Source organism: Psychroflexus sp. MBR-150 (assembly GCF_053628795.1).
The window spans coordinates 115,343-226,822 of record NZ_JBRJHB010000003.1; the positions used below are offsets into that span (position 1 = coordinate 115,343).

Below are 111,480 nucleotides of genomic sequence, written 5' to 3' on the forward strand. Positions count from 1 at the left end.
AACCTTGTATTCTAAAGATTTAATATTGGCTGAAAGATAATATTAGTATGAAACAATATCACGACTTGATTAAACACGTTTTAGAAAACGGCACTGACAAAGGAGACCGAACTGGCACAGGCACAAGAAGTGTTTTTGGCTATCAAATGCGTTTCAATTTAAACGAAGGTTTTCCTTTAGTGACCACTAAAAAAATCCATTTAAAGTCCATAATTCACGAATTATTGTGGTTTATCAAAGGCGATACCAATATTAAGTATCTTCAAGACAATGGCGTGCGAATTTGGAACGAATGGGCTGATGAAAACGGAGATTTAGGCCCAGTTTACGGTCATCAATGGCGCAACTGGAATAGCGAAAGCATCGATCAACTTTCAGAAGTTATCCAAAGCATTAATAACAATCCTAACAGCCGCCGGATGATAGTTTCAGCTTGGAATCCGAGTGTTTTGCCTGATACATCAAAAAGCTTTGCAGACAACGTAGCTAATGGCAAAGCCGCTTTACCGCCATGTCATGCATTTTTTCAATTTTATGTAGCCGAAAGAAAATTGTCTTGCCAACTTTATCAACGCAGTGCTGATATTTTTCTTGGCGTGCCTTTTAATATCGCGTCTTATGCACTTTTAACTATGATGATTGCACAGGTTTGCGATTTAGGTTACGGCGATTTTATACATACTTTTGGCGATGCCCATATTTATCAAAACCATTTTGAGCAAGTCAAGTTGCAACTTTCAAGAGATTTTAGACCATTGCCAGAGATGAAAATCAATCCAGAGGTAAACTCTATTTTTGATTTTACATTTGAAGATTTTGAGTTGATAAACTATAATCCACATCCGCATATTAAAGGAAAAGTTGCTGTTTAAAATTTATATTTAAATTTATCTGCAAATTTTATAACATGAGATATGATGTTGCAGTCATAGGTAGTGGTCCATCTGGAGCGAGTGCTGCTTTTCACGCTGCAAAATTAGGTTTGAAAACCATTATTATCGAAAAGGAAACTTTACCCCGCTACAAAACTTGTGGTGGTGGTTTTGTGTTTCGGGGTCGTAAAAATCTGCCTTTTGACATCTCTGAAGTCGTAGAAAGAGAATTTGTTGATATTGACATAGCCTTTGCTGGTAAGAATCTTAGTTTTAAAACCAAAAGAGACAAGCCAATTATTACGATGATTATGCGGGATTCCTTTGATCATCTCATAGTAAAAAAAGCTCAAGAATTTGGAGTTGAACTATTACAAACTGAAGCTTTAAAAGAATTGAAATGTGGTGAAATAGCAACATTAAAAACCTCAACTAAAGAAATTCAAGCCAAGTTTGTCATTGCAGCAGATGGGGCGTTAAGCCCAACCGCTAAACTATCTAACTGGCAAGAAACCCGTATGATGTGTCCAGCACTTGAATATGAATTAGAAGTCAGCGATGAAGATTTTGAGCGTTTATCTCATTCTGCACGATTTGATATTGATGTTGTACCTTTAGGTTATGGTTGGTGTTTTCCTAAAAAAAATCACTTATCGGTTGGTGTGGGTAATTTTATGAAAACCAAAAAGAATCCAAAACTCCGTGAAAATTACCATCAGTATGTTGATTTTATTGGTATCAAAAACATTATCTCGTCTTCTGCTCACGGTTTTATTATCCCTATTAGCCCTCGAAAAGATGGATTTGTCAAGCAAAATGTTTTTCTCATTGGTGATGCTGCTGGTTTTGCCGATCCTGTTACTGCAGAAGGGATTTCCAATGCTATTTACAGTGGTAAAATTGTTGCTAAGGCTATTGCAGAAAGCAATTTAGACCTAAGACAAGCAGAGAAGAACTACCATGACAAACTCGATGAAAAACTACTTCCAGAATTAAAAACAGGCGTAAAGTTGGCTAAATTATTTTATGAAAATAAAACCCTCAGAAATTTAATGCTTAAACAATTTGGTCAACATCTCGCTGACGCCATGACCGATGTTTTTATGGGCGAACGCACTTATCCGCATGATTATAAAAAGAGTATTCAGAAACGCTTGAAAAAGATTGTGTTTTAGTTTTATAGGGGTTTTACAAAATTTAAGAAGTTTGCACTAATCGTTTCTAAAATAGCTGTTTTTCTTATGATTGATAACCTAATTTTTGTCTCACACGAGCTAAAACTTCGTTTGCTACAACTCTAGCTTTTGCTTCACCTGCTTGTAAGGTTTCTTCAATTTTCTCTGGATTTTGGATTAAATGTTGAAAGGTTTCTCTTTCGGTTTTAAATCTGTCTTTAATTTCTTCAAACAAAGCTGTCTTTGCATGACCGTATCCAAAACCGCCGTTAAGATAATTGGCTTTCATTTCAGAGATTTTATCATCTGAAGCAATGCATTTATAGAGATTAAAAACAATACAAGTATCAGGATCTTTAGGTTCTTCTAATGGTGTGCTGTCCGTTTTAATACTCATAATGGTTTTGCGAAGCTTTTTATCATTGTCAAAAATATTGATGATATTTTGTTTTGATTTACTCATTTTTTCGCCATCTGTTCCAATAATGAGTTGAGTGTTTTTTTGTATTTTGGGCTGAGGTAATACAAATGTTTCACCAAGTTTAGCATGAAAACGCTGTGCGACGTCTCTCGTCATTTCAATGTGTTGCAATTGGTCTTTACCAACGGGAACAATATCGGCATCATATAGCAAAATATCAGCAGCCATCAACATAGGATAGGTAAACAACCCAGAATTGACATCTTCAAGCCGATCTGATTTGTCTTTAAAAGAGTGGGCTAAAGTCAAGCGTTGATAGGGAAAAAAACAGTTGAGATACCAAGTCAATTCAGTAACTTGTGCCACTTGGCTTTGTCTGTAAAACACTGTTTTTTCTGGGTTAAGACCAAAAGCCAACCAAGTTGCTGCGGTGTGTAAAGTATTATTTTTTAGAGTTTTGGCATCTTTTATTTGGGTGAGCGAATGTAAATCGGCTATAAATAAAAAAGAGTCATTTTTAGGGTTGTTTGCCATTTCAATGGCAGGTAAAATTGCCCCGAGAAGATTGCCGAGATGTGGAGTTCCTGTACTTTGTATTCCAGTTAAAATACGTGACATAAAAATCAATTTTTTTCAAAGATAAATCTTTTGTTTATCTGTATCTAAGGATTTATGTAATTTTGGACTTGATGAAAATTTTGTTTAACATATTGAGATTGTTTTGGCGCATTTGGTTTTATGTGCTGATGCTTTTTAGTATTATTATTCTCTTTCCTTTTTTATTGATTTCAACTTTAAGGGAAGAATGGTATGGATTCTTTTTTAAAGTAGCAAAGACATGGGCGGTTATCAATTTATTTGGAATGGGTTTTATACCCAAAGTTCAGTTTTTAGAGACAATGGAAAAAGACAAAAGTTATTTATTGGTATCAAATCACACTAGTATGATAGATATTATGATGATGTTGTATGTTTCTAAAAATCCTTTTGTGTTTGTTGGCAAAAAAGAATTAGCAAAATATCCATTGTTTGGTTTTTTTTATAAACGCACTTGTATTTTGGTTGATAGGCAAGATAGCAAAAGTCGCCATGCGGTTTTTCAACAAGCAAAAGAGCGTTTAGAAAAGGGCTTGAGTGTTTGTATTTTTCCTGAAGGTGGCGTGCCAGATGATATGTCTATTGTTTTAGACAGGTTTAAAGATGGTGCGTTTCGCTTGGCTATCAATCATCAAATTCCCATTGTACCGATTGTTTTTTATGATAATAAAGCTAAATTTTCTTATAAATTTTTTAGTGGCAAACCGGGTGTTTTACGTGCTAAAGTTTTAGAGTTTATAGAGACACAAGGATTTAGTATTCAAGATAAAAGATTGCTTAATCAAAAGGTTAGGCAAACTATATTAAAAGAACTTCAAAACAAAAAACCCTGCCAAAGTTGACAGGGTTTAAAGCAATATGTTACAGATTGGCTTAACTCATCTATTTAAAAATTATAGCTAACAGAGAAATTCCAAGTTGTACCAAAACCCCAATTAACAGAGTTTCTATAATCTACTCCTTGATAAGTGTTTTCAGTATTACTATCAGTATGGATGTTTGTTAATGATTCAGAGATATATTCTTCATCAAAAATATTGTTAACGTTTAATCTGAGAAATAAATCTGATTTGTCAAATGAAAAGCGATAATCTATTCCAGCGTCAACTACGGTATAGTTTGGAAGCTCAACTGCACCTTTGTTATCTGGATTTAAAAATTCTTGGTCATTTGGTGAAAAATCTGCATATAAATTATCAAAATATCTCAAACCAGCATCAACACCTAAAGCATTGGTTATTTCATAATCTACCATTAGAGCAGCAGTGGTCTGAGCGGCATTACCAACTTTAACATCCTCGAGATACAAAGTAGATGAGGCTTCAGGAACAAAATTATTATTTTCATCAAATACTCTTGATTCTACATTATCTTTATATCTCCAATCACCAACTGAAAGCATACCTGACACCATTAAATCTGTGATGGGTTTATAAAAAACTTCTAATTCAACACCTTGGTGCAATTGTTCAACATTTGAAAATTGAGCTGTACCAGACTGACCATTTAAGAAATCAAAACTCGTGGTGAAAAATCTATCACTCCACAAAGTGTTGTATAGGTTTAAATTGATTTTTAATTCAGATGTAGTATAACCATAACCAACTTCAAATGACGTGATAGTTTCATTTTCAGCATCTTGATTTACTTCATTTGCAAAGTTTGGAAAAATAGCATCAAAAAATGGTTGACGTGATATATAACCAGCATTAAAGAAAACATTATGCACATCATCAATATTGTAATTTGCACCACCTTTGACGTAACCACCTAATTTATTTTCGTCATCGCTAACGATATTATTTGGTTCATCAAAGTAGTCTTCTCTTTGATAGTTTTGGTTTGAAATACCATATTGAATAATAGCCGAATATTTGTTGTCTTTTTTATATTCAAATTTTCCGTTGAAACCTGACCATTTGACTATACCAACGTTGTAATAATCAATTTTATCATATTTAAGACCAGTGTCTTTAAATGGTTTTGCATCAATAGTTTCGGTGATAATTAAACCCTCGCTAAGATTTTGATTGCCTGTGCTAAAATATCCGTCCAAACCTAACAAATCGTTAACCACTCTATAGTGAAACCCTTCGTAATATCTTAAATCTACTCCAGCTCCAATAGTCCAATTACCAGTTTCATATTTCAATTTAGAAATAGCACCGTACCAGTTATGAGAGTTCATTGAAGATCTTCTAATAGCTACATTGCTATTCACGCCATTATCATTATAGCCATTTGAACCTAAAATTAATCCTTCATAAGGCGAACCTTGTACTTGATAAGGCGTGCCAGCTTTGTTATTAGCCACAACAGCATCAAAATCGATAATACCTTCATTTGTTCTAAAATCTGTATTTCCATCCTGCATAAATGCGGTTAAATCTTGTCCAAAAGGATTAATACCAAAATTTCTACCTCTTGGACCAGTTCCACCACCACGACCCCAAGAGCCGTAAAGTGCTGTGGCTAAAGATAGTTTGTCATTGATATCCCAATCCCAGTTTAAAGTAGCGATTGGTTTATTGTAAAAATTGCGTCTGAATGAGTATTCTTCGCCGTTCAAATATCCCCAATCTATATTAAATTTTCTAAAGTCATCGCCTCCAAAATTAAAGTAATCTCTAAGGCTTATCCTAGAAGTTCTTTGGTGATGCCATTGTCCAGCACCAGTAAAGGTTATGTTTATAGCATGATCGCTATCTACTGGTGCGTAGCCAACAGAACCAAAATAGGTATAGCCTTCTCCTTTGGTGCCATCAATATAACCATCACCTTCCCAGCGACTGATTAGTAAGCTTGCTGCCCAGCCATTTTTACCCAAACCAGTATTATAAGACGCAAGTGTTTTTAAATAGCTATCATTACCAACTAAAGTTTGAATTCTTCCACCAGCTTGCTTTTCAGTTGATTTGGTCACAATGTTTACAGTACCACCTACAGAAGGTATAGCTAAGTTAGTTGCTCCTAAACCACGTTGAACTTGAACACCAGCAGCAACATCTGCTAAGCCTAACCAGTTTGACCAATAAACAATACCATTTTCCATATCATTTACAGGTTGTCCGTTGATAATTACAGAAGTATTAACTTGATTAAATCCTCTAACCGTCATACGTGAATCTCCAAAACCACCGCCTTGTTTAGTAACATAAACAGAAGGGGTTTGTTCTAGAATTTCTGGAAATTCTTGATTTCCTATTTTTTCTTGTATGTAGCTTGATCTTACCGTAGAAACAGCTACTGGGGTTTCGCGTTCAAGTGCCACATCAAGGACATCTCTTCCTACTAATACTATTTCGTCTAATTGATTTCCTGGATTAAGCCTTATCTCACCAAGATTAATTATTTGTGTATCAGAAAAATTAAATTCAATTTCTTTACTTTCGTAACCAACGTAAGATATAAGTATAACACCTTGATTTAAATCGGTTGTAAGAGTAAAATTACCATCAAAATCGGTCATAGAGCCAATTTCAGTTCCTTTAATCAACACATCTGCTCCTGCAAGCGGTTGATTGTAACCATTGTCTATTACTTTTCCAGTAATTGTTCCTTGTGCAATTGCACCAACTCCGCAGAGTAAAAATAATCCGAGTAATAATTTTTTCATGATTTGAAAGTTTTTTTAAATTCATTACAAAAGAAGTCTAAACATATCTGAAAAAAATTATCTCATTTTTAATAAAATGTTAGGATAGGCTTATGAAAATAGAGTAAATTGGTTAAACAATTGTTATTGCTCAAAGTTTGAATTCCTATGTATTTGATTAAGTTTATCTAAGGTTTTAAACTAAAGTTAGGAATGTAAATAGATTTTACATTCAGTTAATATAACGTGAGTTCGATATAAATTCCAATAAAATATATTCATATAAAATACAGATATTTAATCATTTGTCATCTCGATAGAGCGAAGCATGAGCGACGAGACATCTCAGTAGGATAAGATTTCTCCTCATTCTTCGTTCGAAATGGCAAAATTTGCTTACAAAAAGATATAATCATCTGATTTACAGCTTTCAATAAATCGAACTCAGGTTAATATAGGAAAATTATTATGCAATTTTAATGTTGAGATTTGCTATGCTGCATCTTATGGGGAAACAATAACACAATTTAAAAATGCAAAAACGCATCTTCAAGGTGTTCAATTCTGGTGCCGAGTTTATTTTTAATAATTCCGATTATATCAAACCTCACTTCGTAGTCTAAATGTCTTTCATTAACAAAATGGTCAACAGCCTCAACAAGGCGTTTCATTTGAGCAGGTTTTACAAACTCTTGTGGATTGCCAAATTCTGGCGTGCTTCTGGTTTTGACTTCTACGGCTACCAAAGTTTCGTTTTTTAGAGCAATAATGTCAACTTCGGCTTTTTGAAATCGGTAGTTTTTAGCTAAAATCTCATAGCCTTTATCTTTAAGAAGTTTTAAAGCCAAACTTTCGCCAGCTTTACCAAGTTGATTGTGCTCTGCCATGTGTTAATATTCTATAGAGATTTTATTGTTTTTTACATTAAGATTTATTTTAGCCCCTAAAGTTAATGCAATATTCTCAAACTGATGTCCGGCTGGGCAATTGTAAGCTATTGGGATTTTCAAATCTTTTGTGTAATGCTCTATTATTTCATAAGCTGTTTTTCCGAAAGGCGTAGAGTTGTCATTCATATCAGTCATTCCGCCTATGATAAGGCCTTTTAGTTGCTTGAGTAAACCTTGCCTGCTCAAGCTCAACATCATTCGATCTATGTGATAGAGATATTCATCTAAATCTTCAAGAAATAAAATTTTATCTTTAAAACTCGGTACAGATTCAGAGCCTAAAACCGAGTATAATACCGATAAGTTTCCACCAATAAGTTGACCTTGGGCTTGACCAGATTGAGATTTGAATTTTGATTTATAGTAAATATTAAAAGGATTTTTAAACAAGCTTTGCTTTAAACTTTTATGAGTTTTTTTAGACTTATTTTCAATATCTACTGGCATCTGAGCGTGAAGACTGCAGAGGCCTATATTTTGAAGATGTAAATGCAAAGCCGTAACATCAGAATAGCCAATGATCCATTTGGGATTTTTAAGCAATGGCGTAAAATCTATTTGGTCAATAATTCTGGCTGTACCATAACCGCCTTTAGCACACCAAATGGCTTTTATTTCAGGGTTGTTAATTTGTTGTTGTAAGTCAGCCGCTCTTTCATCATCGGTTCCACCAAACTGATGATGTTTTAAGCCAATTGTTTGCCCCAAAACAGGTTGAAGTTGCCAAGATTTAAGAATATTTAGAGCATGTTTTAAATCTTTTTTATCAACGGCTCTTGCAGTACAAATTATGGCGACTTTGTCCAGCGATTTTAATAAATTTGGTCTCTGCATAATTCTACTTGAAAATTGATATTTTTTGAGTTAAGATGTTTTAAAAATAAACTCTGTAAAACATTAAAGTAAAATTAATCATTAATCTATGCTTTTACTAAATTTGCCAATTAATTTACACCATAAATTTTTGGCATGTTAGAAGTAAAAGACATCAAAACGCATCGTGAAGCATTTGAAAAAGCTTTAAAAAAGAGAAATTTTGAAACCAATTCTCTTTTTACTCAGGTTTAAGATTTAGATAAAAAAAAGCGTTCAGCACAAACTGGGTTAAGCAATTAATCTCTACTAACTTCTAAAATCTCAAATTCTAATTTTCCGTTTGGGACGGTAACTTTAGCAATTTCACCAGCTTTTTTACCGAGTAAACCTTTACCAATAGGGGAGTCCACAGATATTTTACCAGATTTTAAATCAGCTTCACTCTGTGCTACGAGTTTGTAGGTCAAAGTTTGGTTATTGGCTTTGTTTTTTATTTTTACATTACTATGAATCAAAACTTTAGAGGTGTCAAGCTGAGATTCGTCAATCACACGGGCGTTGGCTACGATTTCTTCTAATTTGGCGATTTGCATTTCAAGCATGCCTTGAGCTTCTTTAGCGGCATCATATTCTGCATTCTCACTCAAGTCGCCTTTATCCCTAGCATCAGCTATGGCTTGCGAAGCTTTTGGTCGCTCAACATCTCTGAGTTGGTCTAACTCTTTCTTTAGTTTTTTCAATCCTTCTTCAGTATAATACGAAATCTTACTCATATGCGTTATATTTATATGAAAAACAAAAATCCCGAATACAACGGGATTGAACTTACAAAAGTAGTAAATTTGCGAATATTAAAAAAATAAACCTTAAATTTTATGAATCTTAAACTTATGTTGTCAATTTTTATCACTTGTGTTGGACTACAGGCTTGTAGTGATGATAATGCTAGACAAAATAATCCGAACTTATTGAATGTTCAGTTTGATATTATTTTAAATTTAACTTTACCTCAATTTAGTCCGCTTAACTTTACTGGCAATGCCGTATATGTTGGTGGACAAGGCATTGGAAATGATGGTATTATTGTAGTTAACACCGGGAGCGGATTTTTAGCTTGGGATGCTTCTGACCCCAATGAAATTCCTAGCAACTGCACTAGACTTCAAATTGATGGTTTATCTGCAGTATCGACTTGTCAAAATCCAAATTCATATAGTTTGATTACAGGTCAACCCCTTGACGATGGTCTGTCTTTTGCTTTGATGAATTATCAGCTTAATGCTAATGGTGATAGTATTCGAGTTTTTAACTAAAAATTTGGTTTCAATTTGATTTTTTAATCACAGACATTATTTATATTTGCAAAAAATTTTGCGGGCGTGGTGGAATTGGTAGACACGCTAGACTTAGGATCTAGTGCCGAGAGGTGTGAGAGTTCGAGTCTCTCCGCCCGTACACTTTATCTCCGCTTAGTGTGGGGCAAATCACAAAGCTTCTCTTTTTATTGAGAGGCTTTTTTTATAAAAGAAAATCTGTTCATAACTCTGAGAGACGTGAAGTACTGTATTGAACATTTGCCAAAATGTTTATCCCGAGCGAGATCCGAGTTTAGTGAAGTCATCCCGATTTTGTAGGATATTAAACCATTTTGTTTTAATAAGACAATATGATTTTTTGATCTTTCTAAAATAAACTTTTAATAAACTTTTGCTCAAGTAGAATTTAAAAAATCAATTCAATGAAAGCGATTTAGAACATTTCTTTAGTATTGGTAATAAAGATGTATCTCACCGACTATTAACCCGACGGCTATATACCGTAATTTTTTATGCAGCATATTTGATGTCATGATGATGAAAATACTTCGTATCCCACCGACTAACTACATATTTGATACATAATAATTTGAGCATAGATTTGATGTCTTAAGAAACATCAACTATGTTAACATTACATGACACACTCAAATTTGAGTTATACTTAGAACCAACCGACATGCGAAAGAGTTTTGACAGTCTATCAGGTATTGTAAAAACAGAACTTAAAGCAAACCCAACTAGTGTATTTAGTTTATCAAGTTTGTCTCTGCTTATATTAGCAAGTGTTTTTGGTTTTTTGAGGTTAGTTCGTGTTTCGGGAAAAAACAAAGGTGTCATTTGCAGGTTGGCTTTTTACACTGACACATAACTTGACAAATGACAAATAAAAGTTAGGTGCTATACTTATGCAAAACCAAAGAGCTTAATATTTTCTTTACTATCTTTTTTTACTGTGGTAATCAATTCATAACAATGGTTTAATATTGCTATTGTTTGATTGGATTAGTTTAGCATCTCAAAATTTACTAACAATGAAAAAATATTTTATCTTATCGTTATTCTTATCCATCTCTACGATTTTACAAGCTCAAAATCTTAAACAAGTAAGCGGAACAGTAAAAGATGGAGAAGGAAATCCTCTGCCCTATGCTACTGTAGTTTTTACGGGGAATCAAGGTGTTATTACCGACCAAAATGGTGCTTTTGATATTTCATTACAAGCAGGTAATTACACCCTTAAAGTAATTTATATTGGATATCAAACCTATACCGAAGAGGTTGTTATACAACAAGAAGATCAAAAAACAACCATTAATGTTGTGCTACAGGAAGATGTTTCAACCCTTGAAGGAGTGGTCGTGTACGGACGCCTTACGCGTGGGCAAGCAAAAGCTCTTAACACACAAAAAAACCTTCCAAATATTTCTAATGTAGTTTCAAGTGAACTCTTTTTGCAGTATCCAGATGTAAGTGCTGCTGAAACAGTACAGCGTATACCTGGAATTTCCATTACCCGCGACCAAGGTGAAGGTGAATTTGTGCAAATAAGAGGCACCTCAGAGCAATATAATGCAGTAACTATCAACGGACAAAGATTGCCTAGTGCCGAGCCAGACGCAGGTAGAGCAGTTGGACTCGATATGATACAATCTTATTTAATTGAAACCATTACCGTTACTAAAGCCCTTAGACCTGATATGGATGCTGATGCACTTGGTGGTATGGTTGATTTTCAATTGAGAAAAGCTGGAGATAGTTTGCAAGGACAGTTTTATGCTGGTTATGGTTATAATGATCAGGAATCTGTGATTAGAAAGTTTGGGAGGGATATTGGCTCCTTTTCAGGATTTGTATCACAACGATTTTTTGACAAAAAATTGGGGGTTTTAGTAGCTGGAAGTTATTACAATACTGATCGTGGTTCGCTTTTCGATTCTTGGAGATATCTTGATAAAGAAGCCAATACATTAAGTAGAAGAAGAGCTACAGATTACGATATTAATCGGGAACGTTATGGGTTTGTTGCTAATTTTGATTATGTAATCAACCCTAATAATTCTTTGGAGTTGAGTGCAAATTACAACCGCTATCTAGACAATGAAATTCGCCGATTAGCCATTTTTACACAATCTAACAATCGTGAAGAACGTCGCACCCGAAACCGGCTAGAAGACCAAGAGACCATTTTCTTCCAATTGGTAGGGCGACATAAATTTTCTGGTTTTGAACTTGATTATGCTGGCTCTTATGGTGTAGCCAAAGAAAATTTACCCAATCGAACAGAATGGAGGTTCAGAAGACCTAATAGCCTTTTTTGGTCAGATTTAACTCGTGAAGAACAAGAAAATATTAGACCAAATATTGGTTTTGATTTGCCAGATATGGAATTTAGCTCAGTCCGTTTTACCCCTAGAAATACTGAAGAAAAAGCTTATACAGGTTCTTTTAATCTAAAAATACCTTTTATCGAAAACAAATCATCCTTTAAGGTAGGGACTAAAATAAGGTATTTAGATAGAACTTTTAGAGAAGCATCACTAAACATTAGTGAGACTGACCTAACTCCTCCTGAAGTTTTATTGCTACCTAGTGGCCAATTTGCATTCGAAGATGTACACTTAAATGATCAAACTGCCATAGATTTAAATCTAGATGGAAGCACAGCTGATGTAGATTTTATCAATGATGAAGCCTCTTACGATGCTGAAGAAACGGTTATTGCTACTTACTTAATGAATACAACTCAATGGTCAGATAAATTTTCTACTATTGCAGGTTTTCGTCTCGAAAATACAAATGTAGATTATATTCAAACTGCCACACAAAATAGTGGAAGTGGGAGTTATAATACTTGGTTGCCTTCTGTTCATGGGGTTTATAAATTTGATGACAAATCTCAGTTGAGAGTTGCCTATTCTTCTGGACTTAGTAGACCAGAATATTCTTTGTTGGTTCCTGTAGATATTATTGACGATGGTCAACAAGAAATCAACCGAGGGAACCCTGATTTGGAAGCTATTACAACTCAAAATTTTGATGTTATGTTTGAACGGTATTCTAACAACCTTGGTTTTTTCAGTGTAGGATTTTTTGCTAAATTTTTAGAAAACCCCATTATCACTGGCAGCTTTAATGAAACCATCGATGGAACACCATATGTAGTTTTTAGACCAGAAAACGGTGGTTCGGCCAAATTATTTGGTGCAGAATTTGCTTTTAACCAAAGCCTTGCACCATTAGGCGTATCCTTTCTTAAAGATGTTTCTATAAACGGAAACTATACATTCGTTGACAGCCAAGCAGACTTTGATGATGAGCGCGATGATTTGCCGTTGGTTCATAGCCCAAAGCATACAGGTAACTTTTCATTTGTTTATGATAATCCCAAAAACGGGCTAAACTTGGTATTAGCAGGAGCTTACCGTCATTTTATGTTTGATAAATTTGAGGGTGACGATGTAATTTGGTTGGATAGTACTTTCCATTTAGACGCCTCAATAGGGTATCAGCTTACGAAAAATCTGAATGCTAAGTTAAAAATTAATAACATTACTAATCAGACCAATTCAGAAGTAAACGGGAAACCTAGCAAAAGCACTTCAAGGGTGCATGAAAGAGAAAAATATGGATATTGGTTTACCCTTGGTGTAGATTACAAATTTTAACAATATGAATTATATTTTTTTTTTCAAGATTACCATGGCGTTTTTTGCCATGGTCTTAATCTCAAATGCTCAAAACCTTGAAAAAGTTGCACATTTTCAACTTAAAAATGCTCGTCAAGGTGTAGCTGTGGACCAACATTATTTTTATGTTATTAACAATAGTAGTATAACCAAGCATATAAAGGAAAATGGGAATAAAGTAGGCGAGTGGAATGGAAAATCATTAGGCGTTAAACACCTTAACAGCGGTATCATTATCAACGATACTTTGTATTGTGCTAATTCCAACTATCCAGAATCGCCTATGGCTAGTTCTATAGAGATTTTTGACCCTAATAAACTAAAACATATTGGTAGCTATAGTTTTGGAATCAACATAGGCTCTGCAACTTGGATTGATAGAAAAGACGGATTTTGGTATGTAGGTTTTGCTCATTATTCTGGTAAAAATTCTAGCGAAGGTAGAGACAGTAGCTGGACACAAGTAATAAAATTTGATAATAAATGGAGAAGATTAGAGGGGTGGATGTTTCCAAAAAATATAATTGAATTGTTCAAACCTTCCAGTAATTCAGGAGCTACATGGGTGGATGATCAACTATATATGACCGGTCACAATAACCATGAACTCTACGTGATGGAATTACCAGAAATAGGCTATGAACTCAAATATATCAAAACACTAAAAATGCCTGCTTTTGGACAAGGAATTGCTATAGACACTACAGTGAAAGGAAAGAGATTTTTGTATGGTATTATCAAAGCCACCAACGAAGTGATAGTGGCTGAAATTAAGAAATAAAAATGTTAAAATATTTGAAGAAGTTTACAAGCAAAGCTTAGTTTAACCTGATTTCGATATAAAAATGGACTTGTAATAGCAGACTCAGAATCAATTTTTTCATTAGCATTTTTTGATAAACTAGAACTTCTAAATCAAATTTTTGATGAAATAACATTTGACAATATAATCGAATTTTACAGAAAAATCGATTAATTCTTTAAGCCAAAAAAGATTGTAAGATACATACCTAAAAGTCACGAAGTTAATTGCATCTGAGTTTTTATAATTCCATCAATATCTAAAGACAAAGCTTAATAAATGAATTAAGATTTACATTCAAAACATTGATTGTGTATAGATTTGAATTATGCGTTGGTATTAAATCTTTATTACTCTAAAAACAAATTCAAGTTTTCAGGAAGCCCACCAACGTGCTGAAGCTTAATAGCAGACAATTTCAACGCCATTTTCAAGCATTGCTCTTGGTCAAATTTTTTTGTAAACCCATATAAAAACCCAGACCAAAAAGCATCGCCAGCTCCAGTAACGTCTTTGATCTCTTTGATAGGTTGTGCTGGAAGATGATTGATTTTGCCATGTATATCTAAATATTTAACACCTTGACTTCCTAGGGTTAAGTAAATGCGTTTTACACCGTGTTTATTTTGAAAGTAATTAAAAATTTCTTGGTGACTCAAAGACGTGTCAAGAAGACGACTCACATCATCTTCGCTTATTTTCAATAAAGGATTCAGGTGAAGGTATTCTCCTATAATAGCTTCAGCTTCTGTTTTGTCTGACCAAATTTGTGACGCATAATTCAAATCTATACTCAATTCAGCACCTAATGTTTTAGCTGTTTTAGCTGCTTTTAAAATTGAATTTTGTGCGGGGTTTTTAGATAAAGCAAAACAAGTGGTATGAAACACTTTGGTTTGTTGGAGAATTTCTTTTGAAAACATGTTTGAATTTATCTGAGTATCAGCTCCTCGGTAAGGAATGAAATCTGGAGTTTGGCTGGTTTTTGAAACTAAGATTAGAGTAGTGGGTAATTTTGAACTTTGATTTAATCCTTTAATCGCTAAGTTATGAGATTTAAATTCACTTAAAATATATTTACCCAAACCATCTTGACCAATACTGCCTATAAAATGAACATTTGATTTTAACGTGTTTAAATTAAAAGCTACATTTGCAGGCGAACCACCTACAAAACGCTGAAATTCAATAGTTTCAGATAACGGGCAATCCATTTGTTGCCCAATCATATCGATGAGAATTTCGCCAGTGGAAATGACGTCTATAGGTTTTTGAGTCCAATCCATTGTTTTCCATTTAAAAATTCAGTAAGCATCATTGTTGATGCTGCACTCCAAGTGCAAAATTTCACACCGTTCGGCTCTTGTGTTTTAGAATCAAAATTTTCATAAAACCCCCAATCGAACTTAGCGTTGAGCAAATTTATTTGTTCCAAAACATCTTTAGCTTCTTTTTGTTTACCTTGAAGACATAATCCAATTCCATAAAATCCATTGATTACAGGCCATGTGCCTCCGTTATGAAATTGATAAGGATAGTTTCTAAATTCGTATTTACAATTATTAGTCAACAAATTCCAATTTTTATCTTTTTCTGTAATGACGGGCCAAAAAGCAGGAAGCAAATTTAGTTTAAGCTGATTTTGTAGATTTAGACAATAGTTTAGTAGTTTTTTATCAGATTCATCATTGCCAATATTGAGCATTAATGCCAAACTATTAGCAAAAGCGTCAAATTGGGTTTGATAGCCCGCAGGCTCAAGGCTAGCTGCCCAATAATCTAGTTTTTTGAGCTGTTTATAAGCTTTAGGATGATAAACATTTGTCGTTTCATCTTGCTTTTTGTAGTTTAATTGAATTTTAGCAAGAATAGCTTTATGTTTTTGTGCTAAATTATCATCTTTTTCAAAATGCAAATAACATCTCATAGCCCAAACTCTAAGGAGTTGGTCATACAAAATAAAACCTTCGGTGGGATATTCATCAGCCCAATTGCCACTTCTAGGCACATACATCAAATCGCTGTGATTAAATTCCCAAGCTTGCATAAGTTTAAAACATTTTTGCATACCAGGTTTCATCTTGTCAAAAAAAGAACGCTCATCAGTGAAAGCTGAATACTGACAAACTCCAATAACAAACCAAGCTAAAGTATCTACACGACCCGCCAAACCGCCAAAACTAACTTCTCCCGTTTCTACATTGACATTAGAAGGAATATTCCCGAATTGATGCTGATGTTTGGCTAGAGTTTCTAAAGTATCTTTCATTGTTTTGACCAAGTCTTTATCGCCATCTAGTAAAGCAGCTAAACCACAAATGACACCATCTCTAGCCCAAATGCGTTTATAATTGGCTATATCATTAGCGGCAGCCAAAAAACCGTTTGAAGATTGAGCCTTTTGAAGAAGGGATTTGGCTTGTTGATAAGCATGTTTCATAAAGTGGATTAAAAAATTAAAATTACAAAAATCAACTTATACCTGATAGCAAATTTCTTTTCAAATAATTAAATTGTCTTCTGTTTCCAAAAAGAACCCTATTTTTGTCAAGTGATTTTATAATAATTTACATAATAACTTGTTATCCAACTGACGTCAATTTTTTTGAATTTGAAATTTAACATCAATAATTTTTTATCTTTAGTAATTCTCGCATTGCTCGTTTCTGCATGTTCAACACAAAAGAACAAGTTTGTCAACCGCAATTGGCATGCGATGAACACCTATTACAATACCATTTATCACGGCAATTTAGCAGTTGAAGATGGTATTCAAACTGTTGAAACCGAATATCCTGAAAATTATTGGGACATTTTGCCTGTAGAACGCATGCAAGAAAAGCCACCAACTCTCGATATTTTTGAAACCAAAACTCAACAAAACGAAGCTAAAAATCCTGATTTTAAAAGAGCTGAAGAAAAAGCAGCTAAAGCTATTCAAAAACACTCCATGTATATTGCTGGAGAAGAATATAACTATCAAATTGATGAAGCTTTTATTCTTCTCGGCAAAGCTCGCTACTACAGTCATCGTTATATTCAAGCCAAAGATGCTTTTCGTTATGTCCTGAACCATTATCCTGAAAGTAGTGGTATTGTAGATGCTAAAATTTGGACAGAAAAAGTCAATATGCGGCTTAACTATTACGAATTGGCTTTGCAAAACCTCCTCAAAATTCAATCTGAATATTCTGATTTAACCGAGGAAGAACAAACTCACCTCAATAGCATTTTGGCCGAAGCTCATATTTTGAACAATAATTATAATCAAGCCATTGAACCTTTAAATAAAGCAATTTATTATACAAAAGATAATCATAAAAAAGGACGTTTTCTATACATAAAAGCTCAACTTTTTGACCAACTCAATCAAGTGGATAGTGCCAACTATACCTATCAAAAAGTGATTGATCTCAACCGCAAATCGCCTCGTGATTATATGATTCACGCCAAGCTTGAGCAGCTTAAAAATATAAATCAGGATACTGTAGATTATGCTTACATGAAAAGCCAATACAACGAATTGATGGAAAATCGAGAAAATAGACCGTTTTTAGATTTTATTTATTTCGATTATGCTGAATACCATAACGATTTAGATTCTATTGATTTAGCTATAGATTATTACAACAAATCGCTTGCAAGAAATCCAAAAGACAAATACTTATATTCAAGAGATTATTTAAGATTAGCACAAATTTATTTTGACCAAAATAATTATAAAACCGCTGGAGCTTATTACGACAGCACATTAACCCATATTGATAAAAGTAAACGCGAGTATAGAATTATTGCTAAAAAAAGAAAAAGCTTAGACGATGTTATAAAGTACGAAAGTATTGCCAACGAAAAAGATAGCATAATTAAGTTGGTTGAAATGAATAAAGAAGAACAGCTTGCTTATTTTAATAATTATGTAGAAAACCTTAAAGAAGAAGCTCAAAGTGTTTTTGCACAACAATCAGCATCTCAAAAAGCTCTTAACAGTTCATCACCTACATTTAAAAGAAATAGTGTTAAAAATCAAAGCAAATTAGGTCTTGATAGAAACAATACATCAAACAACAGAGAAAATTCTTCAGGCAATGCAAGTTTTTATTTTTATGATACCAATCAAGCTCAAAAAGGATTGCTCGAATTTAAACAAACTTGGGGCAATATTGAACTAAACGATAATTGGAAATATGGTGGCAAAAGAAATACCAAAAATAATGAAGAAGAAAATAAAGAAGATGTAGATCCTTTTGAAAACGATCCAAAATATCAGCCTGAAACTTATATTTCACAAATTCCAACAGACCAAAATATAATTGATAGCCTTTGGATAGATCGTAATTTTGCCTACTATCAACTCGGCGTGATTTATAAAGAAAAATTCAAAGAATACCAGTTAGCAAAAGATAAATTTGAAAACTTACTTGATAGCCATCCAGAAGAACGCTTAATTTTGCCGAGTATTTACAATCTTTACCTAATTGCGGAAGCACAACAAAATACTGACGCCAAAAACAAATGGAAAAATAAAATAATAAACGAATATCCTGAAAGCGAATATGCAGCCTTACTTTTAAATCCTAAAAAATTTAAAGACAGCGAAAATAATCCCCAAAATATATATAAAAATCTCTACAAAGCATACGAAAATCAACAGTATGATTATGTAATTCAGCAAGCAAACATTTACACAAAGCAACTCGTTGGCCGACCCATAGCTCCTAAGTTTGAATTGCTAAAAGCTTATGCAATAGCCAAAATTGATGGTATAGAAGCTTATAAAGAAGCCTTAAATTATGTGGCCTTAACTTACCCACAATCAGATGAAGGTAAATTTGCTCAAAAGCGATACAGGGAACTGAAAAGCAAAGTTACGCAAAACAAGTTTAAGCCAGATACCGACCAAGAAACTTATAAATTAGTTTATTACTTTAATGATAATCAGGTTCTTGAAGATTTTTTGAAACAATTAAAAACCAGCTTTGAAGATTTAGAATATGATTTTAGAATCAACAAAGAAATTTACACTTCTTCACAAAATTTTGTAGTTATTTCTGGTCTAAATAGTCTATTAGGAGCACAAGGTTTAGCAGAAATTTTAATCAAAGAAGGAAAAATTTCAAAAGATTTTAATTACTTTGCCATCTCAGATGAAAATTATAGTATAGTCCAAATTTATAAAAACCTTGATCAATATTTGAACCATTTAAACAAATAGAAAGATGTTTTCAGACAAAAAAAACCAAAAACCAGACTTTTCTAAAGAGCAAAATAAAATCTCACAAGGCACAACCTTAACTGGTGATATTACTTCTGAAGGCAGTTTTAGAATAGAAGGCGAACTCGAAGGTAACCTTAATATTAAAGGTAAAGTCGTTATAGGCGAAACGGGTCAAATTAACGGCGAAGTTGTATGTGAGAATGCAGATGTTGAAGGTAAATTCACAGGGACTTTAAAAGTTAATTCTTGCTTAACTCTTAAAAGCACATCTCATATCTCAGGTGATGTCATCACAGACCAACTTGTGGTAGAAAACGGAGCTGTTTTCAATGCAACCTGCCAAATGAAAGGTAATGTAAAATCACTTGATGATGAGCGAAAAGGAACAGCAGAACTCAAAAAAACCAAAGCAGCCCAATAAGTGGATAGCTCTTACTGGTGCTGGCATCCAAATGGGTGCGATCATTTTTGTTTGTGCTTATATTGGTAAAAAACTCGATGCTTATTTTCAAACTTCAACGGCTTGGTTCACCTTAGGTTTAATTTTGTTTGGTGTTTTTTCAAGTTTATATTTGTTGCTGAAACAAGTCAAAAATTTAGACTCATAGTCAATTGAAAAATTCATCTATCTTCTTTCGATTTTTTGGTTTACTCATTCTTCTTATTATTCCAGCATATCTCATTCAGAATAATTTGACCGATGAGGATGAAAACTTGAGGCTTCAATTTACTTATGTTTTTAATTTGTTGTTTACCGTGCCTTTTGTATTGCTTGTAATATGGCTTAAAAACATACTAAAACGCTATATTGGTTTTATCTTTATGGGTTTAGGATTTATAAAAATCACTGTTTTTTTAGTTTACACAAAACTCAATTCTATAGATGTTAATCGAGATAACTTTTTACTGTTTTTTATTCCTTATATTTTGTGTATGATTATAGAAATTTTAGTGCTTGTTAGTTACTTAAATAAAGCCAAATTTTAAGCCCATTTTCTTCAAAATAAAATTTGAGTAAAATCTCATTTTAAATTTATTTTTTTGATTACTTTTGCACCCAAATTAGGAAAACCATATTACATGCAAATGACATCTCGTCTTACAGCTTTTGTGCTTTTATTTATGATGACTTCATGGGTAAGTTTTGCAACAGGTGATAAAAAGTCCGATCAAGAGCACGGAGGTCAGGTCGATACTGAAGAAGAAATAGATGCCTATATTGAACATCATATAGACGATTCGCACTATTTTACCTTTTTTTCTGATGGCGAAACTGGTAAACATTTTGGGTTTCCTCTACCAGTTATCATTTATGATAAAGAAAATGGATTACATGTTTTTTCTGCTTCAAAATTTCATCATGGCGAAGAATTAGTTGAAATTAATGGTCAACATTACAAATTATATCACAGCAAAATCTACAAAACAGATGCAGAAGGAACAATCACTTATGACGAAAAAGGTTTTGTAGAAAACGAAAAGCCATTAGATTTTTCTATTACTAAGAATTTAATAGGTATGATATTAGCTTCGGCTTTATTGCTTTGGATGTTTACAAGTCTTGCTAAATCTTACCAAAAAAATCAAATTCCAAAAGGCATTGGTCGGTTTTTAGAGCCTTTAGTGATTTATGTCAGAGACGATATTGCCAAGCCCAACATTGGTCCGAAGTATAAAAAATACATGTCTTTTCTTTTAACAGTATTCTTTTTTATTTGGTTATTAAACCTATTGGGTATGACGCCGTTTGGTTTTAATGTTACTGGAAATATTGCAGTAACTTTTGCTTTAGCTTTGGTAACTTTCATTATTGTTCAGTTTAGTGGTAATAAAAATTATTGGAAACATATCTTTTGGATGCCTGGTGTTCCTGTTCCTATGAAAATTATATTGATTCCGATTGAAATTTTAGGCATGTTTACAAAGCCTTTTGCTCTGATGATACGTCTATTTGCCAATATGACTGCAGGTCACGTGGTTATTATGAGTTTATTAGGTCTGATAGTCATTATGCAAAACTGGATTGCAGGACCAGTATTTTTTGGTTTCACCATTATGATATCAGTCATTGAATTATTAGTCGCCTTTTTACAGGCTTATATTTTTACATTATTAAGTGCATTATATATCGGTATGGCTGTTGAAGAACACGACAATCACAGCGAAGACGTGCCAGTAGTTTAAGTTTTTTTTTTTGAATTGAAGTTTAATTTTAAATAGTTTAATTATGGAAATCCCAGTAATGGTAGGTGCAGGTTTAGTAATCATTGGAGCAGGTATTGGTCTTGGTAGGATCGGTGGTGCTGCTATGGAAGCTATAGCCCGTCAACCCGAAGCCACCGGAAAAATTCAAACAGCAATGATTATCATTGCTGCACTTTTGGAAGGTGTTGCTTTTGCTGCATTATTTGCAGTGTAAACAAATCAATTAAGCTTTATGGCGGTTGGCTGTAAAGCTTAATTTTTAAATTTTTTAAAGATTAAATAATACATCATGAAATTAGTTGAAGATTTTTCGTTTGGACTGTTCTTTTGGCAAATTCTTGTCTTAGTTGTCTTAATACTTCTATTAAAAAAATATGCTTGGAAACCAATTCTTGAGTCTTTAAACAAAAGAGAAGAAGGCATCCAAAAAGCCCTTGACTCTGCCGAAGAAGCCAAAAAGGAAATGCAAAGCCTCAAGGCTGATAATGAAAAAATGAAGCAAGAAGCTCGTCAAGAGCGTGACGCTATGCTCAAGGAAGCTCAGCAAATGAAAAACCAAATGATCAGTGAAGCCGCCGAAGAAGCCGCAAAAAAAGCTGATGATATCATTGCTAAAGCACAAAACGCGATACAAAATGAAAAGAAAGCCGCTATTGATGAGTTGAGACAACAAGTGGCTCAATACTCTATTGAAATTGCTGAAAAGGTTTTAAAAGAAGAACTTAAAGATAAAAAAGCTCAAAACAAACTCGTTGATAGAGAGTTAGAAAAAGTTAAGCTTAATTAATCAATCATTCTATATGGGACAACGTGCTGCAAAACGATATGCCAAAGCCATTTTAAATCTTGCTCAAGAACGAAACTCTATGGACAAACTCTTAGAGGATATGTTACTCATTCAAAACAGTATAACCCAAAATTCTGAATTGAGAAGCATATTCAATAGTCCTGTGGTTAAAAACAAAGACAAGTGCGATATCGCTAAAGCGGTTTTCAAAAATGTAGATAAAATGCTGCATAAATTGTTTGATACTTTAGCAGAAAACAATCGTTTCGACCATTTAAAATGGATATGTCAATCTTACAAGAGCCTTTATAATGAATTGCACAACATTAGAGAAACCCATATTAGCTCTGCTATTAAATTAGACGACAAAATCATTGAGACTTTGAAGCAAAAAATTAAAAACATAACAGGCGATGAAGCCCAAATTAGCACTACTGTTGATGAAGATTTAATAGGCGGTTTCATTTTAAACCTTAAAGATTTACAATACGACGCTAGTTTATCAGGAAAACTTAATAGACTTAAAAGAAATTTACTTACAACATAATATCACATTTTAACGCATAATAGTTATGGCAGAAATTAATCCAGCTGAAATTTCAGCAATCATCAAAAAGCAAATCTCAGGATTTGAATCCAAAGCTTCTCTCGACGAAGTTGGAACCGTCTTAAACGTCGGTGATGGTATTGCTAATATTTATGGCTTGACCAATGCTGAATATGGAGAACTCGTAGAATTTGAAAATGGCCTTAAAGGTATGGTTCTTAACCTTGCTGAAGATAATGTTGGGGTTGTTATTTTTGGCAAATCTACACATATCAATGAAGGTGAAGTTGTAAAGCGAACCAACAAAATTGCTTCTATCCAAGTTGGTGATGGCATTGTTGGTCGTGTTGTTGATACCTTAGGTCAACCTATTGATGGCAAAGGGTCAATTGATGGCGAAACTTTTCAAATGCCAATTGAGCGTAAAGCACCAGGTGTGATCTATAGAGAACCTGTTTCTGAACCTTTACAAACTGGCATTAAATCTATTGACGCTATGGTGCCTGTTGGTCGTGGACAGCGTGAGTTGGTTATTGGCGACCGTCAAACGGGTAAAACATCGGTTTGTATTGACACCATTTTAAATCAAAAAGAATTTTACGATGCTGGTGAGCCTGTTTACTGTATTTATGTAGCCATAGGACAAAAAGCTTCTACTGTTGCAGGAATTGCCAATTTACTTGAAGAACGCGGTGCTTTAGCTTATACAACTATTATTGCAGCAAACGCTTCAGACCCAGCAGCTATGCAAGTTTATGCTCCACTTGCTGGTGCGGCTATTGGCGAATACTTTAGAGACACTGGTCGCCCTGCTTTAATTATTTACGATGACTTGTCTAAACAAGCCGTAGCTTATCGTGAAGTTTCATTACTTTTAAGACGTCCGCCAGGTCGTGAAGCATATCCTGGTGATGTTTTCTATTTGCATTCAAGATTGTTAGAGCGTTCTGCAAAAATCATTAATGACGATACCATCGCCAAACAAATGAACGACTTGCCAGAACCCTTAAAAGACAAAGTCAAAGGTGGTGGTTCATTAACAGCATTACCAATTATCGAAACTCAAGCAGGCGACGTTTCAGCTTATATTCCAACCAATGTCATTTCAATTACGGATGGTCAGATTTTCTTAACTTCTGATTTATTTAACTCTGGCGTTCGTCCAGCAATTGATGTGGGTATTTCGGTATCACGTGTTGGTGGTTCGGCTCAAATCAAGTCAATGAAAAAAGTGGCTGGAACACTTAAACTTGACCAAGCCCAATACCGTGAACTTGAAGCATTTGCTAAATTTGGTTCAGATTTAGATGCCTCAACCAAAAGAACTATTGATAAAGGACAACGCAACGTGGAGTTGCTAAAACAAGCAGAATCAGATCCTTATAAAGTTGAAGATCAAATTGCTGTAGTTTATGCTGGAACTAAAAACTTATTGAGAAATGTTCCAATTGACAAAGTTAAAGAGTTTGAAAAAGATTATTTGACTTACCTCAACGCTAAGCACCAAAATGCTTTGCAGGATTTAAAATCAGGTAAGTTAACTGATGAAGCTACGCAAGCACTTGAAGAAGCTGCTGCAGAAATAGCCTCAAAATATAACGCATAATTATAAGATAGCATTATGGCTAACCTTAAAGAACTTAGAAGTCGAATCAGCTCTGTAAGCTCTACAATGCAGATCACCAGTGCCATGAAAATGGTGTCTGCTGCAAAATTAAGTCGTGCTCAAGATGCTATTGTATCTATGAGACCGTATGCTGAAAAGTTAACTCAACTTTTACAAGATCTCAGTGCAACCATTGAAGACGATTTATCGACAAGCTTGACCGAAGAGCGTGAACTCAATAAAGTTTTGATTGTTGCCATATCTTCTAATCGAGGGTTGGCAGGTGCGTTTAATACCAATATCATTAAAAAAGTTAATCAACTTAAAAAAGAAACCTATAATAATCAAGACGTAGAAGTTCTCACTATTGGTAAAAAGGTTAATGATATTCTTAAAAAAACTTACGACATTTTTGAACACCATCAAGAAATTTTTGATGATTTGAGTTTTTACAATTCGGTTCAAATTTCAAAGACTATTATGGAAGCTTTTGAAGACAAAAAGTTTGATAAAGTGATTTTGGTTTATAACTGTTTTAAAAATGCGGCAACACAAATTGTAGAAGCAGAAGATTATTTGCCACTTGTTGCTCAAAAAACCGTAGAAGAAAAGCCACAACAACTCGATTATATCTTTGAACCTGAAAAACAAGAAATCATCAGAGAGTTGATGCCTAAAGCTTTGAATATTCAATTGTATAAAGCCTTAAGAGATTCTTTTGCATCTGAACACGGTGCACGTATGACGGCTATGCACAAAGCAACAGAAAATGCCACTGAGCTTAGAGATGGTTTAAAATTAACTTACAACAAAGCACGACAAGCTGCAATTACCAGTGAAATTTTGGAAATTGTTGCTGGTGCTGAAGCTTTAAGTGATTAAATTTTAAGTTGATAAAATCACAATTTGTATTTCATATGGGAAATTGAATTTAGTCAAGCAAGTTTAATTGCTTATTTTTAGCCCATGAAATTTTTGGTGTATATTTTAATTCTCACTTTGTTTTGGTCATGCAAACAAAGCAACTTTAAAAAAGTAGATGCTGAGGATATTGCTCAAAAAGAGCTTAAAACCATCAATTTTAAAGAAGTTGACAGCTTCCCACTGTTTAAAACCTGTGATGAAACAGCTTCACGTGAAGTTCAACAATCTTGTTTTGAACAACATCTACACCTATGGCTCAAACCCTATTTAGATGCTTTAGACGTTGAACTTCTTGGAAATGATACACTACATCTTTTTTTAAAAATTAATAAAACAGGAAAAATCCAATTAGATTCGCTCAATTCTAAAATGGATTTAAACAAAACTTTTCAACGTATTTTTGAAAAAGCACCTCAAATCTATCCAGCACAAAAACGTGGTATTCCTGTAAATGTAAAATTTGAATTGCCAATCATTTTAAAAGTCAACTAAATTTTATAATGACGATCTTTCCAATTGAATTTTCCTCCGAAAGACAAAACCGCGAAATACACGCTAACAAAAGGATAAACCAGCAATAATAATAAATAATCTCGAGCACATAAGCTTGTTTTAAAAAACTGATTTCCTGTTTTTAGAACCATAAAATCTGTGATTAATTTTAAAACCCACAACAACCAAAACCAGTTTCTAAAACTTTCAAAGACCAAAGTAAAACCCAAACTTACAACCAAAATCAAATTGGTTAAAAACACCAAAACTCCTAATCCAATCAAAGTATTGTTTTGATAATGTTTAGCTTTCGATGCCCAGCGAATGCGTTGTTGGGTTAAATCTTTAAAATTTTGCTCAGCTTTTGTCCATACCACAGTATTTGGGTGAACCAATGCTTTTATGGTTTTCCCTGCATTTTGAAAAGCTTGAAGCGTAAAAATATCATCGCCACTGATGTGTTGTTGATGTTGATCAAAAGCATTTAATTCTTTAAGTGTTTTGACATTGTAAGCTAAGTTTGCTGCATTGCACATCAGTGCATTTTTAGTTTTAAAACTACCTAAACCAATCACTTGCAAACTCATCAAATCCAAAACTTGAAACTTTTGCCAAAATGTATTTTCTTCTGCAATCCGAACCGATCCAGCAATTAATTGAGCTTTTGTTTTTTGTATGCAATGGTCAAAATGTAAAAGCCAATGTTCTGGCAACAAACAATCTGCATCCGTCGTGATCACATAGCCTGATTTAATCTGTTCTAAAGCGGTGAGTATTGCACTTTTTTTGGGCGATGTCGCTAAGTTTTTATTATCTAAAACCAAAGTATTTTTTAAATCTAATTTTTCAATATATTTTAAACAAATGGCTTTGGAATCATCTTCAGAATGATCGTTAACAAGATAAATTTTAACAAGATTTTTTGGATAATTTAACGCACTTAAGCTTTTTAAAAGCTGAGGTAAATTTTCGGCTTCATTTCTAAAAGGAATGAGTATTGAAAAGTAAGTTTGTGGTTTAACAAATTTGGTATCCTCAGTTGAAAAAGACTTAAATTTAGAAGTGTAAAACAGCATAACAGCCGAATAAACCAAAACCACAATGATACTGAAGATGATCATGCTTTGGCTTTTAAAAAATTAGGTTGCCAAGACCACAACCAAAAATAACCAAAACTGGCAGGGATCAACACATTGCTTATCCACATCAAAAATACCGTGAGTAAAACTGCCGAAACTGAAGCGCCAACAAACGACATCAAAACCACAGCTATACTTCCTTTAACAACCGCATCGCCTATGGATAGAACTGGAACAATTGAAGACAAAATATAAACCGAACTTATCAAACTTAAACCCAAAACATAACTCACTTCAACACCAAAACACCACAGCAAAAATAAAAATTGATGTGCAAAAACCATATATCTAAAACCACTCCAAAGCAAAGTCGTTGTGATTTTCTTTGACTTTATATTTTTAAACTGCAACCAAATCGACCAAAGTTTTGTCCTAACAACCTTAAAACACAAAGCAATGCCAATTAAAAGAAATGATGTTAAAATCATCCAAGACCATTTTAATTGCAACATCTCAAAGCTTTCTAATGAGTTGTAAATCAACAATAACCCAAAGCTTCCAAATGTCAAAGTCATCATCAATTGGCTCAAATGTCCAAGCCCAGTCAGAGCGATGATTTTTGAAGTTTGTTCTTTAGCATAAAACAAGCATTTTCCACCGTATTCGCCCCATTTGTTTGGTGTAAAAAGCGATAGACTGTGACCGATTAAGCTTTGCTTTAGAGCTTCGATAAATGAAATATGTCCGACTAATTTTTGCCATTTTTTAATTTCGCCAAACCAATTTAGAACTGAACCTACAACCAAAATCAAGATAGCCTGAACAATATTTTGTGGCTGGGTTTTCCAATGTTCAGACAACAAGCTAAATTCGGTTTCAGAAGATTGAATAGACCAAATCACAAACATCAAACCTGTGAGCGTTACAAAAAATTTTAGGCACAAAATCAGTTTCTGTCGCATTTTGTCTTGTATCTTTGGCATACGCAAATTAAACTAAAAATAGCCATGAATACACGAATAATCTCATAAACATTCGTGCATTACTGAGGATATATAAATAAAATATTTTGCCCAAAGAACAAATCATATTAGGGATTGACCCTGGAACAACCATTATGGGTTTTGGTGTAATTAAAATCCAAGACAAAAAAATGGAACTGCTACAACTCAACGAGCTCAACCTCAAAAAATACAACGACCATTACAGCAAATTGCGATTTATTTTTGAGCGAACCATCGAGTTGATAGAGACTTTTCATCCTGATCATATTGCCATAGAAGCACCTTTTTTTGGTAAAAACGTGCAATCTATGCTCAAGCTCGGACGCGCTCAAGGCACAGCGATGGCTGCTGGATTATCTCGCCAAATTCCCATCACCGAATATTCGCCTAAAAAAATAAAAATGGCCATTACCGGCAATGGTAACGCCAGTAAAGAGCAAGTTGCTGGAATGCTACAAAACTTACTCAAAATCAAAACTTTGCCTAAAAATTTAGACTCCACCGATGGACTTGCAGCTGCAGTCTGTCATTTTTATAATCAAGGTAAAATTCAAGGCTCAAAATCCTATTCGGGTTGGTCTGCATTTGTCAAGAATAACGAAAAGCGAATTTCATGATTTCAGTAAATTATGACAACAACTTATAACATAGCTCAAACTGAGTTTAGCGGTTACTTTTAATCGTCATCTTCTTCTAAGTAAGTCCCGTTTTCAGGTGAAGATGTGGAGCTATCACTTCGTATTTCGGTATGTTGTATTTCACCACCAGTAGTTCCCGTTTCACTACCAAAATACACGACTACAAAGGCAAATATCAGCGTTATGATACTCAAAATTGAATTAACAGATTTTTTCTTAAAACTTGCCCATAAACCCAAAAGGGAAAACCCACCTAAGACATAAGATAAAATGGCTAAAGTTTCTGCACTCTCTTCATGAGTTTCAATGTAATTTTCTGAAACGCCACTTATTTTCTCTACTATATCTTCCGCACTTTCACCTGTATTCATTGCAACAATACTCGAAAGTGCAGCTATAATAAAAATGAGATAAGATGTTCGTTTTACAGCTTCTGATTTTGAAATCAAACCTGTGATCAATACAATTATTCCCACAACAGGAAAAATAATTGGTAAATGATTTACTACTAAATGCCAATGTGCGTCGTTCATGATGATTTATTTTAATTAAACATTAACTCCAAATATATAGCCTACTAAGGCAGAAAGAATCATAGCTATTGTACCCCAAATCGTAATTCGCAATATAGATTTTGATACACTTGAACCTCCTGTTTTAGCAGCAGTTGCTCCAAGAATGGCTAAAAATATAATCGTAAAACCATACAGCCAATATTCTAAACCTTTTAAAGGAGCAAATAGAACCACTAAAAGTGGCAAAACCCCACCAAATGTAAATGCTGCACCAGAAGCAAGTGCCGCTTGAATAGGGTTAGCTTCAGAGATTTCGTTAATCCCTAACTCATCTCTTACATGTGCAGCTAACGCGTCTTTTTCAGTCAATTCAATAGCGACTTTCATAGCCGTCTCTTTTTTTAATCCGCGATTTTCATAAATCTTAGCCAACATATTGAGCTCTTCTTTGGGCATTTCATTCAGTTCAACAGCTTCTCTTTCAATGTCTGCCTTTTCGGTGTCTTTTTGTGAGCTAACCGAAACATATTCACCAGCCGCCATCGACAAAGCTCCAGCAACAAGCCCAGCAACAGTAGCTATAATAATAGGCTCTTGCTCAACACTTGCTGCAGCTACACCAATAGCAAGACTTGAAACAGATATAATACCATCATTAGCTCCAAGCACAGCAGCCCTCAACCAATTACTACGGTTGATATAATGATTGTCTAAATAATTATCAACGTTAAGCGAATCCGCTCTATTACCTTGTTTTTGCAAAATTATTTAATATTAAAAACTTAATACCTAACTCAAAAAGAATCTTAAATTCTATCAAGAAATCAAAGATAAGAAATTACAATCAATAATATTTCAATTTCTTTAACTATATTTTGGCGGTTGCTTGCGTGACTAAGGTCACACAAGCCGGGCTTTCGGCAGTCGCTATACCACGCTTATGGCGTGGCATGAGCTCCAACAAATGCCTCAATCCCTAACCGAGTTTTGAAATTTTAGCACATTTCACAAACACAAAGAAATTAGTAAACAAAACTAATCTTATGAAATTCAGAAAGATTTTCAAAACAAATATTCTACAACATCAACCACACTTTTTAGCTTGACAATTTCAAGTTGATAATTCTTATTTGAAACTTTAGTGCTGTTAGAAATAAATATTTTTTCAAAGCCTAATTTATCTGCTTCAGCAATACGTTGTTCTAATCTTGGCACGGGTCTGACTTCGCCAGCTAAGCCGATTTCTGCTGCAAAACAAAAACGGTGGTTAAGCACTATATCGTGACTTGAAGACAAAATCGCTACAACGACAGCCAAATCTATAGCGGGATCATCAATATTGATACCGCCTGTGATATTCAAAAACACATCTTTAGCACCCAGCTTGAAGCCTGCACGTTTTTCTAAAACGGCTAAAATCATATTCAGTCGTTTGGCATTATATCCCGTAGATGAACGCTGTGGCGTGCCGTAAACTGCCGAACTAACTAAAGCCTGAATCTCAACCATTAATGGTCGCATGCCTTCTAAGGTTGCAGCAACAGAAGTACCGCTTAAGTCGTGTTCTTGGTTGGAAATTAAAATTTTAGATGGGTTTAAAATTTGCTTTAATCCGCCACTTTGCATTTCATAAATACCGAGTTCGTGCGTGGCTCCAAATCTGTTTTTTTGAACTCTGATAATGCGGTATATAAAATTTTGATCGCCTTCAAATTGCAAAACCGTATCTACCATATGCTCAAGAATTTTTGGTCCAGCAAGATGACCTTCTTTGTTGATATGACCTATCAGCAAAACAGGTGTATTGGTTTCTTTAGCATATTTAATCAATTCTGCTGTGCAAGCTCTAATCTGAGAAATACTACCTGGCGAGCTTTCAATCATTTCGGTATGCAAGGTTTGAATAGAGTCGATGATGACAAGCTCAGGTTCAATTTTTTTAATTTGATTGAAAATGCGTTGTGTGGAAGTATCTGCCAGTATAAAACAATTATCATTTGTTTTTTGAATACGGTCTGCACGCATTTTGATTTGCTTGCTACTTTCTTCTCCAGAAACATAAAGGCTTTTTATTGATAGGTGAAGACACAATTGAAGCAATAATGTGCTTTTTCCAATACCAGGTTCACCGCCGAGTAATATTAAAGAGCCTTTTACAATGCCACCGCCAAGAACTCTATTCAGCTCATCGTCTTTGGTAATAATTCTGTCTTCTGTTTCAAAACTAATTTCGCTTAGTTTAAACGCTTTAGGTTGTTTTGTGTTTTGACTTGAAGTGCCTGATGCTTCCCAAGTTTTATCTTGAGACTTACTGATAACTTCTTCAACTAATGTATTCCATTCTTTGCAAGAATTGCATTGACCTTGCCATTTGGGATGTTGAGCACCACAATTTTGACAGAAATAGACTGTTTTTGGTTTAGCCATAATGAATTAATATCCAAAGATTTCTTTAAGTTTATCAGCTTTGTCAAGTAACATATCTTTGGTAATGCCACCAGCTTCTTGATAAGAATAACCAGATTGATAGGCTTTAATGGCTTTTTTAGGTTTTCCTATTTCTTGAAAATATCGTCCAGAAAAATAATCAAAAAGTAGAGTATTTGGATGGTTGCGTTTTGCTATTTTACTGAGGTCTTGATATAATTCCCAATTTTCATTTTTTTCAATAAGTTTAGAAACTTTCATAATATCAGCTATTCTAACTGGTTTTTCTACATCATAGAGGGTGTTTATCAATTCGTATTTGTCTTCAAGATAAGTAACGGGATTTTCAGCTTTAGATAATTTTTTTTTAAATTCAACATCATCAATCGGGGTGTAAGGTTCAAAAATTTTGTTTAAACTATACGGTAATCCATAAGGCACAAGAGAGTAGTGGTTAGTATTTTCAAAAGATTTATAACTTATTGAGACCAAATCATTTTCTATAGTGCTGAAGGTTTCGTTAAGTTGCTCGGTTTTAGCTTTTAGGAATGGCAAATCATTGCTACCAGTAGTTAAGCTATACCATATTTTTTCTTTAGAATTTTTTAATTGTTCTTTGATAAAAGGAATTAAGGCATCAGGTATATCTGGGCTTAAATTTATAAAACCTTGAAACTGTATTTTGTTTGAAAACAAAAAGAAATTCATAAAATTAGCCATATAGTCATGACCTACAACTACCGCGAAATTTCCTATATTATAGTTTTCTCTCATATATTTTAATATTTCTAACTGTATAAAATCAAAAAATTGTGCTCCAGTGCCTATGGGAAGAAATTCTTTTTTGTCAAATCTACCATCATCCATTCGACTACCAACTTGATTAATACCTACAACAAAAGCTTCGGGTATTTCTTCCCAATAGCTTAAATAATCTACAATTCCAGCAACGGGTTCAAAAAGATAGTCTCCATCAAAAACAAAAATCAAAGGGTATGTTTTTTTGTTATCAGAATCATAATTACGCGGGATTTGTAATTTGAGCTGCCTTGTGCTTTTTAAAATTTTTGAATTGACTTCAATATATTCTATTTGTGCTTTACAAAACTGTGATTGCAGAAAGATTATAATTAGGCTAAGGACTATTTTTTTCATAGCTAAAAATTTGTCCACTAATTTATGATTTTTTGCTGACAAATGTCAAAAGTAATGCAGAAATAGACCCAGCTAAAATCACAAGCAGTGTTTGAGCAGTCCAAAGCACCCAACCAAAGGCTTGACCAACATCTACTGGAACATCATATAATTTGTAAACTGATGCTATTGCAAGCGGATACAAACCTATGCCACCGCTGGTGAGCGACATGGCAAAAGTGCCAGCTATAAAGCCAACCAACGCAGCACCGATGGAAATATTTTCAGAGCCAACTATGGCATATTTTATTACCCAAAACATCGCGATATAGAGTAACCAAATAATTAAAGTTTGTGCGATAAATGACCACTTTTGTTTTAACTTAAAAACGGTTTTTATCCCTTGTAAAAGGCCATAGATAAAATCTTTTAGTTTTAGTATAATGCGGTTTTTTGTTGTTTTGATAAGCCTATAAAAAACAACAATAGTAGCTATCAAGATACTTAAATAAATCAAAGTATTTAATGGATTAACTTCACTGATGTTTAAATAGTTCAGCAGTTGGTCTGTTTGAAATATCAAGGCAATCCCGATGATGATAAGCAGAACTATAAAATCAATTAATCTTTCTGTAATTATCGTTCCAAAACTTTGTTCAAAGCTTAATGGGCTAAGACTGGCATAACTGGCACCTCGTAAAACTTCGCCAGAACGCGGAATGCCTAAGTTGGCCAAATAACCAAACATAACAGTGTAAAAACAGACTGAAAGTTTAGGTGTATCTCTTAATGGTTTAAGTAAAAGTTTCCATCGGTTTGCTCTAACTATGTGCGAGATTAGACCCAATAGGATAGACATCAAAACCCAGAATAAATTAGCATTTTTAATATTTTGCCAAATTAGCTTTCTTTCAAGTGGAGTAGTGTCTGCTATTGAATACCAGACAAAAAACACACCTAGGCTTAACGGTATAATGATTTTAAGCCATTTTGCCAAACGAGATTTTGCCATGATTTATTTTAAAAGATTGTCTTCGTCTGGGAAAATGATTGACGGGCTAAAATTCTTTGCTTCATCAACGCTCATGCTTGCATAAGTCATCAAAATAAGAATATCGCCAGGTGATACTTTTCTTGCGGCTGCACCGTTTAGCGTTATTTCTCCACTTCCTCTTGGTCCCGGAATAGCATAAGTTTCTAATCTTTCGCCATTTGAGTTGTTAACAACTTGTATTTTTTCGCCATCAATAATATTTGCAGCATCCATTAAGTCTTGGTCAATGGTTATACTGCCGATATAATTTAAATCTGCACCAGTTACTTTTACACGATGTATTTTTGATTTTACGACTGTAATTTGCATTTTTTTTAGTTCAAGGGCATGTTATCAATTAGTCTAACTTCATTACAATATGCGGCAATGAATGCACGATATTTTTTAGTTTCAATGAAATCTTGAGTTGGAATCAAATCCTCTTCATCAGCAATTTCAAAATATTCTAATTTAAAATTTTCTTTGTGATTAAAAATACTTTTAACCTTTTTTTTGATTTCTGAAATCGAATTTTCTTTGAAATGAGTTTTAGCTAGATTTAAGCATTTAAAAATGATACTTGCTTCTGATTTTTCATCATTACTCAACAATTTATTTCTTGAGCTTTTAGCTAGTCCATTAGGCTCGCGGTAAGTTTCACAACCGATAATATCAACGGGTTGGTTAGTGATTTGAACTAACTTTTTGACTATAGCAAGTTGTTGGTAATCTTTTTCTCCAAAATAAGCTCGATGAGGTTTTACCAACTCAAAGAGTTTTTTTAAAACAGTGCCTACGCCTTGAAAGTGTCCTTGTCTATATTGACCTTCCATATATTTTGATATTATCCCAAAATCAAAATTTTCTGTTTGTGGGCCATTAGGGTAAATATCATCAACATCAGGTGCATATATCAAAATATCACGCCCAAGTTGCTTTATAGCTTCCACGTCTTGTTCAAGATTTCTAGGGTAATTTGATAAATCTTTAGGATTGTTGAATTGTGTGGGGTTTACAAATATAGAAACTACCGTTATATCACACTCTGATTTTGCTTTGCTTATGAGTGATAAATGACCATCATGCAATGCTCCCATTGTAGGAACTAAACCAAGCATTTTTGGTTGCCCTTTACCAATGGATTTTTGAATATCTAAACTTGACTTTAAAAGCACAGACCTCTATTTAATTTTAGTGCAAAACTAACATTTTAAGCTTAATCCACATAAATTTTTGTAAATTTGCATTTTCAAAATCTCCAAAAGAATTTAAATAAGTTTCTATGAAAGATAAACGCGTTCTTTTTGTTTCATCAGAAGTTGTTCCTTATCTCCCAGAAAATGATATGTCCACCATGTCTTTTGAAGTTCCAAAAATGATAAATTCTGTAGGAGGACAAACTCGAATTTTTATGCCACGTTTTGGCAACATCAACGAAAGAAGACATCAACTTCACGAGGTTATCAGATTGTCAGGGCTTAATATGGTGGTTAATGATTTAGATATGCCACTTATCATAAAAGTTGCTTCTATACCTAAGGAACGAATGCAAGTGTATTTTATTGATAATGAAGACTATTTTAAACGCAAAGCGATGTATAGCGATGAGGAAGGTGAGCTTTTTGAAGACAATGATGAACGGGCTATTTTTTTTGCAAAAGGAGTTATAGAAACCGTCAAAAAACTGAACTGGGCTCCAGATATCATTCATGTTAATGGTTGGATGGCATCACTACTTCCGCTTTATCTTAGAAATTATTATGGCAATGAACCGCTTTTTAATACTTCAAAAATTGTTACTTCAGTTTATAATAACAGTTTTGAGAATCAACTAAGCCAAAACATGATCAAAAAAGTGATGTTTGATGGTATTGATGCTGATAAAGTAGAATTTTTAAAAACACCAAATTATAATAATTTGATAAAATTAGCGATTAGTTATTCAGATGGTATTATAATTGGCAGCGAAGAATTATCTAATGAAATACAAAATTTTATCAAAAGTCAAGATAAACCCGTATTAAATTATCGCTCAATTGAAGAATTTACTCAAGCCTATCAAGATTATTACTTAAAAGATATTTTAAATGAAGAGATTGATTAAACTGAAAACGAAAATTAAAATTACTATTGGTCTTGTTTTTGTCTTATTCGTTTTCACCTCCTGTGAAGATGATTTTACCACCTTAGGGAGTGGTTTTATTAATAGCTTGAATTTACCAGAGCCCTATGTCGTACAAAATTTAGCAGCTTATAGTGACAATATATTATCAGTACAGTCTAATACTTTAAATAACTATCTTCTAGGAAACTATCAAGATCCAGTTTTTGGAAGCTCAGAAGTTAGCATTTTAACACAATTAGAACTTCAAAACACTAACCCTGATTTTGGTCAAGATCCAGTTTTAGATAGTGTAGTGTTTACATTACCTCTATACAGTTCACTGATAGAAACAAATACTTATCAGCTTGATTCTGTTTTTGGAGATGGCAGTTTCAAAATTTCTATTTTTGAATCTAATCAATTTTTGAATGATATTGACCCTGGTGAAAATGGAGAGTTTGAAACTCCTCAGCGTTATTATTCAGACCAATTTTCAGAGTTTGAAAACAATATAGAGAGTAATCCATTAATAGTTTCTGAACAAATAACACCCTCAGAATTAACTGAGACTCAAATTCTCTTTGACCAAATTGACACCACAAATGTTGATACCCTTAGAGTTTCGCCTAGAATAAGAATCAAACTCCCAAATGAATTTTTTCAAGAAAAAATATTAAACAATCAAAATACGGTTAATTTGGTTAGCCAAAGTAGTTTTAAAAACTTTTTGAGAGGACTTTACATCAAAACTGAGCAACATACCAATGGCGGTGCAATGATCAATCTCAATTTAAACAATCAAGATGCAAAAATCACATTGTATTACAAATCTTTAAGACCAGCACCAAGTTTGGAAGTTGAAAACAACAACGAATTAATAGAAACCTTTAATAAATTTAACTTAAAATTTGCTGGTAATATTGTTAACTTTTACGAAAATGATAACACCATAGATTTAGCTTTACAAGACACTATCAACGGTGAAGAAAATCTATTTGTAAAAGGCGGTCAAGGTATAGTAACAATTGTAGATCCTTTTAATGGTCCTGATAACGACGGCAATGGTGTTGCAGATGAAATTGATCAGTTAAGACAAAACAATTGGTTGATTAACGAAGCTAATTTAATTTTTTATGTGAATGAAAATTTAGCAAATACTCAAGTTAATAAACCCAAAAGGATACTTGTTTTTGATGCTGACCATAACAGAGTTTTGGTTGACTATAGTTTAGACCCTAGTGCAAGTAACAATCCTCTTATTTCGCGGTTAAATCATTTAGGTCCACTGCAAGAAGACGAAAATGGCAATGCTTTTTATAAAATAAGACTTACAAATCATATCAATAATATTATCAACAACGATTCTACTAGTACCAAAATAGGAGTTGTTGTTACGCAAAATGTAAATCAAGCTAGAATATTAGACATACGCGACAGTCAACTCGACCAAGTTGAAACCTATATTGAAAGCTCAATATCTACGCCAAGAGGAACCGTATTTCACGGCAATCTATCTGCAGATGAAGAGAAAAGATTAAAACTTCAAATATATTATACTGAACCTAATTAATTAATAACTAACCTAAACTATTATTATGTGTGGAATTGTTGGATATATTGGACACCAAGATGCTTATGAGATTATACTAAAAGGTCTTCAACGACTTGAATATAGAGGCTATGATTCTGCTGGAATAGCTCTTTATGACGGTCAAAATTTAAACATTTGCAAAACCAAAGGAAAAGTTGCCGAACTAAATCTCAAATGCACAAAAGAACACTTCAGTAAAGGTAAAGTCGGTATTGGTCACACAAGGTGGGCAACTCATGGAAAACCAAACGACCTTAACTCTCATCCTCATCTTTCAAACTCAGGTCGATTAGCTATTATTCATAATGGAATAATAGAAAATTATGATGCTATAAAAAAAGTATTAGAGAATAGAGGGTACAATTTCAAATCAGAAACCGACACAGAAGTTTTAGTCAATCTTATTGAAGAAGTGATGACTAAAGAAGATGTCAAGTTAGGCAAAGCTGTTCAAATTGCTTTAAATCAGACTGTTGGTGCTTATGCAATAGCCGTTTTTGATAAAGAAAAACCAAACGAAATTGTTGTTGCTAGATTAGGAAGTCCTTTAGCTATTGGTGTAGGCGATGATGAATACTTTATTGCCTCTGATGCTTCGCCTTTTATAGAATACACAAAATCAGCCATTTATCTTGAAGACGGTGAAATGGGCGTGATAAGACTAGGCAGAGAACCCAAAATAAGAAAAATAAAAGATGACAAATTAGTTGACCCATATATTATTGAACTCAAAATGAGTTTAGACCAAATCGAAAAAAGTGGTTACGACCATTTTATGCTCAAAGAAATATACGAACAGCCCACAGCTATAAAAGACACCTTTAGAGGTCGAATGCAGGCAAAAAAAGGATTTGTAAAAATGTCTGGTGTTGATGATTATTTAGAAAAATTTTTGAACGCTAACCGAATTATAATTGCAGCTTGTGGTACATCTTGGCATGCAGGTTTAGTTGCTGAATATATTTTTGAAGATATTGCAAGAATTCCTGTAGAAGTTGAATACGCATCAGAATTTAGATACCGAAATCCTGTTATCGATAAAAACGACATTTTGATAGCGATTTCTCAAAGTGGAGAAACTGCTGATACTATGGCTGCCATCAAATTGGCTAAAGAAAATGGTGCATTTGTTTTTGGGGTATGCAACGTTGTTGGGTCTTCTATTTCAAGAGAAACTCACGCTGGTGCATACACACATGCTGGTCCAGAAATTGGTGTAGCATCAACCAAAGCCTTTACAACACAAATCACAGTTTTAAGTTTAATAGCCCTTAAATTAGGCAAAGCCAAAGGAACTATTTCTAACTCTGATTTTCATTCATATCTAAATGAAATGGAATCTATCCCTGGTAAAATAGAAATAGCACTTAAACAAAACGATCACATCATAAAAGTAGCTGACAATTACAAACTTGCTAAAAATTGCCTCTATCTCGGTCGAGGTTATAATTTTCCCGTGGCTCTTGAAGGTGCTTTAAAATTAAAAGAAATCTCATATATACACGCCGAAGGTTATCCTGCTGCCGAAATGAAACACGGGCCAATTGCTTTGATAGACGAAGAAATGCCCGTTGTTGTTATAGCAACTCGAAAAGGTCACTACGATAAAGTGGTCAGCAATATTCAAGAAATTAAATCAAGAAAAGGGAAAATTATTGCTATCGTTACCGAAGGAGACAGCATTGTTAAAAATATGGCAGACCACGTCATTGAAGTGCCAGAAACTTTTGAAGCTTTTACACCTTTATTGACTACAATTCCTTTGCAATTACTTTCATATCACATCGCCGTGATGTTAGGAAAAAATGTTGACCAACCTAGAAATTTAGCCAAATCGGTTACCGTTGAATAGTTGAATTTTTATGGATTTGAAGTCTAAATTTATTTAAAAATTTTTCGATTTATTTTGACATAAAACCCCTATATTTGCAAACCAAAAATTTAAAATAAAATCATAGCTAATGTCTCAAACAAAAGGTAAGATTGCACAAATCATAGGTCCTGTGATTGATGTGGCTTTCGAAAACAGCAAAGATTTACCACAAATTTACGATTCTTTAGAAATTAAACGTAAAGATGGTTCCACACTTGTGCTAGAAGCTCAATCTCATATTGGTGATAATATCGTTAGATCTATCGCTATGGATACCGCAGATGGTCTTTCAAGAGGAACAGAAGTTATCGCTACAGGCAACCCAATTCAAATGCCTGTCAGTAAAGATATTTTTGGAAGACTGTTCAACGTTACTGGCGATGCTATCGATGGCATGGACAATCTACCTAAAGACGGCAAAAACGGCTTACCAATTCACCGCGATGCTCCTGATTTTGAAGACTTATCTGTGTCAACTGAAGTCTTGTTTACAGGAATTAAAGTTATTGACTTAATTGAACCTTATGCCAAAGGTGGTAAAGTAGGATTGTTTGGTGGTGCTGGTGTTGGTAAAACAGTTTTGATTCAAGAATTAATCAACAATATTGCCAAAGGTCACGGTGGTTTATCTGTATTTGCAGGTGTGGGAGAAAGAACACGTGAAGGAAATGACTTGCTCAGAGAGATGCTTGAGTCTGGTATTATTAAATATGGTGATGATTTTAATGAATCTATGGAAAACGGCGGTTGGGATTTATCCAAAGTTGACAAAGAAGCTTTGAAAGATTCAAAAGCTACTTTTGTATTTGGACAAATGAACGAACCACCAGGAGCTCGTGCTCGAGTAGCCTTATCAGGTTTGACCATTGCAGAATATTTTAGAGACGGTGCTGGTGATGGACAAGGTAAAGACGTCTTGTTTTTTGTTGACAATATTTTCCGTTTTACACAAGCGGGTTCTGAGGTATCGGCTTTGTTAGGTCGTATGCCATCTGCAGTGGGTTATCAACCTACTTTAGCAACTGAAATGGGTGCGATGCAAGAACGAATCACTTCGACAAAAAATGGTTCTATCACATCGGTTCAAGCGGTTTATGTGCCAGCGGATGACTTGACTGACCCTGCTCCAGCTACGACCTTCTCTCACTTAGATGCTACAACTGTTCTTTCTAGAAAAATTGCTGAACTCGGTATTTATCCTGCAGTTGATCCTTTAGATTCTACCTCCAGAATTTTAACCGCTGAAATATTAGGTGAAGAACACTACAAATGTGCTCAACGTGTTAAAGAGTTGCTTCAACGTTACAAAGAATTGCAAGACATTATTGCCATTCTCGGTATGGAAGAATTATCTGAAGAAGATAAACTTGCCGTATCTCGTGCAAGACGTGTACAGCGTTTCTTATCTCAACCTTTTCACGTGGCTGAACAATTTACTGGTATGCCAGGTGTTTTAGTTGACATAAAAGATACTATCAAAGGTTTTAATATGATTATGGATGGCGAATTAGATAAATATCCTGAATCAGCTTTCAACCTTAAAGGAACCATTGAAGATGCGATTGAAGCTGGTGAAAAAATGTTGGCTGAAGAAGACTAAAATTAGTCTGCAGTTTACAGTGAGCGATCATTAAATCACTGGAAACTAAAAACTGAAAACTGAAAAACTATGCATTTAGAAATCGTTACACCAGAACAAATTTTGATCAGTCAAGATGTTGATTCGGTTACTTTACCAGGAAAAACAGGTGAATTTCAAATTTTAAATCAACACGCTCCAATCATCTCGACTTTAGACAAAGGTTTAATTAAATTAGACAAAACAGTTGACATTAATGACAAAGTCAAATCATTTTTTGAAGAAACTAACGATAAATTAACTTTTGAAATCAAAGGTGGCGTTGTGGAATGCAAAGACAATAAAGTCATTGTGTTAGTAGATTAGCTTTATTCTTTATAACTTTTTTAAAAATCTGGTTCTGTTTAGAATCGGATTTTTTGTTTAAACTTGTAACAATTTTTATAAGCTTAATACTAACCAATAAATCATTTATATGTTTAAACGATTTGTGTCTCTTCAATGGAAGCAATTTAGAAGGTCTTCTTATTTTGAAGCTGCCATTGCCATAAAGATTTTAATGATTCTGGGGATTTTATACTTTGCTGGTATGGCTATATTAGCTGGAGTTGGAGGCTATTTTATACTTCAAAAGGCCATTCCAGAAGTTGATCCGCTTTTAACTTTAAATCAATATTTAATTTACTGGTTCTTATTTGATCTTGGGATTAGGTATTTTATCCAACAAATGCCCGTCATCAATATCAAACCTTTATTGATTATACCTATCAAACGTAAAAAAGTGGTTCAGTTTTTACTGGGCAAAACAATCCTTTCTTTTTTTAATATTTTGCCTTTATTATTTTTTATCCCTTTTAGTATAACTCTGATAGTCAAAGGTTACCATCCATTATACGTTACCGCTTGGTTTTTTGGGGTTTTAGCATTGATATTTCTCAATAATTTTACCGTTTATCTCATCAATAAAACCAACATCTATTTCTTTATAATCGTCGGTTTAGTCTTAGCATTTATAGGACTTCAACGCTACGAAATATTTGATATTACAGCTTATGCACAAATCTTTTTTTATGGCATGTATAGTCAACCGATTTGGATTTTATTACCTATTCTATTAATGGCTTTAGCGTTTTATGCTAATTATCAATACTATTTAAATCACTTTTACATTGACGGTGCTATTTCTAAAAAAGCCGAAAAAGTCAAAGCTTTAGACTTGAAATTTGTAGATAAATTTGGCAAGATTGCTCCTTTCTTAAAAAACGATATCAAACTCATTCTCAGAAATGCCAGACCTAAGCAAGTTTTACTGACGTCTTTTTTCTTTTTATTTTATGGCTTATTCTTTTTCACTATGGATGTTTACAAAGATTCGCCGGCTATGTTGGCCTTTGCGTCAATGTTTATAACAGGTGGTTTTTTATTAACATTCGGGCAGTTAGTGCCGTCTTGGGATAGCGAATACTACAAGTTAATGATGAGTCAGAATATTCCGTATCGAGAATATTTGAAATCAAAATTGGTTTTGATGATATTTGCCGTTGTGGTATCTACCATATTAAGTTTACCATATCTTTATTTTGGTTGGGATATATACAAATTAATTTTAGCTGGCGCATCTTTTAATATTGGATTAAATTCATTTATCACCTTATATGGCGGTGCTTTAAATCGCGTGCCTGTTGAACTCAACGTCAAGGCTAAAGCTTTTCAAAACACTAATGGTTTTAATGTTACGCAACTCTTAATTAGCTTACCTAAAATTTTAGCCCCAATCATCATTTTTTATATCCCATATAAATTTATCAGTTTTGATGCGGGTATTATTGCCTTGGTTTTAAGTGGTTTACTGGGATTAATTTTTCAAAATCAATTTTTAGACCTTATCGAAAAGCTTTATCAAAAACAGAAATATAAAACCATAGCAGCTTTTGATGAAAAAAAATAAAACACTATGATTAACATTTCAAATATCAGTAAATCTTACAACGGCGTAGAAGTTTTAAAAGTTGAGGAATTGAATATTCCCAAAGGACAAAACTTTGGGCTGGTTGGCAATAACGGTGCGGGAAAAACCACAATGTTTAGTTTATTGCTTGATTTAATCAAACCTACAACTGGTCAAATTACCAATGGCGATATTGTAGTGAGCCAAAGTGAAGATTGGAAACCTTATACTTCAGCTTTTATAGATGAAAGTTTTTTGATTGGCTATCTCACACCAGAAGAATACTTCTATTTCATCGGCGATTTAAGAGGCGTAGAAAAATCTGAAGTTGATGATTTGCTCGCTGGTTTTGAAGATTTCTTTCACGATGAAATATTGAATCAAAAGAAATATTTAAGAGATTTATCTAAAGGGAACCAGAAGAAAGTCGGCATTGTTGCGGCTTTAATTGGCAATCCTGAAGTGATTATTTTAGATGAACCTTTTGCCAACCTTGACCCGACAACACAAATCCGCTTAAAGAAAATACTCAGTGAATTGACCCAACAACAACAAACCACAGTGCTCATTTCAAGTCACGACTTAATGCACGTGACCGATGTTTGCAAACGCATAGTGGTTTTAGAAAAAGGAGAAGTGGTAAAAGACATCAAAACTGATGAAGCTACTTTAAAAGAGCTCGAGCAGTATTTTAGTCAGTAGTTATTTTTTTAAAATATCAATCAACTTTTCGTCAAACTCATCTTTCAAAGCTTTGACCTCATCAACATTGTCATTAGGAATAGTGATAGACAAAACATAATGCTTAATTTTCCATTCTCCATCTACCTGAACCAAAACCCCTGAACCTCTGCAAATACCCATTTGTGTATCGAGCAGTTCGTCAAACCAAGCTGTTTGTTTTGATTTACCAATATAAATATGGCGTTCTAATTTGTGAAACGTCCAAGCTTTACCTCGGTCAAAATAGGGTTTAGCAAAATCAATAAATGCTTGACCTTGCCAATATTCAGTGGCGTCGGTGCCAATAAAAACAGCATCTTCGGTCATTAGATTTTGATAGGTTTTTAAATCGGCTTCTGCGGCAGCTTGATGCCATTTACTAATTTTATAGTCAACTTTTAGCTTAATTTCTTCATTTTGAGCAAATAGTGTCTGTGAAAAAAACAGCACAACAACAATGGCAAAAGATTTTAAAGATTTCATATAAGTATTTTTTTCAAAATAATCAATTTCTAATAATTGGAAAGTTTATTTTCTAAGTTTTTAATCCTTTGCAGAAAGGTTGATCAAAAAAAGAGTTAATAATACAAGTTTTTAAGTCAACTGTGAAAGTTATTTTAAATGTCTCTCGTACATACAGAATCTTTGAAAAACCTGCAAACAATTGTATCATCTACCGAATAAAAGCTCGTAAAAATCTTATTGAAATCATCAACTTTCGTGGCACGAAACAAACCTATTTAATAATCTATCCCTATTGCTCGGACTTGCAGTTCTTGATTATTATTAAAATCTATTTTCCAAATTTCAATACCCAAAACATCCATCAAAAACTGTATTTTAGCAATCTAAATAATTAAAATGTTAGATTGGGAACAGCTTTTATCGCTCAAACGTCAAGGCGATACCACAAAACGCTTACGCAAAGAACAAGACGATACCCGTTTAGGCTTTGAAGTAGATTATGACCGTGTGATTTTTTCTTCGGCTTTCCGCAGTTTGCAAGACAAAACACAGGTCATTCCATTATCTAAAACCGACTTTGTTCACACGCGATTGACACATAGTTTAGAAGTTTCTGTGGTTGGTCGCTCGCTGGGGCGTCAAGCAGGTAAAGCCATTATTAAAAAATACCCGCATTTACAAACAACTTTAGGTCATCATTTTAACGATTTTGGAGCTATTGTTGCTGTAGCTGCTTTAGCACACGATATTGGTAATCCACCTTTTGGGCATTCAGGCGAAAAAGCCATCGGTGCTTTTTTTGATCGTGGCAAAGGTCAACGCTTTAAATCTGAAATCTCTGATTGGGCTTACCAAGATTTGATAAAATTTGAAGGTAATGCCAACGGATTTAAGCTTTTGACCGATAGCAAACACGGTAGCTTTGGTGGCTTACGTTTGTCTTATGCTACTTTAGGAACGTTTACTAAATACCCAAGAGCCTCATTTCCTTTGGAGACTTCAAAACACGTCTCGCGTAAAAAATATGGCGTTTTTAAAGCTGAAAAGAAATTGTTTGATGAAGTTGCTGATGAATTAGGCTTGAAAGATGCTAAAAACGCTAACTTTATCAGACATCCTTTGGCTTATTTAGTAGAAGCAGCTGATGATATTTGTTACACGATTATCGATTTTGAAGACGGTATCAATCTCGGTTTAATTCCTGAAGAATTTGCTTTAGAATATCTTTCAAAATTAATCAATACACGTATCGATAAAGACAAATATTACAAATTGTCAACAACTAAAAATCGTGTGAGCTATTTGAGATCTTTAGCCATAGGTCGATTGATTGAAGATGCAGTTAAAGCTTTTATCCAAAACGAAGAACGCATTAGAGCTGGTCAATTAGACAAACCTTTAATTGAACTTTTGCCCTACAAAGCACAAATTGAAGATATTATTCAAATCAGTGTTAACAATATCTATCAAAGTCAGGAAGTGCTTGAAAAAGAAACTGTTGGCTACCGTGTAATTACTGAAATTTTAGAACATTTTAGCCAAGCAGTTGAAAACAGTAAAACCCACAGAGCTAATCATTTTGACAAAGTTATTATCAAAGCATTTTTAAAAGATTTTGAATTTGAAAATTTACAAACCGAAGAATGGTTGATAGAATTGTGTAGCCAAATTGCTTCTTTGAGCGATAGCAAAGCTTTAGAAATATATAAAAAATTGTCTGGGCAAAATCTATGATTTCAGCAGTTGACATACTAAAAGACTTAAAATCTAAGCAAATAGCTAATCTTAAATCATTTGCTATTTTAATCGATCCCGATAAAACTGAAGTCAATACTATTTTAAAATTACTTCAAACTATTCCTGAATGCACTGATTATATCTTTGTTGGAGGCAGTCAAGTTGAAAGTGGAAAAACAGAAGAAGTTGTAAAAGAAATCAAAAAATTGAGTCCTTTACCTGTTGTTCTTTTTCCAGGAAATATCAATCAAATCACAAGATATGCCGATGCTTTGTTGTTTTTGAGTTTAATGTCTGGTAGCAATCCCGAATATTTGATACATCAACAAGTCAAATCGGTAAAACATTTAAGGCATACAAATCTTGAAATTATACCGACGGGATATATTTTGATAGATGGCGGAAAAACCTGCACAACCGAACGTATCACTAATACCAAAGCTATTTCTCAAGCTGATATTGATTTAATCGTAGATACTTGTCTTGCTGCACAATATACGGGCAAACGATTGATTTATCTTGAAGCTGGTAGTGGTGCTAACTTTCCAGTCAAGCCAGAAATTATAAGAGCTGTAAAGACAAAAGTCGAACTTCCTATAATCGTTGGTGGTGGCATCAAAACTGAAAAACAACGAGAAATGGCTTACAAAGCTGGAGCTGATGTTGTTGTTATGGGAACCGTTTTTGAAGATATTTAAACATAATTTCATAAAATATTATAATATTATGTGATTTAATTCATATAATATTATGTTTTTATGTGATTTTTGTTACTTTTGAATACATCTTTATTTTTAATTAAAAATGATAAAACGCACCATAGCAGAAAACATCAAGACTAAATTAAACCGAGGCAAGGCAATCATTATAGTTGGACCAAGGCAAGTAGGTAAAACGACACTGATAAAAGAATTGATTAGTCATGAGGATTTTTTGTTTTTTGATGGTGACGACCCTGCTACGAGAACGCTGTTAGATACGCCAAATACCGATCAAATAAGAAGTTTGCTTAAAAATAAAAAGATTGTATTTATAGATGAAGCTCAAAGAATAAACAATATAGGACTTACTGCGAAAATTATTATAGATCAATTTCAAGATGTTCAACTTTGGATAAGTGGCTCCTCTTCATTTTATATTTATGATGAATTTAATGAGTCGCTTACAGGTAGAAAATGGGAATACAAATTACTGCCTATAAGTTGGGAAGAATTTGAAGATCAAGTCGGCTATTTATCCGCAGAAAAACAACTTGAAGACAGGCTTGTTTATGGTATGTATCCTGATGTTTTAAATAACCAAGGAGAAGAAATTCAAATTCTTAAGGATTTAGTAAATAGTTATTTATATAAAGATATTCTGGCTTATGGAGGTGTTAAAAAACCTGAAGTCTTAGACAAACTGATCAATGCTCTGGCACTTCAGGTTGGTAGTGAAGTCAATTACAACGAACTTAGTCAGCTGGTTGGTATAGACCGAAATACGGTTGAAAAATACATCTCTATTTTAGAAAAAGGATACGTGATATTTAAATTACCTAGCTTTAGCAGAAACCTTAGAAATGAAATTAAAAAAGGAAAGAAAATTTACTTTTATGATAATGGTGTTAGAAATGCTATAATTGGGAGTATGAACAAGGTTCAACTTAGAACTGATGTAGGTGCTTTGTGGGAAAATTTTCTTGTCGCTGAAAGAATAAAACAAATTGAATACAAAAATAGTTTAGCAAACTCTTATTTTTGGAGGACTACTCAACAACAGGAAATCGATTATATAGAGGAAATCAGTCAAGAGCTTCAAGCTTTCGAATTCAAATGGAACCCAGCTAAAAAAGCTAAAATTTCAAAAACTTTTATAAACAATTATAATACTAATACGTTTTTTGTAAACAGAAATAACTTTAGAGACTTTGTTGTTATGAAAAGTTAATAGGTAAAATTTCATAAAATATTATGTTTTATAAGGCTTATTACTTTCTTCTCTCAAAAAAGAATTTTTTCATCAAATGTGAAGCTTTTTGCTCTAAAATTCCTTTTTTAACTTCAGTTTTAGGGTGAAGCTGGGTTTGCATAATCACAAAACCACGCTTGTGGTCACTAGCGGCGTAAACCAATTTCTTCAACTGACTCCAATACAACGCACCAGCACACATTTGGCAGGGTTCTAAGCTGACATATAAAGTGCATTGATTCAAATATTTACCGCCGAGATAATTGGCTGCTGAAGTGATGGCTTGCATTTCGGCATGAGCCGTAACATCGTTTAAAGTTTCGGTGAGGTTATGTGCTCTCGCTATGATGGTTTTGTCAATTGCAATTACTGCTCCAACTGGGACTTCTCCTTTTTCATAAGCTATTTCGGCTTCATCTAAAGCCTTTTGCATAAAATAAGTGTCATCAAATTCTGTTTTCATTGTCTAAAAATACAAAATCAAGCTATATCTTTGTTTAAATGAAAGAAGAGTATTTAAAAAATATCAATTCACCACAAGATCTTCGTCAACTTTCCCAAGACAATTTGAGTGATGTTGCAAAAGAATTAAGACAATTTATTATAGATATAGTCTCTAAGTATGGTGGTCATTTGGGAGCAAGTTTAGGAACCGTTGAATTGACCATTGCACTTCATTATGTGTTTAACACACCAGACGACCAATTGATTTGGGATGTCGGCCATCAAGCTTACGGTCATAAAATATTAACGGGTCGTCGGGATAAATTTCACACCAATAGACAGCTTGGTGGCATTTCAGGTTTTCCTTCTCGAGAAGAAAGTCCTTATGATGCATTTGGGGTTGGTCACAGTTCAACGTCAATTTCTGCAGCTCTGGGAATGGCGATAGCATCTAAGCTCGAAGGTAACTTAAAAAGAGAGCACATTGCTGTGATTGGCGATGCATCTATTGCTTCTGGAATGGCTTTTGAAGGTCTAAATCATGCAGGCGTAACTTCTGCCAATTTTCTCGTTATTCTTAACGATAATGCCATTGGAATTGATCCAAGTGTTGGGGCATTAAAAAATTATCTAACCAAAGCTAAAATAGGCTATAAACCTAAGCAATCTAATATTATTGAAGCTTTAAATTTTACCTATGTTGGACCGATTGATGGTCATGATATATCTGCTTTGATCAAAGCTTTTAATGACCTAAAACAAATCAAAGGTCCGCGATTTCTACATGTCATGACCAAAAAAGGAAAAGGTTTAAAATCAGCAGAAATTGAGCAAGTTAAATATCATGCCCCTGGTAGATTTGATAAAATCACAGGAAAAACGTTCAACATAGCTTCTGAAGACAATCGAATAAAATATCAAGATGTCTTTGGCAAAACGCTTCTGTATTTGGCTGAACAAGATGAAAAAATTATTGGAGTTACACCAGCCATGCCCACTGGGAGTTCGTTGAAATATATGATGGAGGTTTTTCCAGAGCGCGCTTTTGATGTGGGTATAGCCGAACAGCATGCCATCACGTTTTCAGCAGGGTTAGCCACACGAGGCTTTAAAGTGTTTTGCACGATTTATTCTACGTTTCTACAACGAGCCTATGACCAATTAATTCACGATGTGGCTCTACAAAACCTGCCAGTTGTTTTTTGTGTAGATAGAGCAGGTATAGTTGGAAATGATGGAGCTACACACCACGGTGTGTTTGATATAGGTTTTTTAAAAGGCATTCCCAACTTAATTATTGCTTCGCCTTCTTGTGCTGAAGACTTAAAAAATTTGCTATATACTGCTAGTTTAGGATTAAAAAACCCCATAATTATAAGATATCCAAGAGGCAAAAGTGATGTAGAGCAATTAGATATGAAGTTTCAAACTGTCTCAATAGGCAAAGCCAAAAGCATCAAAGTAGGAGAAAATATCGCTATTTTAAGTTTAGGGAAAATGCGTTGGTTGGCTGAAAAAGCTATAAAAAAATCAAATAAAAATATCGGTTTATACGATATGAGATTTGTAAAACCTTTAGATACTGATACTTTGGACGAAATAGCAAAAGATTATAAAAAAATCATCACACTTGAAGATGGCGTTGTAATAGGCGGTTTTGGTGAATCTATTCAAGCATATTTAGCAATACATCATCCTGATATTGAAGTCAAAACTATGGGTTTGCCAGACAAATTTATTTCACACGGCAACACCGATGAATTGTTTGAAAAATACGGTTTAGGCCTTGATGATATATTGAAAGTTATAGAAGCTTAAACTTTGCGACTTGGCATCTTTGCAAGAGATTTAACGGCTTTAAATTTATAGATATCAATCCTAAACCTTAAACCTAAAATTTTGTAGCTCTTAACATCTCACGTTTACCAGGTGGTCCAGCGATTTTTTCAACTTGAAAACCAATGTTTTGTAAATCTCGTTTCACACTTCCTTTACAAGAATACGTTACCCAAACTCCATTTTCAGACATCATATTATAACAATTTTGTAAAATGGGTTTTGTCCAAAGTTTTGGTTGAATTCTCGGACCAAAAGCATCAAAAAATATAACATCATATTTACCATCAGTTTTAAAATTTTCAAAATCGGTTTTAATTTTTTTAAGTTGAAAATAATCATGAATTTTAACTGATTTTTCCCACTCAATAGAATGTAAATAATTGAATTCTGATGGGTTTAATTTTAAAATTTCAGCGTAATTAACACTATTGATTTCGGATTGATTTAGTGGAAATTTCTCAATGCTATGGTAGGTTAAATTTACTTGATTTGCGTTGGCATAAATCAAACATAGAAAAGCATTGAGTCCTGTGCCAAAGCCAAATTCCAATAAGGTTAAATTTGTAGCTTTATCTCTTTTGCATCTAAAATCTAAACCAGATTTGATGTAAACGTGTTGAGCTTCTTGTATAGCACCGTGTTTGGAATGATAACTCTCATTCCATTCAGGAAAGTAAATGGTTTTAGAACCATCAGCGGTGGTGATGATTTGTTTTTTCAATTTAGAAATATCAAGTTAAAATATAACTTCAATGACAAACGCATAATGACTTTGAACCAGAAACAAACAAGTCAAAGATCCCGAGAGCTTAAGCGATTCCAGAAAACCAGAAACCAGAAACTATTGCAAATAAACTCCATCAGCTTCAAAACTGTAGCTTAGTTCAGGCTCAGTGATGGCTACAATGTCTTCTTTAGACTTGCCTGCATCTTTGGCGTAGTGTTTTAAATCTTCTACAGAAGTCTCTTGCACAAAGGCTTTGCCATGAACAATAGCCGTTTGATTTTCTATATCTTTTGGAACAAAAAAACCATAATCTTTAAACCGGACAAAGGTTTCTTGCCCATCAGGTAATTCTAATCTCATCCAGCAACCTTTCTTTTTACAAACAGAATTGACTTTAGAAGCAAAAGTGATTTCTATAGTATCACCAACTTTCATTTGGTTATAGGTACTCAATATTTTTTGAGATTCAATCTGATTTGAAATGTCAAATTTCTCTCCAAAAAACTTTTGATCAGCAGTTTTTGTAAGCTCTTTTTTTTGCTTCTCAACTAACTGATCAGTTTGTTTTTGAGCATCTTTACAAGAAACAAATATTAAAAAAAATAGGCTTATTATTGAATATTTCATAATTTTAATGTATTTTGAGGGCTTAATTATAAGATAAATTTAATATATGAGCAAATAAAAAACTGATTGAAAACAATTATATTTGCGAATACAAAAATAAACAAATGGAAACAAAAGCTGCACTTTTAGACATCAAAAAAAATTCACAATCAAAAATTAACGAAGTCAATTTTAACAATTTACCTTTTGGTAAAGTTTATTCAGATCATATGATGTATTGCGACTTTGTTGACGGTAAGTGGCAACGTCCTCAAATTGTGCCTTACGGTCCGATGGAATTTGAACCATCATCTAAAGCTTTTCACTATGGTCAAGCAGTGTTTGAAGGGATGAAAGCTTTTAAAGATGACAATGATCAAGTGTGGTTGTTTAGACCAGAGCGAAATTTTGAACGCATCAATAAATCGTCTAAACGGTTGGCTATTCCTGAGTTTCCAAAAGAATATTTTTTTGAAAGTTTAAAAACTCTTCTCAAACTTGATTCTGATTGGATAAAAAAAGGTCAAGGTAATTCGCTTTATATTCGTCCATTTGTGATTGCTACAGAAAATGGTGTAGCTGCAGCACCGTCAGACAGTTATAGATTTATGATTATTACTTGTCCAGCTCAAGCTTACTACAATAAGCCTGTAAAAGTTTTGTTTTCTGAAAAATACAGTCGTGCAGCCAGCGGTGGTGTTGGTTTTGCAAAAGCAGCAGGAAACTACGGCGCTCAATTTTACCCAACCAATTTAGCCAAAGAAAAAGGCTATGAACAAGTTATTTGGACAGACGCTGATAAACACGAGTATTTAGAAGAAGCCGGAACGATGAATATTTTCTTTAGAATAAATGATAAATTGGTTACTGCTCCTACCAATGAGAGAATCTTGAAAGGAGTGACGCGAGCAAGTGTCATTCAATTGGCTAAAGATAATGGAATTGATGTTGAAGTCGGACCAGTAGAGGTAAAACGTATTGTTGAGGCCGCTGAAAAAGGTGAATTAAAAGAAATATTTGGCGCTGGTACTGCTGCAACCATTGCCCAAGTAACCGGTTTTGAATACCAAAACAAATATCACGAGCTACCTGAGGTTGAAAGTCCTTATAATGTTTTCTTTAAATCTAAATTACAGGATATTCAATATAATAGAACTGAAGACCCTCATGGGTGGCGATTTGCTATTGATTAATAACTCCCATTTAAATCTTCAATATAAAAAACCCAACTTGTTTATGAATCAAGTTGGGTTAATTTTTTTTAAAAAGCTTGATTAGTCAATAAGCTCAGCAAACTGAACTATTGCATTTTTAATCTGATTAGCAAGCATATTATTGCCGTCAGGGTCAACTGGGCTAATTTCTATACTGCCATCGCCATTGCCATCTACTGCCGCATCAAAATTGACGGTGTTTACTACAGCATTAAGATCAAAATTGAAAGTAACTTCGTTGTTATTACTATTATTAATAATTAGATTTTGACCAGCATCTTCATAATCTACTTCAAAGTCTTCATCAAAGGTGTGATAAAACGTCATTGGCATGCCGTTTAAAGTTCCCGTAATCATAATAGATTTTTGAAATAAAATTGAGCCAGGGTCAAGACTTCTATCCATTTTAAATTGTACTTCTTCATATTCACCTTGGGGTATTTCAACATTGACAATAGTGTTTGTATCATTGTCTAATAAATTGATTTCAAAAGGTCCTGCAAGCTGAAACTCATCGTCATCACCAAAACTATTAGAATTATTGTTGTTGCTACCGCTACTACTATTACAAGGACTATCATCTTGCTCTTGAGCATAAAGCGAGAAGTCTGGTTTAAAATAAAGTTCTAATCCACTTGCTAACTCAACCTTGTAGCGATAAGGGTCATCGCTTAATGCATTTTCTTCTTCAGCTTTGCAAAATGGATCATTAGGATGATTGGTAGAAATGTAGTTTTGAATTTCTAAAGGTAATTGGTCAAAAGTTAATTGAATATCGTCTTCATCGCTATCGCCATTGCCGTTATCGTCGTTATCATTGTCATCATCACTATCGTTATCATCATCGTCATCATTTCCACTGCTATCATCATTTGAATTGCCGTTAAAATTGGCGTATTCAAATTCAATTTTTTTGATATTAATCAGAAACTGATCGATTTCTAAATTTGCATTAGCAAATGTTGCTGAGCGCCCCGAGGTTGGATTAAAGGTTGAAGTTGCTTTGATGGTTAAACTGCTTTTTTGGGCGTTTGTAGGATCATTTACGTTGTTAGCATCTGCTAAACTATCATCGTCAGAACATGCAATTAGACTTACAAAAAAGACGAACATTAATAATTTACTGATTGTTTTCATAATTAATTTTTTTTTTGAGTTCATTATTAAAACAATTTAAAATGGAATCACCCTACTAAAATTAAAAATAAATATTGTTTATGCTAAAAGTTAATTTTAACGAAAGCATTAGGTGTAAATTCCAAACTTTGATTTTCAATTCGTTCTACTTCTAAAGTATTGTTACTTAATCGGAAAAACTGGTTGGTCGTATTATTTTTGTTAAACAGATTTAAAACTGCCAAGCCTATTTCTGTTTTAAATTTTGGCCATAAAACCGTGTAGCTTCCTGTAAAATTAATCTGCGTATATTCCGTGATATTGTCTGAGTTGGGATCTAAAAAATTAATGTCTGGATTTGTGTCAGGGTTTGAAATCGGTGTATTTTCATTTATTGGCGTAGTTGGTCTTCCTGTATAAAATCGTCCACTAAGACTCAATTTTACTCTTGGTGTAGTGTAGCTCAAACCTGTTTCTGTTTGATGCGAAGTTTCAAAATTATTAGGAAAAACAGAAGGTAAAAAATTGTCAAATTGATATTCGCTATCATTATAGGTGTAGTTGAGCCATAGCCTAAAATTTTGAAATTGCTTTTGCACTAAAAACTCAGCACCATAGGTTTGATAGTCGCCAGAAAGCTGTAAAAATTCAAGCTGATTTTGAAAATTTTGACTGGCTGAAGTAATGCTTTCTATTTTTTTATAAAACACATTTCCTGTGAGCAACCAAGATTTTTTCTTAAATACTTGACCAATTTCTACTTGTCTTAAACGTTGGATAGGAATTTCGTTTTCATCAGCGAGAACCCAACGCCGCTTTTCAATCCCAAAAAAATCGTTTTGTAAATCAATCACTTGAGCAGTCACTTGGTGTTTTTGCTCTGCCAATAATATCACATCAAAACTCGGACTGATAGCATAAGACATGTTGAGATGAGGCTCAAACTTGAACTCAGAAAACTTATCGTAGTAATTAGCACGTAAGCCTAAAGTTGTTTTGAGTTTATGATCAAAATTTGACGCTTTAAATTCAGCTATACCAGCGTGGGTTTGCAAAACTGATTTTTGCCGAATTTCAACTTCTGGTATATTGACGATATTATCATTTCTAATCCCGATTTCATTAAACTGATAACCCAAGCTGAATTTGTATTGTTTAGAATGTTCAAAATCACTTCTCAATTTTACGCCAAAATCTAAAACCTCATTGGTTTGATTGAGCAATTGATTGTTTAAGGCTGAAGCATTTTGACCTTCAAGTGTATAATATGAAAAAAAGGCTAAACCAGATAGTGCAATTTTTTTAGATAGATTTTTATCAAGCTTTGTAGAAACAACATAAGATTCTTGGGTTAGGTTGTTCTCTTTTTGGTCTTGGGTGTTGATATTTTCTTCGGTAAACAAGAGTTCATTTGAAATGGCCATGGCATTAATTTGCCATGTTGTGTTGTCGTTAAAAGCTGTTTGAAACTGTAGATTGGCATCGTAATACTGTAAATCTACATCAGATGACAACCTTAAATTTTCATTTGTGTTTATGCTTGAAACTTCGGTGTTTTGAAAAATTTTATTGTAATAATTTTCAAAAGTTGGGGTGTCAAAAATGTCTGAAAAAGCATATCGACCAGCCACTCTCAGCTGTGATTGATTTGATAAAGCAATGTCAGCTTTTCCGGCAGTTTCCAAAAAATTGGCAAAAATTTCAAATTCAGATTGGTCAAGGGGTTTTGCCGTTGACGAGATATCTACCACGGAAGATAATCCCTCGGTATAAAAGGCGGAGCTACCATTTTTATAAATGTCGACTTGATGAGCAATTGATGGATTTAAAGCGGATATCATCCCAAAAAAATGTCCAGTTTGATAGAGTCGAGCACCGTTCCAAAGAAATAAATTTTGATCGTGTGTGCCGCCTCGCACATTGATGTTGGAAATCCGCTCGTCTAAACTCACTATGCCTGGCAAAAACTGCATAGTTTGTAAAACATCAGGTTGAGTTAAGCCTGCAAGAATTCCAAATTCTTTAGGATTTAGACTTATAGATAAATCTGAGTTGAGGTTGAGACCTTTGGTTAAATAGCCAACAAGCTGAATTTCATCTAAATTGATTTGGCGCGTTAATTTTACAATTTTACAGTCGTTGGGTTCTAGACTTTCAACATCAATTTCTTTGACGGCATAACCTTTTTTGAAAAGTTTTAGTGTTTTGGTGTTTGGTTTGTTGGAAAAAAAGACGGTTCCATTTTGATAGGTTTTAAAGATGTTGTCTTGAGATTCTACATAAACATTATTCAAGGTTTGATTAAGGTCTTCAGATAAAATTTTTATGCAATAAAATTGGTTTAAGCGTTTAACAACAATATTGGTATCATCAACCCATTCAAAGGCAACAGGGAGTTGTATAGAAACTTGATTGAGTATTTTTTTTAAGGTTTGACTGGTGTCAAATGAAGTTATTTCTAAAGTCCTGAGCTCTTGCTGTATATAGTTAAACCGCACAGATTTTTCATTTTCTATGCGGTTGAGGTAATCTACCAGCGGTATTTGATTTTGTGCAATTGATAGAATCGGTACCAATAACACCAAAACATAGAAGCAAAGTTTAATGTCCTTCATCATCAACAAAAATAAAATTATTTTCGTTGATAGACTTGTATTGCAATTGATAAGTTTTGGAAATGATATCTAAAGTTTTGTGTATATTATTTTTTGGTAATTGTCCAGTAAAGTTTTTATCCGTTTTAATTTGTTTAGAATTAATTTCTACACCATAGTAGCGTTCAACATCCTTAATCAAAGTATCAAAATTTGAATTTATGATTTGGTAATATGCAGATGTTGAGGGTAATTCTTTTAATTGAATGCTGTCTTTAATTGTAATTTCACCATCACTTAAAACTATAAACTCATTAGGAGTAATCACTTCAGAAACATTGTTCTGTGAAACTTCAACGCGACCTTCGTAACAAACAACGTGGAGTTCATCATTAAAAGATTTAACGTTAAATTTAGTACCAAGTACTTTTACTTTTCCGTGATGCGTGTTTACAGTAAAGGTTTTGCCTTTTGCCACTTCAAAAAAAGCTTCACCTTGAAGGGTGACTTCACGGTCTATAAACCAAAAATATTGATTATAACTCAGGCTTGAGCCGGGTTGCAAAAGCACTTCCGATTGGTCTGGCAATTGAATGCTTTGGGTTTGTGCTGTTAAGGTTTTATAGGAATTGACAGTAAATTCTTTTAAAAGCACGAGCAGACCTATGGCTAAAACCAAGATGGCCGCTATTTTAAAAACAAACGGTTTAATGGTTGATTTTTTAGAGCTTTGAGCTTTTTTAATGTTCTCAAAAACTTTAGTTTTATCAAGTGTTGGGGCTTCAAGCTGAGCGGAATAATGCTTAATGTTTTCATAAACTTCACGATCAGCAACATCATCTGGAAAATCAGATTGTCCATCTATCCATTGGGCTAAAGTATTTGTAGTTTTCATCGTCATAATCTTTTATATTTGTTCAATATGTTGTCTGAGTTGGGTTAGTGCTTGGCTCATTCGTTTTTCTATGGCTTTTACACTGACATTTTCAATTTCTGCAATTTCCTTATACGTTTTACCATCTATTCTGTGTAATAAAAAAGTGCTGCGTTGTTTAGGTTTTAATTCGCTTATAGCTTGTTGCAATTTTTGTTTAAATTCTTCTTCTTCTAACTTATAGACGGGGTCTTGTCGGTCTTCCTTTTTTTGGGGTTGTTCTTTGGCATATTTTAAAACCACTTTTTGGTGTTTTATCGCATTAAGCGAAATATTATTAGCAACCGTAAACAAATAGGATTTGGCTTTTTCTACAGGCACCGTTTTACAATTTTCCCAAAGTTTAATAAAAGCTTCCTGCACAGCTTCTTCAGCTGCAACTTGATTGCCGTATTTGTAAAAGAAAAACCGATTGATGTCATCAGCATATTTTTCAAATACCGAAGCGTAAATTTTGTCCTGACAGACGTTATCCAAAGATTTTACAGCCATACAATTTTTAATATTTACCTATTTTAAAAACAACTCAAAATAAGTTTACCCTACTTTTTAGGGTAAATCTATTTTGAAATGTTTTATATGTGAGAAATATAATTAAATTTGAATTTTATATGACGAAAAACCACCTTTTATTTTTTTTTCTACTCATGCTCATCGCTTGCCAAAACGAAGATAATACTGAAATCGTTAATAACGAAAATGGCTTGAGTGTCAATTCAGCACTGACTAATAATCTAAAACGGCTGACACAAAACCCGACTGCATTTGATAATTTTATCGACAACTCCAGTAAAATCAGAGTTGATTTTCCGTTTGAAGTCACCGTAAATTCTACGACTAATGTCAGCATGAATAACACCGCAGATTATCAAAACTTGATTGACGTGCTTGAAGCCACATCTATTGAAGATGATATAGTATTAAATTTTCCAGCAACGGTTTCAACAGTCAATTACAATTCTCAAACTATCAATTCACAAAGTGAACTTTCTCAATTTTTACAAAGCTTAAATGCTTCAGAAGAAGTCAATTGTGTAGAACTTGTTTTTCCGATCTCACTGCAATTTTTTGATCTTTCTAATACATTTATAGATACACAAACGATAAACAATCGTGCCCAATTATTTAATTTTTTAAAAGACTTAAGTCAAAATGGGTTTTTCTATCAGTTTGAATACCCCATTGAAGCCGATATTGAAGGGACAACTCAGTTTATCAATTCCAATGCTGAGTTTAATATAACATTCAATGGTCTTTCTTCTAGTTGTTTTGAGCCTTTACTATTTAATAATGTTGCCGATGATGATCCGGGCAATGGAAACCCTCAAGACTTGGATGCGTTTACTGACTTTATTACCAGTGGAGATTTTATAGTTTCCTCACTACTTGATGATGGGGTTACCAATACCAGTTTTGATGGTGATGTTTTTAGATTTAACTTAGATAATACAATCTTTGTAGAGAATGACGGCAGTGGAACTTTTCAACAAGTAGGGCAATGGACGGCTACAATAGATGAAGGTGTTATTAAATTTGACTTGGTTTTTGACAATTCAGATTTTGACGAATTAGATGAAGGCTGGGACGTAGTAAGCTTTGATACACTGACACTTGCCTTGATTAATGTTGAATCTGATGGTGAAACTGACCAATTAGTTTTAGTTAAGCTTTAAAATGTTAAAACCAGAAAAACTACAAACAAACTTTTAATCAGAAGCATTTTGATCTTGAATAGCTTAATAACGCTAACACAAAAGATTGGTTAATCCAGTTAAAATTTGGTAATCAATGCTTAAGAATTGAAATAAAAAAAGCTCGTCAATGAAGGCGAGCTTTTTTTTGGGCTAATTCGGTTAAACATTATTTTGCTGTTGTTTTAAACTTTTTACATTTTTAGTCTATGGTCAACCACCATCAATTTTAATTTTTCCTGTTATGCTCAAGACTTTATATTTTCCTTTGGCATTTAACAGGAAACAAATAATTAAATGTTTCATATTAAAGTGTTTACAGGTTTAAATCTACTTAATTCTATAAAATAGAGTGCAAAATCCCTTTATAGTTGCGTGAATATAAAATTTATTTTGAAATATAATAGTGCTCAAAACCTTTAAAATATTATATTTTTGAATAAAAAAACTATGGATATTTCAGTCGAGTTGACCTTTTCGCCACTTCAAGATGATTTTGAACAACCTATAATAAATTTAATCACAGCCTTGAGAAACAGCGGTTTACACATTAAAGAAAATCCGTTAAGCACTCAAGTTTATGGAAATTACCATGCCGTGATGAAAGTTTTAAATACAGAAATTGAAACCGCTTTAGAAGCCGTTAAACACGGTGTTTTATACATCAAAATTGTAAAATCCAACCGAAAAGACTATGAGCCCGATTTTTGAATGGTTTTTTCAACAATACGAAAACACACCGCAACACTTAGTTATTCTCGAAATTATTGGTAGTCTGTTTGGTTTGATGAGTGTTTGGTTTTCTAAACAAGACAACATCTTAGTTTTTCCTACTGGTATTATCAGCACAGCTATTTTTGTTTATATTCTATTGGTATATGGTCTGCTTGGCGATATGATGATTAATGCCTATTACTTTATGATGAGTATTTATGGTTGGTATATTTGGACTCAAAAAGTTGATGAAAACCATTTTATTCCCATCACTAAAATAGAAACTAAACAAGAGTATAAAATCTCGACTATTATATTTGTTGCAACGCTAATTTTTGTCGCCATAATTTATAGCATATTTGATAAATGGAATTCTTGGACAGCTTATGTTGATACCATAACAACAGCTATTTTCTTCTTAGGAATGTGGCTTATGGCAAAGAAAAAACTTGAAAACTGGCAACTGTGGATTTTAGGTGATATCATTTCAATACCTTTGTATTTGTATAAAGGCTTAGTGTTTTCAGCATTTCAATATGTCATTTTTACGATAATAGCAATTTACGGTTACAACGCATGGAAAAAACAACTCAACAAACCCAAAACCAACTTATTAAAGTAGTGTTTTACGGCCCAGAATCTACCGGAAAAACAACCATAGCTAAAACTTTAGCTGAGCAATACAACACCCAATGGGTACCAGAATTTGCAAGAGATTATCTTCAAAATAAATACGACAAAACCGGTAAAGCCTGTGAAGCTTCGGATATTATGCCAATTGCTGAAGGACAAATTGCTTTAGAAAATCAATTGGCCGAAATATCAAATCAATATTTATTTTGCGATACTAATCTTTTAGAAACCTATGTTTATGCACGAGTGTATTTTCCAAATGAAGATTTTTCTAAATTAAAATCTATTGCTTTGAGTCACGACTACGATTATTACTTTTTGACAGATATTGACACACCTTGGGAAGCCGATGATTTAAGGGATAAACCTAACGAAAGGCAAGAGATGTTTGAGATTTTTAAAAACTATCTTGTCAAATATGATAAAAATTTTTATATTTTGAGTGGCGATTTAAGTAAACGACTTTCAGAAGTGAAAAAAATACTACAAACCAATAATTATGCAACTATCTCCAAGTGACAAAAAGCAACTTGAAAGCAAAGGAATTTCAGAAGCGGAGTTGTCTAACCAGCTTAAAACCTTTGAAATAGGTATCCCATTTGTAAAAATTCTAGATTATGCCCAACTTGGTAAAGGCATCAAAAAATTGAGTGATGAAGACAAGAAACATTACAAAAATACCTATGAAACTTCACAAGTTGAGGTGGTCAAATTTATACCAGCCAGTGGAGCAGCATCAAGAATGTTTCGCCTTTTGCATCAATTTCTTAATGAAGTTGAAATTAAAGACAAAGAAATAAAAAGTCTTTTAAAAACTGAAGATTTTATTTCGCTTAAACCATTGGTAGAAAAAATAGAACAACTCGCGTTTTACCAAGAAGCTCTAAGCTCAGCCAAACAGACTTACCAAAACTTTGAAGATTTCACTCAAATTGAACAAGCCGTATTAATTCTGAAAACTTCTTTATCAGAAAAAGGATTGAACTTAAATACCTTACCTAAAGGCTTAATTCCTTTTCACAACTATGGGGATAAAATTTTCACGCCTTTTGAAGAACATCTCGAAGAAGCCAAATCTTATGCAACTAAAAATGATATAGCTCAGTTGCACTTTACCATTTCTCAAGAGCATGAAAATGATTTTAAAGCAACCTTAAAACAATATTTAAAATCTCATAATCAAGAAGATATTGATTTTAAAGTCAGTTTTTCATACCAAAAACCTTCAACCGATACTGTAGCGGTTAATTTAGATAATTCGCCTTATAGAGACAGAAACAATCAACTTTTTTTCAGACCTGGCGGACACGGTGCATTAATTCACAACCTAAATGCAATAGATGTGGATTTAATTTTTATAAAAAACATTGATAACATATCCAAAAGACAAGTAGATAAAAAGATTACGGCAGAAACCAAAAAAATTTTAGCAGGGGTTTTATTGAATTTGCAAAACAAAATATTTGGTTTTCAAAAGACTTTAGAGCAAAACCCAACCGCTGAATCAATTGAAGAAGTTCAAAAATTTGCTAAAGAAAATCTAAATATAAAAACACCTTCTAATAAGATTAGCGAACTTTTAAAACAATTACACAAACCTATAAGAGTTTGTGGCATGGTAAAAAATGACGGTGATCCAGGCGGTGGACCATTTTGGGTCAAAGATGATAAAGGCGGGCAATCTCTCCAAATTGTAGAAACTTCTCAAGTTGATTCAACCGATAAAGAACAGCAACAAATTTTAAAAGAAGCTACACATTTCAATCCTGTTGATATTGTTTGTGGCGTAAAAGATTATAAAGGTCAAAAATTTGATTTAATGGAATTTGTGAATGCCAAGCGCGGTTTTATTTGTCAAAAATCTGTTGAAGGTCAAGATATTAAAGCACTTGAGCTACCTGGACTTTGGAATGGCGGTATGGCATATTGGCACAGTATTTTTGTAGAAGTGCCATTGTCCACTTTTAACCCAGTAAAAACGGTAATTGATTTACTAAAACCAGCACATCAAGAAGATTGATTATGGATTTTAAACAAATTCTTACTGAAGTAGAATTTACAACAGCTTTGAGCAGTGGAGCTGGTGGTCAGCATGTCAATAAAACTGAAACTAAAGTTAATCTTTCTTGGCCTGTAGAAAAAAGTCAAGGTCTTGATGAAGCTCAAAAACATCGAATTTTAAGGCGTTTGCAACATAAAGTCAACAAAAAAGGAGACTTGCAGTTAAGTTGCTCTGACACAAGAAGCCAACATCAGAATAAAAAAATACTGATTCAACGATTTGAAAAGATGCTTCACACTGCTTTACAAAAACCCAAAAAAAGAAAAGCCACCCAACCAACAAAACAATCTCAGCAAAAAAGACTTGAAAACAAAGCTATGCTGTCTAAAAAAAAGGCATTAAGGCAAAAACCTGATTGTTAATTAATTTTTTACAAAAAAAAAATATTAGCTTTAAAGTAAATTTATATATTTGTAAGATAATAATCTAACCCAAATGAAAACTTTAAATAAATTAGTGTTTATTTTGCCAATGATATTTGTCTTTGAATCTCAGGCTCAATTTTATGAGCATGAATTTAGTGCTAATCTTGGTTTTTACCAATTGAGAAGTGATTATGGCATTAGTGATGATAGCGAAACAAACTTTGGAAATCAAGGTTTAGCTTTGTCATTAAGTTATTATTACAATCCTGCATTTAGAAATAGAAAATCTTATTTTCAAGACCATTTTAAGTATAGATTTAATCTCCAGTTTTCGTCAACCGATTTAGAACATTATGGTCCAGAATCAGACGATCCTCGTTTAGCTTCTATGACTGGTAGCTACACTAATTTTGGTATAAATAACGGATTGGAATATTACCCTTTAAAAATAAAGACAATCAAGAGTTATAGAAACAAAAGTTTTCTTTATGATATATCACCTTATGTAGGTGTCGGTTTAGGGGTTAATTTTGTTAAGCCTGATGCAGAGTCTAGTTTAAGTGGCGGTTTGAGCAATATCGATAATATCTGGCCTACGTTTATTTCTAATGAACCTGATAATGGTATAAATTTAGATAGTGATACGGTATTAAGTTTTAATTTTCGTGCTGGTCTAAGATATAAATTAGATATTCAAAGTGAAATTGTATTAGAAAGCAGTTGGATGTTTTTTGATTCTGATTTTGTTGATGGTCTAAGTCCTGTTGGTCCTCAAAACAAAAATAAAGATTGGTCTTGGGGTATAAATATTGGCTATTCCTATTTATTATTTTAAACAGGAACTGCTTCTATAAGTTTGCGAGTATAAGTTTTTTTAGGATTGAGATAAACCTCATCGGCTTCACCACGTTCAATCACTTTGCCATTTTTCATAACCAATATTCTATCCGAAAACTGCTTAACTACTGATAAGTCGTGAGAAATAAATAAATAAGTGAGATTAAATTGCTCTTTTAAATCTCCAAGTAAATTTAAAACTTGAGCTTGAACCGATATATCTAAAGCAGAAACAGACTCATCACAAATAATAATTTTTGGTTTTAAAGCAAGACAGCGAGCTATTCCTATTCGTTGGCGTTGACCTCCACTAAACTCGTGTGGATATCGAGTGTAGTGATTTTCTGATAGACCTACAGCTTTTAATAAAGATTTTACTTCTTCTTTTTGCTTTTTACGAGTCTTTATAATTCGATGAACTCTCAAAGGCTCAGCAATAGCTTCACCAATTGTCATTCTAGGATTTAAAGAAGAATACGGATCTTGAAAAATAATTTGAATATCCTTTTTGATTGGCTTTAAACTCTTTGCAGAAAGTTGAGTTAAATCTAAATTGTCATACCATATTTCACCACTATCAGCTTTTAAAAGCCCTGTAATCAAATGACCTAAGGTGGTTTTGCCACATCCAGATTCGCCAACTATACCAAGTTTTTCGCCTTGATAAACATCAAAACTCACGTTATTTATAGCTTTAAAGTAAACATCTTTTTCAAAAAAAGAGGATTGAATTTTAAAGCTTTTATTTAAGGCATTAACTTTTATAATAGGTTTTGAACGATATAAAATTTCATGACGTCTTCGGCGTTCGGTTTTAGTTTCAATATTCTCAGAAAATTGTTGTTCAGAGAAATCTTTTATGGTAGGTAATTTTTTAAGCCGTTTTCCAACTTGTGGTCTCGCTGCTATTAGTGCTTTAGTATAATCCTTTTGTGGATTATTAAATATCTGTTCGGCAGTTGCTTGCTCAACAATTTTACCTTGATACATCACCATAATGTCATCAGCAATATTTTTAACTAACGCCAAGTCATGAGAGATAAAAATAATGCTCATTTTGGTTTCCCGTTGCAGATGTTTTAATAGATCGATGATATCTTTTTGAACGCTAACATCTAGAGCTGTTGTGGGTTCATCGGCGATGAGCAATTTAGGATTGCACGCAATGGCCATAGCAATCATCACCCTTTGTTTTTGTCCGCCACTAATCTGATGAGGATATTTATTAAAAGTGGTTTGTGGCTCTGGAAGTTTCACTTTTTTAAATAACCCAATTACTTTTGTTTTGGCGACTTTTGGTCTGCAAATTTTATGATTAATCAAAACCTCAGCAACTTGTTTACCACATGTCATAGAAGGATTTAACGAACTCATAGGTTCTTGAAAAATCATAGAAATTTCTCGACCTCTTATAGCTCTTAGACGCTTTTTATCTTTAAAATTCAAATCTTTACCATCAAAATTTAATTTTTTAAAATTTAAAATGGCGTTTTTAGGCAAAATGCCAAGAATAGATAAAACCGACAAAGACTTACCCGATCCAGACTCACCTACGATGCCCAAAATTTTTGAAGGTTTGAGTTGCAATGAAAAGTTGCTGACAACTGTATTGTTGCTAAAGCTGATTTTTAAATTCTGAATATCTAACAGCATGTTACTTTTAAATATGAATAATTTGTTTGGGTTTTAAAAGCGGTTTTCTAGCTAATTTCAACACCACTTGAGCAACTGCAATTACGTCTTTTTCACAGTATTTTACAATGCGTTTTAAATTCTTTTCTTTGTAATAAACATTTCTAACTTGACTGCCATCAATGTCATCTTTTGGAGAATCTACTCCTAAGATTTCGGTGAGTAACTTTAATGAAGTAAAGTGTTTGTAATCGCCAAATTTCCACAATTCTAAGGTATCTAAATGTGGAACTTCCCAAGGTTTTTTACCCATAAGATTTAATATTTTAGGCAGATCTAAATCCTGAATTAATATGCGTCTCGCGATGTAAGGAATATCAAACTCTTTGATGTTATGACCGCTAAGTAAACGATTTGAAGTATTGTAATGGGTGTGAAGCAATTTTGAAAAGTCTTTTAAAATTTCTTTTTCATCATCGCCATAGTAACTTTTAATCCTAAATTCAGGTTCCTTTTTTTCCGTATTGAAGATGCCAACAGAAATGCAAATAATTTTCCCAAATTCTGCCCAAATTCCAGCCTTTTCATAGTATTCAGCAGCGGAAATTTCTTCATTTTCTTTAGCATCATATCGTCTTTTGTAGGCTGACTTTTCGTCCCAAAGTTTTTGCTTTACAGCACTTAAACTTTTAAAACTTTCAAATTCGGGTACGGTCTCAATGTCAAGAAATAAAACTTGATTAAGTTTGAGATTATCAAGCATAGCATAGAATTTAGATAATAAAAGTAGAGATAAATTATTGAATAATAAGCTATGAAAGATTTTTTTTAATCAAAAAATAAATTATTTTTGCAAACTAAATTTAATAATCGGGTCGAGAACCCAAAATTTAAACATTATGCCTTTAAAAATCAGATTACAAAGACACGGTAGAAAAGCAAAACCATATTTTTGGATAGTAGCTGCAGATTCTCGTGCAAAAAGAGATGGTAAATTTATTGAAAAACTCGGAATTTACAATCCAACAACCAATCCAGCAACCATTGAATTGGATTTTGATAATTCATTGAAGCATTTGCTTAACGGTGCTCAGCCAACTGACACGGCAAGGCGTATCCTTTCTTATAAAGGCGTTTTGTACAAAAAGCATTTATTAGGCGGAGTTGCTAAAGGTGCCTTAACTGAAGAAGAAGCTGAAAAGAAATTTGAAGCTTGGATGAAAGACAAAGAAGGTAAAATCATGGACAAAACTTCTAAAATTGAAAAAGCTAAAGCAGATGCCAGAGCAGAAGCCTTAGCTAAAGAAAAAGAAGTTAGCGACAAAAGGGTTGCTGAAGTTGCACCTGAAGAAGAAGTTGCTGAAGAACCAAAAGCTGATGAAGCAGTAGCAGAAACTGAAACTAAAGAAGAAGCTAAAACAGAAGAAGCTAAGGAGGAAACTAAAGAAGATCCAAAGTCGTCTGATAAAGAAGACGAAAAAAAAGAAGCTTAAGCTAAAGTCTGATGGATAAAAATGAACATTTTTATCTGGGGACAATTTCTCGAAAATTTAGCTTTAAAGGTGAAGTTGTTTTACAGATTAATCCTGAATTAGACAATTTTCCTGAACATATCAAATCCGTTTTTGTTGAATTTCAGCAGAAACGGATTCCTTATTTTATAGAGTTTACCAAACCCCATAAAAAAAACAGCATTCGACTCAAGTTTGAAGATATTTCAACAGAACAAGACGCTGACCAATTGGTTAAACACGATGTTTATATCTTAAAATCTGAAATTGAACTTGATGATGAATTTTCATTAAAACATTTAATTGGTTTTACTGTTTATGATGAGAATGATGAACGCATTGGTAAAATCATAAACCTGAACACGTCAACACCTCAAGCTTTTTTTGAAATAGAATCTAATCAAAGACAAATTCTTATTCCTGTTAATGAAGATTGGATCGTAGAAATTGACGAAGGTCAAAAGGAGATCTTTTTTGAACTGCCTGATGGGCTTTTGGATTTGAATGCTTAAAAACGGCTGAGTTGAATTTATTTTTTTGATATATTCATTCATACCGAAAGTTATTTTAACATGAGTTCTATTTATTGAAATCTGTAAATCAGATGATTACATCTTTTTGTTAGCAAATTTTGTCATTTCGAACGAAGAATGAGGAGAAATCTCATCCTATTGAGATGTCTCGTCGCTCATGCTTCGCTCTGTTGACATGACAAATGATTAAATATCTGTATTTTATATGAATATATTTTATTGGAATTTATATCGAACTCACGTTATTTTAAATCTTGCATAAATACTCCTTAAAATACTTGTCTGCCATAGGCTGGTGCGTCGGTATTTTTACCTTTATCTTTTTATTAACGACGACATTATTAATCCAAATCTTATAAAAGTTGCTTAATTATATATTCAATAGAATAACCTTCAGCTTCTGCTTTATAGTTTTTAATTACCCTATGTTTTAGGACGCTGTAAGCTACGGCTTTTACATTTTCAATATCAGGAGAAAATTTTCCTTGAGTGGCCGCGTGTGTTTTGGCGGCGAGTATTAAATTTTGTGAAGCTCTTGGTCCAGCACCCCAATCTACAAATTCTTTTACAAAATCATTTGTCCTACTGTTGTCGGGACGAGTTTTAGATACTAAATCTACAGCGTACTCTATAACGTTGTCTGCTACAGGTATTCGCCTTATTAACTGTTGAATATCTAAAATTTCTTGGGCTTCAAACAAAGCTTGAATATCATGTGAAATAGTTTGTGTTGTGCTTTTAACAACTTCAACTTCTTCTTCAAAACTAGGGTATTCTAAATTAATAGCAAACATAAATCGGTCTAATTGTGCTTCAGGCAAAGGATAAGTGCCTTCTTGCTCAATAGGGTTTTGGGTAGCTAACACAAAATAAGGCTCGCTGAGTTTATAATGATGTCCCGAAATGGTAACTGCCTTTTCTTGCATAGCTTCGAGTAATGCAGATTGGGTTTTTGGTGGGGTACGATTGATTTCGTCTGCCAACAAAATATTGGTAAAAACAGGTCCTTTTATAAATTTGAAATTCTTTTGAGCATCTAAAATTTCGGAGCCTAAAATATCACTTGGCATTAAATCTGGAGTAAATTGAACGCGTTTAAAACTTAAACCCAAGGCTTGTGATATGGTGTTTATCATTAAGGTTTTGGCAAGACCAGGAACGCCAATTAGCAAGGCATGACCACCTGAAAAAATAGCTATCAGTATTTGATTGACAACGTTTTCTTGACCTACAATTACCTTAGATATTTCTTTTTTTAATTGCGTGTGTTTTTCAACAAATCGCTCAATTCCTTTAACGTCTGACATATATTTTATTTTAACCAATCTTTTGCAAAATCGCAAGTTTTATAGTCATCACTTATTTTGATATAAGTGTCTTTCATTTTACTTTTTTGCCATTTTTGAATTTCTTTAATCTTTTTTTGTTTGAGTGCTAAATCGCTAATGCGAGCATAATCTTTATTAAAATCTGCTTCGTGTTCTTCTATGCGTTTTGTGATTGTAAGAATTTTAAAGAATGGTTGTTGTTGTTGGTTGGTTTCGGTATAAATAGGCGAGACCTCACCTTCATCTAAGTTTATAATTTTGTTGTATAAGTCTGGATCCATTTTACTGAGCTCAAAACGTGTGTTGAGGGTTAAGTCATTGATAAGCTTACCACCGCTTTCTTTGGTTTCTTCTTCGTCAGAAAATTCTTTGGCAGCTTCTTCAAAACTGATTTCACCATCAACTATTCTTTTGCGAATAGTTTCAATTTCTTTTCGTGCTTTTTCAATATCTTCATCAGTGATTTCTGGAAATTTAAGTATGTGTCTGACATCAATGAATTGGCCACGAATTTTTTCTACCATAAGTATATGCCAACCAAAATCTGTTTTAAATGGTTTACTGATTTCGCCTTCTTCAAGGCTGAAGGCTTTGTCTTTAAATTCTTTAACCAAAGGAGAATCTCTACTCACGCTTGGTATTTTTCCACCTTTACTTCTAGAGCCACGGTCATCTGAATATAAAACGGCACGAGACGAAAATCTTGCACCATCTAACACTTCTTGTCTTATTTTATTTAAAAAATCTATAGTTTTTTGGGTTTGCTTTTCTGTAACTTCAGGTTTAGTAACAATTTGCGATACTTCAACTTGAGTGCCAAAAAAGGGTTTTTCATCTTCAGGAATATCATCAAAAAACTTTCTGACTTCGGCTGGTGTAACTTCAACATTTTCTACAACAGTCCCTTGCATTTCTTGGGCTAATACGTTTTCAAAATTGATGTCAAATAATTCTTTTCTTAACTCTTCTTCGGTGTCTTTTCCATAGAAGTCTAATATTTTTTGAAGATTTCCTGCCTGATTGATCATATATTTGAGTTGCTGCTCAGTACGGCTATTGACCATTTCTTCTTGAATTTCAATACTGTCTTGAATGGCGTGATGTGCAAAGAGTTTGTTTTCCATAATTTGCTTTAAAATAAAACACTTGCTGGTTTCTTTGCCTGAGAAACCTTGTGCTTTTTGGTCTTCTTGAGCTTTGATTATATCACTTTCTAAGATTAAATAATCACCTACAACAGCTGCTATGCCATCTACTTTTACACGCTGATTATCATCAAGATTATCCAAGGTTAATTTTGCTTCTTTTTGGTCGTCTTTGATGAGATTGTCTTTCTCATCAACAGTAATTTGAGACCAAGACCAATTAAAGACAATAAGTGCAAATAGTAAGGTTAAATTATTTAAATATTTCATAGTCATTATTTTTAATAGCATCATTTAAAATCTGTTGTTTTAGATTTTTTTTCAATTCCAACTTTTGTTTGTTCTTTAAAATTTGTTCAATAGTAGGTTTTATATAGCTTTTTGGTGCTATAGAATTGGGTTTTAATACATCTTTAACATAGATAAAATAAGTATTTTCGCTATCTACAATTTCTATATATCTGTTTTTGTGCAAAAGATTTTGATGTTGTTGAGTGCTTAAATCATCTAAGTTTCTGAAAATATCAATTGATTTTATCCAAACAGAGTCATTTAACTTGACTTTATCAAATTTGAGTTGCTCTTGGTTGAGATAATTTTTATCATCTTGATTGAAACGCTTAAAGCTTTCCTTTATTTTAGAGTAGTTTTTTAAATTGTTTTTGATAAAAATATATCTCAATTTTAATAAATGTTCATTGATTCTAAAGACGTCTTTGTTGGATTCATAATACTTTTGAATTGCAACACTGTCTATAACGCTATCTGTTTGCTTTTGTATCAATGCATCCATATAGGCTTTCTTGTAAAGTTCAGATTTGTATTGCTCAACCATTGCTTGAAAGCGTTCTTGTTCTTTGACTGGCAAGTTGAATTTGGCTTTGTCTAATAGAATTTTATCCATAGCCCATTGGTCGATATAATTTTTTACAAATGCTATACTATCTTCGGTTGAAATATTTTTTGGTAATACTTTTTTAAGATCTGATTGATATAAAATATGAGAATTGACTTGAGCAATGACATCTTCTTGCTGTTGTTTTTTAAACAGTTCGCAACTACTTAGTAGAATGAAACCAAATGATATAAATAGAATTTTAATTTTCAAAGGTTTAGAGTTGTATAGATTTAATTAACTTCTGGTTAATTTTAATATCGTGTTTTTCTCTTAATTCAGCAATCCATTCATCTTCTCTTTCTTTTTGAAGATCACTGATAATTAGACCTCTTACTTCTTTAAATTTTAGAGGTTTTGAGGAGTGAATTTTTGAAATATACAACACCACATATTGATTGTTGTGTTGATATAGTTTTGGTTTGTTAACTTTTAAATCAATACTTTTAGGCAAACTTGAGTCATTAATTTCAGTTTCATTCAAGGTTTTGAAAATAGCATTGGGAAATTGCTGTCTTAAAACATTTATAGGATCATTGTTCATATTACGTTTTATCTGTTTGGCTTCTTTTTTACTTGAACTTGAAGCTAATACGGCATTAATTTTTATGGGACTTACAAAATTACTTCTATGTTTTTTGAAATATTCTTTCTGGGCTAAAGTGTCTTCTTTTGTAGGATTCCAAATGTTTTGCTCCATAACTTCAAACAACAAAAGTCCTTCGTAATAAGTTTTAATTTCTGCAGCAAACTCTGGAGAAACTTCCTCTAAATTTTGATTGTGAAACTCGATTAACTTAGCGTATGAAAATTTATCTATTGCCGTATTAATTTTCTGATTAATAGTGTTTTCAGTTAAGCTTCGTTGATGTTTTTCAATATATTCTAAAAATTTATTTAAACGATATTCCGTAGTATCAATTTTTAAAATCCATTCATTTTTGTCGGTTTCTTTTTCCTTATATTTCCACTTGAATTTTAAAATGCTCTCATCTATTCTGTCTTCTATGGTTGAAAGTAATTCATAATTAATGCTAACCTCATATTGATTCATCAAGTCTTTTTTGATGTTTTCAATCAATTTTTTAGAACGATCTGAAGTTTTAATTTTTTTGACAATATCTGTTTTTATTTCTTCTAATGGTTTAACAGGAATTTCGTCGATATACTTAACTATATGCCAGCCAAACTGAGTTTTAAAAGGTTTAGACATAGGATTGTTTTGATTCAAAGAAAATGCTACGTCTTCAAATTTAGCCGAATTGAGTTGACCAACGCTAAATGGCAATAGTTTTCCGCCATTAGAAGCGGTGGGTTTATGATCTGAAAATTGTTTGGCTAAATCTTCAAACTTTTCTCCATTTTGAAGTTTTTGATAGAGTTTTTGAATTTCTGCTTTGGCATTGTAAGAACTATCTTGTGATTGCAAATTCTTCATTATATGTGCCACTTCAAGTTTTCCTCTTGATGGGCGTTCGTCATTTTTCTTGATAAGATGATATCCAAACTGTGTTCTTACGGGATATGAAACTTCATTTATTTTTAAATTGTAAACTGCATTTTCAAACGGATATACCATTTTGAAAGCTTTGAACCAACCTAAGTTGCCCTTATTGACTCTCGCTGATGGGTCGTTAGAATATTTGAGAGCTAAGTCTTCAAAAGATTGACCATTTTCTATTTTTTTCAGTATATCGATGGCAGTGTTGTAAGCCTTTAGCGTGTCTTCGGGAGTTGCATTTGGTTTTATAGCAATTAGAATATGGCTGGCATTAACTTCATTTGTCATCCTATGATAGGTTTCTTGAACTAATTGCTCTGTCACTTTACCATTAGAAATATATTTATCAGCAAGTTGTTTGCGATAACGTTCAAACTCGTTCAAAAATTTAGGCAAAGTGTCTAAACCTTTTTCTTTGGCAGCAACAACTTTTAATTTGAAACGCAAATACATTTCTGCATATTCTTCAAGACTCAATCTGTCATTTTCAAAATTGTTCTGTGAATTTTTTTGATATTGATTTAAAAATTCAGTTTTATAAACCTTGGTGCCATTGATGCTAAATACAAGACTATCGCTTAGATTGTTTTGAGCATTAGATCCTGTAAAACTTCCCCAAATCAATATTGTGATTAGAAACATCGATTTTAAACTGAAAGCCATTTTAAGTTTCATAGTTTGAAATTTTCAACCGACAAATTTAGTAAATTCAGATTTCTAAATACTTAAATTTTTCAAAACTGTTGAAGTCTAAAAAGCTTCTGCATTTTTAAGCTTTAAATTTTGCTAATTTTTGATTACATAATTTAAAGTCTATTTAAGAGTTATGAATAATAATTAGATATTTGGTGCTTCATATTTCATAGCCACAAAAGCCTTTAAATTCATAAACTCTGATTGTGAAATATACCACTGAAATCATTATAAATTAACCTATAGATGAAGTGATGGAGCTCTTTAAAAATCCAGACCATCTCAAAGCTTGGTAAAGCCTAATAAAATAAGACCAATTGTGCCTATAATATTGATATTTAAAGATTGAGCTATTTTTCTACCTTTTTTCTCGTCAATTATTAAGGTCGCCCTTTTATATTCAAGAGCTAAAGCAATTGAACTGGCTTCACCCTTATCAAGCTGATTCTCAATTTGTAATTACTTTTGTTTATTTTTAACCTCAGTAATCACTATCCATTTAGGTAATGGAGCACCAAATTCTTGGTAAACATCAATAGTCACAAGAACATCATCATATAAATTATTTAATAAATCAAGCTTATTAATTTTTGATAAGGCAATTAGGCAACTGGTGTCAGAAATAATAATATTATGCATTAATTATTTTTTCTAAATCATCAACACTCTCGCCAAATATGGAGACACCATAGTGACCTACAGTTTCAATAATCTCTTTTTTTGATATGCCAACTAAATTTGCAGCTTGTCCAGATATAATTATACCTTTATCATAAAGTTGTGCTACAAGTTGCATTTTTATGGCTTTTTCATCAACATTATCTGGTAACTCTATTGTTAAACTCTTCATCTTTCAACATTTTGTTTCATAACAAATATACTTAAAAACATCATATCAGTATATAAAAAAATGCATAGAATAGAAAAAATGTAAATCAGTTTGATTAATCGTAATGAAATCATAACCGCACCTTTTTCTGTGGCTCTTTTTATAATGAGCGTTTCGTTATCATCTCAACACTGTCTAAATAAGACTTTAATTTTGCTCTTAATTCTGAAAATTTTGCAGCAATCATAATGACGTGTATAAATTCTTTTATGAAGAGAAATAATTTAAACAAAAATGTATTAAGTTAAGATTTCTAATTCTAAAAGGATTTCAAAGTTTTAAAACTACTTTGAAGTTAAAGCGTGCTTCTTTGCTGCTTCAATAAACGACACAAACAGCGGATGCGGATTAGCCACTGTGCTTTTGTATTCAGGGTGAAACTGCACACCTATAAACCAAGGATGCTCAGGCAATTCCATAATTTCAACCAGATTGGTCTTTGGGTTTTTGCCCGTAGCCACAAGTCCTTTTTGCTCAAGTTGTTCTAAATATTTGTTGTTCAGCTCATAGCGATGTCTGTGACGTTCCGAAATAAGTGTTTTGTTGTAGATTTTATAGCTTAAACTATCTGGCTTTAATTCACAATCCCAAGCACCAAGACGCATTGTACCACCTTTGTTGACAACATCAATTTGGTCTTGCATCAAATCAATCACAGGATATGGCGTATTTTCATCCATTTCTGTTGAATTGGCATTGTCGAGTTTTAGAATATTTCTAGCGTATTCAATTACCGCCATTTGCAAACCAAGGCAAATTCCAAAAAACGGAATGTTGTTTTCACGGGCGTGTTTCACTGAAGCAATTTTACCTTCAATTCCGCGTTCGCCAAAACCAGGCGCCACCAAAATACCATCAAGCGAAATACCTTTTGAATCTTCTTCAATAAACTCTGAATGAATATTGACGACATTAACCACCACATCATTCATCGCACCAGCGTGAATAAAAGCTTCTAATATAGATTTATAAGAATCTTGTAATTCTATGTATTTGCCAACCAATCCAATATTGACAACCTGTTCAGCATTTTTGTATTTTCTTAAAAAAGCTTTCCATTGACTGAGATCGGGTTTGGTATCATTAGGTAATTTGAGTTTTTCTAAAGCAATAGTATCTAAACCTTGTTCCTGCATTAATAGCGGAACATCGTAAATTGTTTCGGCATCGATAGATTGTATGACGGCATTTTCTTTAACATTACAAAACAAGGCTAATTTCTTTTTGATGTCTTGCGAAATTTCGTGCTCCGTTCTACACACCAAAATATCAGCAGAAACGCCGCTTTCCATCAAGGTTTTTACCGAGTGTTGCGTTGGTTTGGTTTTAAGCTCGCCAGCAGCAGACAAATAGGGGATAAGCGTTAAGTGAATCACGAGCGAATTGTAATCGCCCAATTCCCATTTCAACTGTCTAACGGCTTCTATGTAAGGCAAAGATTCAATATCGCCAACCGTTCCGCCAATTTCTGTAATCACAATATCATAATCGCCCGTGTTACCCAAAATTTGGATGCGTTCTTTAATTTCATTGGTAATATGTGGTACCACTTGAACCGTTTTGCCCAAAAACTCTCCACGTCTTTCTTTGTTAATAACGCTTTGGTAAATTCTACCTGTAGTCACATTATTGGCCTGAGAAGTGTTGACATTCAAAAAGCGTTCATAATGGCCCAAATCCAAATCCGTTTCCGCACCGTCTTCCGTTACATAACATTCGCCGTGTTCATAGGGATTCAGCGTTCCAGGGTCAACGTTGATGTAAGGATCAAGTTTTTGAATGGTGGTTCTAAAACCTCTTGATTGCAGAAGTTTAGCAAGCGATGCAGCGATAATGCCTTTTCCGAGAGAAGATGAAACACCGCCAGTAACAAAAATATATTTTGTGTTGTCCATAATGATATCTTATTGATGTCTTTATGGAATGCAAAAATAGAGATTAATCCCAATATAACTCGCCTACACGTCTATATATTTTAAGATTTTTTTAAGGGTCTTATCAAATCCTCTAAACCATTGGCTTTCAGTTCTAAAATTTCTTGCATTTGCAAGCCCAATTTATTTTTAGGAAATCCCTTGTTTTTATACCACACCAAATAATATTCAGGAATATCAATCAAAAAATAGCCTTTGTATTTTCCAAAAGGCATTTTGGTGTTAGCGAGCGTTTTTAAATAAGCTTTAGAATTCAATTTTTTATAATTCAAGATTAATTATCAGGCTAAAAAATAACCAGTTTAAAAATTCATTTCAAAGATAAACCAAACAAGACATCAGTAAAAATATAATTTGGGCGTTACCCTGACAAAGCTAGCTTTCGTCAGGGGTCGGGCTTTCCGTTTCAAGTCCTCTACTGACGCTGTCGGTCAGTATGCGGGCTTTCCACTGCAATCCCTAACGCGGGCTTAATCGAAAGGTCTTTGCTAAAATCAATCTAAATCTAACTATTTTTGATTTATAAAATTTAAAGTGTTCTTCTTCAAAAGCTTATATTGAGCGAAGACGAAGTAACGGAATAGGCTGGGAGTTGGGTTTCTTTATAATTCTAAATTCTCAAAAGTTTCCTAAACCCCACAGGTTTCGAAGACCTGTGGGGTTTTTTAAAGAATTAATAGCTTAGCGTCCCTTGCGGTTAAGAACATTTAAGACTTAAAAATCATCAAAAACTTCAACCACAATTGCTTAAAACTATACCGCCAGTAAATTACTTTTGATGAACTCTTGTTATATTTGATGTCAAATTCAGCCAAAGCTAAATCCAAATCACCTTCAGCATCAACAGCTTTCCAAAAGCTTTCAAAATCAGTTTTAATATCGCTTAACTCAATTTCCATTTGATGTGGCTTGTCTTTTAGGAAATGCTCAATATTAGAGTTGACCGTTTCAACATAATCTAAACAAACATCAAAGCGTTCTTTAGAATTTAATTGCTCTGGTGGCAACCGTTTTATGCCATTAGCATAGGCATAAATCATACTTTTAGGCAACAAAAATCGACGCATAAAACTTTGTGCTGTAGCTTTTTTTTCTCTTTTTAGATGAACGTAAAACGCTTTTTTACCATAAAATTTGTCCAATTGCCCCAACTGCCAACTCATCCTATTGTCTGCTTCAATATGGTTTTTCGGAAATTCAAAACGTGCTTTACCACATTTATCACTCAAAGACTCGTGTGCAACGGTATAATTTGAAATATGTTGGCAAGCTTTTATAAAACCTTTAGAGCCACTCCGACCTGTGCACAACACAAATACGTTCATCGCTTTAAGATTTAGTGGCGAGTTTACGCAGTTTGATAGCCGTCAAAACTTTTTTGGTATATAGTGGAAAATCAGCATTTTGTATCCAGTTGTAATAGCCTGGCTCTTGGTCTAATACATCTTCTACTTTTTTGCCTTTGTGTTTTCCAAAGCCAAAGATTTCTTGACCATTTTTGTCGTAATGCACCATTCCAGCAAAGTCTGCAAACCTTTTGTGTGCACTAAATTCGGAAAGCCATTTGGTGTTGTTTTCTAAATCTTCGTAGTGGTCAAGCTGAGATTTTAAGACTTCATAAGTGGCATTGGTGTCAGCTTCTGCACTGTGAGCATCGGCTAAATCTTTATCACAATAAAATTTATATGCCGCCTCTAAGGTGCGTTTTTCTTTTTTATGAAAAATGGTTTGCACATCAATTTTAACCGCATTTTTCATATCAAAATCAACTTCAGCCCGTAGCATTTCTTCAGCAAGTAGTGGAATATCAAAACGATTAGAGTTATATCCAGCCAAATCAGAATCTTTGATAAAATTATAGACTTTTGGTGCTAATTCTTTAAAGGTAGGTTCGTTTTCAACATCTTTATCATAGATGCCGTGTATTTCACTAACTTCCTTTGGAATAGGTCGTTCTGGATTTACTCTCAGGGTAATACTTTCTTTGTTTTGATTAGGAAAAACCTTTAATATTGAAATTTCAACAATACGATCTTTGGCAATATTGGTGCCAGTGGTTTCTAAATCAAAAAAGCATAATGGTTTTGATAAATTTAAATCCATACTAAATTTTTAAGCAAAGTTAAACTTTTAGTGAGATTTTAAGATGTTATATAGAATTTCTTTGGTGTCTTTGCGTGAGATTTTAAGCGACATAAGACTAACCTTTATACTTCTGCGGTAGATACACAATTTTTTTAGTCTCAAAAAAGTCTTCTTCAAAATAGTTTGAAATCGGAATGACCTGTGCATTTTTATAAGGCTTTAATTCTTCAGACAAATCACCACCTTTTAAATATATGATACCGTTTTTGATCTTGTGTTGAGAATGTTTTGCAATTTTTCCTTTAGTCCAATTCACAAAAGTTGGCATAGCGGCCACAGCACGGCTGATGATAAAGTCATATTGACCTGTGGTATTTTCTACACGGTCATTGATGGTTTTGACATTTTGAAGTTCTAAACCTTCAACAACTTCATTGACAACTTTTATTTTTTTGCCAATACTATCGACTAAGGTAAATTGCGTTTCAGGAAATAAAATAGCTAGCGGAATGCCTGGAAAACCACCACCAGTGCCAACATCAATAATTTTTGAATTGGGTTTAAACTCAATAAATTTAGCTATAGAAAGACTGTGTAAAACATGTCTCAAATAGATTTCGTCAATATCTTTTCTTGAAACGACATTGATTTTTTGGTTCCAGTCTTTGTATAAATCAGATAAAGCCTTAAACTTTATGATTTGATTGTCTTCAAGATCTTTAAAGTATTTTGTGAGTAATTTCAATTCCTACAATTTTTTCAACTGCAAAGTTAAAACATATAGTGCATACTGGTTAATGTTCAGCTATTATTACAATCGATATTATATTTATTAAAATAGGGGTCATGTTTTATATTTGATTAAAATTAAAAAAACACCCCATATAAAAATAAGGTTATAATATAAAAAAATATTTTTTATGTTTGTAACCTATAATAAACACATGGTATGAAAAAAATTGAAGCTATTATTAGAAAATCAAAATTTGACGAAGTGAAAGAAGCATTACATCAAGTTGAGGTTAACTTTTTTAGTTACTGGGATGTAACGGGTCTTGGCAATGAAAAACAAGGTCATGTATATCGTGGCATTTCTTATAGTACCGCAGATATCCAAAGGCGGTATTTATCAATAGTTGTTTCAGATGATTTTGCTGAACGAACAATCAATGCGATTTTAGAAACAGCATACACAGGTAAGGTTGGTGATGGAAAAGTATTTGTTTCTGAAGTAATAGATGCCTACAGAATCAGGACAAAAGAAAACGGTAAATCAGGCATTAGCTAAAAAAATTAATTTCTAAAACTTTTAAAATGGATTCAGGTTTATTTACGGCAAACAATGTATGGATGATGGTTGCAACAGTATTAGTGTTTTTTATGCATACTGGCTTTGCACTTTTAGAAATAGGTTTAACAAGACAAAAAAACACCATTAATATTTTATTTAAAAATATATTTATCATTACAGGTGGTTTACTGCTGTATTATGCATTTGGATTTAATTTGATGTATCCCAATTTTTTAGATGGAGATTTAGGGATATTCAAATTTGGTGGTTTTGGTATCGATCCTCCAGAAAATGGGATGAGTGTAAGTTATGCAAATGGGGGTTATACTTGGTGGACAGATTTTTTATTTCAAGGCATGTTTGCAGCGACTTCAGCTACCATAGTATCAGGAGCAGTAGCAGAACGAATTAAAATCAGTTCTTTTATGATTTTTACTGTCATATATGTAGGATTAGTGTATCCAATAGTTGGCTCTTGGAAGTGGGGTGGCGGTTTCTTAGATTCTTGGGGGTTTTATGACTTTGCAGGTTCTACTTTAGTCCATTCTGTAGGAGGTTGGGCAGCACTTGTTGCTATAACTATATTGGGAAGCAGAATTGGAAAGTTTGATAAAAATGGAAAATCTAAAGCAATTCCAGGGCATAATATTCCTATTGCAACAGCTGGTGTGCTTATTCTTTGGTTAGGATGGTTTGGTTTTAATGGAGGTTCAGTATTGTCTGCGGATCCTGAATTAACCTCTCTAGTATTAACAACAACATGTTTGGCCGCTGCCTCTGGTGGCTTTGGAGCAATTGTTCTGTCAGGTATATTCTATAAAAATCTTGACTTAACTATGTTTCTTAATGGTATATTAGGTGGTTTAGTAGGAATAACCGCTGGTGCTGATTTAATGTCGCCCAATGAAGCTGTCCTTATTGGTTTTATAGCTGGTCTTATCATAGTATTAGGGGTTTCTTTGATTGATAAATTAAAATTAGATGATCCAGTTGGTGCTGTTTCTGTGCACCTGATTTGTGGAATTTGGGGAACTTTGGCTGTAGGTATATTTGGAGCTAAAGCAGGAACTGAACAATTTTTAACACAACTCTTTGGGGTTTTAATTATTGGGGGTTTCTGTGTAATCTCTGCAACAATCGTTTTAGCTATTCTTAAAAAAATTATTGGTGTTCGTGTAAGTAGAGATGAAGAACTTGAAGGATTAGACATTTATGAACATGGCATGGATGCTTATGCGGATTTTAGAACTAATGAACATTAGGCTTTAGGTTTTATAAATATTGAGACCCTTTATTTTTGGGGATGTAATTTGGTAAACCTATTTTTTGTTAATCACATCTACTAAACAATAAAGGGTAATCGTAATATTTTTGTATTTTTACCACTTCAAAATAAATATAAATTTAATAAACCTATGGCTACTTTAAGATTTAATGCTTTAAAAGAAACATTCAACAGAACACCAATTTGCGTTGAGGAAACACAACGCCGTTCTGAGTATTTTGCTAAAAATGTGTTTAACCACAATGCGATGCGTCAACACTTAACCAAAAAAGCGTTTGAGCAAGTTCAAAGTGCAATAAAAAAAGGCACAAAAATCAATAGAGATTTAGCTGACAATATTTCTACCGCTTTGAAAGAATGGGCTATTTCTAAAGGGGCAACACATTATACACATTGGTTTCAACCTTTAACTGGTTCAACTGCTGAAAAACACGATGCTTTTTTTGAAACCTTAGGCGATGAAGGTTATGCTATTGAAAAATTTAATGGTAGCCAATTAGTACAGCAAGAACCCGATGCGTCAAGTTTACCCAACGGTGGAATAAGAAATACGTTTGAAGCCAGGGGTTATACCGCTTGGGATCCCACTTCACCAGCTTTTGTTTTAGGGACTACGCTTTGTATTCCGACTATCTTTGTAGCCTACACAGGTGAAGCTTTAGATTATAAAACACCTTTATTGAGATCGTTACAAGTTTTAGATAAAGCTGCAACTAGCGTTGCTCAATATTTTGATAAAAAAGTATCAAAAGTCAATGCCACTTTGGGTTGGGAACAGGAATATTTTTTGGTTGACAAAGCCTTAGCTACTTCAAGACCAGACATTATACTTTCTGGAAGAACACTTTTAGGTCACGCACCTGCAAAAGGTCAACAAATGGACGATCACTATTTCGGATCTATTCCTGATCGTGTTTTAAACTATATGAAAGACCTTGAAAAGGAATGTATGCTTCTTGGAATTCCTGTAAAAACACGTCATAATGAAGTTGCTCCAAACCAATTTGAATTAGCACCTATTTTTGAAGAAGCTAATCTTGCCGTTGACCATAATTCATTGCTTATGGATGTGATGGATAAAGTAGCTAATAGACATAATTTTAAAGTGCTTTTCCACGAAAAACCTTTTAAAGATGTCAATGGTAGTGGTAAACACAACAATTGGTCAATGATTACAGATACTGGTGTAAACTTATTGAGCCCTACTAAAAAACCGATGAAAAATCTTCAATTCTTAACCTTTTTTATCAATACCATTAAAGCGGTTTATGAATATGAAGAGTTGATCAGAGCCACAGTTGCTTCGGCTTCAAATGACCACAGACTTGGGGCAAATGAAGCACCGCCAGCAATTATCTCTGTGTTTATTGGTTCTCAATTGACAAAAGTTTTAGACGAACTTGAAAAAGTAACCAATGGAAAACTTTCACCTGAAGAAAAAACCGACCTCAAACTGAATGTTGTCGGAAAAATCCCTGAAATACTTCTTGATAATACAGATCGTAATAGGACGTCTCCTTTTGCCTTTACTGGTAATAAGTTTGAGTTGAGAGCAGTTGGTTCATTAGCCAATTGTGCTGACCCAATGACAACTTTAAATGCCATTGTCGCTAAACAGTTAAAAGAATTTAAAAAAGAAGTTGACGTCTTAATTAAAGATAAAAAGATGAAAAAAGATGATGCCATCTTTAACGTCTTAAGAGAATACATCAAGCAGTCTAAAAAAATACGTTTTGAAGGTGATGGTTACGGCCAAGCTTGGGAAAAAGAAGCTGAAAAACGTGGCTTAAGTAATAACAAAACTACACCCGTAGCCCTAAAAGCTAAAATTTCTAAAAAAGCCATTGATTTATTCAAAGAACTTGGCGTGATGAATGAAATTGAAATTAAAGCACGATACGAAATTGAAATTGAAGATTATTCAAAACACATTCAAATAGAAGGTCGTGTTTTAGGCGACATTGCACGTAATCACGTTATTCCAACGGCGATTAGATATCAAAACGTTCTCATTGAAAATGTAAAAGGTCTTAAAGAAATTTACGGAAACGATTTTGAAGATAAAGCAAAAGAACAATTAAAAATCATTGAGATTATTTCTAATCATATTGAACACATCAATAGAGGTATAGATGAAATGATCGATGCTCGTAAAAAAGCAAATTCCATAGAAGATCAAACCCAAAAAGCTCACGCCTATTGCGATCAAGTGAAACCTTTTTTTGATGAAATAAGATATCATTGCGACAAGCTGGAACTATTAATAGATGATGAAATGTGGACCTTAACCAAGTATAGGGAGTTGTTGTTTACCAAGTAATTTTATTAAGAAATAGTTTTAAAACAGAAGCTGTTTCAAAACACCATATCAATCTGTTCCAAAGCATCGGAATCAGATTCTTCACTAGGTGTTTTGAGGCAGCTTTTTTAGTGAATACTTCATCATTAAAGCTTATTTCTTGTGATATTCAGCATAAAGTTGTAAAATTACGGGATAAAATTTTTATATGTCAAAACCACATCAAGAAGACACTCCAGATTCATTTATAAATTTAAATATTTGGCAAGCACTTATCCCTATTATTGCTTTGGTTATAATGTTAGCATTTAATGTTTTAGGGGTTTATAAGGACGATGCTCTAGGTGGTTCAAACCAATTTATACTTTTAATGTCAGCGGCCATTGCAGTCATTTTAGGTGTTTTTAAAGGTGTTTCCTATACATCAATGATGGAAGAGGTGGCTAAAAACATCAAATCTACGGCTGGTGCTATTCTTATTCTTTTAATGGTTGGTGCTTTAGCGGGAACTTGGTTACTCAGTGGGGTCATTCCTGTTATGGTATATTATGGCTTGCAAATTTTACATCCATCTATTTTTTTGGCTGCTTGTGTGATTATTTGCTCTTTAATTTCAATTTCTACAGGGAGTAGCTGGACTACTTCTGCCACAGTGGGTATTGCCTTAATTGGTATAGCACAAGTTTTAAATATCCCTTTAGGAATGACTGCTGGAGCTATACTATCTGGGGCTTATTTTGGCGACAAACTCTCACCGATGAGTGATACTACTAATTTGGCTCCAGCTATGGCAGGAACAGATTTATTTACCCATATTAGATACATGACACTCACCACTATTCCGACAATTGCTATTACTATTTTGGTGTTTTTAATTATTGGATTTAATTTAGATACGCCATCACTAACAGAAAATCCTGGTATTTTAAAAGACCTTAAAACTTCATTTTATATCACGCCATGGTTGTTTATTGTCCCAATTTTGGTCATAGTAATGATTGTAAAAAAAACGCCACCTTTAGTCGCTTTATTTGTTGGGACTTTGCTTGGTGCTGTGGCTGCATTGATTTTTCAACCTGATTTGGTGCTTTTGGTGGCTGATTCAACTCAAAGCGGGTTCAAGGCTTTTTATAAAGGCTTGATTGACACAATTACTACCGATATTGCAATACCTACAGATAATGCATTACTTAAAGATTTGTTTCAAAGTTCTGGAATGAAAGGAATGCTTAATACCATTTGGCTCATTATCTGTGCTATGGTTTTTGGAGGAGTAATGGAAGCTATTGGTGCTTTGCAAACTTTAAGTAAAGCTCTACTAAATTTATTTCACACTACCTTTGGGTTGTTTGCTTCAACAGTAGCAAGTTGTTTAGCCTTAAATGCAACAGCTTCAGATCAATATTTGGCTATTGTTATACCTGGTAAAATGTTTGCAAAGGCCTATAAAGACAAAGGACTCGCACCAGAAAACTTAAGTCGTACGTTAGAAGACTCTGGCACAGTGACTTCGGTTTTAATCCCATACAACACTTGTGGTGCTTATCACAGTAATGTGCTTGGTGTTTCTGTAGCCGATTATTTTGTTTATGCTATTTTTAACTATCTCAGTCCATTTATGACGCTTATCTTTGCAGCTTTTAACATTAAAATCAGACAACTAAAAAACAACTTATAATGAAACTTGATATTTTAGCTTTTGGAGCTCATCCCGATGACGTAGAACTCAGTTGTTCGGGAACTTTGTCTGTTGAAATCAAAAATGGCAAACGTGTTGGTATTATAGATTTGACTCAAGGCGAAATGGGTACGCGAGGCAGCAAAGAAATCAGAGCTGAAGAGGCTCAAAATGCGGCTAAGGTTTTAGGGGTTGAAATCAGAAAAAACTTAAAATTTAAAGATGCTCTTTTTATAAATGATGAAGCACATAAACGCGAAGTGGTTAAGGTTTTAAGAGAATATCAGCCAGAAGTGATATTTTGCAATGCCATAAGAGACCGACATATTGATCACGGACGTGCAAGCCAATTGGTAAGTGAAGCTTGTTTTTTGAGTGGACTTAAGAAATATAAAACGACGCTGAATGATAAAGTTCAAGACCCTTGGCGACCTAAAAAAGTTTATCATTATATTCAATGGTTTGATATTGAGCCTGACTTTGTCGTTGATATTTCAGAAACTATAAATGACAAAATTGAGGTCGTAAAGGCTTATCAATCTCAATTTTATAATCCAGATAGCAAAGAACCTGAAACGCCAATTTCAAGTTCTAATTTTATGGAAAGTATCAGTTATAGAGCGAGAAACTTTGGTCGAATTATTGGTGTTGATTATGCAGAAGGTTTTACCGTTGAACGCTATATTGGTGTAAAATCTGTTTTTGATTTGATATAAAATCACGCTTATTTCTACTTGATATTTATTCTAAAAAGTTTTGTTGAATGCTAAAATTGCGTAAATTTGCACTCTCATTTTGATGAATACAAACAACATTTACGGTGGCTGTAGCTCAGTTGGTTAGAGTATCGGTTTGTGGATCCGAGGGTCGTGGGTTCGAACCCCACCAGCCACCCAAAAGCTTTCAAGTTTGACTTGGAAGCTTTTTTGATGAATCTAATAATATAGACCTCACAGGTTTTTAAAACCTGTGAGGTCTTTTTAATTTAAAATTAATTTTTGTTGACTTGATATTAAAAAACCCTTTCCGATATGAAAAGGGCTTTAAGCGATAATAAGGTTGATAGTTTATTTGACTTTATCGACTACAGCTTTGAAAGCATCTGGGTTGTGAACAGCAAGGTCGGCTAAGACTTTTCGGTTAAGCTCGATGTTGCTTTTCTTGAGTTTTCCCATAAATTGAGAATATGACATACCGTGTTGTCTTGTGGCAGCGTTGATTCTGACAATCCATAGTTTTCTAAAGTTTCTCTTTTTTGCTCTTCTATCTCTGTAGGCATAGACTAAGCCTTTTTCTACAGCATTTTTAGCAACTGTCCAAACGTTTTTACGTCTTCCGTAATAGCCTTTGGCAAGCTTCATAATTTTTTTACGTCTCGCTCTTGAAGCGACTGAATTTGTTGATCTTGGCATAATTTTTTTGTTTTTTGTAGTAGGCAGTTTAAGTTTTAAACATTTTTATGAGCCATACTCCAGGGTTAATAATTGGGTTAACCGCGAAAATTTACTTTAAACCGAGTTGTTGTTTAATGTTTTTTTCGTCTGATTTATCTACGATTGTATCGTGAGTTAACTTAAGTTTTCTTTTCTTAGATTTTTTAGTCAAAATGTGACTTTTAAATGCATGTTTGCGTTTGAGTTTTCCTGTTCCAGTCAGCTTGAAACGCTTTTTAGCACTTGATTTGGTTTTAAATTTTACTTTTTTTGACATGTTTATATATTAAATTATTATCGCTTTTATTTTTTTTGTGAAGTTGGCGAAACCATCATAATCATTCGCTTACCTTCAAGTTTTGGTAATTGTTCAACCTTACCATAGTCTTCTAAATCTTGAGCTAATCTTAATAATAAGATTTCACCTTGTTCTTTAAACACAATTGACCTGCCTTTAAAAAATACAAAGGCTTTGAGCTTAGCACCGTCTTTTAAAAACTTAATGGCGTTTTTCTTTTTAAACTCGTAGTCATGATCGTCGGTGTTTGGGCCGAAACGAATTTCTTTGACTACAACTTTAGACGCTTTGGCTTTAAGTTTTTTCTCTCTCTTTTTTTGCTCGTAGAGAAACTTTTTATAATCCATCACTTTTGTTACAGGCGGTTCTGCATTTGGTGATATTTCAACCAAATCTAAACCTTGCTCATCAGCTATTGATAGAGCTTCTTTAAGAGGATAAACACCCATCTTAACATTATCGCCTACAAGTCGAACTTCTTTCGCTCTGATCTTGTCGTTGATGCGATGTTTGTCTTCTGGTTTTTCTCTACGACGGTAATTTGTTTTTTTTCTTCTAATTGTTTATATGTTTTTAAGTTAAACTTTATCCGTTAAAAGTGCGTTTTTGCGCATTAACTTCTTTATTAATTAATTCAGAAAAATCATTGACACTCATTTCTCCTAAATCTTCTCCACCGTGTTTTCTAATTGAAACGCTCTGGTTATCAACTTCATTTTCTCCTACAATGATCATAAAAGGGATTTTTTGGGTTTCCGCATCTCGGATTTTTTTACCCATTGTTTCACTTCTATTATCAATGCGGGCGCGAATTTCGTGTTTTTTGAGCAAATTTAAAACTTTTTTAGAATAATTTTCATATTTCTCACTGATTGATAATATGATAGCTTGCTCATTGGTTAACCAAAGCGGGAAGTTGCCTGCAGTGTGCTCTAATAAAATAGCTATAAAGCGCTCCATACTACCGAACGGTGCTCGGTGAATCATCACAGGTCTATGCAATTCATTATCTGCTCCTTTGTAAGTCAAATCAAAGCGTTCAGGGAGATTGTAATCAACTTGTATTGTGCCGAGTTGCCATTCGCGATGCAAGGCATCTTTAACCATAAAGTCTAATTTTGGACCGTAAAATGCCGCTTCTCCTGTTTCTATGTGGTAATTTAGATGTTTTTCTTTGGCGGCTTTCAGGATGGCATCTTCTGCTTTTTTCCAGTTTTCCTCAGAGCCTATATATTTTTCTTTATTATCAGGATCTCTTAGGGATACTTGTGCTGTGAAGTTTTCAAAACCAAGTGAGCCAAAGACATAGAGTACAAGATCAATTACTTTTTTAAATTCTTCATCAAGTTGGTCTGGTGTGCAGAAAATATGGGCATCATCTTGTGTAAAACCTCTAACTCTTGTTAGACCATGAAGTTCGCCACTTTGTTCATAGCGGTAAACTGTGCCAAATTCGGCATAGCGTTTAGGTAAATCTTTATAACTCCAGGCTGCTGAATTGTATATTTCGCAGTGATGTGGACAATTCATTGGTTTCAGCAGAAACTCTTCGTTGTCTTTTGGTGTGGTAATGGGTTGGAAACTATCTTCGCCATACTTTTCATAGTGTCCAGAAGTGACATATAAATCTTTGTGGCCAATATGTGGCGAAATTACTTGCTCGTAACCTGCTATTTGTTGGGCATCTTTCAGAAAATTTTCAAGACGTTCACGTAGTGCTGCTCCTTTTGGTAGCCAAAGTGGTAAACCTTGACCTACTTTTTGCGAAAATGTGAATAACTCAAGAGCTTTACCCAGTTTTCTGTGGTCTCTTTTTTTGGCCTCTTCCAACATATCAAGATACTCTTTAAGCATCTTTTGCTTAGGAAAAGCAATGCCATAGACTCTTGTAAGTTGAGGGTTGGTTTCATCACCTCGCCAATATGCACCAGCAGCAGTCAGAAGTTTAACCGCTTTAATAAATCCTGTATGAGGAATATGACCGCCACGGCATAAATCGGTGAAATCGTCGTGATCACAAAAGGTGATTTCGCCGTCTTCTAAGTTTTCAATCAATTCAGTTTTGAAAGGATTATTTTTGTAATACTCTAAAGCCTGTTGTTTAGAAACTTCTCTGAGTTTAAACTCGTGTTTTTGCCGTGCAATTTCCAGCATGGTTTTTTCAATTTTGGGAAAATCTTTTTCAGAAATACTGTCTTCTCCAAAATCAATATCGTAATAAAAGCCTTGATCAATGGCTGGACCAATAGTAAGCTTGGCTTTAGGATAAAACTTTAAAATGGCTTGTGCCATCAAGTGTGCTGCCGAGTGCCAAAGGGCTTTTTTACCTTCTTTATTATCAAAGGTATAAAGCACTAATTTTCCGTCTTCATTTAAAGGTGTTGAGGTTTCAACGGTTTTACCATTATACGAGGCTGAAATGACATTTCTTGCCAGTCCGTGGCTTATACTTTGTGCGACATCAAAGGGTGTTGAGCCACTTTCCATTGGTTTGACACTACCATCAGGTAAAGTTATATTGATCATTTATTTTAAAATTTTAGGCAAAGATAATCAAGTGTTGAGTTTTGGTTGGATTTGGTGTAGGAAATTTTGAATTATAAATTTTAAATGATTCTAAGTTTTTTTAAAGCTTTAAAAATAATTATGCTATAATGATAATGATTTATTGCTACATCTTTACATTTTCAAATTACCAAATTACCAAATTACCCAATTACCACATTAGCACATTACCAAATTAGCACATTAATCTTCTTCAAGCTTCTTAATCCTCGCCTCCAGCAATTCTATATACTTTTGCTGTGAATCGAGTAATGCTTTAGGAACTGTGTAAACCTTTTGAGTGCCGTGGTTTATACCAATAGATTGATCTTTACAATCTATATGGTAACGCGTATCATGCTCATAAATCTCATCTAATTGCACCTCAAGGATATCCGCCAATTTCATCCATTCATCTGGTCTGATATGATATGAGATATGCCTTTTTCTCGACGATTATAACTCGACACGTTCATACAGAGGTAATCTGCCAACTGTTGCTGAGAAAAACCTTTTTGTTTTCGGGTGGTGATGAGTTTTGTTTTTTGCATAGCAAGTAATTATTGCGTAAATATGCAAATATAATTGCAAAATAAAAAATTTGATATTTTAAAGACAACTCATAATTTAGCAACATGTCTTTTTCGTCTCATACATTATATAAATTTGTAGAGCTCAACAAATACGATGTTAGTTTTGCTGAAATAAATCGTTTACTGAAAAGCGATATTAGCGATGGTATGTAGCCTATAACGAATACTTTAGACTTATTAGATATCCCTAATTTAGCTATTGAGTTGCCTAAAAGTTCTTTCAACCAATTGCCAAATTGCTTTATCGCTCAGGTCAGTCAAGATGAAAAATACAATTTTGTTTTAGTAAGCAAAAAGGATGATAAAAATGTTGTCATTACATATGGAGACAATAAAAAGGGTATTTTACCAAATGACGAATTTTTAAAACATTGGACTGGCACGGCCATCGTTGCTGAGGAAAATAAAAATCATAAAAAATCATTTTTCCAAAATATAGACACCTCAAAAGTTGGAATAATTATTGGAATAGTTTTGATGCTTTCTTATTTGTTTTCAGTATATAATGACTATACAATTTTAATTTTTGCCATTTTTTCATTTACTGGTTTTGGCTTGAGTATGCTTATTTTAAAAGAAAAATATGGCAACATTGGCCAACCCTCAAAATACTGCTCTATAAACAATAATACCAGTTGTAATGCTGTGTTAAACTCTAAATATGCTAAGCTTTTTAACACTGTTGATTTAAGTGATGTAACTGTAGTTTACTTTGCTTTTATAACACTGGGGCTTTTTTCAGGAGCTTTAAATCTATTACACTTATCATTTGCTGTTCTTTCAATACCAATTATAATTTACTCTGTTTACTTTCAATATTTTAAAATACAAAAGTGGTGTCCCTTGTGTTTAGGAATTGCATTTGTATTATTAGCTCAATCTGTTTTATTGGGTATAAATTACACTAAATTTTTGAGCATAAACATCTCTCAGTTTTTATACCATTTCAGTCTTCTTGCAGTGATTTTGGTAGTATGGTATCATATCAAAATATTATTAAAAACATATTCAAAGCACGAAGGCTTGATGATTGAAAATTTGAAGTTTAGAAGAAGCCTTAAGTTATTTTTGCCATTTTACGATAGTCTAAAGCCAATTGAGAGTGAAATTGACCAGCAATTTACTATTAGCCTAGGCAATAAAAATGCTGCAAATACCATTACAATAATTACGAATCCCTTTTGTCAATTTTGTAAGAAAGCTCATAACACTTATATTGAATTATTAAACGAGCATCAAAATGACATACAATTTAAAGTTGTGTTTTTACAAATGGAAGGCAATCTTAATAATATTAAAAAAGATATTTTTAAAAATCTCATAGGTGTTTATAAAGAACAAGGCAAATTAGCTTTTGTAAAAGCATTAAACGATTGGTATGAAAGTGAAAACCCAAAACAATGGCTTGAGAGCTGGACAACGAATACAAAAGATACTGAACTGATTTTGAATGAACATTTAAAATGGTGTGTAATAAACAATATTTATAAAACGCCATGTATTTTGCTCAATGCTAAGCTATTTCCAGAGTCTTATCATATCGCCGATATTAAATATTTTATAGAACCTATTTTTTATAAACAAACAGAATATAACAATACACTTGCAAGTAAGACGTAAGCCTTAAGCGTCTATAATTGATTAAGGTTTTTTTCAAACAATTAAATTTTTATGTTATGTTAAAAAATATTTTAAATTTAGATGGAGTTGCTGTTTTAGATAAGAAGCAGCAAGAAATTATAGAAGGTGGTCTACGTGATCTACAACTCTTTTCAGGAAGTGGTTGTGTAAAATGTACAGATAATTCAGACTGTGGTAGCGGGGGTGTATGCGCTATTTATGAAGATAGTACAGGTAATTGCCCCTATACATGCGGTTGTGGTAGATATTGCCTCTAATTTTTAATACCTTTAAGCAAAAAGTCCACCAATATTAGGTAGGCTTTTTGCTTATCATTTTAGTAAAATTTAATTTAAAAAAAACATTTAGATTTCAAATTATTAGATATATGCTATCAAAAAATGCAATTATATTCTTAAAAATTCTTTTAATATTTATTATTTTAAGTTGTAACACAAAAAAAACAGAACTTTATTTTAAATTAAATGGTGCCATAGCTAAAGATCACTTTCCTGAATTTATTATAATTGAATACAATGGAATAAAAGATACTGCTGAAATTAGAAATAATCAATTTCTTTTTAAAGGAAAAATAGATTCACCCTCTAAAGCATTTCTTTCAGTTCCTCCAGCATCTACAGTTAATAGACCATTTTATATAGAAAATGTCAATATGAATCTTTTTATCTCAATAGAAAAGAAGAAATATAAAGGTATAGATTTAAACTTTATTAATATAGATTCAGTGTTAGGCACAAAAACAGCATTGATAAAAAATGATTTTGATAAGTTTAAAGAATTGAACAAAAATTCTAAAAATTGGAGTGAAAAGCTATATGATAAGCTTTATAATTTAATAATAGATAATTCTGATAATCAATATATGGGAGATTTATTAGCTTATTATTCTAATGATACCATCTTAGACAATAACAAACTACTTACTTTGTATAATAAATTAGATCATAATGAACAATCGCTTTGGAGTCTTGAAAAAATTAAGAAAACCATTTTCCCCGATTCGATTGCTAAAATAGGGAATAAATTTACTGATTTTAGCCTAGTAGATACAGAAGGAAATACAAGAAACACTAATGAATTTAATGGATCTATATTTTTAATTGATTTTTGGGCTTCTTGGTGTGCACCATGTAGAAAACAAAATCCTGAATTTATAAATATCTATAATGAATTTCATGATAAAGGATTTGAAATTTTAGGTGTTTCTATTGATACAGATAAGAGAAAATGGATAAAAGCTGTTAAGACTGATAAATTACCATGGTTAAATTTAATTGACAAAAGAGGCATTAAAAGTCCAATTCTTATTAAATATGATGCCGCATTAGGAATTCCTAAAAATTGGTTGATTGACCAAAATAGTAAAATATTAGAATCTGATTTGTCACCAAATGAATTAAGATCATATTTAAAGCAAAACTTATAATCATAATTATATTAACTAATTTTAATTATTGATTGAAAATATTTCCTAACTACAAACAACCCGATTACAAAGACTGTGGTCCGACATGTGTAAAAATCATTTCAAAGCACTTTGGTAAAAACATCCCATTACAACAGCTCCGCAACCTTACCCAAACCACAAGAAGTGGAAGCAGCCTCTTAAACCTCAGTGAAGCTTTTGAGGATATCGGTTTTAAAACCTTAGGAGTCAAATTAAGTCTTTCTAGATTAACTGAAGCCCCTTTGCCTTGTATTGTGCATTGGAACAAAAATCATTATGTCGTTTTATATAAATGCCCCTCTTCCGTCTCCCCTAAGGGGAGAAACTTATTAAAATCCCCCTTTGGGGGAATTAAAGGGGGCTTTTATGTAAGTGACCCAGCACACGGCCTGTTAAAATATACAAAAGACGAATTCTTAAAACATTGGATAGGCAACAACGCCACAGCAGAAACCGAAGAAGGTATTGCGCTTTTACTAGAACCCACAGCTAAATTTTATAGTTCAGATTTTGATATAGATAAGGAAAACCAAGAATTTGGTTTTAAATTCTTAACCAGATATCTTTTTAAATACAAATCCTTTTTATGGCAATTGGTCATCGGCCTAATCGCCTCGAGCTTACTCCAACTTATTTTTCCATTTTTAACCCAAAGTGTTGTCGATGTTGGGATTAAAAATCAGGATATTCATTTTATTTATTTAATCCTATTTGCACAATTGGCGTTGTTTATAGGCAGAACATCTATTGAAGTTATCCGCAGTTGGATTTTGTTGCATTTGAGCACACGTATCAATATTTCCTTAGTCTCAGACTTTTTTATCAAACTCATGAAGTTGCCCATCGCCTTTTTTGATACGCGTATGACTGGAGATATTTTACAACGTATCAATGACCACAGACGTATAGAACGTATTTTAACTACCTCGTCTTTAAATGTGTTGTTTTCTATGGTCAACTTAGTGGTGTTTAGCATTGTTTTGGCCTATTATAGTTTGTTGCTGTTTGGCATTTTTATGTTAGGCAGTGTGTTGTATTTTTTATGGATTGTCATTTTTCTAAAAAAACGTCGTGATTTAGACTATAAGCGTTTTTCGGAAGTCAGCCAAGAGCAGAGCAAAGTGATTGAGCTCATTAACGGCATGCAGGAAATCAAACTCCACAACGCCGAAAAACAAAAACGCTGGTCGTGGGAATTTGTGCAGGCACGGTTGTTTAAAGTGTCTATTGAGGGTTTAGCGCTTGAGCAATACCAAAGTGTAGGTTCTGGGTTTATCAACGAAGTTAAGAACATTTTAATCACCGTTTTGTCTGCAAAGTTGGTGATAGACGGCGAAATCACCTTAGGAATGATGTTAGCCGTGAGTTATATCGTTGGTCAACTCAACTCGCCAATTGCACAACTTATCAATTTTATACGAGAAGTTCAAGATGCTAAAATTTCGTTGGACAGGCTTTCTGAAATTCATAATAAAGAAGACGAAGAGACACCTGGGCAACAAAAAATCAGTGATATTCCGCCGTCCAGTGCAATGAGTTTAAACCAAGTGTCTTTTAGATACATCGGCTCTGATCAATTGGTTTTAAAAGATTTAGATTTGGTGATACCTGCCAATAAAGTAACGGCTATTGTTGGGGTAAGTGGTAGTGGTAAAACCACCTTGATGAAACTTTTACTTAAATTCTACGACCCGATTGAAGGCACAATTGAACTTGGAAAACTCAATATGAAAAATGTCTCTCAAACCACCTGGCGTAACGAATGTGGTGTAGTGATGCAAGAAGGCTATATTTTTAATGATAGCATAGCGAGCAATATTGCCGTTGGCGAAGATTATATTGATAAGCAGAAACTTGCCCATGCTGTAGATGTTGCCAACATCAAAGATTTTATTGGGAGCTTACCGCTGTCTTACAACACCAAAATTGGTATGGAAGGCGTGGGTATTAGCACAGGTCAAAAACAAAGGTTGTTGATTGCCCGAGCCGTTTATAAAAACCCTAACTTTCTATTTTTTGATGAAGCCACCAGTGCTTTAGATGCCAATAACGAAAAAATAATCATGGAAAAGTTAGACGAATTTTTTGAAAACAAAACCGTGGTCGTTATAGCCCATCGTTTAAGCACTGTAAAAAACGCCCATCAAATTGTGGTTTTAGATCAAGGAAAAATCGCTGAGATTGGAAACCATGCAGCATTGGTAAAGCAAAAAGGAAATTATTATAATTTGGTAAAAAATCAACTTGAACTAGGGAATTAAGGAGCCCATCCCAAACCCTTCCCAAAGGGAAGAGCTCTAATATATGGAAAAAAATAAACTTGAAAATATCGACTTAAGAAGTGAGGAGGTCCAAGATATCCTGACAAAAGTCCCACATTGGATGATACGATGGGGCAATGTTTTGTTTTTATCGCTAATCCTCCTGATTTTATTGCTGTCATGGTTTGTAAAATATCCAGACATCATTGCTTCTGAAGCCATAGTGACGACTAAACTTCCACCACAAAAAATCATAGCGAGAACAACAGCTAAACTTGATACTATTTTAGTCAGTGATAATCAAAAGGTAAAAGATAATCAGCTTTTAGCAGTTTTGGAAAATCCCGCAAATTATAAGGATGTTTTAGATTTGAAAAAGATCTTAGATGAGATACATTTAGATAATGACAGTATTTATTTTCCAATAGATAGAATCCCAGCAATCTTCAATCTCGGTGAAGTGGAGAATGCTTATGTGCAATTTGAAAACGCTTATATTGAATATGAGGTTAATCAGCAATTAAAACCCTATTCTTATCAAGTTCAAGCTGGTAATTACACCATTCGGGAACTTGAAACCAGACTTACAAATCTCTACGCACAATTTGATTTAAAACGAAAAGAATTAAAACTCGCTAGAAATGATTTGAAGCGAAATGAGACGCTATTTAGCAAAGGGGTCATTTCTGCACAAGAATTTGAAAACAAACAATTGATGTTTGCCCAAGCCGAAAGGGATTTTAAAAATTTTCAAACCACATTATCGCAAACCAAACAGGCCATCAGTGGTGCTAAAAACAATTTAAAAGGCACCGAAATAGGTCAGATTAAAGACAACAAAATCTTGTTTAGACAAGTGGTTCAAGCTTATAATCAATTGAACTCTAGTATAAAAAATTGGGAATTTAGGTTTGTCTTTCGTTCAAATCTTGACGGGAATGTTAGTTTTTTAAACATTTGGCATAAATCTCAAAACATCAACCAAGGCGATATAGTGTTTACTGTTATTCCTAAAAACTATCAAAACTATGTGGCTCGATTAAAAACGCCAATTCAAAATTCAGGTAAAATAAAAAAGGGACAACCAGTAAATTTAAAACTCAACAACTATCCCGACCAGGAATACGGCGTTTTAAAAGGTAAAGTCAATAATATTTCACTTATACCTGACCAAGAAGGTTTTTACAATATAGAAGTAGATTTACCTAAAAAACTAACAACGACTTACGATAAAACTTTAGAGTTTAAACAAGAAATGACAGGCATAGCAGAAATCATCACCGAAGATTTACGATTGATAGAGCGGTTTTTCTATCAGTTTAGAGAATTAGTGAATAGGTGATTCCAGACTCTAATTTTTTTCTAACCCATTTTAATCCTTAAACCACCCTGAATATTTCACATAACTTTCAGCGATTCTGTCAATTTCACCTTGGGTTAATTCTGGGCTGATCTCTTTTATTTTTTTGGCAGGCACACCTGCGTAAATGCTGTTAGATTCTACAACTGTATTTTGAGTCACCACGGCACCAGCGGCAATGATACTATTTGAATTTACCACGCAGTTGTCCATCACAATACTGCCCATTCCTACCAATACGTTGTCGTGAATCTTACATCCGTGAACAATGGCATTATGACCAATAGATACACTGTTACCAATATTAGTAGGGTGTTTTTGGTAGGTGCAATGAATGACTGCTCCGTCTTGAACATTGACTCTATCGCCCATTTTGATATAATGTACATCACCTCGTATAACGGCGTTAAACCATACGCTACATTGTTTTCCCATCTTAACATCACCAACGATGGTCGCATTTTCAGCGATAAAACAATCTGATGGTATTTCAGGAGATTTGTTGTTTACGGGAAGGATTACTGGCATATTTTACAGTTTAAAGTTTATGAGTTTATAAGTTTTTTAACCGCAAAGGACGCAAAGGATAGCACAAGGTTCGCAAAGTTTTATCAGGCAAATTTTTATATTATTTCGTCTTAACTAAACATATAACTTGCTCTCTACTAACCTCTACGGACTAAAAGCTACCAACTCATAGCCGACTAATCATACCGATGAATCTTAGCGCCAATAGCTTTTAGTCTTTCATCAATGTTTTCATAGCCACGGTCTATTTGTTCTATGTTGTGAATGGTTGATGTGCCTTTAGCAGACAAAGCCGCAATCAGCAGAGAAATTCCAGCTCTAATATCTGGGCTAGTCATCGTGGTGGCTTTGAGTTGCGATTTAAAATCGTGACCAATAACCGTTGCTCTATGCGGATCGCATAAAATGATTTTTGCACCCATATCAATCAACTTATCGACAAAAAACAGACGGCTTTCAAACATTTTTTGATGGATAAGCACACTCCCGCGAGCCTGTGTAGCAACAACCAACATCACACTGAGTAAATCTGGTGTAAAACCTGGCCACGGAGCGTCTGAAATATTCATAATAGAACCGTCAATAAAACTGGTCACTTCATAACCATTATTGTGTCTGGGAATAAAAATGTCGTCTCCTTTTTTTTGAATATTAATTCCTAACTTTTTAAAGGTTGCTGGGATGATGCCTAAATTTTCCCAACTCACATCTTTGATAGTGATTTCGCTTTTGGTCATTGCTGCAAGACCAATCCAAGAGCCTATTTCAATCATATCAGGTAAAACTTTGTGGGTACAACCTTTGAGATTTTCTACACCTGTAATATGAAGAAGGTTTGAACCAATACCCGAAATTTCAGCCCCCATTTTATTCAACATTTTGCAGAGTTGTTGGATGTATGGTTCGCAAGCCGCATTATAGATTTGAGTTTTGCCTTTAGCAAAAACAGCTGCCATAATAATGTTGGCTGTTCCTGTGACAGAAGCTTCTTCAAGAAGCATATCAGTTCCTTTGAGACCTTTGTCGGTTTCAACTCCGTAAAAACGTTCTTCTTTGTTGTATCTAAATTTGGCACCGAGTTTTATAAAACCAGAGAAGTGAGTATCCAATCGTCTTCTGCCTATTTTATCACCGCCAGGTCTTGGAATATAACCTTTGCCAAATCGTCCGAGAAGTGGACCAATAATCATAATAGAACCTCTCAAGCCACTGCCTTCTTTTTTGAATTGTTCGCTTTGTAGATAGTCCAGATTAAGTTCATCACTCATAAAACTGAAATGGCCTTTGCCGAGTTTTTGAATTTTAACCCCAAGATTTTCTAAAATATCTATCAGTTTATTGACATCTCTAATGTCTGGAATGTTTTTAATTTCAACTTTTTCTGGTGTCATCAAAACTGCACAAAGAACTTGTAGAGCTTCGTTTTTTGCACCTTGTGGCGTGATGTTTCCTTTGAGTTGATGACCGCCTTCTATGACAAATGAACTCATTTTTTGTAGCGTTTACGTCCTTTGTTTTTATAATTTTTTTTATGCTTTCGCTTATTGTGGTTCTTAACTAAATCTGTTGCTTCGCTTAAAGTTTCATCGTCAGGTTTTAAAGTTAATTTGCCATCGCTTAGTTCTTCTAAATGTTTAAAAATCACACTGTCTTTAACCGAATCTCTGTTCCAGTTTAGAAAACACTTTTTCATATGATTGGCAATAGTGTAAACTAAAGCTTCTTTAAGTTTGCCATCTTCAACTTTTATAGCTTCGTTTATCATTCGGCTGATGTTGTTGCCGTAAAAGCGATATTTAGGATGATTTTGTGGATAGGGAAGTGGCTCGGGTTTTCTGTATAATTCTTCTTTATCTGGCATATCAAAAGGAGCATCAACATCAAGTTTAAAGTCGCTTATAATAAAAAGTTGATCCCATAACTTTTGCTGAAAGTCGTTAGCATCTCGATGGTTGGGATTGATGTTAGCCATAACTTCAACAATAGCATGAGCCATTTGGGTTCGTTTAGTTTTGTCTTTTTCTTCGAGGCAGTGTTCTACCATTTTTTGAACATGTCTGCCGTATTCTGGAATAACGAGTTGGTTGCGTTCTGAGTTGTATTCTAAGTAATTTGTCAAAATGAGAAATTTTTAATGATGCAATTTATAAAAATTAACTTATATCCTATTTAAAATCTAAATTATAATTTTAAGATTCTTAAATTTAGACAATATTGCAACAAAACAAAACCCCGACTCAAATGAATCGGGGTTTTGAATTAACTAACCAATCTATTATGAAAAACTTCATCCTAGCATTACATTAGACGCATGAAAGTCTAAAAAATTGCATCTGTTAACACATATTTAACTAAACTTAATTACAATGTTAAAAGGTTGCAACCTCTAACATCGCTATAATCAAAGCGTCCTATAATTTTTAGCTTATTTTTTTTAACATTTTGTCCTAAATCTTGTGTGGCAATAAAGGCACAAGAATTGATATTTGCTAAATCAATCACATTTATACCACCTGTTTTTGTGAAATCTTCAAAAATATGTAGTGGGTCTTCAGGATCTCTGATAAAAACCTTCATTGTTGGCGGTAATTCAAAAATACCATCAGCTTTTGAGTAAGCTTGAGACAACAATTCAGTCATGCCGTATTCGCTATGAATGTGCTTAACACCAAATCCTTTTGTTAGTTTTTGATGAAGTTCATCTCGTGTGATTTCTTTTCGCCTGCCTTTCATTCCACCAGTTTCCATCACTATGGTATGATTTAATTTTAAATTATAACTTTCTACAAAATCCAATAACGCAAATGAAACTCCAATAAGTATGGTTTTTTGTTTCTTGGCTTCAAGTTTTAATAAAGTTTCTTTTAAACGATTTAAATCATCTAGAAAAAAGCCACTATCTGGTTGTCTTGTTTTTTCGATCAAGTGATTGACCATATAAATTAATGAAGAGCCGTTTCGTTCAAGATAGGAAGGTAAAAGTGCCAAAATGGTATAATCTTCTATCGAGCCATATTGAGCTTGAAATATTTGACAGAAGTTCTTCTGATATAATTCGATGTCTGTGATGTGGTGTTTGCTTGTTTGTTGACCTGTTGTGCCACTGCTTGTAAAAACTTTTTGAACCAATTGTTGAGAGGATAAAATTTTAAATTTTTTAAAAAATTCTATCGGTAAAAAAGGAATGCTTTTGAGTGAATTTACATTATCTGGATGTTTGTTAAAATGCTTACAAAACTTTTGATAGACTTCACAATTGTTATACTGATACTCAAAAACTTTAAAGCACAAAGTTTTGAAGTCTGTTTCAGTTTTGATATTTAACACCCGATTACTGTCCATCTTTTTCTTTATTAAGCCAAGTTACAATAATAAAAAAAGTGCTACTTAAAAATAAGTAGCACTTTTATAAAAATTATTTAAATAAAATTTATTTGATGATTAACTTCTTAGTTGTTGAAGCTTCATTTTGATTGATTTTAACCAAATAAACGCCACTTTGTAATTGACTAACGTTGATGTTTTGATTTTGTATTTGATTAAATTCTAACACGCGTTTTCCTAAAACATTATAAACTTCAATATCAAAAGCTTGATTATTTTGACTTTTAATATTAAAGCTACCTTTGTTAACTGGGTTAGGGTAAAGGCTAAAATTGTTAACAGCAACATCATTAAGACCTAAAGTAACATCAATATCGGCAAGGCTTCTTGGGTAAATTTGGGTAGAACCATTAAATTCTGCAGCCAAACCAACTATTCCATCGATTTGAGTATCGGGAATAACTGTGCCAATATAATCTGCACCGAAGAATTCAGTTCTTACATCAGATACATCTGTGCCATTACTAAATTCATAATTGGTGCCAGTGTTAAAAACTGCAGTGCCATCACCATCAGTAAAAGTTACATTTTCAAAACCAACGAGTAATGATTCATAGGTTTCAAAATTTGCGTTGTAGTCAGCTAAAGTTAAAACTAAAGGAGAAACAGAGGTAGAACCTGAAACTGTTCCAGCATCTTCTATCGGTTCAAATGTCAAGACCCCATTTTCTTCTCTAGTAAAACCTTTAAGACCTGAAACTTGATCACCTTCAGCATAAACACCATTTGGTATCACGCCATCGAAATCTTGAACAAATATTCCAGATGGAGTGGCATCTTGAAACCATTTTCTGTTTTGAAAACCATCTCCATGTGTAAAAGTACTTGGACCAGTAATCTCGTAAAAACGACCTAAACCATTGGCATCAACATCAGCTCTTAGAGCTGTAATATCAGCGACTTGAATATAACCTAAAGCCTCTAAAGTTATGGTATAAGAAGCTTCAGTATTTGGTAAATCTACATCTGAATTATCTTTTAAGACAGCGTTGAGTTGATAGGTTTTACCCGCTTCAAAAGGGGTTATACTGATAGGCTGATTAGCTAAATCAAAGAGATTCCCAGATTGGTGAGTGCCACCATCAGTAAGATTTAAAATCTCCCAAGAGACATATCCATCGGCTTCAGTTGCTGTGCCAGGTTCACCTATAGTAAAGTTAATGATTTCAAATTCTAATTGAGTTTGGTCTAATTCGTTAGGAGCAATAATTGCATTTGAGCCACTGGGTTCAGCATCGACAACGCTCAAAGATGGTATTGGTGTTCCGCCAAAAGTTTGGTTAGCATTTACCGAACCAAAACTTGATGGTGATGAATCTGCCCATGTAAAATTTTCGTAAACGGTTCCAGAGCCTGTTAGTTGAAGTGATTCTCCTACTGGAGAACTACTACTCTCTTCTACACCAATATCTTCAGAAGTCATTCCGCTTGCTGGTCCATCAACAGCTGTTATTGTGCCTTCATAGCTTAAAAATTGAATTACAGTTCCAGAATCATCAACCAAAGCTAAACCGTCTGGTGCACCATTTTGCAAACCACTAATTAAAAAACTTAATGTGCCATAACCATTATCTTGGTCTGGGATTACGCCACTTAAGCTTTCAGTACCGTAAGTCGAACTGTTATTACCATTGTATTTTTCTATAGTCCATCCAGATAAATCTGTTCCAGCAGGACCTGCAATTTCTATACCTTCGTCAGCATCACTACCACTATTATCATAATGAATTTCATTGACAAATACTGAAGTTTGCGAAAACGTAAGGCTTACAAAGAGTAAAGACATTAAAAGAGTAATTTTTTTCATAATTGTATGATTTTTAGTTTTTACAAATTTATTAAAAATAATGCAAACTTTGATTTTAAATTATGATTTAACCTTATCTTAAACTAATCTTGTGTTAATTTATTCATCATCTTCAGAAATAGCAGACCATCCACGGGCTTTGAGTGGTATTTTTTGATTGGCTCGAGTGATGATGTGTACACCTTCTTTAGCTGTAGTGATATGACCAATCACACTTAAATGTGGATTGGCTTTGATTTTTGGGAAATCGTCTTGTTTAATTGTAAACAAAAGTTCGTAATCTTCTCCACCATTTAAAACTACCGTTGTGCTATCAAGTTGAAATTCTTCACAAGTTGAAATGACAGTTGGGTCTAAAGGCATTTTTTCTTCATAAAGATTAGCACCAACTTGCGAAGCTTTGCAGATATGAAGTATTTCTGAAGACAAACCATCGCTAATATCAATCATACTTGTAGGTTGAACCTCTAATTTTTCTAATAACAAAGGAATGTCTTTTCTTGCTTCGGGTTTAAGTTGGCGTTCTATGATATAAGAATAAGGCGTTAAATCAGGTTGGTTTTGTGGGTTGACTTTAAAGACTTCGTTTTCTCGCTTTAAAACCTGCAAACCCATATAAGCCGCACCTAAATCGCCTGAAACTACTAATAAATCATTATCTTTTGCACCACTTCTTTTGGTGATTTTTTCATCCTTTGCTGTCCCGATAGCTGTAACCGAAATTTGAAGTCCTTTGACTGATGATGTAGTGTCGCCACCAATCAAATCTACATTGTAAATTTCACAAGCTTTTTGTATTCCTGCATAAAGCTCTTCAAGTGCTTCAACTGTAAACCGATTGGAACAAGCTATGGATACTGTAATTTGTGTAGCTTTTGCATTCATAGCGTAAATATCTGACAGATTGACAATTACAGCTTTATAACCCAAATGTTTTAATGGCATGTAGGCTAAATCAAAATGAACGCCTTCAACGAGTAAATCTGTACTGATTAAGGTTTGGTTTTTGTGATCTATAATAGCAGCATCATCGCCAATTCCAAGTTTTGTTGAAGTTTGACTTATGTTAAAATTTGTAGTTAAGTGGTCAATTAATTTGAATTCTCCTAATTCTGTGAGCTTCGTTTTACTATTTTTGTGATTATCAAGCATTAAGTTTTTTTTGCAAAACTACATGATTTAAATTATCTACATGAAAAAAACTCTGGTTTACATATTTTTTGTTTCTGTATTAGTCAATGCACAAACACCTTGTAATAACGGTCAAGTTGGGATATATTCTTGCAACGGCTATGATTTACAATCTCATATTGATTTAAGTGCTTTAAATGCCAATTCTGGCAATGATTCTTGGGGCTGGACTGACCCATTAGATGATAAAGAATATGCCATAGTTGGTTTAAATAACGGTACGGCTTTTATTGATATCAGCCAACCTACAAATCCTATTTATTTCGGTAAATTGCCGACGCACACTTCAAATAGTAGCTGGCGTGATATTAAAGTTTATCAAAATTATGCTTTTATTGTGAGTGAAGCCAGCGGACACGGTATGCAGGTTTTTGACTTAACCAATCTTAGAAATGTTACAAATCCGCCTATCACCTTTTCAGAAGATGCCCATTACGACGGTTTTGGTAACGCTCATAATGTTGTAATCAATCCAACTCAAGCTTTTGCTTATGCCGTTGGCACGCAAACTTTTAGTGGCGGACCACATGTGGTTGATATTTCTGATCCGCTTAATCCTACTTTTGCAGGCGGTTATGCTGACGATTTTTATACCCATGACGCTCAAGTTGTAACTTACACAGGTCCTGATTCAGATTACCAAGGCGACGAAATATACATCGGAAGCAACGAAGATGAAGTTGTGATTCTCAATGTTACAGATAAAGCAAATATCAGTAATATTTCTACAATTTCTTATGCCAATATCGGATATACTCATCAAGCTTGGCTAACGGAAAATCAACAATATCTATTGCTTGGCGATGAAACAGATGAACTCAGTTTTGGTTTTGATACACGAACCATCATTTTTGATTTAACCGATTTAGATGCACCGACAGTTTATATGGAATACACAGGAAACACAAGTGCTATTGACCACAATGGCTATGTGAAAAATGGATTGTTTTATCAAGCCAATTATAATGCCGGATTACGTGTGATTGATATTTCAGATATCAGTAATCAAAATATTAACGAAGTTGGCTTTTTTGATACTTTTCCCCAAAATGATAATGTTGGGTTCAGTGGATTGTGGAATGTTTATCCGTTTTTTGAAAGTGGAAATATTGTGTTGAGTGATATTGACTCGGGTTTTTATTTAGTTAAAAGTTCAACTTTATCAAATGATGAATTTGTTGAAGAAAATGAGATTAGTATTTATCCCAATCCTGTAGATGATTTTGTCAATATTAAAATGAAATCTCAATCCATAAATAATATTAAAATTTACGATCAATTAGGAAAGATAGTTTATAACAAAAACAAAATAAATAGATTAGATTTTAGTTTTAATATCAATAACTTGTCAAGTGGCATTTATATTTTAAATATTAATGATGCCATACACCAAAGATTGATTGTGAGATGAAATTAAAAATTATTCATATTTTTTTTATCGCCACTTTAGTTGCTCTTTCGTCATGTGAAAATTCTAACAATGACAACACTGTTGATGATGATAACAACGAAGAACCCAATTTTGCTTTTCAAAACACTTTAGAAACGCTTAAAACTTATGGCGGTGGTCAAGAAGACGATGCCTTATCAGTAGTTGAAACTCAAGATGGAAATATTGCCGTTTTAGGTTTTACACAAAGTAATGACGGCGATGTTACGGGAAAAACGACCACAGATAGCGACTATTGGTTATTAAAATTAGATAAAGACCTTAATTTGATATGGCAAAAGACCTTTGGCGGAAGTAGCGATGATCGCGGTCAAAAAATTATAACTACAGCAGATGGCGGATTTTTGATAACAGGATTTTCAAGAAGTACAGATGGTGATGTTTCAGAAAATTTTGGATTCCATGACTTTTGGACTTTAAAACTCAGTGCTTCTGGCGATATCATTTGGGATAAAAGTTTTGGTTTTTCTGGCAATGACAGATCTTATAGTGCTATTCAAACCTCAGATGGTGGCTATTTTGTAAGTGGATTTTTAGATGTCAGTGCCAGCGGTGGAGAAGGCAATGATGATGGCAATGCACAACGGTCTAAATCTTTGTTTGCCAAACACGGTGTTGGCGAGTTTTGGGGCATCAAACTCGATGCTAATGGTCAAACCCAATGGCGACGCTTTTTTGGTGGAACAAACAACGACCGTTCTTATGATGTTATAGAAGCATTTGACGGCAATATTATTATGATTGGTAACTCTGAAAGCGACGATTTTGATATCACTAATCCACGAGGAAGTTATGATATATGGGCAGTAAAAGTCAACCTTCTAGGTGATTTGGTTTGGCAGAAAAACTTTGGTGGAAGTAGTATAGAAATTGGATATAGCATTGCCAAAACCTTTGATGGAAATTATGTTTTGGCAGGCGATACCAGAAGTAGTGATGCAGATGTGACCAATCTTAAAGGCAATTCCGATTTTTGGGCAATTAAATTTGATGACAACGCTCAAATGATCTGGCAAAAAACCTACGGTGGTAGCGATTTTGAATCTGCAAGAGATGTGTTGGAATTACAATCGAATGAACTTTTAATTAGTGGAAGTTCAAAAAGTATTGATAATCAAGTATCTAATAACTTTGGACAAAATGATGTCTGGATAGCTTTAACCGATGACAATGGCAATTTAAAAAATGAAATAAACATTGGTGGCTCTAATTTAGATTTTGCTCAAGAAGCCATTCAGCTACAAAATGGAGAAGTGATAGTAGTTGGTAGCAGCGAAAGTCTAGATGAAATTATTACAGAAAATAAAGGAGGAAAAGATGTTTTAATAATAAAATTGAAATGATGAAAACGATAAAACAAACAAGTCTAATTTTGATGTTTTGCATAGTTTTAAATGCTTGCAGTTCAGATAATACAAGTCAAGAATATGGAGATTTAGAAATCAATTTCGCTAATGTTGTTGGGGATAATAATTTAGAATTGAACACAGAAACTTATGCTAAAAACGGCAATGAAACTTATTCAGTTTCTGAACTCAAATACATCATCAGTAATATTGTTTTAACCGATACTGATGGCAATCAATTTGTCTATCCACAAGCAGACAGCTATTTCTTGATTAATGAAGCTATTCCACAATCTCAAAACATCAAATTACAAAACATCAATGCCAATACTTACACCTCAATTAGCATTGGTTTTGGTGTTGATCAAAGCAATTATCCATTAAATGGCGTTGATAATTTTGTGCCAACGGCCGAAGAGCAAGATATGTTATGGTCTTGGTCTGCGGGTTATAGATTTCTAAAATTTGAAGGTATTTATAGCTCAGATAATGCCATAGATAAACCATTTTCTTATCATATTGGCAGTCACGGTCAAAATATGGATAATTACCGAGAAATCACGTTGAACTTTTTACAACCTATAGCTCTAAATTCTTCAGAAACCCCACAAGTCAATATCAATTTTGATGTACAAAAAATATTTAATGCTGACTACGCTTTGTTATTGTCAGATAAAGACGACATCCAAATTGACCCAGATAGAGCTCCAAAAATTGTTGACAATATCACAAAAGCTTTTGAAATTGTTTTAAACTAAAATAATGAGATTTTTAATATTTTTCTTAGGAATTTTAATTTTAAGTGCATGTCAAAATGAAGCTTTAGATGAATCTTATGAAAATATTTCAGATGAAAATGAAGTTCAAGAAAATGTGTTTTTAGATTTGAATATTCCTTCAAATTTTCCCGAACCAACCTACGAAATTGACAATAACAAACCCACAATAGCTGGTTTTGAACTAGGAAAAAAATTATTTTACGATGGACGATTGTCTTCTACTGGTGTGATTTCATGTGGATTTTGTCATATCCAAGATTTTGCTTTTACACATCACACACATATTGTGAGTCATGGCGTCAATGGTGCTTTAGGAACACGTAACGCACCGCCATTACAGAATATGATTTTTATGGAAGATTTTAATTGGGACGGCAGTGTTTCTCATCTTGACGCACAACCTGTGGTGCCAATTACAACAGAATTTGAAATGAATGAAAGCGTAACAAATGTGCTCAACAAGCTTCAAAATGATGAAGAATATGTGCAAATGTTCAATTCAGCTTTTGAAAATGATACTATTGATACCCAAAATATGTTTAAAGCCATTTCTCAATTTGTGATGATGATGGTGTCTGCAGATTCAAAATACGATAAAGTGATGCGTAATGAAGGCAGTAGTTTTACAGAAATAGAAACTCAAGGCAATGCCGTTTTTGAACAAAAATGTGCCTCTTGTCATGCAGGAACATTGTTTACAGATCAAAGCTATCGCAATAATGGTTTACCTGTTGATTCACAATATAATGATGAAGGTCGGAAACGAGTTACAGGAGAAGAAATGGATAAATACAAGTTTAAAGTGCCGAGCTTAAGAAACATTGCGATTACCTTTCCTTATATGCATGACGGCAGGTTTCAAACCTTAAGAGATGTTTTAGATCATTACGATTCTGGAATGGTGCAAACTCAAAATTTGGATAGTATTTTTATTCAAGATAATGGTCAATTGGGAATTCCGCTTACTGAAATTGAAAAAGATCAAATCATTGCTTACCTCAATACGTTGACGGATGATAATTTTTTATTGGATGAAAGGTTTGCAGAGTTTTAGAAATAGACTTTATACCAATTTGAACAAATAAAAGTTGTGAATAAAAAAAAGATAAAAGTATGATATTGAGTAAATTTTAAAGATCTCGTATTTTCGGGAGACTTTTAAAATAACATTAAGGATATGAAATTTGTTATTCAAAAATTAGCCTCTAAAGTTTGAGGATTGAACAAACTGCCAACAGCAAATACCAACACTCACAGAAATGTTAACAGAATGTTTAGTGCCGAATTGTGGAATTTCTAAAACCTCATCACTTTGGTCAATAACCGCTTGTTGAACGCCTTTGACTTCATTGCCAAAAATCATAGCATAAGTTTCATCAGGCTCAAACTTAAAATCTTGAAGCATACAGCTTTCGTCAGCTTGTTCGATGCTTAAAATTTTGATGCCGTTTTGCTTTAATTTTTCAACGACATTAAGGGTTTCTTTATCGTAAGCCCATTCTACACTGTCCGTTGCACCAAGAGCTGTTTTTTGAATATCGCGATGCGGTGGTTGAGCGGTGATGCCGCACAGATATATTTTTTGAATTCTAAATGCATCTGCTGTCCTAAATACAGAACCGATATTATTAAGACTTCTGATGTTGTCTAAAAGTAAAATCAGCTTCGATTTCCTAGAAGATTTGTAATCTTCCACACTCAGGCGGTTGAGCTCTTCGTTTTTTAATTTTCGCATAATAAGGCTTATAATACAAAAGTAAGAATTTTAAAGCCTTTGATTTTTACTATTAGTTTTGGATTTTGTTTAGAACTTTTGAGATTGAGTTTTCTCAGCACACTCTGCGAAAACTCTGTGTGCTTTGCGTGAAAAGCCAGAGTATCAACAACATCAACATGAACTAAATCTTATATTAACGTGAGTTTGATATAAATTCCAATAAAATACAGATATTTAATCATTTGTCATGTTGACAGAGCGAAGCATGAGCGACGAGACATCTCAGAAGGATGAGATTTCTCCTCATTCTTCATTCGAAATGACAAAATTTGCTTACAAAAAGATGTAACCATCTGATTTACAGCTTTCAATAAATCTAACTCACGTTCTATTACTTCAAGTATTTTAAATTATCCTTCTATCACATTTTCAAATTACCACTCCGACGAATACTCCCAAGTTTGTATTGTAAGGGCAAGCATTATTAAATTGCCAAAATAGATTTTCAAACATCAGTCTTAATAGTTAAATTCGCCAATTAGTGTAAATCATATATTTTGACCAAGAAAAAAGCATCGATTACGCCTTTGATGAAGCAATACAATGCGATTAAGCAAAAACACCCTGACGCATTGTTGTTGTTTAGAGTTGGTGACTTTTATGAAACTTTTGGTGAAGATGCTGTTAAAACCGCACGAATTCTTAATATCGTTTTAACCAATAGAAATAACGGCAGTGAGCGGACTGAATTGGCGGGATTTCCTCACCATTCGATCAATACGTATTTACCGAAACTTGTCAAAGCTGGTCAACGGGTAGCAATTTGCGACCAGTTGGAAGATCCTAAAATGACCAAGAAAATCGTCAAACGTGGCGTTACAGAATTGGTTACGCCTGGCGTGGCTTTAAACGATGAGGTGTTAACCAGTAAGTCTAATAATTTTCTTTGTGCCATTCACTTTTCAAAAACCAATATTGGTGTTGCTTTCCTCGATATTTCTACGGGTGAATTTTTAACTTCAGAAGGTTCAAAAGATTATATAGACAAGCTTTTACAGAACTTCTCACCCAGTGAAGTTTTGATATCAAAATTGCACAAAAATCAATTTAAATCGGATTTCGGCGAAGATTTTAATTGCTTTTTTCAAGACAATTGGTTGTTTAAAATTGATTATGCACAAGAAACTCTAAACGCGCATTTTCAAACCAATTCGCTCAAAGGTTTTGGTATTGAACACTTAGAGTCAGGCATCATTGCTGCTGGAGCAATTATGCATTATTTATCAGAAACCCGTCACGATAAATTGCAGCACATCAATAATATTTCACGTATTAGCGAAGAGGCTTATGTGTGGATGGACCGCTTTACTATTCGCAATCTCGAGTTGTATCACGGCAATTCACAGCAAGCCGTTACACTTCTCGATGTCATTGACAAAACCATATCGGCGATGGGTAGTCGAATGCTCAAACGTTGGTTGTCTTTGCCGCTTAAGCAACGCGAAAAAATTGAAGAACGCCTTAATGCTGTTGAGTTTTTAAATCAAAATCAAAATTTACTTCAAAACATACAAAACCAACTTAAACAAATCAGTGATTTAGAACGATTGATTTCTAAGGTTGCCACTCAAAAAGTCAATCCAAGAGAATTATTACAACTTAAAGATTCCCTAGAAGCTATCATTCCGATTAAAACAGAATTGGCTAAAAATGATAACGAAGCCTTAAAAGTTATTGCAGACAATTTACATACTTGCGAATTGTTAAGAGAAAAAATTAAAACGGCTATTCATCCTGAAACGCCTGTTTTGCTCAATAAAGGCAATGTTATTGCTAAAGGCTTTCACGAAGAATTAGATGAGCTGAGAAAATTAGCTTATTCAGGAAAAGATTATCTCGACGACATGCTCAAAAGAGAATCGGAAAACACTGGAATTTCAAAACTAAAAATAGGCAATAACAATGTGTTTGGGTATTATCTTGAAGTTCGCCACGCTCATAAAGACAAAGTGCCTGAACATTGGATTAGAAAGCAAACTCTTGTGAACGCCGAACGCTACATCACAGAAGAACTGAAAACTTATGAAGCCAAGATATTAAGTGCTGAAGAAAAAATCAGTGTGCTTGAAGCTGAACTTTACGACAATCTTGTGGTTTGGTGTCGAGATTACATCAAACCCGTTCAGCAAAACGCTATTTTGGTGGCAAAGTTAGATGTGCTTTGTGGGTTTGCACAGTTGGCTTTAGAAGACCAATACCACAAACCACAAATCAGCGATGATTTTAATTTAGATATCAAAGCAGGACGACATCCTGTGATTGAAAAACAACTGCCAGAAGGCGAAGCTTATATTGCCAATAATGTATTTCTTGACCGTGAGGAGCAGCAAATCATTATGATTACTGGCCCAAATATGAGTGGTAAATCGGCTTTGCTTCGTCAAACCGCTATCATTGTTTTGTTGGCTCAAATGGGAAGTTTTGTTCCTGCTGAATCCGCTGAAATCGGGTTGGTTGATAAAATTTTTACCCGTGTCGGTGCGAGTGACAATATCTCTATGGGCGAATCGACATTTATGGTGGAGATGAACGAAACGGCGAGCATTTTGAACAATATTTCAGAACGCAGTTTGGTTTTGCTCGACGAAATCGGTCGCGGCACAAGTACTTATGATGGTATTTCAATCGCTTGGGCGATTACGGAATATTTGCACGAACACCCATCAAGAGCTAAAACATTGTTTGCTACCCATTATCACGAACTCAACGAAATGACCCATAAGTTTAAGCGTATTAAAAATTATAATGTTGCGGTTAAAGAATACAAGGATAGAATTTTGTTTTTGAGAACCTTAAAACCTGGCGGTAGTGCACATAGTTTTGGGATTCACGTCGCTAAAATGGCAGGGATGCCACAACATGTCATTCATAAAGCTGAAAAGATTCTGAAAAAATTAGAAGAATCGCACGCCACTGAAGACTCTGCCGAAACGCTCAAGGCAGCTACACAAGACTCACAACTCAGTTTTTTTCAGTTAGACGATCCCTTGTTAGAAGATATCAAACAAGAAATTTTAAATTTAGAAATAGATACCTTAACGCCTGTAGAAGCTTTGATGAAATTGAATGAGATTAAGCGAATGTTGAGTGATAAAAAATAAATTTTCATTTTACTTTGACATTATAAGAAAAAGCTTAAATTTGCATCCGCAATTTTATTGCACGAATGCGAATGTAGCTTCCCGAAGTGTCGGGATTAGAGCATCATCCGCCCGAGGCTGATGAGGGTCGCGTCTCGATTAATGCGAAAGTAGCTCAGGGGTAGAGCATCATCCGCCCGAGGCTGATGAGGGTCGCGTCTCGATTAATGCGAAAGTAGCTCAGGGGTAGAGCATCATCCGCCCGAGGCTGATGAGG

106 protein-coding genes and 2 tRNA genes (1 of these 108 running past the window's edge) are annotated in these 111,480 nt (G+C 33.7%); 58 read left to right on the forward strand and 50 right to left on the reverse strand.

Annotated elements, in window-relative coordinates:
• The 3 genes in view from ACSSV5_RS02720 to ACSSV5_RS02730 are tightly spaced (at most 35 nt apart) and all read left to right on the forward strand, a layout consistent with a single transcriptional unit that may run on beyond the window.
• Window positions 1-40: the end of a hypothetical protein gene (locus ACSSV5_RS02720; RefSeq protein ID WP_211064671.1), read on the forward strand. Its footprint begins 590 nt before the window's first position; only the last 40 of its 630 coding nucleotides appear in the window; its start codon lies beyond the left edge, outside the window; it ends in the stop codon at window positions 38-40.
• 7 nt (window positions 41-47) lie between these two features.
• A complete protein-coding gene (locus tag ACSSV5_RS02725; protein ID WP_454244666.1) occupies window positions 48-872 on the forward strand; it encodes a thymidylate synthase in 825 nt (274 codons plus the stop codon).
• Between the two features lie 35 nt (window positions 873-907).
• On the forward strand, window positions 908-2,047 hold the full coding sequence (locus ACSSV5_RS02730; RefSeq protein ID WP_454244667.1) for a geranylgeranyl reductase family protein: 1,140 nt from the start codon (window positions 908-910) through the stop codon (window positions 2,045-2,047).
• A gap of 64 nt (window positions 2,048-2,111) precedes the next feature.
• Here ACSSV5_RS02730 and trpS read toward each other — a convergent pair whose 3' ends face one another.
• Window positions 2,112-3,086 (reverse strand): tryptophan--tRNA ligase, encoded by a 975-nt coding sequence (gene trpS / locus ACSSV5_RS02735; protein WP_454244668.1) that lies wholly within the window; start codon window positions 3,084-3,086, stop codon window positions 2,112-2,114.
• A 71-nt stretch (window positions 3,087-3,157) separates the two neighbouring features.
• Here trpS and ACSSV5_RS02740 point away from each other — a divergent pair, with 71 nt between their 5' ends.
• Entirely contained in the window at window positions 3,158-3,907 is a 750-nt protein-coding gene (locus ACSSV5_RS02740; protein ID WP_454244669.1) for a lysophospholipid acyltransferase family protein, read from the forward strand.
• Between the two features lie 44 nt (window positions 3,908-3,951).
• Here the strand turns inward: ACSSV5_RS02740 and ACSSV5_RS02745 are convergent, their stop codons facing one another.
• The 4 genes from ACSSV5_RS02745 to greA form a co-directional block, all read right to left on the reverse strand.
• Window positions 3,952-6,681: a TonB-dependent receptor gene (locus tag ACSSV5_RS02745; RefSeq protein WP_454244670.1), complete on the reverse strand. Its 2,730-nt coding sequence runs from the start codon at window positions 6,679-6,681 to the stop codon at window positions 3,952-3,954.
• 506 nt (window positions 6,682-7,187) lie between these two features.
• Window positions 7,188-7,547 (reverse strand): YraN family protein, encoded by a 360-nt coding sequence (locus ACSSV5_RS02750; RefSeq protein ID WP_211064666.1) that lies wholly within the window; start codon window positions 7,545-7,547, stop codon window positions 7,188-7,190.
• Between the two features lie 3 nt (window positions 7,548-7,550).
• Window positions 7,551-8,444 (reverse strand): S66 peptidase family protein, encoded by an 894-nt coding sequence (locus tag ACSSV5_RS02755; RefSeq protein WP_454244671.1) that lies wholly within the window; start codon window positions 8,442-8,444, stop codon window positions 7,551-7,553.
• A gap of 278 nt (window positions 8,445-8,722) precedes the next feature.
• Complete coding sequence (gene greA, locus ACSSV5_RS02760) at window positions 8,723-9,199, reverse strand: transcription elongation factor GreA (protein ID WP_454244672.1); 477 nt, start codon at window positions 9,197-9,199, stop codon at window positions 8,723-8,725.
• 102 nt (window positions 9,200-9,301) lie between these two features.
• Between greA and ACSSV5_RS02765 the strand changes: the two genes are divergently transcribed.
• The 5 genes from ACSSV5_RS02765 (at window position 9,302) to ACSSV5_RS02785 (ending at window position 14,212) form a co-directional block, all read left to right on the forward strand.
• Window positions 9,302-9,739, forward strand: a complete 438-nt coding sequence (locus ACSSV5_RS02765) for a hypothetical protein (RefSeq protein ID WP_247653461.1) — start codon at window positions 9,302-9,304, stop codon at window positions 9,737-9,739.
• A 60-nt stretch (window positions 9,740-9,799) separates the two neighbouring features.
• Window positions 9,800-9,881: transfer RNA gene (locus tag ACSSV5_RS02770), tRNA-Leu, on the forward strand.
• A 486-nt stretch (window positions 9,882-10,367) separates the two neighbouring features.
• On the forward strand, window positions 10,368-10,613 hold the full coding sequence (locus ACSSV5_RS02775) for a hypothetical protein (RefSeq protein ID WP_454244673.1): 246 nt from the start codon (window positions 10,368-10,370) through the stop codon (window positions 10,611-10,613).
• A 163-nt stretch (window positions 10,614-10,776) separates the two neighbouring features.
• Entirely contained in the window at window positions 10,777-13,410 is a 2,634-nt protein-coding gene (locus ACSSV5_RS02780) for a TonB-dependent receptor (RefSeq protein WP_454244674.1), read from the forward strand.
• Window positions 13,411-13,414: 4 nt separating this feature from the next.
• A complete protein-coding gene (locus tag ACSSV5_RS02785; RefSeq protein WP_454244675.1) occupies window positions 13,415-14,212 on the forward strand; it encodes a hypothetical protein in 798 nt (265 codons plus the stop codon).
• Between the two features lie 371 nt (window positions 14,213-14,583).
• Here the strand turns inward: ACSSV5_RS02785 and ACSSV5_RS02790 are convergent, their stop codons facing one another.
• Entirely contained in the window at window positions 14,584-15,519 is a 936-nt protein-coding gene (locus tag ACSSV5_RS02790) for a carbohydrate kinase family protein (RefSeq protein WP_454244676.1), read from the reverse strand.
• Complete coding sequence (locus tag ACSSV5_RS02795; RefSeq protein ID WP_454244677.1) at window positions 15,495-16,673, reverse strand: glycoside hydrolase 100 family protein; 1,179 nt, start codon at window positions 16,671-16,673, stop codon at window positions 15,495-15,497. Before ACSSV5_RS02795 ends, ACSSV5_RS02790 begins: the two co-directional genes overlap by 25 nt.
• A 171-nt stretch (window positions 16,674-16,844) precedes the next feature.
• On the opposite strand from ACSSV5_RS02795, the gene porW reads away from it, so the two are divergent.
• The 11 genes from porW to ACSSV5_RS02850 all read left to right on the forward strand — a co-directional run bounded on the left by porW (window position 16,845) and on the right by ACSSV5_RS02850 (window position 26,009).
• On the forward strand, window positions 16,845-19,445 hold the full coding sequence (gene porW, locus ACSSV5_RS02800; protein WP_454244678.1) for a type IX secretion system periplasmic lipoprotein PorW/SprE: 2,601 nt from the start codon (window positions 16,845-16,847) through the stop codon (window positions 19,443-19,445).
• A 4-nt stretch (window positions 19,446-19,449) separates the two neighbouring features.
• Window positions 19,450-19,869, forward strand: a complete 420-nt coding sequence (locus tag ACSSV5_RS02805; protein WP_454244679.1) for a bactofilin family protein — start codon at window positions 19,450-19,452, stop codon at window positions 19,867-19,869.
• On the forward strand, window positions 19,820-20,056 hold the full coding sequence (locus ACSSV5_RS02810) for an AtpZ/AtpI family protein (RefSeq protein ID WP_454244680.1): 237 nt from the start codon (window positions 19,820-19,822) through the stop codon (window positions 20,054-20,056). Before ACSSV5_RS02805 ends, ACSSV5_RS02810 begins: the two co-directional genes overlap by 50 nt.
• A 4-nt stretch (window positions 20,057-20,060) precedes the next feature.
• Window positions 20,061-20,435 (forward strand): hypothetical protein, encoded by a 375-nt coding sequence (locus tag ACSSV5_RS02815; protein WP_211064660.1) that lies wholly within the window; start codon window positions 20,061-20,063, stop codon window positions 20,433-20,435.
• A gap of 93 nt (window positions 20,436-20,528) precedes the next feature.
• A complete protein-coding gene (atpB, locus tag ACSSV5_RS02820) occupies window positions 20,529-21,632 on the forward strand; it encodes a F0F1 ATP synthase subunit A (protein WP_454244681.1) in 1,104 nt (367 codons plus the stop codon).
• Between the two features lie 43 nt (window positions 21,633-21,675).
• Window positions 21,676-21,867, forward strand: a complete 192-nt coding sequence (atpE, locus tag ACSSV5_RS02825; protein WP_454244682.1) for an ATP synthase F0 subunit C — start codon at window positions 21,676-21,678, stop codon at window positions 21,865-21,867.
• Between the two features lie 72 nt (window positions 21,868-21,939).
• Complete coding sequence (locus tag ACSSV5_RS02830) at window positions 21,940-22,440, forward strand: F0F1 ATP synthase subunit B (RefSeq protein WP_211066886.1); 501 nt, start codon at window positions 21,940-21,942, stop codon at window positions 22,438-22,440.
• A 13-nt stretch (window positions 22,441-22,453) separates the two neighbouring features.
• Entirely contained in the window at window positions 22,454-22,987 is a 534-nt protein-coding gene (gene atpH / locus ACSSV5_RS02835) for an ATP synthase F1 subunit delta (RefSeq protein WP_454244683.1), read from the forward strand.
• Between the two features lie 25 nt (window positions 22,988-23,012).
• Window positions 23,013-24,593 (forward strand): F0F1 ATP synthase subunit alpha, encoded by a 1,581-nt coding sequence (gene atpA / locus ACSSV5_RS02840; RefSeq protein ID WP_454244684.1) that lies wholly within the window; start codon window positions 23,013-23,015, stop codon window positions 24,591-24,593.
• Window positions 24,594-24,608: 15 nt separating this feature from the next.
• Window positions 24,609-25,475 (forward strand): ATP synthase F1 subunit gamma, encoded by an 867-nt coding sequence (gene atpG / locus ACSSV5_RS02845; RefSeq protein ID WP_454244685.1) that lies wholly within the window; start codon window positions 24,609-24,611, stop codon window positions 25,473-25,475.
• Between the two features lie 93 nt (window positions 25,476-25,568).
• Window positions 25,569-26,009, forward strand: coding sequence for a hypothetical protein (locus ACSSV5_RS02850; protein WP_454244686.1), 441 nt, complete (start codon window positions 25,569-25,571; stop codon window positions 26,007-26,009).
• Here the strand turns inward: ACSSV5_RS02850 and ACSSV5_RS02855 are convergent.
• Window positions 26,006-27,130 carry a glycosyltransferase gene (locus ACSSV5_RS02855; RefSeq protein WP_454244687.1) on the reverse strand — a complete coding sequence of 375 codons (1,125 nt, stop codon included), beginning with the start codon at window positions 27,128-27,130 and terminating at the stop codon, window positions 26,006-26,008. The two genes, ACSSV5_RS02850 and ACSSV5_RS02855, sit on opposite strands and share 4 nt — an antisense overlap.
• Complete coding sequence (locus ACSSV5_RS02860) at window positions 27,127-28,071, reverse strand: hypothetical protein (protein WP_454244688.1); 945 nt, start codon at window positions 28,069-28,071, stop codon at window positions 27,127-27,129. Before ACSSV5_RS02860 ends, ACSSV5_RS02855 begins: the two co-directional genes overlap by 4 nt.
• A gap of 86 nt (window positions 28,072-28,157) precedes the next feature.
• On the opposite strand from ACSSV5_RS02860, the gene ruvC reads away from it, so the two are divergent.
• A complete protein-coding gene (ruvC, locus tag ACSSV5_RS02865; RefSeq protein ID WP_454244689.1) occupies window positions 28,158-28,709 on the forward strand; it encodes a crossover junction endodeoxyribonuclease RuvC in 552 nt (183 codons plus the stop codon).
• A 59-nt stretch (window positions 28,710-28,768) separates the two neighbouring features.
• Here the strand turns inward: ruvC and ACSSV5_RS02870 are convergent, their stop codons facing one another.
• The 7 genes from ACSSV5_RS02870 to panC form a co-directional block, all read right to left on the reverse strand.
• Window positions 28,769-29,263 carry a hypothetical protein gene (locus ACSSV5_RS02870; protein ID WP_454244690.1) on the reverse strand — a complete coding sequence of 165 codons (495 nt, stop codon included), beginning with the start codon at window positions 29,261-29,263 and terminating at the stop codon, window positions 28,769-28,771.
• Window positions 29,264-29,278: 15 nt separating this feature from the next.
• Window positions 29,279-30,007, reverse strand: a complete 729-nt coding sequence (locus tag ACSSV5_RS02875; protein WP_454244691.1) for a VIT1/CCC1 transporter family protein — start codon at window positions 30,005-30,007, stop codon at window positions 29,279-29,281.
• Window positions 30,008-30,307: 300 nt separating this feature from the next.
• A complete protein-coding gene (radA, locus tag ACSSV5_RS02880) occupies window positions 30,308-31,672 on the reverse strand; it encodes a DNA repair protein RadA (protein ID WP_454244692.1) in 1,365 nt (454 codons plus the stop codon).
• 6 nt (window positions 31,673-31,678) lie between these two features.
• On the reverse strand, window positions 31,679-32,827 hold the full coding sequence (locus tag ACSSV5_RS02885) for an alpha/beta hydrolase (RefSeq protein WP_454244693.1): 1,149 nt from the start codon (window positions 32,825-32,827) through the stop codon (window positions 31,679-31,681).
• Window positions 32,828-32,849: 22 nt separating this feature from the next.
• Complete coding sequence (locus ACSSV5_RS02890; RefSeq protein WP_454244694.1) at window positions 32,850-33,818, reverse strand: lysylphosphatidylglycerol synthase transmembrane domain-containing protein; 969 nt, start codon at window positions 33,816-33,818, stop codon at window positions 32,850-32,852.
• Window positions 33,819-33,821: 3 nt separating this feature from the next.
• Window positions 33,822-34,169, reverse strand: coding sequence for an aspartate 1-decarboxylase (gene panD, locus ACSSV5_RS02895; RefSeq protein WP_454244695.1), 348 nt, complete (start codon window positions 34,167-34,169; stop codon window positions 33,822-33,824).
• Between the two features lie 5 nt (window positions 34,170-34,174).
• Window positions 34,175-35,014, reverse strand: a complete 840-nt coding sequence (panC, locus tag ACSSV5_RS02900; RefSeq protein WP_211064645.1) for a pantoate--beta-alanine ligase — start codon at window positions 35,012-35,014, stop codon at window positions 34,175-34,177.
• Window positions 35,015-35,121: 107 nt separating this feature from the next.
• Between panC and ACSSV5_RS02905 the strand changes: the two genes are divergently transcribed.
• The 7 genes from ACSSV5_RS02905 (at window position 35,122) to ACSSV5_RS02935 (ending at window position 43,636) form a co-directional block, all read left to right on the forward strand.
• Entirely contained in the window at window positions 35,122-35,943 is an 822-nt protein-coding gene (locus tag ACSSV5_RS02905) for a glycogen/starch synthase (protein ID WP_454244696.1), read from the forward strand.
• Complete coding sequence (locus ACSSV5_RS02910; protein ID WP_454244697.1) at window positions 35,927-37,513, forward strand: DUF4270 domain-containing protein; 1,587 nt, start codon at window positions 35,927-35,929, stop codon at window positions 37,511-37,513. The genes ACSSV5_RS02905 and ACSSV5_RS02910 overlap by 17 nt, the downstream gene beginning before the upstream one ends.
• A 25-nt stretch (window positions 37,514-37,538) precedes the next feature.
• A complete protein-coding gene (glmS, locus tag ACSSV5_RS02915; RefSeq protein ID WP_454244698.1) occupies window positions 37,539-39,386 on the forward strand; it encodes a glutamine--fructose-6-phosphate transaminase (isomerizing) in 1,848 nt (615 codons plus the stop codon).
• 109 nt (window positions 39,387-39,495) lie between these two features.
• A complete protein-coding gene (gene atpD, locus ACSSV5_RS02920) occupies window positions 39,496-41,007 on the forward strand; it encodes a F0F1 ATP synthase subunit beta (protein WP_454244699.1) in 1,512 nt (503 codons plus the stop codon).
• Between the two features lie 69 nt (window positions 41,008-41,076).
• Window positions 41,077-41,352 carry a F0F1 ATP synthase subunit epsilon gene (locus tag ACSSV5_RS02925; RefSeq protein ID WP_211064641.1) on the forward strand — a complete coding sequence of 92 codons (276 nt, stop codon included), beginning with the start codon at window positions 41,077-41,079 and terminating at the stop codon, window positions 41,350-41,352.
• 109 nt (window positions 41,353-41,461) lie between these two features.
• Window positions 41,462-42,934 carry a DUF5687 family protein gene (locus tag ACSSV5_RS02930; RefSeq protein ID WP_454244700.1) on the forward strand — a complete coding sequence of 491 codons (1,473 nt, stop codon included), beginning with the start codon at window positions 41,462-41,464 and terminating at the stop codon, window positions 42,932-42,934.
• A 6-nt stretch (window positions 42,935-42,940) separates the two neighbouring features.
• Window positions 42,941-43,636 (forward strand): ABC transporter ATP-binding protein, encoded by a 696-nt coding sequence (locus ACSSV5_RS02935; protein WP_211064639.1) that lies wholly within the window; start codon window positions 42,941-42,943, stop codon window positions 43,634-43,636.
• On the opposite strand, the gene ACSSV5_RS02940 is transcribed toward ACSSV5_RS02935, so the two are convergent.
• A complete protein-coding gene (locus tag ACSSV5_RS02940) occupies window positions 43,637-44,140 on the reverse strand; it encodes a nuclear transport factor 2 family protein (RefSeq protein ID WP_454244701.1) in 504 nt (167 codons plus the stop codon). It abuts the gene before it with no gap.
• A 378-nt stretch (window positions 44,141-44,518) separates the two neighbouring features.
• Between ACSSV5_RS02940 and dgt the strand changes: the two genes are divergently transcribed.
• From dgt to ACSSV5_RS02955, 3 genes are all read left to right on the forward strand, one after another.
• Window positions 44,519-45,856 (forward strand): dGTP triphosphohydrolase, encoded by a 1,338-nt coding sequence (gene dgt / locus ACSSV5_RS02945; protein WP_454244702.1) that lies wholly within the window; start codon window positions 44,519-44,521, stop codon window positions 45,854-45,856.
• A complete protein-coding gene (locus ACSSV5_RS02950) occupies window positions 45,853-46,557 on the forward strand; it encodes a geranylgeranylglyceryl/heptaprenylglyceryl phosphate synthase (RefSeq protein ID WP_454244703.1) in 705 nt (234 codons plus the stop codon). The genes dgt and ACSSV5_RS02950 overlap by 4 nt, the downstream gene beginning before the upstream one ends.
• 106 nt (window positions 46,558-46,663) lie before the next feature.
• Window positions 46,664-47,788, forward strand: coding sequence for an ATP-binding protein (locus tag ACSSV5_RS02955; RefSeq protein ID WP_454244704.1), 1,125 nt, complete (start codon window positions 46,664-46,666; stop codon window positions 47,786-47,788).
• A gap of 40 nt (window positions 47,789-47,828) precedes the next feature.
• Here the strand turns inward: ACSSV5_RS02955 and ACSSV5_RS02960 are convergent, their stop codons facing one another.
• Window positions 47,829-48,272: a nucleoside deaminase gene (locus ACSSV5_RS02960; RefSeq protein WP_454244705.1), complete on the reverse strand. Its 444-nt coding sequence runs from the start codon at window positions 48,270-48,272 to the stop codon at window positions 47,829-47,831.
• 38 nt (window positions 48,273-48,310) lie between these two features.
• Between ACSSV5_RS02960 and ACSSV5_RS02965 the strand changes: the two genes are divergently transcribed.
• Entirely contained in the window at window positions 48,311-50,071 is a 1,761-nt protein-coding gene (locus ACSSV5_RS02965; protein WP_454244706.1) for a 1-deoxy-D-xylulose-5-phosphate synthase, read from the forward strand.
• Between the two features lie 73 nt (window positions 50,072-50,144).
• Here the strand turns inward: ACSSV5_RS02965 and mnmD are convergent, their stop codons facing one another.
• The gene (gene mnmD / locus ACSSV5_RS02970) at window positions 50,145-50,813 is read right to left on the reverse strand and encodes a tRNA (5-methylaminomethyl-2-thiouridine)(34)-methyltransferase MnmD (protein WP_454244707.1); all 669 of its coding nucleotides are present in this window, start codon (window positions 50,811-50,813) and stop codon (window positions 50,145-50,147) included.
• 120 nt (window positions 50,814-50,933) lie between these two features.
• A complete protein-coding gene (locus ACSSV5_RS02975) occupies window positions 50,934-51,446 on the reverse strand; it encodes a DUF4920 domain-containing protein (protein ID WP_211064633.1) in 513 nt (170 codons plus the stop codon).
• A gap of 104 nt (window positions 51,447-51,550) precedes the next feature.
• Between ACSSV5_RS02975 and ACSSV5_RS02980 the strand changes: the two genes are divergently transcribed.
• The gene (locus tag ACSSV5_RS02980) at window positions 51,551-52,618 is read left to right on the forward strand and encodes a branched-chain amino acid aminotransferase (RefSeq protein ID WP_454244708.1); all 1,068 of its coding nucleotides are present in this window, start codon (window positions 51,551-51,553) and stop codon (window positions 52,616-52,618) included.
• A gap of 81 nt (window positions 52,619-52,699) precedes the next feature.
• On the opposite strand, the gene ACSSV5_RS02985 is transcribed toward ACSSV5_RS02980, so the two are convergent.
• The 4 genes from ACSSV5_RS02985 to ACSSV5_RS03000 form a co-directional block, all read right to left on the reverse strand.
• Window positions 52,700-53,776 (reverse strand): hypothetical protein, encoded by a 1,077-nt coding sequence (locus tag ACSSV5_RS02985; RefSeq protein ID WP_454244709.1) that lies wholly within the window; start codon window positions 53,774-53,776, stop codon window positions 52,700-52,702.
• An 83-nt stretch (window positions 53,777-53,859) separates the two neighbouring features.
• Window positions 53,860-56,373 carry a TonB-dependent receptor plug domain-containing protein gene (locus ACSSV5_RS02990; protein WP_454244710.1) on the reverse strand — a complete coding sequence of 838 codons (2,514 nt, stop codon included), beginning with the start codon at window positions 56,371-56,373 and terminating at the stop codon, window positions 53,860-53,862.
• Window positions 56,357-57,244 carry a FecR family protein gene (locus ACSSV5_RS02995; protein ID WP_454244711.1) on the reverse strand — a complete coding sequence of 296 codons (888 nt, stop codon included), beginning with the start codon at window positions 57,242-57,244 and terminating at the stop codon, window positions 56,357-56,359. The genes ACSSV5_RS02990 and ACSSV5_RS02995 overlap by 17 nt, the downstream gene beginning before the upstream one ends.
• Before the next feature lie 12 nt (window positions 57,245-57,256).
• The gene (locus ACSSV5_RS03000) at window positions 57,257-57,775 is read right to left on the reverse strand and encodes an RNA polymerase sigma factor (RefSeq protein WP_454244712.1); all 519 of its coding nucleotides are present in this window, start codon (window positions 57,773-57,775) and stop codon (window positions 57,257-57,259) included.
• A 119-nt stretch (window positions 57,776-57,894) separates the two neighbouring features.
• Between ACSSV5_RS03000 and ACSSV5_RS03005 the strand changes: the two genes are divergently transcribed.
• From ACSSV5_RS03005 to ACSSV5_RS03035, 7 genes are all read left to right on the forward strand, one after another.
• Entirely contained in the window at window positions 57,895-58,956 is a 1,062-nt protein-coding gene (locus tag ACSSV5_RS03005; protein ID WP_454244713.1) for a hypothetical protein, read from the forward strand.
• Between the two features lie 468 nt (window positions 58,957-59,424).
• Entirely contained in the window at window positions 59,425-59,685 is a 261-nt protein-coding gene (locus ACSSV5_RS03010; protein WP_211064629.1) for a hypothetical protein, read from the forward strand.
• On the forward strand, window positions 59,669-60,310 hold the full coding sequence (gene pnuC, locus ACSSV5_RS03015; RefSeq protein ID WP_454244714.1) for a nicotinamide riboside transporter PnuC: 642 nt from the start codon (window positions 59,669-59,671) through the stop codon (window positions 60,308-60,310). The genes ACSSV5_RS03010 and pnuC overlap by 17 nt, the downstream gene beginning before the upstream one ends.
• Window positions 60,265-60,840, forward strand: a complete 576-nt coding sequence (locus tag ACSSV5_RS03020) for an AAA family ATPase (protein ID WP_454244715.1) — start codon at window positions 60,265-60,267, stop codon at window positions 60,838-60,840. The genes pnuC and ACSSV5_RS03020 overlap by 46 nt, the downstream gene beginning before the upstream one ends.
• Window positions 60,821-62,341, forward strand: a complete 1,521-nt coding sequence (locus ACSSV5_RS03025; protein WP_454244716.1) for a DUF4301 family protein — start codon at window positions 60,821-60,823, stop codon at window positions 62,339-62,341. The genes ACSSV5_RS03020 and ACSSV5_RS03025 overlap by 20 nt, the downstream gene beginning before the upstream one ends.
• Window positions 62,342-62,343: 2 nt before the next feature.
• Complete coding sequence (arfB, locus tag ACSSV5_RS03030; RefSeq protein ID WP_454244717.1) at window positions 62,344-62,745, forward strand: alternative ribosome rescue aminoacyl-tRNA hydrolase ArfB; 402 nt, start codon at window positions 62,344-62,346, stop codon at window positions 62,743-62,745.
• Between the two features lie 73 nt (window positions 62,746-62,818).
• Entirely contained in the window at window positions 62,819-63,583 is a 765-nt protein-coding gene (locus ACSSV5_RS03035) for a THC0290_0291 family protein (protein ID WP_454244718.1), read from the forward strand.
• Here ACSSV5_RS03035 and ACSSV5_RS03040 read toward each other — a convergent pair.
• Both ACSSV5_RS03040 and ACSSV5_RS03045 read right to left on the reverse strand, forming a co-directional pair.
• The gene (locus ACSSV5_RS03040; RefSeq protein WP_454244719.1) at window positions 63,580-65,238 is read right to left on the reverse strand and encodes an ABC transporter ATP-binding protein; all 1,659 of its coding nucleotides are present in this window, start codon (window positions 65,236-65,238) and stop codon (window positions 63,580-63,582) included. The two genes, ACSSV5_RS03035 and ACSSV5_RS03040, sit on opposite strands and share 4 nt — an antisense overlap.
• 7 nt (window positions 65,239-65,245) lie before the next feature.
• The gene (locus tag ACSSV5_RS03045) at window positions 65,246-65,980 is read right to left on the reverse strand and encodes a 3'-5' exonuclease (RefSeq protein WP_454244720.1); all 735 of its coding nucleotides are present in this window, start codon (window positions 65,978-65,980) and stop codon (window positions 65,246-65,248) included.
• Window positions 65,981-66,116: 136 nt separating this feature from the next.
• On the opposite strand from ACSSV5_RS03045, the gene ACSSV5_RS03050 reads away from it, so the two are divergent.
• Together ACSSV5_RS03050 and rimM are read left to right on the forward strand one after the other, a co-directional pair.
• Window positions 66,117-66,710, forward strand: a complete 594-nt coding sequence (locus ACSSV5_RS03050; RefSeq protein WP_454244721.1) for a 30S ribosomal protein S16 — start codon at window positions 66,117-66,119, stop codon at window positions 66,708-66,710.
• 11 nt (window positions 66,711-66,721) lie between these two features.
• On the forward strand, window positions 66,722-67,240 hold the full coding sequence (gene rimM, locus ACSSV5_RS03055) for a ribosome maturation factor RimM (RefSeq protein ID WP_211064621.1): 519 nt from the start codon (window positions 66,722-66,724) through the stop codon (window positions 67,238-67,240).
• 374 nt (window positions 67,241-67,614) lie between these two features.
• Here rimM and ACSSV5_RS03060 read toward each other — a convergent pair whose 3' ends face one another.
• From ACSSV5_RS03060 to rsmG, 11 genes are all read right to left on the reverse strand, one after another.
• Window positions 67,615-68,568 carry an AAA family ATPase gene (locus tag ACSSV5_RS03060; protein ID WP_454244722.1) on the reverse strand — a complete coding sequence of 318 codons (954 nt, stop codon included), beginning with the start codon at window positions 68,566-68,568 and terminating at the stop codon, window positions 67,615-67,617.
• A 5-nt stretch (window positions 68,569-68,573) separates the two neighbouring features.
• Entirely contained in the window at window positions 68,574-70,004 is a 1,431-nt protein-coding gene (locus tag ACSSV5_RS03065; protein ID WP_454244723.1) for a peptidylprolyl isomerase, read from the reverse strand.
• Window positions 69,988-70,842 (reverse strand): peptidyl-prolyl cis-trans isomerase, encoded by an 855-nt coding sequence (locus tag ACSSV5_RS03070; protein WP_454244724.1) that lies wholly within the window; start codon window positions 70,840-70,842, stop codon window positions 69,988-69,990. The genes ACSSV5_RS03065 and ACSSV5_RS03070 overlap by 17 nt, the downstream gene beginning before the upstream one ends.
• Before the next feature lie 4 nt (window positions 70,843-70,846).
• Window positions 70,847-72,805 (reverse strand): peptidylprolyl isomerase, encoded by a 1,959-nt coding sequence (locus tag ACSSV5_RS03075; protein ID WP_454244725.1) that lies wholly within the window; start codon window positions 72,803-72,805, stop codon window positions 70,847-70,849.
• Window positions 72,806-73,282: 477 nt separating this feature from the next.
• Window positions 73,283-73,462, reverse strand: a complete 180-nt coding sequence (locus tag ACSSV5_RS03080; RefSeq protein ID WP_211064616.1) for a hypothetical protein — start codon at window positions 73,460-73,462, stop codon at window positions 73,283-73,285.
• Window positions 73,455-73,673: a UPF0175 family protein gene (locus tag ACSSV5_RS03085; protein ID WP_454244726.1), complete on the reverse strand. Its 219-nt coding sequence runs from the start codon at window positions 73,671-73,673 to the stop codon at window positions 73,455-73,457. Before ACSSV5_RS03085 ends, ACSSV5_RS03080 begins: the two co-directional genes overlap by 8 nt.
• A gap of 323 nt (window positions 73,674-73,996) precedes the next feature.
• Window positions 73,997-75,607, reverse strand: a complete 1,611-nt coding sequence (locus ACSSV5_RS03090) for a CTP synthase (protein WP_454244727.1) — start codon at window positions 75,605-75,607, stop codon at window positions 73,997-73,999.
• An 80-nt stretch (window positions 75,608-75,687) separates the two neighbouring features.
• Entirely contained in the window at window positions 75,688-75,918 is a 231-nt protein-coding gene (locus tag ACSSV5_RS03095; RefSeq protein ID WP_454244728.1) for a DUF3820 family protein, read from the reverse strand.
• 435 nt (window positions 75,919-76,353) lie between these two features.
• Window positions 76,354-76,971: a hypothetical protein gene (locus ACSSV5_RS03100; protein WP_454244729.1), complete on the reverse strand. Its 618-nt coding sequence runs from the start codon at window positions 76,969-76,971 to the stop codon at window positions 76,354-76,356.
• Window positions 76,972-76,975: 4 nt separating this feature from the next.
• A complete protein-coding gene (locus ACSSV5_RS03105; protein ID WP_454244730.1) occupies window positions 76,976-77,749 on the reverse strand; it encodes an exonuclease domain-containing protein in 774 nt (257 codons plus the stop codon).
• Window positions 77,750-77,846: 97 nt separating this feature from the next.
• Window positions 77,847-78,476, reverse strand: coding sequence for a 16S rRNA (guanine(527)-N(7))-methyltransferase RsmG (gene rsmG, locus ACSSV5_RS03110; RefSeq protein WP_454244731.1), 630 nt, complete (start codon window positions 78,474-78,476; stop codon window positions 77,847-77,849).
• Between the two features lie 204 nt (window positions 78,477-78,680).
• Here rsmG and ACSSV5_RS03115 point away from each other — a divergent pair, with 204 nt between their 5' ends.
• The 6 genes from ACSSV5_RS03115 (at window position 78,681) to ACSSV5_RS03140 (ending at window position 85,178) form a co-directional block, all read left to right on the forward strand.
• Entirely contained in the window at window positions 78,681-79,019 is a 339-nt protein-coding gene (locus ACSSV5_RS03115) for a P-II family nitrogen regulator (protein WP_211064610.1), read from the forward strand.
• A 26-nt stretch (window positions 79,020-79,045) separates the two neighbouring features.
• The gene (locus ACSSV5_RS03120; protein ID WP_454244732.1) at window positions 79,046-80,284 is read left to right on the forward strand and encodes an ammonium transporter; all 1,239 of its coding nucleotides are present in this window, start codon (window positions 79,046-79,048) and stop codon (window positions 80,282-80,284) included.
• Between the two features lie 153 nt (window positions 80,285-80,437).
• Window positions 80,438-82,627, forward strand: a complete 2,190-nt coding sequence (locus ACSSV5_RS03125) for a glutamine synthetase III family protein (protein WP_454244733.1) — start codon at window positions 80,438-80,440, stop codon at window positions 82,625-82,627.
• A gap of 187 nt (window positions 82,628-82,814) precedes the next feature.
• Window positions 82,815-84,284: a Na+/H+ antiporter NhaC gene (gene nhaC / locus ACSSV5_RS03130; protein ID WP_454244734.1), complete on the forward strand. Its 1,470-nt coding sequence runs from the start codon at window positions 82,815-82,817 to the stop codon at window positions 84,282-84,284.
• Window positions 84,284-85,000: a bacillithiol biosynthesis deacetylase BshB1 gene (gene bshB1 / locus ACSSV5_RS03135; RefSeq protein WP_454244735.1), complete on the forward strand. Its 717-nt coding sequence runs from the start codon at window positions 84,284-84,286 to the stop codon at window positions 84,998-85,000. Before nhaC ends, bshB1 begins: the two co-directional genes overlap by 1 nt.
• 104 nt (window positions 85,001-85,104) lie before the next feature.
• Window positions 85,105-85,178, forward strand: a tRNA-His gene (locus ACSSV5_RS03140).
• Window positions 85,179-85,351: 173 nt separating this feature from the next.
• Here the strand turns inward: ACSSV5_RS03140 and rplT are convergent.
• From rplT to ACSSV5_RS03170, 6 genes are all read right to left on the reverse strand, one after another.
• On the reverse strand, window positions 85,352-85,696 hold the full coding sequence (rplT, locus tag ACSSV5_RS03145; RefSeq protein WP_211064606.1) for a 50S ribosomal protein L20: 345 nt from the start codon (window positions 85,694-85,696) through the stop codon (window positions 85,352-85,354).
• Window positions 85,697-85,787: 91 nt separating this feature from the next.
• A complete protein-coding gene (gene rpmI / locus ACSSV5_RS03150) occupies window positions 85,788-85,994 on the reverse strand; it encodes a 50S ribosomal protein L35 (protein WP_211064605.1) in 207 nt (68 codons plus the stop codon).
• A 26-nt stretch (window positions 85,995-86,020) separates the two neighbouring features.
• Window positions 86,021-86,575: a translation initiation factor IF-3 gene (gene infC, locus ACSSV5_RS03155; protein ID WP_454244757.1), complete on the reverse strand. Its 555-nt coding sequence runs from the start codon at window positions 86,573-86,575 to the stop codon at window positions 86,021-86,023.
• 25 nt (window positions 86,576-86,600) lie between these two features.
• Window positions 86,601-88,541, reverse strand: a complete 1,941-nt coding sequence (gene thrS, locus ACSSV5_RS03160; protein ID WP_454244736.1) for a threonine--tRNA ligase — start codon at window positions 88,539-88,541, stop codon at window positions 86,601-86,603.
• A gap of 222 nt (window positions 88,542-88,763) precedes the next feature.
• Complete coding sequence (locus tag ACSSV5_RS03165; RefSeq protein WP_454244737.1) at window positions 88,764-88,967, reverse strand: hypothetical protein; 204 nt, start codon at window positions 88,965-88,967, stop codon at window positions 88,764-88,766.
• Complete coding sequence (locus tag ACSSV5_RS03170) at window positions 88,964-89,110, reverse strand: helix-turn-helix domain-containing protein (RefSeq protein ID WP_454244738.1); 147 nt, start codon at window positions 89,108-89,110, stop codon at window positions 88,964-88,966. The genes ACSSV5_RS03165 and ACSSV5_RS03170 overlap by 4 nt, the downstream gene beginning before the upstream one ends.
• A gap of 246 nt (window positions 89,111-89,356) precedes the next feature.
• Here ACSSV5_RS03170 and ACSSV5_RS03175 point away from each other — a divergent pair, with 246 nt between their 5' ends.
• The 5 genes from ACSSV5_RS03175 (at window position 89,357) to ACSSV5_RS03195 (ending at window position 95,843) form a co-directional block, all read left to right on the forward strand.
• Complete coding sequence (locus ACSSV5_RS03175; RefSeq protein ID WP_454244739.1) at window positions 89,357-90,772, forward strand: vitamin K epoxide reductase family protein; 1,416 nt, start codon at window positions 89,357-89,359, stop codon at window positions 90,770-90,772.
• A gap of 56 nt (window positions 90,773-90,828) precedes the next feature.
• Window positions 90,829-91,050 carry a hypothetical protein gene (locus ACSSV5_RS03180; RefSeq protein WP_454244740.1) on the forward strand — a complete coding sequence of 74 codons (222 nt, stop codon included), beginning with the start codon at window positions 90,829-90,831 and terminating at the stop codon, window positions 91,048-91,050.
• Between the two features lie 110 nt (window positions 91,051-91,160).
• Window positions 91,161-92,219, forward strand: coding sequence for a redoxin domain-containing protein (locus ACSSV5_RS03185; RefSeq protein ID WP_454244741.1), 1,059 nt, complete (start codon window positions 91,161-91,163; stop codon window positions 92,217-92,219).
• A gap of 32 nt (window positions 92,220-92,251) precedes the next feature.
• Window positions 92,252-94,501, forward strand: coding sequence for a peptidase domain-containing ABC transporter (locus tag ACSSV5_RS03190; RefSeq protein WP_454244742.1), 2,250 nt, complete (start codon window positions 92,252-92,254; stop codon window positions 94,499-94,501).
• Between the two features lie 43 nt (window positions 94,502-94,544).
• Entirely contained in the window at window positions 94,545-95,843 is a 1,299-nt protein-coding gene (locus ACSSV5_RS03195) for an HlyD family secretion protein (protein ID WP_454244743.1), read from the forward strand.
• 30 nt (window positions 95,844-95,873) lie between these two features.
• On the opposite strand, the gene ACSSV5_RS03200 is transcribed toward ACSSV5_RS03195, so the two are convergent.
• The 6 genes from ACSSV5_RS03200 to thiL form a co-directional block, all read right to left on the reverse strand.
• On the reverse strand, window positions 95,874-96,389 hold the full coding sequence (locus tag ACSSV5_RS03200) for a gamma carbonic anhydrase family protein (protein ID WP_454244744.1): 516 nt from the start codon (window positions 96,387-96,389) through the stop codon (window positions 95,874-95,876).
• 176 nt (window positions 96,390-96,565) lie between these two features.
• Window positions 96,566-97,879, reverse strand: coding sequence for a UDP-N-acetylglucosamine 1-carboxyvinyltransferase (murA, locus tag ACSSV5_RS03205; RefSeq protein WP_454244745.1), 1,314 nt, complete (start codon window positions 97,877-97,879; stop codon window positions 96,566-96,568).
• Entirely contained in the window at window positions 97,876-98,508 is a 633-nt protein-coding gene (locus ACSSV5_RS03210; protein ID WP_211064590.1) for a DUF4290 domain-containing protein, read from the reverse strand. The genes murA and ACSSV5_RS03210 overlap by 4 nt, the downstream gene beginning before the upstream one ends.
• 242 nt (window positions 98,509-98,750) lie before the next feature.
• A complete protein-coding gene (locus ACSSV5_RS03215) occupies window positions 98,751-99,731 on the reverse strand; it encodes a LuxE/PaaK family acyltransferase (protein ID WP_454244746.1) in 981 nt (326 codons plus the stop codon).
• An 88-nt stretch (window positions 99,732-99,819) separates the two neighbouring features.
• On the reverse strand, window positions 99,820-101,580 hold the full coding sequence (locus ACSSV5_RS03220; RefSeq protein ID WP_454244747.1) for a T9SS type A sorting domain-containing protein: 1,761 nt from the start codon (window positions 101,578-101,580) through the stop codon (window positions 99,820-99,822).
• A gap of 99 nt (window positions 101,581-101,679) precedes the next feature.
• The gene (gene thiL, locus ACSSV5_RS03225; protein ID WP_454244748.1) at window positions 101,680-102,732 is read right to left on the reverse strand and encodes a thiamine-phosphate kinase; all 1,053 of its coding nucleotides are present in this window, start codon (window positions 102,730-102,732) and stop codon (window positions 101,680-101,682) included.
• Between the two features lie 40 nt (window positions 102,733-102,772).
• Here thiL and ACSSV5_RS03230 point away from each other — a divergent pair, with 40 nt between their 5' ends.
• The 4 genes from ACSSV5_RS03230 to ACSSV5_RS03245 are packed head-to-tail and all read left to right on the forward strand — an operon-like array spanning window position 102,773 to window position 107,400.
• Complete coding sequence (locus ACSSV5_RS03230) at window positions 102,773-104,182, forward strand: choice-of-anchor B family protein (RefSeq protein ID WP_454244749.1); 1,410 nt, start codon at window positions 102,773-102,775, stop codon at window positions 104,180-104,182.
• Window positions 104,179-105,564 (forward strand): hypothetical protein, encoded by a 1,386-nt coding sequence (locus tag ACSSV5_RS03235; protein WP_454244750.1) that lies wholly within the window; start codon window positions 104,179-104,181, stop codon window positions 105,562-105,564. The genes ACSSV5_RS03230 and ACSSV5_RS03235 overlap by 4 nt, the downstream gene beginning before the upstream one ends.
• A complete protein-coding gene (locus ACSSV5_RS03240) occupies window positions 105,564-106,325 on the forward strand; it encodes an MbnP family protein (protein WP_454244751.1) in 762 nt (253 codons plus the stop codon). The genes ACSSV5_RS03235 and ACSSV5_RS03240 overlap by 1 nt, the downstream gene beginning before the upstream one ends.
• 4 nt (window positions 106,326-106,329) lie before the next feature.
• Complete coding sequence (locus ACSSV5_RS03245) at window positions 106,330-107,400, forward strand: cytochrome c peroxidase (RefSeq protein WP_454244752.1); 1,071 nt, start codon at window positions 106,330-106,332, stop codon at window positions 107,398-107,400.
• Window positions 107,401-107,544: 144 nt separating this feature from the next.
• On the opposite strand, the gene ACSSV5_RS03250 is transcribed toward ACSSV5_RS03245, so the two are convergent.
• Entirely contained in the window at window positions 107,545-108,081 is a 537-nt protein-coding gene (locus ACSSV5_RS03250) for a TrmH family RNA methyltransferase (protein WP_454244753.1), read from the reverse strand.
• A 572-nt stretch (window positions 108,082-108,653) separates the two neighbouring features.
• Between ACSSV5_RS03250 and mutS the strand changes: the two genes are divergently transcribed.
• Window positions 108,654-111,224 carry a DNA mismatch repair protein MutS gene (gene mutS, locus ACSSV5_RS03255; RefSeq protein WP_454244758.1) on the forward strand — a complete coding sequence of 857 codons (2,571 nt, stop codon included), beginning with the start codon at window positions 108,654-108,656 and terminating at the stop codon, window positions 111,222-111,224.
• Window positions 111,225-111,480 lie beyond the last annotated feature (256 nt).

What these genes read in the sequence shown, in the direction of transcription:
- ACSSV5_RS02725 (WP_454244666.1), top strand. Translation starts at nt 48, where the DNA reads ATGAAACAATATCACGACTTGATTAAACACGTTTTAGAAAACGGCACT.
- ACSSV5_RS02730 (WP_454244667.1), top strand. Translation starts at nt 908, where the DNA reads ATGAGATATGATGTTGCAGTCATAGGTAGTGGTCCATCTGGAGCGAGT.
- trpS (WP_454244668.1), bottom strand. Translation starts at nt 3,086, where the DNA reads ATGTCACGTATTTTAACTGGAATACAAAGTACAGGAACTCCACATCTC.
- ACSSV5_RS02740 (WP_454244669.1), top strand. Translation starts at nt 3,158, where the DNA reads ATGAAAATTTTGTTTAACATATTGAGATTGTTTTGGCGCATTTGGTTT.
- ACSSV5_RS02745 (WP_454244670.1), bottom strand. Translation starts at nt 6,681, where the DNA reads ATGAAAAAATTATTACTCGGATTATTTTTACTCTGCGGAGTTGGTGCA.
- ACSSV5_RS02750 (WP_211064666.1), bottom strand. Translation starts at nt 7,547, where the DNA reads ATGGCAGAGCACAATCAACTTGGTAAAGCTGGCGAAAGTTTGGCTTTA.
- ACSSV5_RS02755 (WP_454244671.1), bottom strand. Translation starts at nt 8,444, where the DNA reads ATGCAGAGACCAAATTTATTAAAATCGCTGGACAAAGTCGCCATAATT.
- greA (WP_454244672.1), bottom strand. Translation starts at nt 9,199, where the DNA reads ATGAGTAAGATTTCGTATTATACTGAAGAAGGATTGAAAAAACTAAAG.
- ACSSV5_RS02765 (WP_247653461.1), top strand. Translation starts at nt 9,302, where the DNA reads ATGAATCTTAAACTTATGTTGTCAATTTTTATCACTTGTGTTGGACTA.
- ACSSV5_RS02775 (WP_454244673.1), top strand. Translation starts at nt 10,368, where the DNA reads ATGTTAACATTACATGACACACTCAAATTTGAGTTATACTTAGAACCA.
- ACSSV5_RS02780 (WP_454244674.1), top strand. Translation starts at nt 10,777, where the DNA reads ATGAAAAAATATTTTATCTTATCGTTATTCTTATCCATCTCTACGATT.
- ACSSV5_RS02785 (WP_454244675.1), top strand. Translation starts at nt 13,415, where the DNA reads ATGAATTATATTTTTTTTTTCAAGATTACCATGGCGTTTTTTGCCATG.
- ACSSV5_RS02790 (WP_454244676.1), bottom strand. Translation starts at nt 15,519, where the DNA reads ATGGATTGGACTCAAAAACCTATAGACGTCATTTCCACTGGCGAAATT.
- ACSSV5_RS02795 (WP_454244677.1), bottom strand. Translation starts at nt 16,673, where the DNA reads ATGAAACATGCTTATCAACAAGCCAAATCCCTTCTTCAAAAGGCTCAA.
- ACSSV5_RS02805 (WP_454244679.1), top strand. Translation starts at nt 19,450, where the DNA reads ATGTTTTCAGACAAAAAAAACCAAAAACCAGACTTTTCTAAAGAGCAA.
- ACSSV5_RS02810 (WP_454244680.1), top strand. Translation starts at nt 19,820, where the DNA reads ATGAGCGAAAAGGAACAGCAGAACTCAAAAAAACCAAAGCAGCCCAAT.
- atpB (WP_454244681.1), top strand. Translation starts at nt 20,529, where the DNA reads ATGCAAATGACATCTCGTCTTACAGCTTTTGTGCTTTTATTTATGATG.
- atpE (WP_454244682.1), top strand. Translation starts at nt 21,676, where the DNA reads ATGGAAATCCCAGTAATGGTAGGTGCAGGTTTAGTAATCATTGGAGCA.
- atpH (WP_454244683.1), top strand. Translation starts at nt 22,454, where the DNA reads ATGGGACAACGTGCTGCAAAACGATATGCCAAAGCCATTTTAAATCTT.
- atpA (WP_454244684.1), top strand. Translation starts at nt 23,013, where the DNA reads ATGGCAGAAATTAATCCAGCTGAAATTTCAGCAATCATCAAAAAGCAA.
- atpG (WP_454244685.1), top strand. Translation starts at nt 24,609, where the DNA reads ATGGCTAACCTTAAAGAACTTAGAAGTCGAATCAGCTCTGTAAGCTCT.
- ACSSV5_RS02855 (WP_454244687.1), bottom strand. Translation starts at nt 27,130, where the DNA reads ATGATCATCTTCAGTATCATTGTGGTTTTGGTTTATTCGGCTGTTATG.
- ACSSV5_RS02860 (WP_454244688.1), bottom strand. Translation starts at nt 28,071, where the DNA reads ATGCCAAAGATACAAGACAAAATGCGACAGAAACTGATTTTGTGCCTA.
- ACSSV5_RS02870 (WP_454244690.1), bottom strand. Translation starts at nt 29,263, where the DNA reads ATGAACGACGCACATTGGCATTTAGTAGTAAATCATTTACCAATTATT.
- radA (WP_454244692.1), bottom strand. Translation starts at nt 31,672, where the DNA reads ATGGCTAAACCAAAAACAGTCTATTTCTGTCAAAATTGTGGTGCTCAA.
- ACSSV5_RS02885 (WP_454244693.1), bottom strand. Translation starts at nt 32,827, where the DNA reads ATGAAAAAAATAGTCCTTAGCCTAATTATAATCTTTCTGCAATCACAG.
- ACSSV5_RS02890 (WP_454244694.1), bottom strand. Translation starts at nt 33,818, where the DNA reads ATGGCAAAATCTCGTTTGGCAAAATGGCTTAAAATCATTATACCGTTA.
- panD (WP_454244695.1), bottom strand. Translation starts at nt 34,169, where the DNA reads ATGCAAATTACAGTCGTAAAATCAAAAATACATCGTGTAAAAGTAACT.
- ACSSV5_RS02905 (WP_454244696.1), top strand. Translation starts at nt 35,122, where the DNA reads ATGAAAGATAAACGCGTTCTTTTTGTTTCATCAGAAGTTGTTCCTTAT.
- ACSSV5_RS02910 (WP_454244697.1), top strand. Translation starts at nt 35,927, where the DNA reads ATGAAGAGATTGATTAAACTGAAAACGAAAATTAAAATTACTATTGGT.
- glmS (WP_454244698.1), top strand. Translation starts at nt 37,539, where the DNA reads ATGTGTGGAATTGTTGGATATATTGGACACCAAGATGCTTATGAGATT.
- atpD (WP_454244699.1), top strand. Translation starts at nt 39,496, where the DNA reads ATGTCTCAAACAAAAGGTAAGATTGCACAAATCATAGGTCCTGTGATT.
- ACSSV5_RS02925 (WP_211064641.1), top strand. Translation starts at nt 41,077, where the DNA reads ATGCATTTAGAAATCGTTACACCAGAACAAATTTTGATCAGTCAAGAT.
- ACSSV5_RS02930 (WP_454244700.1), top strand. Translation starts at nt 41,462, where the DNA reads ATGTTTAAACGATTTGTGTCTCTTCAATGGAAGCAATTTAGAAGGTCT.
- ACSSV5_RS02935 (WP_211064639.1), top strand. Translation starts at nt 42,941, where the DNA reads ATGATTAACATTTCAAATATCAGTAAATCTTACAACGGCGTAGAAGTT.
- ACSSV5_RS02940 (WP_454244701.1), bottom strand. Translation starts at nt 44,140, where the DNA reads ATGAAATCTTTAAAATCTTTTGCCATTGTTGTTGTGCTGTTTTTTTCA.
- dgt (WP_454244702.1), top strand. Translation starts at nt 44,519, where the DNA reads ATGTTAGATTGGGAACAGCTTTTATCGCTCAAACGTCAAGGCGATACC.
- ACSSV5_RS02950 (WP_454244703.1), top strand. Translation starts at nt 45,853, where the DNA reads ATGATTTCAGCAGTTGACATACTAAAAGACTTAAAATCTAAGCAAATA.
- ACSSV5_RS02955 (WP_454244704.1), top strand. Translation starts at nt 46,664, where the DNA reads ATGATAAAACGCACCATAGCAGAAAACATCAAGACTAAATTAAACCGA.
- ACSSV5_RS02960 (WP_454244705.1), bottom strand. Translation starts at nt 48,272, where the DNA reads ATGAAAACAGAATTTGATGACACTTATTTTATGCAAAAGGCTTTAGAT.
- ACSSV5_RS02965 (WP_454244706.1), top strand. Translation starts at nt 48,311, where the DNA reads ATGAAAGAAGAGTATTTAAAAAATATCAATTCACCACAAGATCTTCGT.
- ACSSV5_RS02975 (WP_211064633.1), bottom strand. Translation starts at nt 51,446, where the DNA reads ATGAAATATTCAATAATAAGCCTATTTTTTTTAATATTTGTTTCTTGT.
- ACSSV5_RS02980 (WP_454244708.1), top strand. Translation starts at nt 51,551, where the DNA reads ATGGAAACAAAAGCTGCACTTTTAGACATCAAAAAAAATTCACAATCA.
- ACSSV5_RS02985 (WP_454244709.1), bottom strand. Translation starts at nt 53,776, where the DNA reads ATGAAAACAATCAGTAAATTATTAATGTTCGTCTTTTTTGTAAGTCTA.
- ACSSV5_RS02990 (WP_454244710.1), bottom strand. Translation starts at nt 56,373, where the DNA reads ATGATGAAGGACATTAAACTTTGCTTCTATGTTTTGGTGTTATTGGTA.
- ACSSV5_RS02995 (WP_454244711.1), bottom strand. Translation starts at nt 57,244, where the DNA reads ATGAAAACTACAAATACTTTAGCCCAATGGATAGATGGACAATCTGAT.
- ACSSV5_RS03000 (WP_454244712.1), bottom strand. Translation starts at nt 57,775, where the DNA reads ATGGCTGTAAAATCTTTGGATAACGTCTGTCAGGACAAAATTTACGCT.
- ACSSV5_RS03005 (WP_454244713.1), top strand. Translation starts at nt 57,895, where the DNA reads ATGACGAAAAACCACCTTTTATTTTTTTTTCTACTCATGCTCATCGCT.
- ACSSV5_RS03010 (WP_211064629.1), top strand. Translation starts at nt 59,425, where the DNA reads ATGGATATTTCAGTCGAGTTGACCTTTTCGCCACTTCAAGATGATTTT.
- pnuC (WP_454244714.1), top strand. Translation starts at nt 59,669, where the DNA reads ATGAGCCCGATTTTTGAATGGTTTTTTCAACAATACGAAAACACACCG.
- ACSSV5_RS03020 (WP_454244715.1), top strand. Translation starts at nt 60,265, where the DNA reads ATGGAAAAAACAACTCAACAAACCCAAAACCAACTTATTAAAGTAGTG.
- ACSSV5_RS03025 (WP_454244716.1), top strand. Translation starts at nt 60,821, where the DNA reads ATGCAACTATCTCCAAGTGACAAAAAGCAACTTGAAAGCAAAGGAATT.
- arfB (WP_454244717.1), top strand. Translation starts at nt 62,344, where the DNA reads ATGGATTTTAAACAAATTCTTACTGAAGTAGAATTTACAACAGCTTTG.
- ACSSV5_RS03035 (WP_454244718.1), top strand. Translation starts at nt 62,819, where the DNA reads ATGAAAACTTTAAATAAATTAGTGTTTATTTTGCCAATGATATTTGTC.
- ACSSV5_RS03040 (WP_454244719.1), bottom strand. Translation starts at nt 65,238, where the DNA reads ATGCTGTTAGATATTCAGAATTTAAAAATCAGCTTTAGCAACAATACA.
- ACSSV5_RS03045 (WP_454244720.1), bottom strand. Translation starts at nt 65,980, where the DNA reads ATGCTTGATAATCTCAAACTTAATCAAGTTTTATTTCTTGACATTGAG.
- ACSSV5_RS03050 (WP_454244721.1), top strand. Translation starts at nt 66,117, where the DNA reads ATGCCTTTAAAAATCAGATTACAAAGACACGGTAGAAAAGCAAAACCA.
- rimM (WP_211064621.1), top strand. Translation starts at nt 66,722, where the DNA reads ATGGATAAAAATGAACATTTTTATCTGGGGACAATTTCTCGAAAATTT.
- ACSSV5_RS03060 (WP_454244722.1), bottom strand. Translation starts at nt 68,568, where the DNA reads ATGTCAGACGTTAAAGGAATTGAGCGATTTGTTGAAAAACACACGCAA.
- ACSSV5_RS03065 (WP_454244723.1), bottom strand. Translation starts at nt 70,004, where the DNA reads ATGAAATATTTAAATAATTTAACCTTACTATTTGCACTTATTGTCTTT.
- ACSSV5_RS03075 (WP_454244725.1), bottom strand. Translation starts at nt 72,805, where the DNA reads ATGAAACTTAAAATGGCTTTCAGTTTAAAATCGATGTTTCTAATCACA.
- ACSSV5_RS03080 (WP_211064616.1), bottom strand. Translation starts at nt 73,462, where the DNA reads ATGCATAATATTATTATTTCTGACACCAGTTGCCTAATTGCCTTATCA.
- ACSSV5_RS03085 (WP_454244726.1), bottom strand. Translation starts at nt 73,673, where the DNA reads ATGAAGAGTTTAACAATAGAGTTACCAGATAATGTTGATGAAAAAGCC.
- ACSSV5_RS03090 (WP_454244727.1), bottom strand. Translation starts at nt 75,607, where the DNA reads ATGGACAACACAAAATATATTTTTGTTACTGGCGGTGTTTCATCTTCT.
- ACSSV5_RS03100 (WP_454244729.1), bottom strand. Translation starts at nt 76,971, where the DNA reads ATGAACGTATTTGTGTTGTGCACAGGTCGGAGTGGCTCTAAAGGTTTT.
- ACSSV5_RS03105 (WP_454244730.1), bottom strand. Translation starts at nt 77,749, where the DNA reads ATGGATTTAAATTTATCAAAACCATTATGCTTTTTTGATTTAGAAACC.
- ACSSV5_RS03115 (WP_211064610.1), top strand. Translation starts at nt 78,681, where the DNA reads ATGAAAAAAATTGAAGCTATTATTAGAAAATCAAAATTTGACGAAGTG.
- ACSSV5_RS03120 (WP_454244732.1), top strand. Translation starts at nt 79,046, where the DNA reads ATGGATTCAGGTTTATTTACGGCAAACAATGTATGGATGATGGTTGCA.
- ACSSV5_RS03125 (WP_454244733.1), top strand. Translation starts at nt 80,438, where the DNA reads ATGGCTACTTTAAGATTTAATGCTTTAAAAGAAACATTCAACAGAACA.
- nhaC (WP_454244734.1), top strand. Translation starts at nt 82,815, where the DNA reads ATGTCAAAACCACATCAAGAAGACACTCCAGATTCATTTATAAATTTA.
- bshB1 (WP_454244735.1), top strand. Translation starts at nt 84,284, where the DNA reads ATGAAACTTGATATTTTAGCTTTTGGAGCTCATCCCGATGACGTAGAA.
- rplT (WP_211064606.1), bottom strand. Translation starts at nt 85,696, where the DNA reads ATGCCAAGATCAACAAATTCAGTCGCTTCAAGAGCGAGACGTAAAAAA.
- rpmI (WP_211064605.1), bottom strand. Translation starts at nt 85,994, where the DNA reads ATGTCAAAAAAAGTAAAATTTAAAACCAAATCAAGTGCTAAAAAGCGT.
- thrS (WP_454244736.1), bottom strand. Translation starts at nt 88,541, where the DNA reads ATGATCAATATAACTTTACCTGATGGTAGTGTCAAACCAATGGAAAGT.
- ACSSV5_RS03165 (WP_454244737.1), bottom strand. Translation starts at nt 88,967, where the DNA reads ATGAAATTGGCGGATATCCTTGAGGTGCAATTAGATGAGATTTATGAG.
- ACSSV5_RS03170 (WP_454244738.1), bottom strand. Translation starts at nt 89,110, where the DNA reads ATGCAAAAAACAAAACTCATCACCACCCGAAAACAAAAAGGTTTTTCT.
- ACSSV5_RS03180 (WP_454244740.1), top strand. Translation starts at nt 90,829, where the DNA reads ATGTTAAAAAATATTTTAAATTTAGATGGAGTTGCTGTTTTAGATAAG.
- ACSSV5_RS03185 (WP_454244741.1), top strand. Translation starts at nt 91,161, where the DNA reads ATGCTATCAAAAAATGCAATTATATTCTTAAAAATTCTTTTAATATTT.
- ACSSV5_RS03195 (WP_454244743.1), top strand. Translation starts at nt 94,545, where the DNA reads ATGGAAAAAAATAAACTTGAAAATATCGACTTAAGAAGTGAGGAGGTC.
- ACSSV5_RS03200 (WP_454244744.1), bottom strand. Translation starts at nt 96,389, where the DNA reads ATGCCAGTAATCCTTCCCGTAAACAACAAATCTCCTGAAATACCATCA.
- murA (WP_454244745.1), bottom strand. Translation starts at nt 97,879, where the DNA reads ATGAGTTCATTTGTCATAGAAGGCGGTCATCAACTCAAAGGAAACATC.
- ACSSV5_RS03215 (WP_454244746.1), bottom strand. Translation starts at nt 99,731, where the DNA reads ATGGACAGTAATCGGGTGTTAAATATCAAAACTGAAACAGACTTCAAA.
- ACSSV5_RS03220 (WP_454244747.1), bottom strand. Translation starts at nt 101,580, where the DNA reads ATGAAAAAAATTACTCTTTTAATGTCTTTACTCTTTGTAAGCCTTACG.
- thiL (WP_454244748.1), bottom strand. Translation starts at nt 102,732, where the DNA reads ATGCTTGATAATCACAAAAATAGTAAAACGAAGCTCACAGAATTAGGA.
- ACSSV5_RS03230 (WP_454244749.1), top strand. Translation starts at nt 102,773, where the DNA reads ATGAAAAAAACTCTGGTTTACATATTTTTTGTTTCTGTATTAGTCAAT.
- ACSSV5_RS03235 (WP_454244750.1), top strand. Translation starts at nt 104,179, where the DNA reads ATGAAATTAAAAATTATTCATATTTTTTTTATCGCCACTTTAGTTGCT.
- ACSSV5_RS03240 (WP_454244751.1), top strand. Translation starts at nt 105,564, where the DNA reads ATGAAAACGATAAAACAAACAAGTCTAATTTTGATGTTTTGCATAGTT.
- ACSSV5_RS03245 (WP_454244752.1), top strand. Translation starts at nt 106,330, where the DNA reads ATGAGATTTTTAATATTTTTCTTAGGAATTTTAATTTTAAGTGCATGT.
- ACSSV5_RS03250 (WP_454244753.1), bottom strand. Translation starts at nt 108,081, where the DNA reads ATGCGAAAATTAAAAAACGAAGAGCTCAACCGCCTGAGTGTGGAAGAT.
- mutS (WP_454244758.1), top strand. Translation starts at nt 108,654, where the DNA reads ATGAAGCAATACAATGCGATTAAGCAAAAACACCCTGACGCATTGTTG.